The 106,697-nt window shown below is 52.3% G+C and carries 98 protein-coding genes, 3 tRNA genes, 2 other RNA genes and 1 pseudogene; 35 read left to right on the forward strand and 69 right to left on the reverse strand.

The annotated features are described in order from the left end of the window. A pseudogene (locus BLQ17_RS22260) lies at positions 1-135 on the forward strand (IS256 family transposase); the annotation flags it as partial. A gap of 279 nt (positions 136-414) precedes the next feature. Here BLQ17_RS22260 and traI read toward each other — a convergent pair. Genes traI through trbL form a run of 12 tightly spaced genes read right to left on the reverse strand, consistent with a single transcriptional unit; the run spans position 415 to position 12,160 of the window. Further along, the gene (gene traI, locus BLQ17_RS12385; RefSeq protein WP_092223480.1) at positions 415-1,890 is read right to left on the reverse strand and encodes a TraI/MobA(P) family conjugative relaxase; all 1,476 of its coding nucleotides are present in this window, start codon (positions 1,888-1,890) and stop codon (positions 415-417) included. A gap of 35 nt (positions 1,891-1,925) precedes the next feature. Then, positions 1,926-2,288, reverse strand: a complete 363-nt coding sequence (locus tag BLQ17_RS12390) for a plasmid mobilization protein (RefSeq protein ID WP_092223303.1) — start codon at positions 2,286-2,288, stop codon at positions 1,926-1,928. A gap of 6 nt (positions 2,289-2,294) precedes the next feature. After that, positions 2,295-2,822: a plasmid mobilization protein gene (locus tag BLQ17_RS12395; RefSeq protein ID WP_092223305.1), complete on the reverse strand. Its 528-nt coding sequence runs from the start codon at positions 2,820-2,822 to the stop codon at positions 2,295-2,297. Positions 2,823-2,826: 4 nt separating this feature from the next. Continuing rightward, positions 2,827-3,270 carry a S26 family signal peptidase gene (locus BLQ17_RS12400; protein WP_092223307.1) on the reverse strand — a complete coding sequence of 148 codons (444 nt, stop codon included), beginning with the start codon at positions 3,268-3,270 and terminating at the stop codon, positions 2,827-2,829. A gap of 12 nt (positions 3,271-3,282) precedes the next feature. Beyond that, the gene (locus tag BLQ17_RS12405) at positions 3,283-5,100 is read right to left on the reverse strand and encodes a type IV secretory system conjugative DNA transfer family protein (RefSeq protein ID WP_092223308.1); all 1,818 of its coding nucleotides are present in this window, start codon (positions 5,098-5,100) and stop codon (positions 3,283-3,285) included. Next, positions 5,097-7,553 carry a DUF5710 domain-containing protein gene (locus tag BLQ17_RS12410; protein ID WP_176761207.1) on the reverse strand — a complete coding sequence of 819 codons (2,457 nt, stop codon included), beginning with the start codon at positions 7,551-7,553 and terminating at the stop codon, positions 5,097-5,099. The genes BLQ17_RS12405 and BLQ17_RS12410 overlap by 4 nt, the downstream gene beginning before the upstream one ends. A 1-nt stretch (position 7,554) precedes the next feature. After that, positions 7,555-7,764 (reverse strand): hypothetical protein, encoded by a 210-nt coding sequence (locus tag BLQ17_RS12415; protein WP_092223312.1) that lies wholly within the window; start codon positions 7,762-7,764, stop codon positions 7,555-7,557. Positions 7,765-7,776: 12 nt separating this feature from the next. Further along, positions 7,777-9,072, reverse strand: coding sequence for a TrbI/VirB10 family protein (locus BLQ17_RS12420; protein ID WP_092223314.1), 1,296 nt, complete (start codon positions 9,070-9,072; stop codon positions 7,777-7,779). Then, the gene (locus tag BLQ17_RS12425) at positions 9,065-9,490 is read right to left on the reverse strand and encodes a hypothetical protein (RefSeq protein ID WP_092223316.1); all 426 of its coding nucleotides are present in this window, start codon (positions 9,488-9,490) and stop codon (positions 9,065-9,067) included. Before BLQ17_RS12425 ends, BLQ17_RS12420 begins: the two co-directional genes overlap by 8 nt. A gap of 1 nt (position 9,491) precedes the next feature. Next, positions 9,492-10,421: a P-type conjugative transfer protein TrbG gene (gene trbG / locus BLQ17_RS12430; RefSeq protein ID WP_176761208.1), complete on the reverse strand. Its 930-nt coding sequence runs from the start codon at positions 10,419-10,421 to the stop codon at positions 9,492-9,494. Positions 10,422-10,425: 4 nt separating this feature from the next. Then, positions 10,426-11,091, reverse strand: a complete 666-nt coding sequence (locus BLQ17_RS12435) for a VirB8 family type IV secretion system protein (protein WP_092223321.1) — start codon at positions 11,089-11,091, stop codon at positions 10,426-10,428. After that, positions 11,084-12,160: a P-type conjugative transfer protein TrbL gene (trbL, locus tag BLQ17_RS12440; protein ID WP_092223323.1), complete on the reverse strand. Its 1,077-nt coding sequence runs from the start codon at positions 12,158-12,160 to the stop codon at positions 11,084-11,086. Before trbL ends, BLQ17_RS12435 begins: the two co-directional genes overlap by 8 nt. Between trbL and BLQ17_RS22635 the strand changes: the two genes are divergently transcribed. Beyond that, a complete protein-coding gene (locus tag BLQ17_RS22635) occupies positions 12,141-12,311 on the forward strand; it encodes a hypothetical protein (protein WP_176761209.1) in 171 nt (56 codons plus the stop codon). The genes trbL and BLQ17_RS22635 overlap by 20 nt on opposite strands. Here BLQ17_RS22635 and BLQ17_RS12445 read toward each other — a convergent pair whose 3' ends face one another. The 11 genes from BLQ17_RS12445 to BLQ17_RS12495 form a co-directional block, all read right to left on the reverse strand. Then, positions 12,312-13,142, reverse strand: a complete 831-nt coding sequence (locus BLQ17_RS12445) for a TrbJ/VirB5 family protein (RefSeq protein ID WP_092223325.1) — start codon at positions 13,140-13,142, stop codon at positions 12,312-12,314. A gap of 3 nt (positions 13,143-13,145) precedes the next feature. Then, complete coding sequence (gene trbB / locus BLQ17_RS12450; RefSeq protein WP_092223327.1) at positions 13,146-14,078, reverse strand: P-type conjugative transfer ATPase TrbB; 933 nt, start codon at positions 14,076-14,078, stop codon at positions 13,146-13,148. After that, on the reverse strand, positions 14,075-16,798 hold the full coding sequence (locus tag BLQ17_RS12455; RefSeq protein WP_092223329.1) for a VirB4 family type IV secretion/conjugal transfer ATPase: 2,724 nt from the start codon (positions 16,796-16,798) through the stop codon (positions 14,075-14,077). The genes trbB and BLQ17_RS12455 overlap by 4 nt, the downstream gene beginning before the upstream one ends. Further along, on the reverse strand, positions 16,798-17,124 hold the full coding sequence (locus tag BLQ17_RS12460) for a TrbC/VirB2 family type IV secretion system protein (RefSeq protein ID WP_092223331.1): 327 nt from the start codon (positions 17,122-17,124) through the stop codon (positions 16,798-16,800). Before BLQ17_RS12460 ends, BLQ17_RS12455 begins: the two co-directional genes overlap by 1 nt. Positions 17,125-17,129: 5 nt before the next feature. Continuing rightward, positions 17,130-17,399, reverse strand: coding sequence for a hypothetical protein (locus BLQ17_RS12465; protein WP_092223333.1), 270 nt, complete (start codon positions 17,397-17,399; stop codon positions 17,130-17,132). Beyond that, positions 17,389-18,294 (reverse strand): helix-turn-helix domain-containing protein, encoded by a 906-nt coding sequence (locus tag BLQ17_RS12470; protein ID WP_092223335.1) that lies wholly within the window; start codon positions 18,292-18,294, stop codon positions 17,389-17,391. The genes BLQ17_RS12465 and BLQ17_RS12470 overlap by 11 nt, the downstream gene beginning before the upstream one ends. 169 nt (positions 18,295-18,463) lie before the next feature. Then, positions 18,464-18,688, reverse strand: a complete 225-nt coding sequence (locus tag BLQ17_RS12475; protein WP_092223337.1) for an HTH domain-containing protein — start codon at positions 18,686-18,688, stop codon at positions 18,464-18,466. After that, positions 18,675-19,412: a nucleotide-binding protein gene (locus tag BLQ17_RS12480; protein ID WP_092223339.1), complete on the reverse strand. Its 738-nt coding sequence runs from the start codon at positions 19,410-19,412 to the stop codon at positions 18,675-18,677. The genes BLQ17_RS12475 and BLQ17_RS12480 overlap by 14 nt, the downstream gene beginning before the upstream one ends. After that, complete coding sequence (locus tag BLQ17_RS12485) at positions 19,412-19,759, reverse strand: TraK family protein (protein ID WP_092223341.1); 348 nt, start codon at positions 19,757-19,759, stop codon at positions 19,412-19,414. The genes BLQ17_RS12480 and BLQ17_RS12485 overlap by 1 nt, the downstream gene beginning before the upstream one ends. Positions 19,760-19,853: 94 nt before the next feature. Then, a tRNA-Glu gene (locus BLQ17_RS12490) sits at positions 19,854-19,931 on the reverse strand. 9 nt (positions 19,932-19,940) lie between these two features. Further along, a tRNA-Lys gene (locus BLQ17_RS12495) sits at positions 19,941-20,016 on the reverse strand. A gap of 267 nt (positions 20,017-20,283) precedes the next feature. Here BLQ17_RS12495 and rdgC point away from each other — a divergent pair. From rdgC to hemW, 5 genes are read left to right on the forward strand one after another with little or no spacing between them, the layout of a single operon-like run. Next, on the forward strand, positions 20,284-20,889 hold the full coding sequence (gene rdgC / locus BLQ17_RS12500; RefSeq protein ID WP_092223343.1) for a recombination-associated protein RdgC: 606 nt from the start codon (positions 20,284-20,286) through the stop codon (positions 20,887-20,889). A 43-nt stretch (positions 20,890-20,932) separates the two neighbouring features. Then, complete coding sequence (locus tag BLQ17_RS12505) at positions 20,933-21,481, forward strand: hypothetical protein (protein ID WP_092223345.1); 549 nt, start codon at positions 20,933-20,935, stop codon at positions 21,479-21,481. Positions 21,482-21,514: 33 nt separating this feature from the next. Beyond that, on the forward strand, positions 21,515-22,939 hold the full coding sequence (gene gatB, locus BLQ17_RS12510; protein WP_092223347.1) for an Asp-tRNA(Asn)/Glu-tRNA(Gln) amidotransferase subunit GatB: 1,425 nt from the start codon (positions 21,515-21,517) through the stop codon (positions 22,937-22,939). A 15-nt stretch (positions 22,940-22,954) separates the two neighbouring features. Continuing rightward, positions 22,955-23,692 carry a RadC family protein gene (gene radC / locus BLQ17_RS12515; protein ID WP_092223349.1) on the forward strand — a complete coding sequence of 246 codons (738 nt, stop codon included), beginning with the start codon at positions 22,955-22,957 and terminating at the stop codon, positions 23,690-23,692. A 5-nt stretch (positions 23,693-23,697) separates the two neighbouring features. Then, entirely contained in the window at positions 23,698-24,825 is a 1,128-nt protein-coding gene (gene hemW, locus BLQ17_RS12520; RefSeq protein WP_092223351.1) for a radical SAM family heme chaperone HemW, read from the forward strand. Between the two features lie 103 nt (positions 24,826-24,928). Here hemW and BLQ17_RS12525 read toward each other — a convergent pair whose 3' ends face one another. Further along, on the reverse strand, positions 24,929-25,600 hold the full coding sequence (locus BLQ17_RS12525) for a GntR family transcriptional regulator (RefSeq protein ID WP_092223353.1): 672 nt from the start codon (positions 25,598-25,600) through the stop codon (positions 24,929-24,931). A gap of 417 nt (positions 25,601-26,017) precedes the next feature. Here BLQ17_RS12525 and pruA point away from each other — a divergent pair, with 417 nt between their 5' ends. The 3 genes from pruA to BLQ17_RS12540 all read left to right on the forward strand — a co-directional run bounded on the left by pruA (position 26,018) and on the right by BLQ17_RS12540 (position 30,638). Next, positions 26,018-27,658, forward strand: a complete 1,641-nt coding sequence (pruA, locus tag BLQ17_RS12530; RefSeq protein WP_092223355.1) for an L-glutamate gamma-semialdehyde dehydrogenase — start codon at positions 26,018-26,020, stop codon at positions 27,656-27,658. Between the two features lie 140 nt (positions 27,659-27,798). Continuing rightward, positions 27,799-30,267 (forward strand): bifunctional aconitate hydratase 2/2-methylisocitrate dehydratase, encoded by a 2,469-nt coding sequence (locus BLQ17_RS12535; RefSeq protein ID WP_092223357.1) that lies wholly within the window; start codon positions 27,799-27,801, stop codon positions 30,265-30,267. A 107-nt stretch (positions 30,268-30,374) separates the two neighbouring features. After that, positions 30,375-30,638 carry a hypothetical protein gene (locus BLQ17_RS12540; RefSeq protein WP_092223359.1) on the forward strand — a complete coding sequence of 88 codons (264 nt, stop codon included), beginning with the start codon at positions 30,375-30,377 and terminating at the stop codon, positions 30,636-30,638. 103 nt (positions 30,639-30,741) lie between these two features. Here the strand turns inward: BLQ17_RS12540 and BLQ17_RS12545 are convergent, their stop codons facing one another. From BLQ17_RS12545 to BLQ17_RS12555, 3 genes are all read right to left on the reverse strand, one after another. After that, complete coding sequence (locus BLQ17_RS12545; protein ID WP_092223361.1) at positions 30,742-32,988, reverse strand: GAF domain-containing hybrid sensor histidine kinase/response regulator; 2,247 nt, start codon at positions 32,986-32,988, stop codon at positions 30,742-30,744. A 253-nt stretch (positions 32,989-33,241) separates the two neighbouring features. Then, the gene (locus tag BLQ17_RS12550) at positions 33,242-33,964 is read right to left on the reverse strand and encodes a fumarylacetoacetate hydrolase family protein (protein ID WP_092223363.1); all 723 of its coding nucleotides are present in this window, start codon (positions 33,962-33,964) and stop codon (positions 33,242-33,244) included. Between the two features lie 326 nt (positions 33,965-34,290). After that, positions 34,291-35,655, reverse strand: coding sequence for a deoxyribodipyrimidine photo-lyase (locus tag BLQ17_RS12555; RefSeq protein ID WP_092223365.1), 1,365 nt, complete (start codon positions 35,653-35,655; stop codon positions 34,291-34,293). A 110-nt stretch (positions 35,656-35,765) separates the two neighbouring features. Here BLQ17_RS12555 and BLQ17_RS12560 point away from each other — a divergent pair, with 110 nt between their 5' ends. Together BLQ17_RS12560 and BLQ17_RS12565 are read left to right on the forward strand one after the other, a co-directional pair. Continuing rightward, positions 35,766-36,725: a YbgA family protein gene (locus tag BLQ17_RS12560; protein WP_092223367.1), complete on the forward strand. Its 960-nt coding sequence runs from the start codon at positions 35,766-35,768 to the stop codon at positions 36,723-36,725. Positions 36,726-36,884: 159 nt separating this feature from the next. After that, complete coding sequence (locus BLQ17_RS12565; RefSeq protein WP_092223369.1) at positions 36,885-37,490, forward strand: flavodoxin family protein; 606 nt, start codon at positions 36,885-36,887, stop codon at positions 37,488-37,490. A 39-nt stretch (positions 37,491-37,529) separates the two neighbouring features. Here the strand turns inward: BLQ17_RS12565 and BLQ17_RS12570 are convergent, their stop codons facing one another. Then, positions 37,530-38,102: a flavodoxin family protein gene (locus BLQ17_RS12570; protein WP_092223371.1), complete on the reverse strand. Its 573-nt coding sequence runs from the start codon at positions 38,100-38,102 to the stop codon at positions 37,530-37,532. Between the two features lie 344 nt (positions 38,103-38,446). Here BLQ17_RS12570 and hcp point away from each other — a divergent pair, with 344 nt between their 5' ends. Further along, a complete protein-coding gene (gene hcp / locus BLQ17_RS12575) occupies positions 38,447-40,159 on the forward strand; it encodes a hydroxylamine reductase (protein WP_092223373.1) in 1,713 nt (570 codons plus the stop codon). 171 nt (positions 40,160-40,330) lie between these two features. On the opposite strand, the gene BLQ17_RS12580 is transcribed toward hcp, so the two are convergent. The 9 genes from BLQ17_RS12580 to BLQ17_RS12620 form a co-directional block, all read right to left on the reverse strand. Further along, positions 40,331-40,651 carry a hypothetical protein gene (locus BLQ17_RS12580; protein ID WP_092223374.1) on the reverse strand — a complete coding sequence of 107 codons (321 nt, stop codon included), beginning with the start codon at positions 40,649-40,651 and terminating at the stop codon, positions 40,331-40,333. Positions 40,652-40,958: 307 nt separating this feature from the next. Further along, entirely contained in the window at positions 40,959-42,221 is a 1,263-nt protein-coding gene (locus BLQ17_RS12585) for a polysulfide reductase NrfD family protein (RefSeq protein ID WP_092223375.1), read from the reverse strand. Beyond that, positions 42,208-43,152, reverse strand: coding sequence for a 4Fe-4S dicluster domain-containing protein (locus BLQ17_RS12590; RefSeq protein ID WP_092223376.1), 945 nt, complete (start codon positions 43,150-43,152; stop codon positions 42,208-42,210). Before BLQ17_RS12590 ends, BLQ17_RS12585 begins: the two co-directional genes overlap by 14 nt. A 47-nt stretch (positions 43,153-43,199) precedes the next feature. Then, the gene (locus tag BLQ17_RS12595; protein ID WP_092223378.1) at positions 43,200-43,682 is read right to left on the reverse strand and encodes a cytochrome c3 family protein; all 483 of its coding nucleotides are present in this window, start codon (positions 43,680-43,682) and stop codon (positions 43,200-43,202) included. A 63-nt stretch (positions 43,683-43,745) separates the two neighbouring features. Continuing rightward, entirely contained in the window at positions 43,746-45,527 is a 1,782-nt protein-coding gene (gene ftsH, locus BLQ17_RS12600; protein WP_092223380.1) for an ATP-dependent zinc metalloprotease FtsH, read from the reverse strand. Beyond that, entirely contained in the window at positions 45,520-46,413 is an 894-nt protein-coding gene (locus BLQ17_RS12605) for a transposase (RefSeq protein ID WP_092223382.1), read from the reverse strand. The genes ftsH and BLQ17_RS12605 overlap by 8 nt, the downstream gene beginning before the upstream one ends. 243 nt (positions 46,414-46,656) lie before the next feature. Beyond that, a complete protein-coding gene (locus tag BLQ17_RS12610) occupies positions 46,657-48,462 on the reverse strand; it encodes a sigma-54 dependent transcriptional regulator (protein WP_092223481.1) in 1,806 nt (601 codons plus the stop codon). A 26-nt stretch (positions 48,463-48,488) separates the two neighbouring features. Next, positions 48,489-49,223 (reverse strand): PAS domain-containing protein, encoded by a 735-nt coding sequence (locus tag BLQ17_RS12615; RefSeq protein ID WP_092223384.1) that lies wholly within the window; start codon positions 49,221-49,223, stop codon positions 48,489-48,491. Positions 49,224-49,231: 8 nt separating this feature from the next. Further along, the gene (locus BLQ17_RS12620; RefSeq protein ID WP_092223386.1) at positions 49,232-51,235 is read right to left on the reverse strand and encodes a PAS domain-containing sensor histidine kinase; all 2,004 of its coding nucleotides are present in this window, start codon (positions 51,233-51,235) and stop codon (positions 49,232-49,234) included. A 15-nt stretch (positions 51,236-51,250) separates the two neighbouring features. On the opposite strand from BLQ17_RS12620, the gene BLQ17_RS22265 reads away from it, so the two are divergent. Genes BLQ17_RS22265 through BLQ17_RS12635 form a run of 4 tightly spaced genes read left to right on the forward strand, consistent with a single transcriptional unit; the run spans position 51,251 to position 53,476 of the window. Next, positions 51,251-51,580, forward strand: a complete 330-nt coding sequence (locus BLQ17_RS22265) for a hypothetical protein (RefSeq protein ID WP_143005503.1) — start codon at positions 51,251-51,253, stop codon at positions 51,578-51,580. Beyond that, positions 51,570-52,337 carry an acyltransferase gene (locus BLQ17_RS12625; protein WP_143005504.1) on the forward strand — a complete coding sequence of 256 codons (768 nt, stop codon included), beginning with the start codon at positions 51,570-51,572 and terminating at the stop codon, positions 52,335-52,337. Before BLQ17_RS22265 ends, BLQ17_RS12625 begins: the two co-directional genes overlap by 11 nt. A 35-nt stretch (positions 52,338-52,372) precedes the next feature. Beyond that, complete coding sequence (locus BLQ17_RS12630; RefSeq protein ID WP_176761210.1) at positions 52,373-53,044, forward strand: GDSL-type esterase/lipase family protein; 672 nt, start codon at positions 52,373-52,375, stop codon at positions 53,042-53,044. A gap of 33 nt (positions 53,045-53,077) precedes the next feature. Beyond that, on the forward strand, positions 53,078-53,476 hold the full coding sequence (locus BLQ17_RS12635; RefSeq protein WP_092223392.1) for a diacylglycerol kinase: 399 nt from the start codon (positions 53,078-53,080) through the stop codon (positions 53,474-53,476). Here BLQ17_RS12635 and BLQ17_RS12640 read toward each other — a convergent pair. The 4 genes from BLQ17_RS12640 to BLQ17_RS12655 form a co-directional block, all read right to left on the reverse strand. Then, positions 53,466-54,290 (reverse strand): TatD family hydrolase, encoded by an 825-nt coding sequence (locus BLQ17_RS12640; protein WP_092223394.1) that lies wholly within the window; start codon positions 54,288-54,290, stop codon positions 53,466-53,468. The two genes, BLQ17_RS12635 and BLQ17_RS12640, sit on opposite strands and share 11 nt — an antisense overlap. Positions 54,291-54,341: 51 nt before the next feature. Next, positions 54,342-55,298, reverse strand: a complete 957-nt coding sequence (locus BLQ17_RS12645; RefSeq protein WP_092223396.1) for an aldo/keto reductase — start codon at positions 55,296-55,298, stop codon at positions 54,342-54,344. 91 nt (positions 55,299-55,389) lie between these two features. After that, positions 55,390-55,857 (reverse strand): CYTH domain-containing protein, encoded by a 468-nt coding sequence (locus BLQ17_RS12650; protein WP_092223398.1) that lies wholly within the window; start codon positions 55,855-55,857, stop codon positions 55,390-55,392. Positions 55,858-55,876: 19 nt separating this feature from the next. Beyond that, positions 55,877-56,668: an EI24 domain-containing protein gene (locus tag BLQ17_RS12655; RefSeq protein ID WP_092223400.1), complete on the reverse strand. Its 792-nt coding sequence runs from the start codon at positions 56,666-56,668 to the stop codon at positions 55,877-55,879. Positions 56,669-56,849: 181 nt separating this feature from the next. Here BLQ17_RS12655 and radA point away from each other — a divergent pair, with 181 nt between their 5' ends. Beyond that, positions 56,850-58,214: a DNA repair protein RadA gene (gene radA, locus BLQ17_RS12660; RefSeq protein WP_092223402.1), complete on the forward strand. Its 1,365-nt coding sequence runs from the start codon at positions 56,850-56,852 to the stop codon at positions 58,212-58,214. Between the two features lie 201 nt (positions 58,215-58,415). Continuing rightward, positions 58,416-59,690: a cyclic nucleotide-binding domain-containing protein gene (locus tag BLQ17_RS12665; protein ID WP_176761211.1), complete on the forward strand. Its 1,275-nt coding sequence runs from the start codon at positions 58,416-58,418 to the stop codon at positions 59,688-59,690. Between the two features lie 74 nt (positions 59,691-59,764). Here BLQ17_RS12665 and BLQ17_RS12670 read toward each other — a convergent pair whose 3' ends face one another. From BLQ17_RS12670 to BLQ17_RS12695, 6 genes are all read right to left on the reverse strand, one after another. Continuing rightward, positions 59,765-61,234 (reverse strand): DegQ family serine endoprotease, encoded by a 1,470-nt coding sequence (locus tag BLQ17_RS12670; protein ID WP_092223406.1) that lies wholly within the window; start codon positions 61,232-61,234, stop codon positions 59,765-59,767. A gap of 222 nt (positions 61,235-61,456) precedes the next feature. After that, positions 61,457-62,806, reverse strand: coding sequence for a class II 3-deoxy-7-phosphoheptulonate synthase (locus BLQ17_RS12675; RefSeq protein WP_092223408.1), 1,350 nt, complete (start codon positions 62,804-62,806; stop codon positions 61,457-61,459). 72 nt (positions 62,807-62,878) lie between these two features. Further along, a complete protein-coding gene (locus tag BLQ17_RS12680) occupies positions 62,879-63,421 on the reverse strand; it encodes a type I restriction enzyme HsdR N-terminal domain-containing protein (RefSeq protein ID WP_092223410.1) in 543 nt (180 codons plus the stop codon). 169 nt (positions 63,422-63,590) lie between these two features. Then, positions 63,591-64,934, reverse strand: coding sequence for a TrpB-like pyridoxal phosphate-dependent enzyme (locus BLQ17_RS12685; RefSeq protein ID WP_092223411.1), 1,344 nt, complete (start codon positions 64,932-64,934; stop codon positions 63,591-63,593). 223 nt (positions 64,935-65,157) lie between these two features. Beyond that, complete coding sequence (locus tag BLQ17_RS12690) at positions 65,158-67,881, reverse strand: MlaD family protein (RefSeq protein WP_092223413.1); 2,724 nt, start codon at positions 67,879-67,881, stop codon at positions 65,158-65,160. Positions 67,882-67,907: 26 nt separating this feature from the next. Beyond that, on the reverse strand, positions 67,908-69,206 hold the full coding sequence (locus tag BLQ17_RS12695; RefSeq protein ID WP_176761212.1) for a paraquat-inducible protein A: 1,299 nt from the start codon (positions 69,204-69,206) through the stop codon (positions 67,908-67,910). Between the two features lie 156 nt (positions 69,207-69,362). On the opposite strand from BLQ17_RS12695, the gene BLQ17_RS12700 reads away from it, so the two are divergent. From BLQ17_RS12700 to mnmH, 3 genes are read left to right on the forward strand one after another with little or no spacing between them, the layout of a single operon-like run. Further along, complete coding sequence (locus BLQ17_RS12700; RefSeq protein WP_092223417.1) at positions 69,363-70,262, forward strand: 50S ribosomal protein L11 methyltransferase; 900 nt, start codon at positions 69,363-69,365, stop codon at positions 70,260-70,262. Between the two features lie 46 nt (positions 70,263-70,308). Continuing rightward, positions 70,309-71,046 (forward strand): 16S rRNA (uracil(1498)-N(3))-methyltransferase, encoded by a 738-nt coding sequence (locus tag BLQ17_RS12705; protein WP_092223419.1) that lies wholly within the window; start codon positions 70,309-70,311, stop codon positions 71,044-71,046. A 12-nt stretch (positions 71,047-71,058) separates the two neighbouring features. Then, positions 71,059-72,126, forward strand: a complete 1,068-nt coding sequence (gene mnmH, locus BLQ17_RS12710; RefSeq protein WP_092223421.1) for a tRNA 2-selenouridine(34) synthase MnmH — start codon at positions 71,059-71,061, stop codon at positions 72,124-72,126. 73 nt (positions 72,127-72,199) lie between these two features. On the opposite strand, the gene BLQ17_RS12715 is transcribed toward mnmH, so the two are convergent. The 7 genes from BLQ17_RS12715 to BLQ17_RS12745 all read right to left on the reverse strand — a co-directional run bounded on the left by BLQ17_RS12715 (position 72,200) and on the right by BLQ17_RS12745 (position 80,523). After that, positions 72,200-72,955: a tetratricopeptide repeat protein gene (locus BLQ17_RS12715; RefSeq protein ID WP_092223423.1), complete on the reverse strand. Its 756-nt coding sequence runs from the start codon at positions 72,953-72,955 to the stop codon at positions 72,200-72,202. Further along, positions 72,952-74,772 carry a BatD family protein gene (locus tag BLQ17_RS12720; RefSeq protein ID WP_092223425.1) on the reverse strand — a complete coding sequence of 607 codons (1,821 nt, stop codon included), beginning with the start codon at positions 74,770-74,772 and terminating at the stop codon, positions 72,952-72,954. Before BLQ17_RS12720 ends, BLQ17_RS12715 begins: the two co-directional genes overlap by 4 nt. Continuing rightward, positions 74,772-76,718: a VWA domain-containing protein gene (locus BLQ17_RS12725; protein WP_092223427.1), complete on the reverse strand. Its 1,947-nt coding sequence runs from the start codon at positions 76,716-76,718 to the stop codon at positions 74,772-74,774. Before BLQ17_RS12725 ends, BLQ17_RS12720 begins: the two co-directional genes overlap by 1 nt. Before the next feature lie 18 nt (positions 76,719-76,736). After that, positions 76,737-77,723 carry a vWA domain-containing protein gene (locus BLQ17_RS12730; protein ID WP_092223429.1) on the reverse strand — a complete coding sequence of 329 codons (987 nt, stop codon included), beginning with the start codon at positions 77,721-77,723 and terminating at the stop codon, positions 76,737-76,739. After that, positions 77,720-78,418: a hypothetical protein gene (locus BLQ17_RS12735; protein WP_092223431.1), complete on the reverse strand. Its 699-nt coding sequence runs from the start codon at positions 78,416-78,418 to the stop codon at positions 77,720-77,722. Before BLQ17_RS12735 ends, BLQ17_RS12730 begins: the two co-directional genes overlap by 4 nt. After that, the gene (locus tag BLQ17_RS12740) at positions 78,415-79,326 is read right to left on the reverse strand and encodes a DUF58 domain-containing protein (protein WP_092223433.1); all 912 of its coding nucleotides are present in this window, start codon (positions 79,324-79,326) and stop codon (positions 78,415-78,417) included. Before BLQ17_RS12740 ends, BLQ17_RS12735 begins: the two co-directional genes overlap by 4 nt. 126 nt (positions 79,327-79,452) lie before the next feature. Then, complete coding sequence (locus BLQ17_RS12745; RefSeq protein ID WP_092223435.1) at positions 79,453-80,523, reverse strand: AAA family ATPase; 1,071 nt, start codon at positions 80,521-80,523, stop codon at positions 79,453-79,455. A gap of 261 nt (positions 80,524-80,784) precedes the next feature. On the opposite strand from BLQ17_RS12745, the gene nhaA reads away from it, so the two are divergent. After that, the gene (nhaA, locus tag BLQ17_RS12750) at positions 80,785-82,140 is read left to right on the forward strand and encodes a Na+/H+ antiporter NhaA (RefSeq protein ID WP_092223438.1); all 1,356 of its coding nucleotides are present in this window, start codon (positions 80,785-80,787) and stop codon (positions 82,138-82,140) included. Between the two features lie 26 nt (positions 82,141-82,166). Further along, the gene (locus BLQ17_RS12755; protein WP_092223440.1) at positions 82,167-83,165 is read left to right on the forward strand and encodes a GNAT family N-acetyltransferase; all 999 of its coding nucleotides are present in this window, start codon (positions 82,167-82,169) and stop codon (positions 83,163-83,165) included. Positions 83,166-83,241: 76 nt separating this feature from the next. Here BLQ17_RS12755 and BLQ17_RS12760 read toward each other — a convergent pair whose 3' ends face one another. After that, the gene (locus BLQ17_RS12760) at positions 83,242-83,664 is read right to left on the reverse strand and encodes a pyridoxamine 5'-phosphate oxidase family protein (RefSeq protein ID WP_176761213.1); all 423 of its coding nucleotides are present in this window, start codon (positions 83,662-83,664) and stop codon (positions 83,242-83,244) included. A gap of 217 nt (positions 83,665-83,881) precedes the next feature. On the opposite strand from BLQ17_RS12760, the gene BLQ17_RS12765 reads away from it, so the two are divergent. Both BLQ17_RS12765 and BLQ17_RS12770 read left to right on the forward strand, forming a co-directional pair. Continuing rightward, positions 83,882-84,589, forward strand: a complete 708-nt coding sequence (locus BLQ17_RS12765) for a Bax inhibitor-1/YccA family protein (RefSeq protein ID WP_092223444.1) — start codon at positions 83,882-83,884, stop codon at positions 84,587-84,589. 30 nt (positions 84,590-84,619) lie between these two features. Next, positions 84,620-85,750 (forward strand): (Fe-S)-binding protein, encoded by a 1,131-nt coding sequence (locus BLQ17_RS12770; RefSeq protein ID WP_092223446.1) that lies wholly within the window; start codon positions 84,620-84,622, stop codon positions 85,748-85,750. 48 nt (positions 85,751-85,798) lie between these two features. On the opposite strand, the gene BLQ17_RS12775 is transcribed toward BLQ17_RS12770, so the two are convergent. Beyond that, positions 85,799-86,659: a prephenate dehydratase gene (locus BLQ17_RS12775; RefSeq protein WP_092223448.1), complete on the reverse strand. Its 861-nt coding sequence runs from the start codon at positions 86,657-86,659 to the stop codon at positions 85,799-85,801. A gap of 300 nt (positions 86,660-86,959) precedes the next feature. Between BLQ17_RS12775 and BLQ17_RS12780 the strand changes: the two genes are divergently transcribed. Further along, entirely contained in the window at positions 86,960-87,832 is an 873-nt protein-coding gene (locus BLQ17_RS12780; protein WP_092223450.1) for a protein phosphatase 2C domain-containing protein, read from the forward strand. Here BLQ17_RS12780 and BLQ17_RS12785 read toward each other — a convergent pair whose 3' ends face one another. Then, positions 87,833-89,077 carry a glycosyltransferase family 4 protein gene (locus BLQ17_RS12785; protein WP_176761214.1) on the reverse strand — a complete coding sequence of 415 codons (1,245 nt, stop codon included), beginning with the start codon at positions 89,075-89,077 and terminating at the stop codon, positions 87,833-87,835. A 365-nt stretch (positions 89,078-89,442) separates the two neighbouring features. Between BLQ17_RS12785 and BLQ17_RS12790 the strand changes: the two genes are divergently transcribed. Continuing rightward, entirely contained in the window at positions 89,443-89,712 is a 270-nt protein-coding gene (locus BLQ17_RS12790; RefSeq protein WP_092223454.1) for a hypothetical protein, read from the forward strand. A gap of 30 nt (positions 89,713-89,742) precedes the next feature. Then, entirely contained in the window at positions 89,743-89,946 is a 204-nt protein-coding gene (locus BLQ17_RS12795) for a hypothetical protein (protein ID WP_092223456.1), read from the forward strand. A gap of 78 nt (positions 89,947-90,024) precedes the next feature. Here BLQ17_RS12795 and BLQ17_RS12800 read toward each other — a convergent pair whose 3' ends face one another. Further along, positions 90,025-90,933, reverse strand: a complete 909-nt coding sequence (locus BLQ17_RS12800) for an HD domain-containing protein (RefSeq protein ID WP_092223458.1) — start codon at positions 90,931-90,933, stop codon at positions 90,025-90,027. A gap of 237 nt (positions 90,934-91,170) precedes the next feature. Between BLQ17_RS12800 and BLQ17_RS12805 the strand changes: the two genes are divergently transcribed. After that, positions 91,171-92,067 carry a diguanylate cyclase domain-containing protein gene (locus tag BLQ17_RS12805; protein WP_092223460.1) on the forward strand — a complete coding sequence of 299 codons (897 nt, stop codon included), beginning with the start codon at positions 91,171-91,173 and terminating at the stop codon, positions 92,065-92,067. A 15-nt stretch (positions 92,068-92,082) separates the two neighbouring features. On the opposite strand, the gene purF is transcribed toward BLQ17_RS12805, so the two are convergent. The 7 genes from purF to BLQ17_RS12840 all read right to left on the reverse strand — a co-directional run bounded on the left by purF (position 92,083) and on the right by BLQ17_RS12840 (position 98,483). Next, on the reverse strand, positions 92,083-93,507 hold the full coding sequence (gene purF / locus BLQ17_RS12810) for an amidophosphoribosyltransferase (protein WP_092223462.1): 1,425 nt from the start codon (positions 93,505-93,507) through the stop codon (positions 92,083-92,085). 279 nt (positions 93,508-93,786) lie between these two features. Continuing rightward, positions 93,787-94,944, reverse strand: coding sequence for a M20/M25/M40 family metallo-hydrolase (locus BLQ17_RS12815; RefSeq protein WP_245695128.1), 1,158 nt, complete (start codon positions 94,942-94,944; stop codon positions 93,787-93,789). A gap of 47 nt (positions 94,945-94,991) precedes the next feature. Then, positions 94,992-96,170, reverse strand: a complete 1,179-nt coding sequence (ispD, locus tag BLQ17_RS12820) for a 2-C-methyl-D-erythritol 4-phosphate cytidylyltransferase (RefSeq protein ID WP_092223464.1) — start codon at positions 96,168-96,170, stop codon at positions 94,992-94,994. Between the two features lie 93 nt (positions 96,171-96,263). Further along, positions 96,264-96,615, reverse strand: an RNA gene (gene rnpB, locus BLQ17_RS12825) — RNase P RNA component class A. An 11-nt stretch (positions 96,616-96,626) separates the two neighbouring features. Beyond that, a complete protein-coding gene (locus BLQ17_RS12830; RefSeq protein WP_092223466.1) occupies positions 96,627-97,349 on the reverse strand; it encodes a zinc ribbon domain-containing protein in 723 nt (240 codons plus the stop codon). A 21-nt stretch (positions 97,350-97,370) separates the two neighbouring features. Continuing rightward, positions 97,371-98,213 (reverse strand): Nif3-like dinuclear metal center hexameric protein, encoded by an 843-nt coding sequence (locus BLQ17_RS12835; protein ID WP_143005505.1) that lies wholly within the window; start codon positions 98,211-98,213, stop codon positions 97,371-97,373. A gap of 194 nt (positions 98,214-98,407) precedes the next feature. Beyond that, a tRNA-Ile gene (locus BLQ17_RS12840) sits at positions 98,408-98,483 on the reverse strand. A 304-nt stretch (positions 98,484-98,787) separates the two neighbouring features. Here BLQ17_RS12840 and BLQ17_RS12845 point away from each other — a divergent pair. The 5 genes from BLQ17_RS12845 (at position 98,788) to ssrA (ending at position 104,275) form a co-directional block, all read left to right on the forward strand. Continuing rightward, positions 98,788-100,626: a M48 family metallopeptidase gene (locus tag BLQ17_RS12845; protein WP_092223470.1), complete on the forward strand. Its 1,839-nt coding sequence runs from the start codon at positions 98,788-98,790 to the stop codon at positions 100,624-100,626. A gap of 12 nt (positions 100,627-100,638) precedes the next feature. Beyond that, on the forward strand, positions 100,639-101,481 hold the full coding sequence (locus BLQ17_RS12850) for a deoxyribonuclease IV (protein ID WP_092223472.1): 843 nt from the start codon (positions 100,639-100,641) through the stop codon (positions 101,479-101,481). 111 nt (positions 101,482-101,592) lie between these two features. Next, a complete protein-coding gene (locus BLQ17_RS12855; RefSeq protein ID WP_092223484.1) occupies positions 101,593-103,398 on the forward strand; it encodes a GspE/PulE family protein in 1,806 nt (601 codons plus the stop codon). A 33-nt stretch (positions 103,399-103,431) separates the two neighbouring features. Continuing rightward, the gene (gene smpB, locus BLQ17_RS12860) at positions 103,432-103,890 is read left to right on the forward strand and encodes an SsrA-binding protein SmpB (protein WP_092223474.1); all 459 of its coding nucleotides are present in this window, start codon (positions 103,432-103,434) and stop codon (positions 103,888-103,890) included. 19 nt (positions 103,891-103,909) lie between these two features. Then, positions 103,910-104,275: a transfer-messenger RNA gene (ssrA, locus tag BLQ17_RS12865) on the forward strand. Positions 104,276-104,289: 14 nt separating this feature from the next. Here ssrA and BLQ17_RS12870 read toward each other — a convergent pair. The 4 genes from BLQ17_RS12870 to BLQ17_RS12880 form a co-directional block, all read right to left on the reverse strand. Further along, positions 104,290-105,177, reverse strand: a complete 888-nt coding sequence (locus BLQ17_RS12870) for a tyrosine-type recombinase/integrase (protein WP_176761215.1) — start codon at positions 105,175-105,177, stop codon at positions 104,290-104,292. A 74-nt stretch (positions 105,178-105,251) separates the two neighbouring features. Next, positions 105,252-105,458, reverse strand: coding sequence for a hypothetical protein (locus BLQ17_RS22640; protein ID WP_176761216.1), 207 nt, complete (start codon positions 105,456-105,458; stop codon positions 105,252-105,254). 287 nt (positions 105,459-105,745) lie between these two features. Continuing rightward, positions 105,746-106,396: a hypothetical protein gene (locus BLQ17_RS12875; protein ID WP_092223478.1), complete on the reverse strand. Its 651-nt coding sequence runs from the start codon at positions 106,394-106,396 to the stop codon at positions 105,746-105,748. Between the two features lie 187 nt (positions 106,397-106,583). After that, the coding region (locus tag BLQ17_RS12880) for an ATP-binding protein (RefSeq protein WP_176761217.1) at positions 106,584-106,697 on the reverse strand (114 nt) is incomplete at its 5' end.

The following is a 106,697-nucleotide window of genomic DNA, read 5'->3' on the forward strand; positions in this document are numbered from 1 at the left end:
TTACTGAAATTACTCTATTTGGGGATTCAAAATGCCAAGAAAAAATGGACAATGCCAATCCAAAACTGGTCTCTGGCCATCTCGCAACTGGCTATTTTCTTTGAGGGTCGGCTGGATCAAGAGTTAGGACTTTAAAGTGGTGGTGAAATCAGGTATTAAGATGAGATATCAAAATCCGCTCCGAAAAAAGTCAGCATCTCCGACGAGCACTTGTACGGAGCCCATTCTCGACGCTGACTTTTATCTCCGCTACCGCTGAGGCAGGAGCTGGCACTGTGGAAGATGACACAGAATTTTGAACACTCCCGTTCACATGGTGGTTGTCAGGTTACTTTGAGCTTTGTCAATCCTGTGTGTCATCTTCAGATTTCTACAATTTTATCTGTGGCATACGATTGAGAAGAAAAAAATGTCTCACCTCTCGTATTCTTCTTCGAAAAACTGCTGCAGATTTTTTTTAAACTTCCGCCAGTTCAGGTTGGGGGATCTTTTTTTGTTTCTGATATAGACCTTCCAGGCTTCTCTTTCTTTTGCGGACTTAAGAGGATTTACTGGTTGGTATTTGTACGATTTTTCTACCTTATAATTTCCTGTGGAAGGCTCAAAAAGGCCGAACTTTTTCTGAAGTTTAGTTATACGAAGCCCTGTTTTTGAAAAGGGAGCTGCATTCTTCCCTTTGGTTCGGCCACCAATGTCTTTTAGTACATGTCCATTGCCCCTGGGGGCAATCTCAAGGCCGATCATTGCAAGCACTTTGTGGAATTCCTGCCATGCCCCTGTGTGATCTGCAGCTGAGGCAATGAAGTCCTTAGACTCCATGAGATAAGTATCAAATGATTTCAGACCGGTTTGATTTTCAAACTTGCTGGCCTGGTGGTTCTCCCGCTTTGGCTCTCTCCGGAAAAACTCTTTAACATCATAACCACCTGCAGATTTTTCAAATTTGCCGAAGCGATCTTCGAGCTTTTTCTTTGTAAAGTTGCGGTCAAAGTCACTGAGCTTTGTTCTGTGGTCATCTTTATGCATCTGTCCAATGGCAGCCAGGATACAGCCATTGCCGCGGAGATGAACAGCAAGGCCGAAGGTAGCAAGGTCCTCATGTAATTCCTGCCAGTTTCTGGCACCTTCAAAGGCCAATGTGATATCCCCCTGTCTCCGTTTCAGGTAATCAGTAAACTGCTGCTCATCTCCCTTATCTATGGTGATATCATATTTCTTCTCTAATGCCCTGCAGACCTCATTGCGTTTCTTATAATCGTACCAGGGGTCATGCCTTGTATACTTTTCCTTGTGGATCATGTTGTATGCAATATGTAGATGGGGATTATCGGTATTCACATGGATACCGCAGACACGTTGGTGGTCTTCAAACCCCAGGGCTTTAGCAAATTCTTTTTCGATATCTCTAAAATCTGCTATAGAAAGCTTTTCCATGTCCTCAGGGTGGATACTTACGACCATATGATAGGTCTTTTCTTTTTTTGTACGGGCATTCATGGCCTGGGTAGCTCTGATTTCATTAATGGCCAGGTTGTAATCCTGGTCGGAATAGCAACCAGCAGTCCATTTATCTAGGCATTTCTCATTGCTTCCGACATCATCACCCCGTCGCAAGCCTTTAGTTTTTCGTCTATAAGAGCGTGCATCAAGAGACAATATATCCTTAGCTCGCCGCCCTGCGTTACATGCCAAACCGCACTCAGACAATTTGCGCAACTTGTTTCCGGACAATGGTCCAGGTTTTCCAGTATGGGGCTGGTTGTTGAAATTTCCGATGTGCTCATAATTGTTTTTCTCTGTTGCTATTTCATGTTTGGCCGCAGCGATATATTCCGCCAGCCGTTTAAAGTTGTCGTTTTGCGGTTCGCAGGGGATTCGTTTGGAGATCATACCTGGAAGGACAAATCGTTGAAGAAATATGAGAGTCAAATCTCATCTTGTATTTTCTGTATTATCGGTCGGAGTTCGTTCTGCCTCTCCTCGATTTCGCTGAGGAGTTGCCTCACTTCTGCCGGATCAATAAACGTTCTCCCCTGGGAAAGAAAATATTTGAAGAGTCCACCCAGACGGCCGAGATCCGCGTTGACCTTAAGCGCTGCAAGAAAGGCTGCCTGGTCAACTCTGCTGCTTATCTTTGTACCGGTTAAGATTCGGCGGGTGTACTCTGATACCGATAAGCCTGCTTGCTGGGCAAACTGTTTTATTCTCTGATGCTCTTCTGGTGTGACGTGCGATATTACTGCCTTCGTTCGTACCTGGTCGCGTCTCTTAATGGTGGTCTTGTCCATGATGACTCAAACCTCATTATCTAGTTGCTTGAAGAAATAGTAGTAAGCATCTCCGTACCCACATTCCCAACCATAGTACATGGGAGAATCTGCAGGGTATGGATTGCGGCCTGGCCACTCAGGTTTTTTTTCTGCTTTACCAGCCTTGTACCCCTCATATTCACCTACATCAAACTGTGCGTCAAATTCTGGGTCAGCACTCCCTTGGTAATAGCCGTATTCCCAGAAAAAATGTTTATCGAAGCCTTTCTTGTGAGGGTTAAGGCTGGAGCTTGATCTCCCTCCATTAACCTTAGCTGCAGACATCCCCTCATCTATGACGCTATTGATCTCATTCTTAGTAAGGAACATTGAATTAAAACTCCCGATCTTTTTTACCTGACCGAGCCTGCTGTTGATTTTACTGTTGCTCAAAACCCTGCGCGTGTATTCCGATATCGACAGACCCGTTTGTCCGGCAAGCTGTTTGATATGGATATGCTCGTCCTGGGTGATGTATGCTTTCAGGCATATTTCTCTTTTCGGCTTGTTCATATGATCACCAGGTCCAAAGAGGTTTGATGGTTGTGATGACAAGCTTTGTCGGAATCGGACCGATATAGCGGCTGTCCAGGCTGTGTATCGTCTCTCCCTCTACGATCACGTGGCTTTGGGGCACAATCCCCGTTGCTGGAATGTACGGAATCACGGGCCGTCCCCTGGAATCTTGTTCGGCAGCTGGCGGGAGATGGTATTTCTCACCGCCAATGAAGGTTACTTTCTTGAGAAGCGGGGTGCCCGGCTCTGTGTATCTCGATACAAATTCAGCCTTGGATGCTGGTGGATAGAATGCGACCAGGACGCCCTGTTCGATTGGCTGGTTGGTCTTTAAGTAAATTCCATAGGGCAAACTGGCGGTGGTGTTTATATAGCAATACTTTGCTATGAAAAGGTATAGACCGAGCACCACAAGAATACAGACTATCAATTTTAGAAGTCTCATCTCTATTCTCCGCTAAATACCTGCTGAAATCCTTGAGCGTTCCGACAGGACCGGATCGAGAAAGTAGAGCATCTGCCGCCCGTAGATCGCCGGGAATCCGGCAACGAATATGAGCATGTCCCCGGGTTCGAGAATCTTCTCCCCGGAAGAGTCCTTGACCGGCCCTTTAAGGCGCATGCATTCGTCAGGTGTAAGCAGCGGCCTTGCCACCTCGGAAATTGAGACGGAGGCGCTGCCCATATGGCCGAAGCGCTTGCCGGAGATGGAGGTTTTCTTATCTACGACGGTGGTCTTGCCGGTCATGTCGGAAAGCAGCTTTGCCGTTTCGATCTTGTTCGGGGCGTATGCTATCCGGACATGACAGTTTGAGGTGATGGACTCATCCCTGGTATAGGCTTCCTGCAGCTGGGTGAGGTCCTGGACGATGATATAGGACTTGATTCCGTAGCCTGCCATAAAGGCCAGGGCCCGCTGCATAATCTCAAGCCTGCCAAGGCTTGTAAACTCATCGAGCATAAGAAGCAGGCGGTGCTTGTAGTTGGCAATGGAACTGCCGTCCTTAAACTCCATCGTCGCCGTGAGCTTACGCAGTGCCAGATTGAAAAATATCCTTAATAGCGGGCGCAGCCGATCGAGATCTGCGGGACTCACCACCAGATACAGATCGACCGGCTTTTCAGAGTTCATGATATCGGAAATCCTGAAATCAGACGTTTTGGTGTTCCTTGCAACGGTCGGGTCGCGGTAGAGGGAGAGGTTGGTTACCGCCGTTGAAATAACCCCTGACAGTTCACGATCGGCTTTAATCGCGCACTCTCCGGCGTAGCTGTGGATTGCCCGTTCTATGTTGGCCGCAAGATCCGCTTCCATTAAGGGATGCCGGGCCTGCAGCAGCTCGGCGTGGGGAGTGTCCGACATATGATAAAAAAGCCCCTTGATATCATCGGCGTACTCATCCTTGGTGATCTCATCCACCACGTCGGCAAGACTTGCGTCATCCTTTACCACAAGGACGTGGAGTATGAGACCCGTCAGAAAGGCGTACCCTGCCTGGGAAAAATAGTCTTTCAACCCCTTGCCGTCCGGATCGCAGATCATTGAGGCGATATTCTGTGCATCGGAAATGGCGTAACTGGTGCCAAGACGAACTTCTGCAAGGGGATTGAACCTGGCCGATCCGTGAGGGCTTGCCGGATCGAACCTGAAGACGGTGTGATGTAATTTCTTCCTGCGGTACCCCGATGACAGGGCGTAGTTCTCCCCCTTGATATCGAGTACGATGGTGGAGCCCTCCCAGGCAAGCAGGGTGGGGATGACCAGGCCGACCCCCTTGCCGGACCTTGTGGGGGCAAATGCCAGGACATGTTCCGGCCCGTTGTGCAGCAGATACTGTATCCTGTTTTTTCCGGCAAAACCTCCGACATATACGCCGGTGGTATTGGTAAGTCCCATTGGACCAAGATCTTTTTTCCTGGCCCATTCCGCTGTTCCGTGAAGGTTCCGGTTACCCCTGGGGCGTCTTGTAAGGATCACGATAAAGATTATCGACAAGGGTACCATGAATACGGCCATGCCAAGTTCCGTTGCCTCCGTAAGGCCCGGATGGGCTGCTATGTTGCTGTCAAGATTCCACAGGATGATATTCCAGGGAAAATAGTAGTGAGCAATAACAGGTGACCCTATTGCCGGATGAAACCCCACTTCTGAGGCAAAGAACTGCGTTGCGAAGGTCATTGCCGCAACCGCCCAGAGTGCAACTGTTACCGGCAGCCACCATCGTATTTTTGTTTCCCGGTTCCCTGACCTGAGACCGTAGTTTTGTTTTTTCATCGTCCCATCTCCAGTCCCAGGCCGTGATCCTGTTCTTTTGCTTTTGCAAGAAACGGAATTTTTCTTTCAAGAGCCTTTTTCACCCGAGCCCTGCCGAACCTTGAATTTGCCAGGTCATTGAAGTCGGTCAATCCCTGTTTTTTCTGCTGCTCGCTGAACTCGGGCACGATGACTTCGCCACCTATGGCCTTGGCTACTCTTCTTGCCTTTTCAAGCCCTACATTCTTCTTTTTGGAGTGATCGTTGTCGGCGCAGATAAATATTTCCGCATCCGGCATCAGCTCCTTGATCGAGTGGGCGACGTTTTCCATGTTGCCTGCGTCAAAACAGACCACCGCCGGAAGATGGGCTATGTCCTGGAGGGATTTCCCCGTGGCGTAGCCTTCGGCCAGGAGTATGGGCTTGTCCGCCTCAAGTTTTCCCAGGACACAGCAGTTACCCGATTTCCTGCCGTCTTTTAAGAGATACTTGTCGCCGTTTTCGGAGATGAACTGCAAACTCTCTATCCTGTCTGTTTTTGGATTTTTTAAGGGGATGATAAGACGGTTACTGTTATCGACCCTGATCCCATCCTCGGGCTCTATTTTCTTTGCCAGCAGATACGGGTGATCCTTCGGGGCCGGTGCGGCGTTTACATAGATGCCAAAGGCGGTCTTTGCGGCTTTTTCGTATCTGGCCTGCAGCTCTTCCTCTCTTGATGTTTCGCCTTTTTGTTTCACCGCGTCCCTGGGAAGTTCACCTTCATACTTCACGTTTATTTTCTCCCCGGTCTTATGGTTCTGCATAAAACCAGCTGGCCGACCGTCGGGGTAGATGACATATGCTCCTGATTTTTTCCCGGCCTTGTCGGTGTCCACAGGGACCCGCTGCATCGAGCCGTCCATCACCAGGGTATCGACTTTAAGGCCTAGACCGGCAGCCTGGTCCCGAAACTGTTTTTCGATTTCCGCAAAGTCGAGGATGGAAGAGGTTGTTTTCTCTGATTGCAGCCATTTTCGAAAGGGCTCCGGGTCCTGATCCGGCTCTATAAACCATGCTTTCTGACGGCGGTCCCATTTCGCGCCAAGCTCTTTTGCCTGGTCTTTTTCCTCAAAGGAAACATCAAGATAGGTTCTTTCCGGATCTGGAGCTGCGAGTGTTTCATCGTGGTTCCTCTGAACACTCAACTCCCTTGTCCCATCACCTTCGATCCAACCTGAGCTGTACGAAAGATCGTCAACAACTTCACGCTCGTGCTCCCTGGTTCCGGCCAGGCCATCCTGATAGCCGATATTCCAGCTCGATTCATCCAGCTTCACTTTCTGGGCTGCAGATTCCACCTGAGTAGCTGTTTGTAACCATTTTCTATAGGGCTCCGGGTCCTGGTCCGGCTCTATAAACCATGATTTCTGACGGCGGTCCCACCTGGCGCCAAGCTCTTTGGCCCGGTCTTTTTCCTCGAAAGGAACACTCAGGAGGATTTTTTCTGCTGATCCGGAATCTTTATCAGGGACAATTTGGTCTGTGACCTTTTCCTGAGTTGGTGACTCGGAAAGCTTTTCCTTCCACAGCATCACCTCCTTGTCCTGGCTGAGAACGAATTCGCTGATTTTTTCCCCGTCCCGGATCGCTGCAAGAAGCTCCTTCTGCCTCTGGTTCTTAGGGAGCTTTTTCAACCATCCGGCGACATAGGCTTCGTTATTCTTTTCAGACTCAGGCGTATATCCCACACCGATCTGGGTGCAGATCAACCAGGTGGCGATTTCGGCTCTGAGCTCTTCTTTCGCGTACTCCTGTTTATCGGAGGCGGGGCCTGTTTGCCGGTCGAGCAGGTCGGGGTGTTTGGTCGCGTGGGCCAGTTCGTGGAAGATGGTGGAATAGTATTCCGATTGACTTTTAAAACTTGCTTTCGCGGGGATCTCGATGGCATGTTTTGCGGGTGAATAAAAAGCTCTTTCCTGCTGACTTTCGGTTATCGATATGTCTCTTTTAAAGCTGTTGATAATATCGTCCGCTATCCAGTCGGGCTTCCATTCCGGAGTTTGTGTTAAATAGGGATTTAGCCCTTCGATCTGGGTTCCGTTGAAAAGCGCAAATGTTTTGAAAACGGGAGCGTCGACCTCTTTCGTCCGGGGCTTGCCGGTCGATTTGTCGACAAGGGTGTTGCCGTTTTCATCCTGTTCTTTTATAAGTCGTGTCGGGCTGTAGTAGAGTGCCGGAGTGGATTTTTCTCCTTTCCGGACATGGAGGCCGTGTTCTCTTGCCTGGTTATAGGTCATCCACCTGGGATCGTTGTATCCTTTTCGGGCCAATTCGACCAGGTTGACTCCCCGGTAATCCTTTCCTGTAACAAAACTTCTGGGAAGCTCGAACAGCTCTCCCTCTTTCCAGGGCACCTGCCAGGGTGCTGAAGAACTTTCGATGGCTTGTATCGTATTATCAATAAAAGTCTGAATTTTATCCTGGTAAGACATATCAACCTCCATGCTCTTCGGGTTCCATCTCCTCGGGAGAGGCAATCATGGCTCCGCTCATATAGGCGAGATACTCTGCTTCGTCGGGCTCGAGCTGTCGGTCGGTAGTTGCGTTTTCGCCAAAAAGCCTCTCGTCGAGCCATACCTGGTAGTCCTCAACTGTCATTGCTCTTTTGGCCGCGTATTCTTGCATCTTTTCTTTCGTCCACATGGTGTTTCTCCTTTAAAGTTTGTTCTCGTACTGCTCTGTAAATTGCAGGTCCTTAACGACCACGACGTTGAGCTTGTAGCCGGGCCTCACGGTGAGGGTGGGGCTGATATTGGCAAATTTCTGCAGCAGCGTAAGGCTGGCCTGGCTCATCTGGGTGGCAAGAGCCATTCCCATGCTCTGGCTGAAGCTTGGCACGTCACTATCGCTGTCCGACAGCGTATCGATGGAATATGCTGTTCCTCCGGTAATCAGGCTCATGAGCAGCGCATGGCCGTATATCCTGAAATAGTGGTTGTTGACCTTATCGGACAATCCACTCTGGCCGAGCTGGTCCGCCCCTGGAAACTTGTTGAGCGTCATGGTCCTGCCGTCCGGAAAAACAAGACGTGTCCAGGCGACAAAAAGTCTCTTGGCACCGAGGGCAACCCCGTTCTTGTATTGGCCGACAAGACGGGTGCCCTGGGGAATGAGCATATTGTCACCGGTGGCGGTGTCGTAGACATCCTGGCTGACCTGACCGATAATCTGGCCGGAAAGATCTGAGTTTATCCCGGTGATAAGCACCGTAGGAATAATCGCGCCGGTACGGAGGGCAAGCGGGTTGGTACCCTGCATACTGAATCCATTGTCCCAGTCATCCGATACGGCACCTATCGTCTGCTCCCCTTGAGCAGCCGGGTAGGGAACCGTGGATGGATCTTCACCCCTGGCTGCAGCAGCAGCCATTGCTCTTGCGTAATCCAGGTCATTTTGCAGGTGCTTCTGCCTGGTTGAGGTGGTGTTTGCAGGCTGTTGCACGGTCGACTGAGAATAGGTCGTCTTGTTTCCTGCTGCAGCTTCCGAATAAGAGTTGCTTCCTTTCCCCTGATCGGCAACACTCTTGTAGGCAAGGGGTTCCGACTGGAGGGCCGCTCTCTGCAGATCACGTTTATAGCGCCTGGTTTCCAAGAGCTCCTGTTGCCTCATCTGTGACAACGGATCGATTTGCGGCCTTACTACCGTTATCGGTCGCGGCAGCGGTGTCCTGCCGCTGTCTTTCGGCGCCTTGTTTTCCGTGACTCCTTTCGTCTCCGGGGCCTTGGGCAGATTGAGCCCGGCCCCGTTTGCTATGGTATCAAGGTCTTCGGACGGCCTTATGACAAGCTCTTTCGGTTCCTCGCTTGAGAAATCCGGTTTTGTAAAGATGGCGGAGACGACCAGGCCGATAATTATCAACAAGAGAAGTACTATTATTACGATCGGTTTTCTGCTGAGGGTCGTTATGGCGACCGACGGTCGTTTTAACCCTTGCGGTGCCTTTTCACTCATTTTTCGTATCCTGTTGTAAAAATGTCGAGTTGAGGGCATAGGTGGTGTTGTCAAACGTCCTTGAAATATTGAGCCCTTTGTCCGTTTTTAAGGAGATGTAACTGGCGTTCGTCCCCTTGACGTCATCGATCACATATTGCACTGTTATGGTCTCGTCCGAGGGCATGGTTTCCACCCGGAAGCCTGCAGTCCTGGCACTGTCCTCAAGGGCTTTATCAAAAGGCTTGTTGCCGGAGGCAAAGAAGAGGAGACTTTGTTCGGACGGTCGGGGATATTCAGCCATCAGGCGCTCTGTTATAAAGTCGGTTATCGTTTGCGACTCCGCACCGGGCAGTAAGGTCGTGTATGACCTGTTTGACTGTTGTGCGCAGGACGAGAGAAGGGACACCAGAAGAAGAAAGAGAACATGGATTTTCATGTCAGGCCTCCTTGCGTTTGATTGTTACTTTTTTCTGACTGTTGCCTACTCCAACGATCAAATAGCCTTCCTCAAAGAGCTGATCGACGATGAAGGTCTTGTCCTTGACCCTGTAGTTGACAAGACCCTGGCCTGCCGCTGTCTTTACCAGCAGTACAGGCATTTCCTGCATCTTCGGCATGCGGATATAGGTCTTTTCCCCGTCGTTGAAGATCTGTACGGGTTTCCACGAAGCATTGCCTTTGATATCGTAGTTGAAATCAAGCTTGCTCAGATCGAAGCCTTCTTTTGAGACTCTTTGTTTTGCGCTTTCATGGATTTTCTGCTGTACCCTTTCAAGGACCACCGCCGTATCTTTTGGATAGATAAATCCTGTATATCCCATATGTTTTTTGGGATCGGATTTGAGGTTGAGATGGTAGGATCTTCTGTCTGTCGTTATCAGGGCGGTGGTGGATAATCCCGAATCAAGAACCTTGAAGGCGATATGGCTGGTTTTATTATTTCCGCTTCCGGCATCGACAACGTCAACCTGCCACCTGGCCGTATCTCCCAGGATGATTGAACTGATTTTCTCGCCCGGTTGGAGCTCAAGGTCGGCAACCTTGAACGGGGAGACGATTATGGTCGGAACAGCGTGACCGTAGATGAAGCTTACTCTGCCCTTATCTGTCAGGACGGGCTTCAGGGTTTTCCCCTTCCACTCCCTGGCAAGTTCCAGGGCCTGTTTTTCCTTTTTTGTCAGGTTTGCCGGAATGGGGGAGACATACAATGAATCCAGGAGGAGATCCGAGGGGATCGACCCCATTTCAAAAGTAGTTATCTGGGTCGGATCGTCTATTGTAATGGTTGTTGTCTGCTGGAGTGGTTCGGCCATGGCAGTATGCCAACCCAGCAACAGGATGATGATGGTCGTGATTGTTGTTTTCATTTTATTAAAATCCTCCGTTTGTTTTTTCTGAAACAGAAACCTCTGAAACATAGATGCCCGTAGCGTTGCGCATGATCTCCATCTGTGTTTCCGGAGCCTTCTTCCTGATCACCAGGTTGGCTTTGTAATTCCTGTGCTCTTGGAGGTCTCCCGCGTGGTTCCGGGTGATTTCCTCCCATTCGGCGGACCAGGTATTGCCCGATACGTAGAGGGGCAGGCTTGCGATCCGCACCTCCACCAGCTTCTTTTCCGAATTTTTATACGGGTTGTTTTGCGCGTACCATTCGCCGAGTGCACCCTTGGCAGCTCCTATGGAGACAAAACTTGCCTGCTTGACAAACTTCTCCTGGAGACTGATATCAGCCGTTACCGTTCGCCAGGCAGTTATAAAGCTGGCAAGGCTGTACTGAATGACCTCCTGACGGCTCTCGATTGCCGCAGCTGCGGTGACTCCCGAGACTCGCCCGGCGCGATCCACCTCGACCACATACGGTGTGACTTTTGCCTGGGTAAGTTGCCAGATGTTGGCTAAGCCGAGAACCAGGGCAGCGGTGACGGCTATCATGGCCACCATTCGCCACCGGTTGCGCTCCTCGATAAAGGAGCCGTAGAGTTCCGACCAGGCCCTTTTCCCAGCCAGGTAATGGTTGGTGGATTGTTCTTTACTCATTTTCGCCGTCTCCCTTTTTCAGGTGGGCCTGGGCCGCTTCGGAAAGACTCATAAGTGCTCCTTTCTGAGCACCACCGAGACCACCGGCAAGTCCACCACCTCCGGAAGCTCCAATGACAGCGCCGGTACCCATGCTCGCGGCTCCTACTGCTGTGCCTGTGGCCGCAGCCATAGCTCCTGCCATCATCCCACCTGAAGATCCTGAGTAGTTGCTGACAAAGCTGGCAAGAGAATCGGGAAGGGCCTTGACCAGGAAGGCGCAGATAACGAAGTTGGCTGTGACCACAAAAACATCTGTCGCGGTATTGAATTCCCAGTCAACGATGGTATGGACGAGGGTGTAAATAACATTTATGAGCAGTTGGATAATGAACAGCTTCAAACCGACTGCCAGGGCGTAGCGCATAAAATTTGCTGCCCAGGATCTGGTATGACGGTTGCCGCCAAAACCGAGTATCAGGATACCCACGTTCATTACTATCCATGCTTCGCACAAAATGATCAGATACATCCCGTAGGTAAGCGCGGCGCAGACGATGCTCACTACGATACAGAGGCCGATCATGATACCTACTCCTGGCCTCATGATCGTTATAAGTTTGGTCATAGCCCTTGTTATGCTGAAACTATCTATGAAAAAATTTGAGACAATCTGTGGGGGACCATGAATATCCTTGGATAAATTAATAAAGCCGTCGACGATTTTACCCGCGAGCTCCTGACCGTAGATGATGAGACAGAAAAAGGTGGCTCCGAATATGGCAACTCGGACAAGTTCCGCTATGACATCGGTTATATCAGCTTTTTGAAAACCGAGCCTGACAGCGAGAAAGACAACCTCGATCACGAGCAGGGCGTTGAGCAGCCAGATGGCATGGGATTTGATATTTGCCCCCCAGGTCGTCCCGAGGTCTTTGTAAGTGTTAATCAGCCTGTCTGTTATGGTCAGTTCGGGTTCTGCTGCAAGAGCGTTGTTGCAGAAAAATAACAAACTAATTAAAATAAATAAGGTAGTTACGGTTGTGATTAAAAAAATGGGAGGTCGTTTTATGTCTGCAAAAATTATCATTTTACTGCTCCTTGCTTTTTGCCTTACTGGAGGCACTTATTTTTATCTGGAGTCAAAACCCAAATATGACGAATCATGGATGAATGAGCCGGTTAATATGAAACCTATTTTAAAACAGCCGGGCATTGAGCCACCTCCAGATGTAGAGTGATTAAAGACCCGGTTGTTTGAGTATCGGCTCCATATCAATCTCTTGGTTGAACCAGTTGTCCAGTTCCTTTTGGTGGTTCTTTTCCTTCTGTCGTTCCTGGGCGTTCCAGGCGCTTTGTGCCTGGATATAGGTAGCCGTTAAGGCCCGTTGTTCACGCAGCTCCTTGGCGATAATTCCCGCGATTTGATTACCTGCCTCAAGGGCGTCGAGGTTCCCCTCTTTTTCCGACAGGAGTTCATGCAGGTAGGCGTCGAATTCGCCGGTCGCCTCAAGCTGTTCCAGCTGGGTGCCGGAGAGACCGAAGGAAGATTGCAGCACCTCGTCTATATCCGTCGTCGCCTTGATAAACTGGGCGTCGTATATCTCCATACGCTCGGAGACGGGTTTGCCCTCTATGTCGATCTCGTCAAGGCCGGGAAAAGTTTCTGCGTAAATTTTGTAGAGCGTGTCCTGGTCCGCCTTGAAGCTTTTCAGGTTCCTGAGATTGCCCAGAAGATACTTGGACTCAAGGATTACCCTGTCTTTAAGGTGTCCTGGCAGGTTGATGGTGTTCTGGATCATGTTGTCCATCTGTCTGCTCAGCTGGTTCGACTGTTCTATCATCTCCTGGGTCTGCCTGACGAATTCCGCGTAATCGGCGATCGATTGCTCATACTCCTTGATCTGCATGGAGTATTGTTTGGTGAGCTCGACCACGGTCTCCACATCGGAGACGTATTGAAAAAGCTGGGTGAATACGGTTGAGCAATTGGAACAAAAAATTGCCATGGAGTTTTTGGTGCCGAGCATGACAGAAAGCGCGAGTCCGGTTGCTATAATTATTTTTTTCATTTGTCATTCCTCTTCGTTGATTGTTTCCAGTTGATTGCCGTTAACCCTTGCAAGTTCCTTTATCTGTCTTCCGTCCGGAGTCTTTGATATGAAAATCACAAGGTCGACGGCTTCATGAATCAGTTCGAGCATGGAAGAGCTCGATACTTCGGAGATGAGCTGCTGCAGACGGAGAAGCCCACCCGCGCAACTGTTCGCGTGTACCGTGCAGATCCCGCCTGGATGGCCGGTGTTCCATGCCTTTAAAAGATCAAGCGCCGCACCGTCGCGTACCTCGCCGACTATGATCCGGTCCGGTCGCAGCCGCATGGTCGCCTTTAGGAGCCTGCGCATGTCTGTTGTCTGGTTGGTACGCAGATGCAGCTTGTTTTCACTTTTTACCTGGAGTTCACAGGTGTCCTCGATGATGACAAGGCGATCCTCCGGACAACTTGCCGAGAGTTCGGCCAGGATGGCGTTGGTAAGGGTTGTCTTGCCCGAACCGGTGCCGCCGACGACAAGGATATTGTTCTTGCCTGTAACAGCCCGGCTGATGATCTTGTTCTGGGCAGGGGACATGATCCCCTGTTCCACATAGTCAGCCAGGGTGAAGATCCGGATCGCTTTCTTGCGGATTGTGAAAGTGGGAGTGGCTACAACAGGAGGAAAGAGTCCCTCGAAACGCGAACCGTCAAGGGGAAGTTCACCTTCCACAACAGGGTTTTCTGATGTTACGACAGTACCGAGCATGCTGGCCACCAGGTTCAGGATTGAGGTGGCCTGGCTTCTCTCGATCCTGCCTGCTTCAATCATTCCTTTTGAAAAGGAGTCGAGCCAGAGTCTGCCGTCATCGTTTAACATCACCTCGATAATATCCGGGTTATCAAGCGCTTCGGTCACGACCGCGCCAAGGTTATGCCTGAGGCTGTCGAGTACGACGCAGCTCTGCGATTTCATGAAAACCTCCTTTGAACATTACGGTTTTTAAGCCATATATCGGGCCAGTCAGAACCATGATCCCGCTGCAGTTCTCTTATGGCCGCAAGATCCTCTTTTCCTGAAGCGCCGACAAAAGAAAGAGCGAGTCCCGACAGCGCAAGATTTATCATCCGGCACCCTTCGGGACTGGTGACGTAATATTCTCTTTTGGGAACGCCCTTTGTAATCAGGTTGATCTGGGTTGAGTTGAGGCCAAGCCCTCTGTAGAGTCCGATTTGTGTGTCCTGGTTTGCCGCCGTGTTCGGCAGAAATATCTTTGTCGGACAGGATTCGTTCAGGATATCGAGAATGCCTGAATGGTGAGCGTCACTGAGACTCTGGGTCGCAAGAACCACGGCACAGTTTGCTTTTCTGAGCACCTTGAGCCACTCCCTGATCTTCTGCCTGAAAACAGGATGACCGAGCATGATCCACGCCTCATCGAGAATCAGCAGCGCCGGTTGGCCTTTAAAGGATTTCTCGATCCGGTGAAAGATATAGAGCAGTACCGGGATAAGATTTTCCTCACCGAGGTGCATCAGCTCCTCAATCTCAAAAACCGTAAACTCAGCAAGATCCAGGCTGTCGCTTTCCGCATCGAGCAGGCGGCCCATCGCCCCCATCCCGGTATAGTGCCGGATGGCGTTCTTGAGCTCCTGATGCTGCAGGAAGTGATACAGGTTGCTCATGGTCCTGTGGCTTACAGGCGAGTTCCTGATCTGGGTCATGGCGTCATGGATGGCCGCGCGGTGTTCCGGTTTGATGTCCACCTTCTGCATGGTGCAAAGACTCGTCACCCAGTCTTCGGCCCAGGCCTGTTCGCTGTCTGACTCGACGTGCTGGAGCGGACAGAAAGCAAGCCTGCTCTCATCGCCCGCGATCTCATAATGGGTACCCCCGGCAGCAGTCACCAGGGGATAGATGGAGAGCCCCTTGTCAAAGCAGAAGATCGAACCGTTTTTATACCTGCTGAACTGGGCCGCTATCATGGACAGAAGGGTCGATTTCCCAGATCCGGTCGGACCGAAAATGAGCGTATGACCAAGGTCTGCCACATGAAGGTGCAGCCTGAACGGCGTCGAACCTTCGGTCGCGGCATAAAGAAGCGGCGGACTTTTTTCCGGATAAAAGGGGCAGGGACAATACCTGTGGCCGGTATAGATGGTTGAAAGCGGGAGGATGTCGGCAAGATTCAAGCTGTGGAGGATCACCCGCCGCATATTGGCGTAGTTGTTGCCCGGATGGCTGCCGAGCCACGCCTCAAGAGCATTGAGCGTCTCCAGTCGGCACCCGAACCCCTGGGTGAGTAAAATCTTTCTTACTTCCCGTATATTCTGCTGGAGAACCTCTTTATCCTCGTTTAACAGGATCACGTTGCCCGAGTAGTAGCCAAACCCGACGTCTCCCATCTGGTTGGCGAATTTCGCCTGTTCCGCGTCCTCGTGCATCATGGCCGCGTCCTTATTGACTCGGGGATCTCGTTTGTTGAACAGTTTGTCGATCAGCCCGATCATCTTTTGCGACCATGCCTTGGAGTAGTCGTCTATCTGTTTTGACGCGGTATACGCATCCATGCAGATAAAGCGGCTTGAAAAACGGTAAGGGATACTGAGCGAGTCAAGGGTGTCCAGCATCATGGGAAAGGATTCGTGGGGGAATCCGTCGATCGCAAGCACCGAGATATGTTTGTCGCCGACCCTGGGGACCACACCACCTGTTATGTCGGCGCAGCTGAGCAGCACATCGAGATACATGGGAACATCAGGAAGCAGGACAGGGTGTCTTTCGCCTGCAATGCAGTAGCATATGATCTCAAGAAGTTCTGAATATCTTGCGGTCTCCGTTTGATGATCTTTTAGCCGGTGCAACCCGAAGGAGATTCTCAACCGGTCTTCAATCTCCTGCAGTTCCGCTTTGAACCGGGTAAAAGCCTTTTCCCCTTCATCAACGCGTATCTTCGTTACGGAGCTTTTTTCGCCTGTCTCTGTGTAAAAGAACCGGTTGATCTTTTCGCCGGTAAAGTTGGGACGCCAGGAAACGAAGAGATAGTGGGTGGTTCTGAAATGTCTGCCCTCCTGGCGGAAATGTTCCCGTCTTTCATCGTCGATTGCGCGGGTTATGCGATCGGCGAAGAAGCTCTCGGAGGGGTCCGGATAGTATTCCTCCGGGCTTCTTATGCAGTTGAAATGCAGCGACCAGCCGTCGCCCAGCTCCTTGATCGAGTTGGAGATGGAAGAGGAAAAGCCCCCCAGTTCCTGATCCGTGGAGCTTGCCGTATCTCTTGTCGTGAGCTGGTAACCCACGAGAAAGGAGCCGTCCTTGCACAGGATCACGCCGTCATCTATCATCACTGCATACTGCAACAGGGACTGCAGACCGGGTTCCTTTTCCCTGAAACTCTTGTAACCTGTTGATTTAGGAGGGGGAAAAGGGCTCTCCTTGGCAGGGTAGTGTTTTTTCTGTTTCATATGCGACTTCCAGACTCTCGTCATGATCGGGTCCGCTTTTCCAGATATACGCGCGAGATAAAGGCCGGTCATGATAAGAATTATGGCAAACAGCAGCGTGGTCCACCTGCCGCTTGAGCTGATGATCACCAGCCCTCCGGCAATGGCTATGGGAAAGAGCAGGTCGCGCTCTACTCCCATAATCAGGTTGGCCCGGTGCAGGCTGCGGAAGATGGTTATACGTCGTCTCATCAGATCAGGGCTCCGCTGCCGAAGGTGAATATCCGGGATACGATCGTATCCGCAAAGGCCAGGGTAGATATGATCATAACGACCACACAAAGACCCTTGGCAAACCCGTCCAGTTCCTCCTTGCGAAACCAGAGCATAAAAGCCGCAGTCAGAAACATGATGATGGCGACAAACTTGGCCCAGGGCCCGGTCAACGTGTTCTTGACCTTTTCCATAGGGCCTTCAAACTCGGCGATTGTGTCGGCAAGAGCCAGGCCTGAACCGCAGAGGATAAGGGCGAAAACTGCGACAATCATTGATAAAGAGATGATGTTTGTGAATTTCATATGCGTTACCTCAATATGATCAGGGTTAAAAATATGCCCGCCGCGATACCCGCGAGGGCAGCTATTGTTGCCAGATACCAGGAATTTTTTACTTCCCGTTTCTGGAGTTCTTGTTCAAATCGTTCGCGTTGTTCTGCTTCCATCCGCTCAAAGAGTCTTTTGCTTTCATCAAGAAAGACCTGGCAGATCGTCGCGACAAGCATCACCGGATCGTTGTCGGTGACGGCGACCTGGTGCTTTTTAGCTATTTCTTCTTTCAGTTTGTTAAAGCGCATAGTTCGGCCAATAGATAAACCTGAGCCATAAATCAAACGACATCAGTCTCCAGGCCGTATCGCCTGATTTTTTGATCGGCTTTAAAGACTCCAGAAAAGAAGAAGATTGGGATTCAAACCAGTTGGCAAATGATCGGTCTTGCATCTCCTCTTCCTGCCGCAACCTGGCTTCTTCCTCTTTTTCTTTTTGGAACCGGACCTTTTCTTCACGTTTTGCCGCTTCTGCTGTTTGCACGGCTTCAAGGGCTTCGCTGTATCGCTCGTGCCGCAGAAATCGCCACAGTTGCGGGATATATCCCCGCTGCCAGCTGTCTGTTCTCCTGAAGATGCCAATGGTTTTGATAAGGCTTTCCAGATCCGGGAGGCGGTCCTTGCGTAATAACCTGAAAAAAGTCCTCCTGGCCTTGTGGAGGTTTTCATGGTTTGGGTAGTGTTCACACAAAAGTGCAAACGGGTCTTGCCCCCCAGCGGGGGGTAGGGGGGTAGTTACCTTGTTCTTTAACCTATAGTTAGGAGACGCTTTCTGATTGGCAGTTTTTGCAGTTATTGGAAGTGAAGAAGTTTGTTGTCGCGCCAGAGAAAAAATAAGTTGTTTCAGCTCTTCAATGGTCTTTACGAAATATTTTGCCGTCTGGCCTGCTCCACGTCGCACAACCTTGACAAGGCCAAGGTTTTTCAGTTTGGCAATATGATTGGCAACAGTTCGTGGATTGATCCCAAGCATTGCGGCAAGCGTTGTCTGGCGCGCGAATGCGTAGCCGTCTTTTTTGCTCAACCAGTAAAGCAGTGAGAAGGTATGCTGTACGGATGACCTGAGTCCCGATAGCTTTACCTGTTGCCGGAATTCGGGGTTGTCGATACTCAGAAACACATTGCTGTATCCAAAAGTTCCCATAAAAACAGTCTCCTAGGAAAACTCGTCTTATGGGCACAAAACACCGGTCAGCACTTGACACGTTTTTTGAAATCAAGTACTCTGATACTACTTAGGACGTAGTATCCGGCGCTTAGCGCCCTATGATTGTGGGCTTTTTTCAGTTGCAGCTGAAAAAAGCCCTTTTCATTTACGCTGTCTTATAAATCGCGGTTTTTCCCCCTCCTCTTCTGGTAACTGTTAACAGACCCAGCTCTTTGAGCTTGGTTATGTGGTTGTTTATAGTCCTGCTGCTGATCCCAAGCTCTTTTGCAAGAGCGGCTTGGTTTTGAAAATTGTTAGTGACCAGGTGGTCCAGGATAACCTGGCTTACTATGCCTATGTTTTTGTCGAGGGAATTTTTATTCAGTAGCATCGTCTGTCTCCTTCACTATCTGCGCTTCATCGAGAAGCTGATATATCTTTCGCTGAACGATCTTGAGACGCTGGCGTGCCATAAGATTTATTTCCGAAGTCTGGACCGCCTCGTCAAACGTCAGCTTGCGGCTCAGCATCGTTTCGATGTCGTAGCCGAAGGTGTCTTTCTTGTATGAGGGCAGGACGATACATTTACCGTCGCCCTGGATAACCTTTTGTCGTAGGTCGTGATCGGTGAAGTAATCGGTGGAGCCGAAAAAAGGATTTACCCAAACAATCAGTGGACTATCAAAACCGCCCAGCAGTGATTGAAGACCTTTAAGGGTGTCACCGGCAGACTGACCGCCGGTGATCACGGTATGGATGATAAGATCATGGCCGGATTCCCTGATTAGGTCCGGAACCATGTTTTCGCTGATGTATGACGCCAAAGGAATAAAAGATGCCGCGCCGTTATCAATTACTGCGCTGCTGCCGTCTGGCAACTGCAGGAGTTTTTCTATCAGGCTGTCAAAAAGCCTGCTGTTTATGCTGTCATCCTCCAGGATATCAACTTTGTGGACTTTGAGAGATTTGAATGCGCTGAAAGTTGCGTTGACAGGATCGGTGTCAAAGCAGGCCACTTTCACGTCCCGGTCTATCAGGTACTGTGCCAGTAGCGAGCTGACAAAGCTTTTGCCGACACCGCCCTTGCCCTGCAGGATCAGATGAATAGTTGCCATCACTTACCCTCCTTCTTCTTTTCGTTGAAATCGAAATCAACGGGCAGAGGAGTGGGGTCGTGCTCGAAACGGCGTTGAGGTTTGGCAGGTGGATCTATTGGTACAGTATCCGCCCCCGAGACCTGTCGTTTGATTTTGACTTTAGCTTTTTTTGAGAATGGAGTAGGATCATCGGGATTCATACAGCAAGCCCAAAAGGCTTGGTAAGACATCGTTATCTTGCCTTGATCCTTGAGATACTTCCAGATCCTCTTGACCGGCTGCTGTCGTTCTAATTGCCTGGTGACATAATCCTTAACAACTAAGAATTGGGTGTGACAATTACTTCTAATCGGTAGGTCTTGCATTGTCCCTTTCCTGGGTTGAGAAAGAAACAACGCATAAAAAAAGGCGTTATCCCTTTCTTGTCTAATTTAACAAGAAAGAAATAACGCCTCTATATGGCGTCCCCAACCGGATTCGAACCGGTGTTGTCGGCGTGAAAGGCCGATGTCCTGGACCTGACTAGACGATGGGGACCTTGTTTTCTGGTGGGTCGTGCGCGACTCGAACGCGCGACTCTCTGATTAAAAGTCAGATACTCTACCAACTGAGTTAACGACCCGTGGAGCGCCCTATATACAAATTCGTAGAAGATGTGTCAACGATTATTTTCATCTTTTTTGTATTTTTATCATTTAGTGGGTTTAACGTCAAGCGAAGACATGTCGCTCTAGGCAAACGACAATATGGGATATGCGGGTATAAATAAGTTGTGACCTGTTATCAGGAATGCTATATCAGAAAACTGGTTTTTTGTTTGCGGAGTAATACGCTGCATACTCCGCCACCGTTGTTTAAACGTCATGCAGAAATTCAGGGAAGTAATTTAATGGGCTTTTTAAAGGGTACCGCAAGCTTTGTCCGATTTTCCGTAGAAGGTGAGTTGCCGGACAACAGTCTTGATTTTATCGCTGACAGAATAATCTCCTTTTCCTTCCAGGATATTGACGATACCTATGACGAATATTCCATCGGCTGGGTTTCGGTTCTCAATATGTTCGATTCACAGTTTGCATATGCATCTTACGCTGCCGGGGATTATATAACGCTCACATTACGAATCGATGAGAGGAAGGTCGCTCCGGCAATTTTGAAAAAGTTCGTGCAGAAAGAAGAAGAACGGGTCCGGATTGAAAAAGAACTCCCCAAACTGAGCCGTTCCATGAAGGTGCAGATTAAGGACAGAGTGCGAACCGAGCTGTTACGTAAGGCAATACCTGTACCTTCGACATACGAGCTCTGCTGGAGTCTCTCAGACGGCATCGTCCTGTTTTTCAGCACCAATAAAAAGGCCCAAGCGCTTCTGGAGGATTATTTCAAGGAGACTTTCGGGCTGTTGATCAAACAGCAGATTCCTTATATTACGGCGGAACAGATTCTGGACGAGGACGAACTTTATAACCTTGAGCGGGTGACCCCGGAAATTTTTGTGTAGGCTTTGACGCAAAGAAGAAGTTTTTTAAAAAGGTAATTTTGTTATGGACTTGGTAGATCTCATCGCAGAAAAACGCTTTTTGGGCCAGGAGTTTTTGACTTGGCTATGGTGGAAAAGTGAAGAACGGGGCGGCAGTGTCAAGCTTGAAGATGAAGGCGATATAACCGTGGCCTTTGAGAAACACATGCTCCTTGAGTCGGGAGAAGGGGAGTCGAGTGAAAAAATAGTATGCACAGGACTTCAGACCGAACTCCAGGAGGCGAGGACAGGTCTGCAGATGGGAAAAAAACTTGAGCAGGCCCGTATCGTTATAGGGTATAACAATTACGAGTTCAGCTTTACCCTTTCAGGCGGTCTGATGGAATTCAGGAATGTGAGACTGCCGAAGACAGATGCTACGGAAAACGATAAGAGTGAAAATCCTGAAGAAGTTGAAGGAATGATTCTCGAACGGATCTTTCTCTTTGAAGAACTTGTCAGAGTTGTGCATTCTCTATTTCGAGTTTTCATAAAGCGCAGGGTTTCCCCCGAGTGGCGGGATGAGCTGCAGAGAATACGGGATTGGGTCGAGCAATCGGCCGCTGTTGCCTGAGTTGAGAATTTAAAAACAATAAGCAGGGATGTTATGGAGTTTGAAACTGTAATAGGACTTGAAATACACGCCCAACTGAAAACGGAAACAAAAATATTCTGCGGATGTTCAACGAGTTTCGGAGCCCCCCCGAACACCAATACGTGCCCGATATGTCTCGGCATGCCGGGAGTCCTTCCAGTGCTGAACAAGCGGGTTGTTGAGTTTGCCGTCAAGCTGGGGCTTGCCACCAATGCCAGGATCAATCTGTACAACCAGTTTGCCAGAAAAAACTATTTTTACCCCGATTTGCCCAAAGGGTACCAGACCTCGCAGTTTGACCTGCCGATAGTGGGCAGGGGCGAAATAGAGATAGAAGTAGACGGAGTAAGGAAAAAAATAGGGATCACCAGGATCCATATGGAAGAGGATGCGGGAAAACTTATCCATGATGAATTGGAGCCTGTCTCCCACGTGGACCTGAACAGGACGGGTACTCCGCTTCTTGAGATTGTTTCGGAGCCGGATATAAGATCGCCTGAGGAGGCGGTGGCTTATCTGAAGAAACTGCACGCCATTGTCCGGTATCTTGATATATGCGACGGCAATATGCAGGAAGGCAGCTTCCGCTGTGATGCCAATATCTCCCTGAGACCGGTAGGGCAGGAGCAGTTTGGTATCCGAACCGAATTGAAAAACATGAATTCGTTCAAGCATGTCCAGAATGGTCTGGAGTATGAAATCCGCCGCCAGCGGGACATCCTCCTCGACGGTGAGGAGGTTGTTCAGGAAACCCTGCTGTGGAACCCCGATAAAAACTGTACCGAATCGATGCGAGGCAAGGAAGACGCGCATGACTACCGGTATTTTCCCTGCCCGGACTTGGTCCCTGTTGAGATTGATGAGGCGTGGGTAGAGGAAATACGCCGGTCACTTCCTGAGATGCCTGATGAAAAGAAGGATCGTTTCCGTGATCAGTACAAGCTGCCGGAATACGATGCGGTACTGCTCACCGGTGATATCGCGGTGGCAAACTATTTCGAGTCGGCGGTAGCGGCGGGAGCTCAACCGAAAAGGGCGTCCAACTGGATAATGACCGAGCTGCTGCGAGAATTGAAAGGGGAGGATATTACTTCCTGCAGGGTTTCTGCCGGTCAGCTCGCCGCCCTTCTGAAAATGATAGACGCCAACACCATCAGCGGGAAGATCGCCAAGACCGTTTTTCAGGATATGATGGAAACAGGTGATGATGCGGAAACAATCGTTAAGGAAAAAAACCTGATACAGGTTTCTGACGAAGGGGAACTGACCGCCATCGTTGAAAGGATTGTCGCGGCCAACCCGGATCAGGCGGAAGACTACCGAAACGGCAAGACCAAGATAATGGGCTATTTCGTCGGCCAGCTGATGAAGGAAACCAAAGGCAAGGCCAACCCGAAGCTGGTCAATGAACTCTTTGTGAAGGTATTGACTCAATAATCAGAGATTTGGGCGGTGGACAAGAAGCAGTGGCAGCAGAAAGGGCAGGGGCACAGGGCCAGGCTCAGGGACAGGTTTCTCGAAAAGGGGATCAACTCCTTTAGTGATACAGAGGTTCTTGAGCTTTTGTTGTCGTTTGGTACCCCTCGGGCCGACTGTAAAGAACAGGCAAGGGCTCTTTTGCAAAAATTCGGATCTTTTGGGCAGGTTCTGGACGCGCCACTGTCCCTGCTGCAGGAGGTAAAGGGCGTCGGCCCGAAAAACAGTTTTGCCCTGCGGTTCGTACAGGGTGTCGCCCAGCGATACCTCAGGGAACGAATCAGGGGAAAACACTATCTTCACGTTGCAGCCGACGTTGCAGACTACCTTGTATTCTCGATGAGGGGTTTGAAAAGGGAGGTGTTTACCGTAATATTTCTCGATTCATCCCACGCTGTTATCGAGTCAGAAACCGTAGCGGAAGGAACCGTAAACCTCAATACCATATACCCCAGAGAGATTATTGCAAAAGCGCTCAAGCATAACGCAGCGGCTCTGGTGGTGGCGCATAATCATCCGTCCGGCTCTCTTGTCCCATCGGCCAAAGACATTACCCTCACCAAAACGCTTCATTTTCTCTCATCGGCAATGCAGCTGCAGCTGCTCGATCACCTGATAATCGGTGACGGTGTGTACAGCTTCAATGAAAAAGGAATCATGGACACCATTCGTAAAGACACGCAGAAGGTGATGGCCGCATTGAGGCGTGACTGACAGGTATGGCCTCACTCTATATCCATATACCCTTTTGCCTCAAGAAGTGTCTCTACTGTTCGTTTAATTCGTGTGTTGCTGGCCCGGATCTTTACGTCAGGTATGTTGGTGCCCTTGTCGAGGAGTTGGATTGTGTCGCCGCAGCTCTTGACGGGCGGCCAATAAATACGGTGTTTATCGGTGGCGGAACCCCGACAGTGCTGCCTTCGTCACTTCTGGTCAGAATAGTCAGCCATTGCCGCGACAGCTTTGTTTTCAGCGAGGACGCGGAGGTGTCGGTGGAAGCGAACCCGGGTTCTGTGGATGCACCTTACCTCGAATCCCTGTCAAGAGGGGGAGTCAACAGGTTGTCTTTCGGGGTGCAGTCTTTCAACGATACCGAATTGAGCCGCCTGGGGCGGCTGCACACGGCAAAAGAAGCAGACGCTGCAGTCAGGCATGCCCGAAATGCTGGGTTTTGCAACATCAATCTCGACCTCATGTATGGCCTGCCGGGGCAATCGGTCAGTACCTGGCAGGATACCCTTGGGCGGGCGATCGACCTTGGTCCGGTTCATCTCTCGCTATACCAGTTGAGCGTTGAAGAAAATACCCCTTTTGAGAAGCTGGCGGCTGCTGGCACCCTTGATCTTCCCGGAGAGGACGACATTCTCGCCATGACCGAAGCCGGCGATCGAATCTGCGGCGAAAAAGGCTTCGTCCAGTACGAAATATCAAACTACAGTCTGCCGGGATTTACCTGTCGTCACAATATAACCTACTGGCACAACGATGAGTATTATGCCGCGGGCGCGTCGGCGGTGAGCTGTGTTGAGGGGTGCCGGGAAAAACGGGTGGTGCAACCGCAACAATATATTGCAGCCGTCGCCGAAAAAAAGAACTTGATTGTGGAGAGTGAGCGGCTGGCAAAAGAAGAGTCGTTTCGGGAAACGGTCATAATGGGACTGCGCCTGATCAAGGGCGTATCCCTGAAAAGGCTTGAAAAACGGTACCGGATTGATCCCGTTCGCTATTATGGCAAGCAGCTGGATATACTTATAACCAGCGGACTCGTCGAGTTAACAGGCGGTTATTTGCGTATTACCAGGAAGGGGAGGCCTCTTTCAAACGTGATTATGGCAGAACTGGTTTGAAAGCCAACAGGCCGCTTCGCAGCTTGTCACGGCTGCCGGATAACTCGCCCAGGACGAGGCCGCGACAGCAAAACGCGGCAGCGTTAAACTGCTTTTCGCAGAATCACACCGAAATATAATCGTCTGGCAGCTGCCCTGCGGAGTGGAGCCCGTCGATGGAGTTGTTTATGTGATTTCTTACGGCAGTTCTCGCTCTTTGCTGATCGCGGGTCGCGATCGCTTCAAGGATTTCATGGTGTTCCGAGGTCGGACTGTACTCGATCTTGTAGAAGGGGTCATAAAGGATAAGGTAGATCCTGGTCCGGTCAAGGAGCTCTTTGATGTAGGCACAGAGAACCGCATTACCTGAAAATTCGGCAATTTTCAGGTGCAGGTCATCATTGGCGGTATAGTATTCGTCAATCATGTTTTTCTCAAAAACCTTCCTTTCAGAGTCGGCCAGTCTCCTGAGTTCGGCAAGTTGTTGTTCGGTGCAGTTTTCGGCAACTATTTCCACCGCCATGCACTCGAGCTGGGCCCGTACCAGAAAAGTTTCTTCAATTTCTTTTTTAGTGGGCGTGATGACAAAAGCCCCTCGGTTGGGAATGCTGTTGACCAGCCCTTCAGCCTCAAGTCTTTTTATGGCACCTCTCACAGGAGTCCTGCTCACCCCGAGCTTTTGTGCAAGATTAATCTCGACCAGCTGGCTTCCCTGCTTGATGTATCTCTTTCTGATTGCTGTTTTTAACTTGTTGTAAACAGCGTCTTCGGAATTTTTCTTTTTTGGCTGTCCCATGGTGTTTCGTTGAGTTGTTGTTGCGGCAAAGCCTGTCGAAACGGTTCCTGTATTAATGTGCGAATGTGGTTAGAATATAAACTACAGGTTCAACTGTTCGGCAAGGTTATTGTAATCGGTTGTCGGTATAAGTTAGAAACGGGTTCTTTGCCGGAAAACATACAATTTTATAGCCTATACACAAAGGATGCTTTATTGTTTTTAAGTATTGTATACAATTTATAGATACAATGTAAAGAGGTTTTGTCATGCAGTCGATGGCCTGGACTCAACCGTATAAGAAATACGGATGTCTTTTTATCTGCATGTAGTCGGAATCAGAAGTGGAACTATTTGAAAATAATATAACTATCCTCACAAGTGGCGATAGCTTTTTGCGGGGACGTTTCACGAAAAAAAAGCAAATGAGGTAAGTATATGTGCGCGTTGAATAACGGAGTGATGTCAGTCCCTGCTCCCCAAAATGAAAATATTCTAGGATATGGCCCCGGCAGCCCGGAAAAAAAGGAAGTGAAAGCCGCATTGCAGGAGTTGATGGCCGAGCAGTTTGAAATTCCGCTTATAATAGGCGGCAGGGAAGTAAAGACCGGCAACCTCGGCAAGGTGGTTTGTCCCCATGACCACGGCAAGGTCCTGGCGACCTACCATAAAGCGGGAAAAGAGGAGGTCCAACTTGCGATAGAATCGGCCCTGTCGGCACAGAAAATGTGGCAAACTCTTCCCTGGGAGCAGCGGCTGGCGATTTTTCTTACCGCCGCAGAGCTTATAGCCACCAGATATCGCGCAAAACTTAATGCCGGGGCAATGCTTGCGGGCGGGAAAACTGTCTTTCAGGCGGAAATCGATGCGGCGTGCGAGTTGATCGACTTTCTGCGTTTTAACGCCGGCTATGCAAGAGAACTTTATGCAAAACAGCCTCAATCTTCCCAGGGAGTATGGAACTATACCCAGTACCGGGCCCTGGAGGGGTTTGTTTTTGCGGTGACACCTTTTAATTTTACGGCCATAGCGGGCAACCTCCCGTCGGCCCCGGCGATGATGGGCAATACCGTGGTCTGGAAACCAGCTTCTTCTCTTGTCTATACTCCGTACTTTATCATGCGGATATTGGAAGAGGCGGGGCTGCCTCCGGGAGTCATCAATTTTGTTCCGGGGGCTGGATCGCAGGTAGGCGATGTATGTCTTGCCGATCCCAACCTGGCGGGGGTCCATTTCACCGGCTCCACCAGGGTGTTCCATCAAATGTGGAAGACCATCGGCGAAAATATCGCGTCATACAGATCATATCCGCGAATTGTTGGAGAAACCGGCGGTAAGGATTTTGTGTTTGCCCACCCAAGTGCCGAGATCCCGTCGCTGGTGACGGCGCTGGTAAGAGGGGCGTTTGAGTACCAGGGGCAGAAGTGTTCGGCGGCGAGCCGCGCTTATATTCCACAGTCTCTGTGGGACCGGGTCAAGTCTTTGATGTTGGCCCAGGTGGGGCGTATAACCATGGGCTCTCCTGTTGATTTTCGCAATTTCATGGGTGCGGTAATAGACAGGAGTGCATTCGAATCGATCACCGGATATATCGATTTTGCCAAAGAGCACAAGGATGCGGAGATAATAGCCGGAGGAAATTATGATGACACCACAGGTTATTTTATAGAGCCGACGGTAATTGTTGCCACCGATCCTGAGTTTAAAACAATGGTTGAGGAAATTTTCGGTCCGGTACTGACCATTTTTGTCTACCAGGATGAAGACTTCGTGGAAACCCTTGAGCTTTGCGATAAAACATCGCCTTACGCGCTGACCGGAGCCTTTTTTGCCAAGGACCGAAATGCGATAACCTTGGCCATGGCAAAGCTGGAACACGCAGCGGGTAATTTTTATATCAACGACAAGCCGACCGGCGCCGTCGTGGGGCAGCAGCCCTTTGGCGGAGGCCGGGCGTCGGGCACCAACGATAAAGCCGGGTCGCAGGCTAATCTGGCCAGGTGGGTTTCTGTCCGCACGGTCAAGGAAACCTTTGTTCCACCCGGGGACTTCCCCTATTCTTTTATGGATGAGGAGTAGCGCCAATAGAGAAAATAGAGATCTTCTCTTTGATATGGAACTCAATCCTTGTATATTTTGAGCAATCATGAGATGCAACGGAGCGTAACAGGTCGAGAACTCCGCAACTGATCGTTCATTCTTAAAAGGATATGGGTAATATGCTAGCAACATACAAAGAGATGGCCAGGGAGAGGGAGGCGGCGATGCTTCCTCCCCTCCCGCTGAATCCGCAGCAGACTCTTGAAGTTGTCTCTCTTCTTGAAAAAGGGGATGGGGATAGGGAGGAACTGCTTGAGCTGTTGATGTCCCGGGTCGAACCGGGGGTAAGTAAGTCGGCAAAAGTAAAGGCCCTGTGGCTACAGAAGGTGGCATCGGCAACCGTTGTCTGCGATGCGTTGAAGCCGGTTGAGGCGGTTGAGATACTGGCCCGCATGGGAGGAGGGTACAACGTCGAAGCTTTGATCGAACTGCTTTCGCTTGAGGGCGTGTCGTCGTCTGCGGCCAAGGCACTTAGGGGAATTACCAAGATATACGACGGCTTTGACAAAATAGCGGAGCTTTCCAAGACCAGCAAGGAGGCTTGCGACCTGATTGATTCCTGGGCCAGAGCGGAATGGTTCATTGAGGCGGCTCCGGTGCCGGATGTTCTGGAACTGAGGGTGTATAAGGTAGACGGGGAGATCAATACCGATGATTTTTCTCCGGGAAATCAGGCGCAGTCAAGAGCCGATATCCCCCTCCATGCGACCCATTTCGGCGTAAGCCGTTTCCCCGGCGGAATAGAAGAAATTAAGCGGCTTAAAAAAGAGGGCGGCGAGGTTGCCTTTGCAGGCGATGTAGTGGGGACGGGATCTTCGCGAAAATCCGCCGTCAATTCCCTCTTGTGGCATATCGGTCATGATATTGCAGGGGTCCCCAACAAGAGAAGTGGCGGGGTGGTCCTGGGGGGCACCATCGCCCCCATTTTTTACGCCACTGCCCGTGACGCAGGGGTGTTGCCCATTGAGTGCGATGTTGCCGAGCTTTGCGTTGGCGACACGATTCTCGTTGATCTGAAAAACTGGAAAATGCAAAAAGACGACGGGACCGCAATCGCCATGCGGCCGGCTTCCCCGACGTTGCTTGACGAGTATCGCGCGGGGGGCAGGCTGAACCTGATCATCGGCAAGCAGCTGACCCGAATGGCCTGTGATTTCAGCGGAAAACCTTTTCCGCAAATTTTTGCCAGCCAGCTCGATCCCAAGCCGCAGAAAGGGCAGGGGTTCAGCCTGGCGCAGAAAATGGTTGGTAAAGCGTGCGGCTTGCCAGGCGTGTTGCCCGGCACGGTATGCGAACCGAAGATGACCACCGTCGGTTCCCAGGACACCACGGGGCCCATGACCATGCAGGAGATAGACGAACTTGCCTGCCTGCGTTTTAAAGCGGATCTTTTTATGCAGTCTTTCTGTCATACAGCAGCATATCCGAAAGCGTCCGATTTCGATCGTTGGCAGATCATGCAGGAAACCAGCGTCTCCTGCGGCGGGATAACCCTCAAGCCCGGAGACGGGGTAATTCATCCGTGGCTCAACAAAATGCTTGTCCCAGATACCGTAGGTACCGGAGGAGACTCACACACCAGGTTTCCCCTGGGGATCTCTTTTCCTGCCGGTTCCGGACTGGTTGCCTTTGCCGCAGCTCTGGGTTTTATGCCCCTTGAAATGCCGGAATCCGTACTCGTTCGTTTTCACGGCAAAAGAAAAGCCGGGATAACCGTGAGGGACATGGTGAACGCCATTCCTTATGTGGCGATTAAAAAAGGGTTGCTCACCGTTGAAAAGAAGGGCAAGAAAAACGTTTTTGCCGGTAAGATACTTGAGATTGAGGGGGTAAACGACCTGAGCGTGGAGGAAGCTTTCGAGTTGACGGACGCATCGGCTGAACGGAGCGCGGCCGGCTGCGCGGTGAGTCTGCCCCTTGAAACCGTGGTGGCCAATGTCGAGCAGAATGTCAAGGTATTGCAGTTGCTGGTTGATGAAAACTACCAGGACCGCGACTGTCTGCAAAGACGAATTGATGACCTTAAGCAGTGGCTGAAAAATCCAACCCTGTTAAGAGCTGATGAAAACGCAGTGTACGATACCGTAATAGACATCGACCTCTCCGAGATCACCGAACCGATTCTCGCCTGTCCCAACGATCCAGACGACGTTCGGCTGCTTGGAGAGGTTGTGGGTGATACGGTTGAAGAAGCGTTTATCGGCTCCTGTATGACGCATATGAGCCATTTGCAGCGCGCAGCCATCCTGCTGGACGGGGAGAAGTATGCAAAAGCGAGGCTGTGGATAGCTCCATCAACCAGGCTCGACAGGGAAGCGGTGCGAAAGGAGGGCGCGTTGTCTGTCTTCTCAAAAGTCGGGGCCAGGGTGGAGATTCCCGGATGCAGTCTCTGCATGGGCAACCAGGCACGGGTAGCGCCTGAGACCACTGTTATTTCCACGTCGACGCGCAATTTTGACAATCGGCTCGGAGACAATACGAGAGTCTATCTGGCATCAACTGAATTGACCGCGATCAGTGGGCTGCTGGGAGAGATTCCAACAGTTGAGCACTATTTTGACTTTATCGCCCGTAAAAAAGTTCAATGACTTCTGCACCGTCGATAAAACCATAGAACCCCGCCGCCGATGGACGAAAGTTGCGTTTATCGGCGGGCATCCTATGATACGTTGCACGTTACTGTTAAAATGGGAATATGAAGGAAGAATACAACTATACATTGACTGTTCCCGTAGAAGATCTTGACAAGGCCCGGACACTGCTTGAACAGCTGCAGGCCAACATTCCCCAGGCGCGGATAACCAGAAAACCCGACCGTGGCGATATGGTACGGTTTTACCTCTGTTTTCCGTACAGTGGGCGCCGCATAGACGCAGCTGTTCCTGATTTTTTCGCGCACCACGGTGACAACAGCTGGGATCTTTTTGGTCCCAATTACGGCGTCTGGGGGTTGAAGTAAAACTCTTCCCGGAGTTGCCTTAACCCCTGTCCCAGGGTCCTTGAGATGAGCTGCCTGCACTCATGCAGAGCATCACTGCTTCGCAGTTAAGGCCGATTGACGGTTACCCAGTTCTGGCAAGGACCGTGGCTATTTCGTGGCGCAGTTTGTCCGGGATGATCGGCTTGGAAATATAGCCGTCCATTCCCGCCTCCAGGCATTTTTCCCTGTCACCTTTAACGGCGTATGCTGTCATGGCGATTATCGGCACATGGGCGCCGCTGATCCGCTCGTTTTTGCGTATCAGCCTGGTTGTCTCAAGCCCGTCCATCTCCGGCATCTGGATATCCATGAGAATCATATCGAACTTGTTTTCATCATATTTGATCATCGCCTCGAGACCGTCATTGGCCGTGGAGACTGTCCAGCCTTCGCGTTCGAGCATGACAACTCCCAGGGTGCGATTGATATGTTCGTCTTCCACCAGGAGAATGTTCAAGGGGGTTGCAGGGAGTGGAGTGGTGTCAGCCTGCTTAGGATTATTTTGCCTGTCATCGCCAGCCTTTTGTGAAACAACAGGAAACGCGACAGTGAACTGGAAGCAGCTGCCAATCCCCCGGCAACTCTCAACCTGCAGTTTTCCACCCATTATTTCAACGAGTTCTGCAGCGATCGCCAGCCCCAGCCCTGTCCCGCTCTGTTTGGTTTCACGGGTTGTCTTCAGTTGGTTGAATGGCTTGAAGGCATTTGGGATCTGGTTTGTGGGAATACCTATCCCGGTATCGGCAATCTGAAAACAGAGGTTGATGCTGTCCGGATTGCTGGTGCTGTTTAAACTTTGTTCCACGGTGACTGTTACTTCCCCCTTGCTGGTGAATTTGATCCCGTTACCTATCAGGTTCATGAGGATCTGGCTCAGCTTGTCTTCGTCGCCCAGCAGCTGGTCCGGCAGATTTTTTTCATAGTTGATCTTCAGTTCGATATTTTTTTTGGCCGCACTGATGGTGAGGATTTCCCGGAGTTCCTCCAGAAGGTTCTTCAGGTTGAAAGGGGCGGTGGCCAGTTCGGTTTTACCGGCGTCGATTTTTGAAAAATCAAGAATATCGTTGATCAGCTTGAGCAGACGGTTGGCGGATGAGTGGACCATCTCGAGATAGGTGCGCTGGTGTCCGGGAATATCCGACTGTAACAGCAGGTCAGTGAGTCCCAGAATACCGTTCATGGGAGTCCGTATCTCGTGGCTCATGTTGGCCAGAAACGTCGATTTATTTTTTTCGGCTTCTTCGGCACGCTCCTTTGCGGTCCTGAGTTCGTCTACCCGGTGCTTTCTTCTGAGGGCATCGCCAATATGACGCGCGACAAAGGTCATCAGTTCCTTGTCCTGTTCGGTATAAACAACACGGTCGTAACTCTGGACAGCCACGGCACCGGCCACCGCGTGGTCGATGTAGAATGGTGCGCCAAGCCAACTGTGGGGTTTGGTGCCTTGACAGTAGAGATTGTTCGTCTGGCAGATTGTTTCGTAATTGTCCGGGGTGAGCAAAAGCGGTTTACGGGTTTTGAGCAGGTAACCGGTAAGAAACATCTTTTCGCTGTCAAGCTTACTCTCCATGCCCTGGAAATGTGCATCGTAGTCATCGGCAAAGTATGGAAAATATATGTATTTCCCATCAGGTTTGTTTTTGAGGATTGCAATGTAGAAGTTAGGGGCGTGGATAAGCTGACTGACGATATGGTGGAGTTTTGCGTAGAGCGAGTTGATATTTATCGAGTAGTGGGCCTGTTCGCTGATTTCATTGAGGGCGGATCGTATTCTTTCCGAATGCTCCAGGTCTTCCATCGACTGTTTCAGCTGTTGGATGGTGTCCAGCGATTGCAGCCGGGAACCGATTATAGCGGCAATAGTCTGAATGGAGTTGCGGTATTCTTTGTGAAAAATCACGTTCTCGGGGGTGCCGAAATAGATTATCCCGGCAAGTTTGGCGTGAACTGAAATCGGTACGACAAGATGACTTTTGTTGCCGGTGGGGTGCAGCATCTGCTGAAATCTTGAATCCCCGTGGATCTGCAGAGGTTCTTCTGTTGCAATGAGGTGTTGTACTATTTCGGAACTGTTAAGAAAACAGGGGGGAACCGACAGCGTGGTGTTGCGGTGCGGTTTGGACCACGAGGTGTCAAATTTATCTGTACCGGGAGTAAGAAAATATATTTCAGTGGCAAACGGGCCGAGTTTCTTGAAAATAGTGGTATGAAGAAACGATGTCAGTTTTTCGGTGGTATCGGTCGTGCGCTGGCCAATGGTAAGTTCCTTGGCAACTTCAAGCACCGGAAGGGTTGGGATGGCGATCGAATCATGGGACGTTGTTTTCATAACAAAGTGACCGCGTGAGCGGGCTGGTATTTTGAAGTTCTGGGCAAACAGCTGAGATCTATAATATCAAAAAACAGCTGACAGATGAAGCTGTTCTTTTTTCGGGCCACCGGTTGCGCATCGGTAAAACCTGCTCTTTTTGTGCGGGGAGGGGGCGGGGTAGCGTTCATCATTTATTGAGCATGGCAAAGAAAATGTAAAAGGCTTTTTTGTTTGTCAGGAAGTGGTGTGAAACAGCAGCCGGAGGTGCTGATCAGCCCCTGGTTGCCGGTTCATCTGCGACCGGGTTTGTCAGCACTCCTATATTTTCGATCTCGACTTCCACGATATCGCCGTCTTTCAGCGGTCCCACACCGCTCGGGGTTCCGGTGATGATTATATCCCCCGGCTCCATGGTGAAATTTTTGGCAACAAACGCCAGAATCTCCGGTATCTTGAATATCATATGCCGGGTGTTTGAACTCTGGACCGTCTGCTGGTTGAGACGGCACTCGATCCGCAGATCTTGCGGGTCTCCGATAAGTTCAGGGGGAACTATAACGGGACCGATCGGGCCGAAGGTGTCAAGGGATTTGCCGCGAAACCAGCCGGACTTGTCGTTTTTCTGGAAATTTCTCTGGCTGATGTCGTTAAAGCAGGTGAAGCCCAGGATATGATCTGCAGCTTTTTCGATGGAGATGTTTTTTATCCTGTCTTTGACGATGATCGCCAGTTCGGCTTCATGGTCAGTGCGAATCGTCGTGAAATTGTAGTCGTGGAGAAATGCGGGCAGCACTATCGGCTCGCCCGGACCGATCAGGACGTTTGGGGTTTTGGGAAAAAGAATGGGTTCTTCCGGAATCTCGTCGGTGAAGTTTTGTACATCCACGGACTGGCTTTCTTTTATGTGCTCAAGGTAGTTCAGTCCCAGGGCAATTATTTTTGTCGGATTAACCAGATATGTTCCGCCGCCCTTGACCGGGAGTTCAACAGCCATGATTTTGACCTCAAAACAGTAACAGAAATAAGGAGTGGTACGGTAAAAACAGACCGCGATCTTTTATTGTTATCACGAAAAATTCTGAAATCAAGCATAATTGACTCTTGGCAACTCGCTTTTGGGCAATCGAATCGAAAATCATGTGCACATGACTATTATTACCTCTTTTTTGCTTCGGCCCAGCGGCAACCCGGCGCGGACCAAGAGATATCAAGGTAAAATCTCGACGCGTAACTTCGACGGGGCTGCCGGTTTCATCCCGGCCTGATTGATGACTATTGTTACCAGGGGCCTGGCTCTTTCAGCTGATCCTGCAGGTTTTTTCAAGAGAGTGCTGCAACCATATCGATATATTTATTTACGTCAAATTTTCGTTTGCACCCGTTCAGGTTCATGTACCGTACTTTACCGAAAACCTGCCGCTCCTTCCAGGCTCTGTCGTGGACGCCGCCCAGGGACCAGGCGATGCCGGCATATCCGTTCGGGTCTCTTCCGTCAAGGGAGTAGCGGTCGTTGAGGTAAATGGCCCACCTCATGGCATCATCGCAGCGGCGGCTCCATTCGAGGATTTTTTTTGCCCAGTACATGCGGAGGTAACCATGCAGTTTGCCGGTGAGAACCAGGTCTTTCTGGCAACTGTTCCACAGCGGGTCGTGGGTTGAACTGTTTTCAAATTCCTCCAGGGTGTAGATATATTCCCGCCGGTCATGCTGGTGTCTGGCGAGTGTCTCCCGGCCCCAGGCGGGAAAACCGTCGATCGTGTCGTAGTGCGGTTCAAAAAGGCAGAAATTATCGGCTAGTTCCCTTCTGACGATCAGTTCCTCGAGAAACGCATCCTGCAGATCTGTTGCAAACAAATTCCGCCGCACCATGAGAGCGAGTCGCTGGGGTGACAGGTTGCCAAAGTGCAGGTAGGGGGAGAGGCCTGACTGTGCCTGCCGGCAGGGGTCGTTGCGGTGCTTCTGGTACTCGGCAAGGCCTTGACGGATGAAATTGCGGGCAGCTCGTCCGGCTGCTTTTTCTCCTGGTAAAAGCAGAAGGGGGATATTTTTTTCAACACATCTAAGATGCTGTTTGAGTATGGAAAGGTCGTTATGTTTCCGCCCGCAGGTGCCGTACGGGTGGGGTTGTATTGGCGGAATTTCAGTTAAGAAGTCGGGCAGCAGTCGATGTATTTTGGGACGAATCGTATAGGCGCCGTACTCTTTTTTGTTCGAGGTGATCCATGCCGGAATGATGTTATGGCTGTCCACCTCGCAGATCGGGCATGACAACGATGACACCAGCTTTTGCTGCATCAGTTTGAACTCTTTTAGCGGGTTGAAGTCGCATACGAGGAGATGGCCGTCGACAGATTGCATAAAGTGGGGCAGGAACAGTTCCGGAGATTCGTGGAAAAAAGAGAAACCGATATTGGACGCGATAAGCTCCGCTGCCGTTTCCGCCAGTCCCTGCAGCATGAATAAAACGGTTCGCGGCAGGGGTAACGGATCGTTTGGCTTCAGAAAGAAGATTACCAGGAGAGGTTTCTGGCGGATTTCCGCTTCCTGTTGGGCAACAAGAAGAGACCAGTTGTCTTCTGCCCTAATCTCTCTTGACATCCAGTAAACGACCGGTCCTTGCCCTCTTTTTCCCTCTTTGAGCCACCTGGTGCGCCTGGTCAGGTCACTGTTTTTTTTGAGTACCATTAATATTTTTTCCCGAAAGTAAAAAACTGGCTGTAATCCTCTTCTTGCCTGATCGCTCTTTCATACTATACTGTTAACTATTCAACGCCAAAAATACAGGGGCATCGATTATGAAAGATACAGGCCTGATAAAAATCAAAATGGGCATCAGTTCATGTTTGCTTGGCAACAGGGTTCGCTACGACGGCGGGCATAAACATGATCGTTATATCTCCGATACCCTGGGAAAGTATTTCGAATTTGTACCCGTCTGCCCTGAAGTGGAGTGCGGTCTGCCGGTCCCGCGGGAGCCGATGAGGCTGGTAGGCGACCATGAATCTCCGCGGCTGGTAACGGTCAGTTCGCAGCAGGATCACACCGCAAGGATGGTCCAATGGGCTGAGGACAAAGTGAGGCAGCTTGAACACGAGAATCTGTGCGGTTTTATTTTTAAATCGAAATCACCATCCTCGGGAATGGAGCGGGTAAAGGTTTACGATGCCAACAGTGTTCCCCGGTCCGTTGGGGTCGGACTGTTTGCCCGGATTTTTATGGAGAGGTTTCCCCTGATACCGGTGGAGGAGGAGGGGCGCCTCCATGATATTGTGCTTCGGGAAAATTTTATCGAATCAGTCTTTGTGTACCGGCGGTGGCGCAAGGTGCGGGAAAATTTTTCCGCCCGGCGACTGGTCGAATTTCACGCCCGGCACAAAATGCTCTTAAGGGCACATAGTGAACGACATTACCGCCAGCTGGGACGCATTGCAGCCGAGGCCGGATCGGCTCTTTCGGAACATCGTCTCGCCGCCTACGAGGAGATACTTATGGCGGCGATGCGCTTGAAGCCAACGGTAAAAAAACACTGTAACGTGTTGACCCATATAATGGGACATTTTAAAAAGATGTTGTCCGGCGACGAAAAACAGGAGCTTCTTGAGCTTATCGAGCGGTTCAGGTACCAGCAGGTGCCGTTGATTGTACCGGTCACCATACTGAATCATTATGTGCGAAAATACCAGGAACCTTATCTGCAGCAGCAGTACTATCTGGCGCCGCACCCGGTAGAGCTGAAACTGCGCAACCATGCCTGATTCGCGAACAGTCGGGTGATCACAAAAAGCGTTTCACCAGACTGGTGCCAGACAGTAGCTGGTGTTCGTTAAAACTCATGTTTTCGGGCGGCGGGTATGGTCTGATTTTTTTCAAAAAGAAAAGATGGTATGGCGGCAATAACAAAAGGAGAGTCGCTTATGTTTGCACTGGCAATTAACGGAAGCCCCAGAAAAGGCGGCAATACTGAAATTTTGTTGAAAACCGCCCTTGAGCCGCTGGAGCGGGCGGGGTGGAAAACAAAATTGATTCAGGTGGGCGGAAAACCGATTAGCGGCTGCCGTGCCTGCAGTAAATGTATTGAGAAGAAGAACATGGCCTGTTCGGTGACCACCGACATGTTCAATGACGTGATGGCGCAGATGGTAGAGGCCGATGCGCTACTGCTCGGCTCACCCACCTACTTTACCGATGTAAGCGCTGAAATGAAAGCACTTCTCGATCGATCCGGGTTTGTGGCGGTAGCCAATGGCCGGGCTTTTCGGGGCAAGATCGGTGCCGCTGTGGTGGCCGCGCGAAGGGGCGGGGCCACCCACGTGTACGATACCATCAACCATATGTTTCTTATGAACCAGATGATTGTCCCCGGCTCTACCTACTGGAACATGGGCTATGGTCTTTCCCAGGGCGAGGTCGCAGGCGACATCGAAGCGCTTGCCAATATGAAAAATCTGGGCGAGACAATCGCCTGGCTGGGCGCGGCCATGGCCCCCGTCATGGATTCCTTTCCGGTGGCGCAGCAATAGATTCCAGCGCAGTGCGAGGGGGCCCGGGGAAACACACAGTTAGTTGCCGCCAGCCAGCGACCGGGCAAAATCAATCGCCTGTTTCCTGTTCTCTTCGGTCAGCTTGTCCGGGGTAGAGCAGGAGCCGATATAGAGTTCCCCCGCGTTTACGGCCATATGCGGTTTCTGCATTCTGCCAAAGGCGGTAAATACAGGTTCGGCGTTATTTTCAAAAGGACCTGCGCCGGTAACCAAAAGCCCCTGTCGCTGGCCCTTTACCAGGGAGTCATGGTCCGGCTGATGATAGTTTGTGTACAGGCTGTAGGTCCGGTCGATAAAGGTTTTAAGAGGGCCGGCAAGCCCCCAGAAATAGAGCGGCGAGGTGAACAGAACCAGATCCGCTTTCACCATGTCGTCCAGAATTGCCGGGGCATCGTCCAGCTGTACGCATCCCACCGCATCCGTTGTCTTCTTGCATTTGGTGCACGCCAGGCACCCGCGGATATCCTTGTCGTGAAGGGTCAGGGATGTTATCTCGTGTCCCAGTCTTTTCAGCTCTTCCTCTATCCAGCCAAGAACCGTCGCGGTGTTGCCATTTTTCCTTGCGCCACCCTGTAATGTCAGAACTTTCACAATTTCTCCTTTGATCTTTGTTGGTTGGCAAATTCTTTTTCAACGATTGTGTTATACCAGCTCCGGCTGCAGACTGCAGCAGCAATGAGTGAAAATAATCCTTCACGAACGACTTCCCTGACTGCGGCAGGGCCGGGCCGAGGCAAAAACATCTTATGTTCGTGGTGAAAATTGATTCATGTCAAGGATTAACGGTTGGTTCGCTGATAATGTGATGCCACATGCAAAGTTATTAACCGGGAAACAGCTGTTTCCCGCAATCACCACTGCGGCTGTTTTGGGGTTGGCGTTATTGCCGGTCGCAAGCAGGGACAGTGATCACCAAAGACAAACAAGGAGTAGCTATGTTCTGTTTTCAATGCCAGGAGGCGGCCAAGGGTTCCGGATGTACTGTCAAGGGTGTCTGCGGCAAGCAGGAATCGACCGCGAATCTTCAGGACTTGCTGATATATGATCTTAAAGGTATTGCCTTACTTGCCAAGGGGTTGAAGGGAGCGGGGGGCCAGGTTGAGAAGGAAGTCGGACGTTTGCTCATCCAGGGACTTTTCACCACCATAACCAACGCCAACTTCGACAACGCCAGCCTGGAAAACTGGATCGGCCGCTCCCAGGGGGTCAAGCGCCGGCTCAAGGAAAAACTTGACGCGATGTCCTCTTCCGCGGACAAGGGCTCCATTTTAGCAAGACTCGGTAGTTTTCTCGGATTTGGTAAAAAAGATACTTCTTCGCAGCTGGACGGCTCGGCGCTCTGGTTTTCCAGTGATGTTTCAACGTTTCAGGAAAAAGCGGTGTCCGTTGGGGTGCTCGCAACCGCCAATGAAGATGTCCGCTCGTTGCGGGAACTGTTGATACTGGGGTTGAAAGGTATCGGCGCCTATGCGGATCATGCCTTGGTGCTCGGGGTGGAGCGGGAAGAAATTTACGATTTTGTCATCGACGCCCTGGCTTCCACCACCGAAGAGCTGACGGTGGATGAGATGGTTGCGCTGGTGCTCAAGGCCGGGGAAGTCGCGGTGACAGCCATGGCGGCGCTGGATGAGGCAAATACGTCAACATACGGGAATCCTGAAATCAGTGAAGTAAATCTCGGGGTGGGGGACAAGCCGGGAATCCTTGTCAGCGGCCATGACCTGAAAGATCTCGAGGAGTTGCTTATCCAGACCCAGGGAACCGGGGTGGATGTCTACACCCATGGAGAGATGCTGCCGGCAAACTATTATCCCGGGTTCAAAAAATACGACAACCTGAAGGGGAATTACGGCAGCTCGTGGTGGCACCAGAACGAGGATTTCGAAACCTTTAACGGTCCGATCCTGATGACGACCAACTGTATTATTCCGATCAAGAAGACCAACAGCTACCTGGAGCGTTTTTATACAACCGGTGTTTCCGGATATCCGGAGGCAACCCATATCGGGGACCGCATCGGCGACGGAGCAAAGGATTTCTCGGCGATAATTGAACAGGCGAAAGGATGTGCTTCTCCCGATGAAATTGAAACCGGTACGATTGTCGGCGGATTTGCCCATAACCAGGTCCTCGCCCTTGCCGACAAGGTGGTCGAGGCGGTCAAGTCCGGAGCGATAAAAAGATTCGTCGTTATGGCGGGGTGCGACGGCAGGCAGAAGGGACGGGGCTATTTTACCGAGGTTGCCGAACAGCTGCCGGCAGATACCGTCATACTGACAGCGGGCTGCGCCAAATACCGCTACAACAAGCTTGAGCTTGGCGATATCGGCGGTATCCCACGTATCCTTGACGCGGGGCAGTGCAATGACAGTTATTCCCTGGCGGTGATTGCGCTCAAGCTCAAGGAGGTTTTTGCGCTTGACGACATCAACGAGCTGCCCATCTCCTTTGATATCGGCTGGTATGAGCAGAAGGCCGTCGCGGTCCTCCTGGCGCTGCTCCATCTCGGGGTGAAGGGAATCCGTCTCGGACCGACGCTGCCCGCATTTATCTCACCTGCGGTTCTGGACGTGCTGGTGGAGAATTTTGATATCAAGCCGACAGGGACCGTTGCAGAAGACATCGCCGCGATGATGGCGGGGAAATAAACCGCAGCCATCGCGGGTAATTGGTGAGCGTTTTTAGCATGAAGGTCCGGCCGGGACTGCAAACGGTTGCAACTCATAAAATGCAAAGACCGGGGGTTGCTGGCTTCTGCCGCGGCCCCCGGCTGTTTCGGGGCGGTGATTTACACGTTTTCCCCAGTATCTCTCGCCGATCTATCGGTTCTTTTGGGACGTCTTTTTCCTTGAGGTGATGCTGACTTTTCGCTCGTTCACGTATTTGAAGAAAAGAGGAAAGGCTACAAAGCATATGAGGCAGAGGATATACTCGATCCCTTTGATGTGTGTATAAAAATCCACCACGGTATGGATCGGCTTGATCATCCCGCTGGCCACCAGGTACTGTCTGGCCAGCTCGGTAACCTCCCAGTTCACCCTGTAAAGTCCGCCGATAAGCGCCGCGGCTGCCCAAATCCCGAAAAGGGATCCGGTAGTTATCAGGAATATGCTGAAAATTGTGCTGCCTTGCGTCTTCATGGTGGCCTCCCTTTTTTTAATGGATAGTTTCTGGTGGAGCTCCTGGTGTAATGTGCATCGCATAACCATTCTTTAATGAATGGATTGCATCCGCCGTGCCAGAACCGTGCTTCCCGGACACCCTCGTGAATTTGCGATTGGCTAGGTATAGTGTTGAAATAAAAAAGAAAATATCACCACTCTTCGGAGGGGCACGCAACGATGTCGCTAATGGCGGTCTGTTTCTGGTCACAGGTGTTGCAGTATCGTCCCAGAGTCGTATGACAGCCACAGATGTGTTGTATATGGTGTAAGAGAGGTAACGTTTTTATGGTTTGCGTGACTGTTTGTTCCAGGTGAAGACTATCGGCAGCCGGTAGACGATGAATCGGTACACGATGAAGTAGAGGGCATAGAGGGTCACTGTCAGCCATACCTCCTTCCAGTGGGGCACTTCCTGGTATAGCTGGTAGTTAAAGCAATAGATTGCCACGTTGAGCCGATTCCAGATGATCCCGATCACCGCGATTGCCGCAGCCCAGCGGACAGTTGTCACCGAACCCCGCCGGACTCCCCTGGCGAAAAGAATCAGCGGAATAACCACACCTATAGCGATTTCCAGCAGAAAGTAGCCTCCCCAGGCAGTGAGCAGGTATTCCCATTCGTTGTCGTGGGCAATAGCCACTATTTTGATAACCAGATAGGTAAAGACGGCATAGGATGCGCCCTTGCCAAGGCCGAGAGTGATGTCGTGGAGAGTGGAGCTGAACTCTTTGCCGCAACGCCAGGAAGCGTAGCGGCTAATCAGGAAGGAGCTTATTATCACCATGGACAATCCGCCGAAAACCGCCGAACAGAGAAAATGAATCCATTGAAAGTCGGTGGACAGCCAGAGAGGGTGGATCTTGGTCGGAGCATAGGTAAAAAGCGCTCCCAGCGCGCCCTGATGCAGGGTGGAAAGTATAATTCCCGCAATTGTCAGCCCCAGGGAGATTTTCGCGATATAATGTTTCCATGCGGGTCTGTTGAGCCATTCAAAAAGGGCTGGGAGCAGTTCGGCAATCTGGACGGAGAGATAGGTGGCCACATGCCAGGCCACCAGAAAAAGCACGGCGGCCGGACCCAGGGAAACGAACATCGGGTAGGCAAGACGCCAGGGCATGCCCAGGTCAACAAGCAGATAGACGACCGCAAAAAAATAACCGAGCAGACCGTTGAGCAGGGCGAGTCTTTCAATGGGGTGGAAGTCTTTTCGCCCGAAAAGCGTGACCGTGGTGCCCAGCAGGAAACCGGAGGCGGATAGTGGTACCATGCCGAACAGGCCAAACCCGAGAAAGAGTCCCCATGGATAGTCGTTGGAACCGTGGGTAACGGCTGCAAGACCATAAAAATATCGTTGTACGATTAGGGGGATACCGACACCAAAAATTAACACCAGCAGCCAGTTTACCCGGTTGCGGCAGAGTTGGCTCAGATATTGCCTCGGAGTCAGGCCGAGCAGCACCTTATCCTGGAAAGACCATGGTGATCCGTCATTTTTTTTCGATCCGGATACCGGTAGGTGAACATTTTCCGGGTTAAACATCTTCATCTGCTTTCTCCCTGTTGTTTTCCTGGCGCGTTTTCTCAGCTCTTGCCCGGCGGGCGGCAAGGAGGTGGAATCCGGCAAAAAGCGGCGGCCAAATGGTGAGCACCATTGGTACCATGGCGAGAAAATTCTTTACCGAATTAAGGATCGGTTCGTGGGGGATGGTCGTATCGAAACCGACCTGATCGAATTCCACGCTTGAGAGATAAAGCCATGAAGTGCCGCCTGCCTCATATTCACCGTAGATATGGTCCACATAGCGGTCCCTGTCGTTTCTGATCCTGTGTCTGGCTATTTTTATCAGCTTTTCACGTTTACCAAACAGCAGCGCCTCTTGGGGGCATGCCTCGACACAGGCCGGGAGAAGGTTGTTCTTGAGCCTGGTCTCGTAACAGAACTGGCACTTGACGATTTGCGGGTGAAGAGCGCTTGAGTACCTGAAAGCAGGGATGTAAAAAGGACAGGCTATCATGCAGGTCCTGCAGCCGACGCAGACATCGGGGTTATAGATCACCGCACCTTCCGGGGTCTTGGTGTAAGCGTTGACAAAACAGGACGACAAACAGGCCGGTTCCTGGCAGTGGTTGCACTGAATTTTTCTAAACAGCGGATGGTCGATTTCCGGGGGATCGTAGCGGTTGATGACGGTGAAGTGGTTCTCGTCGGTACGTCTTTTGCTGCCATGTCGGCCTTGAGCAAATAGTGACCGGTCGTCAAACGGAAGCGCCGGGGACGGCAGTTTCTGCTCGGCGTTGCACGCGGCTTCGCAACTCCTGCAGCCAATGCAGCGGGTCATATCGACCAGGACTCCGCAGCTGTTCGGGTATCTTTTTATGTTGTGTGACCTGGCCGTTTTGGCGCGCAGAAAGATAGCTGCCGCGGCTGAGCCAAGACCTTTTTTCAGCAACGTTCTACGGCTGGTCTGGGTTTTCATTGTTTTGCCTCCATGCTTGTCTTTGGGGATTGTCCTTGATGTCTCCCTCAGTTTTCCTGAACGGCAAAGCGCTTCCGGCCGGCCTCGGTATAATCGTGGCATTCAATGCATCCGCACGGTGCCCCGGTTTCACGATGGCACCCGAGGCAGTTCAGGTGCAGGGCTCCCTTGAGGCCGACGATGTCGATGTGATAGTTGCCGTGTGGTTCAGCACCGTCCAGAGCGGTTGAGCGGCGGTGATGGCAGCTGCTGCAGGAGACATTTGCTGTTGCCGGTGAGTTTTTATGACACTTGAGGCACTTCTCGTCCTGCATGGTGGTTCCGGTGGTGTGGTGGTGGCAGGATGTGCAGTTATACATTTCAGCGTGGGCCAGGTGGTCAAAATCCACCGGGGTGTACAGTTCCTGCAAGGCGTCGATGGTGACCGTTGACGCGACGGCGGCAGCGAAAGCGGCTGTGGTGGGCATCACCGGAAATATAATGAAAAACAGCGACAACAACGGAAAAAGATCGATTTTTACTCTGACCATATTCATGCTCCTTTGTTTTCCGGCCCCGTGTCAACGCAAATGGTTGCCGCGGCCGATTGAGGTTCATTCTTTCTCCGTGCGGTTTCGGCACTCCATGATGATTTCCATTTCTTCGGCGTCTATCGTTTCGTTTATGAGAAGAACTTCCGCCAAGTCGTGGAGTAGACGGTTGTGACTCCGCAGCAACTCCTCCGTTTCGGCGTAACATTCGTTTATTATCCTGCGCACTTCCAGTTCTATTTCCCTGCAGGTTGCTTCGCTTAAAGGGCCTGTGACACTATTGTCTCCGAGGAATTGATGTTGTTTACGGCGATAGACTGCAGGACCAAGGATCGAACTCATCCCCCATTCGCTGACCAATCGAAGGGCGATGTCGGTCGCTGCGCCAAGGTCGTTTGCAGCCCCGGTAGACAGGTGGTTAAAGACCAGTTTTTCCGCGATTCGTCCCCCTAGCAGCACCTTGATTTTGTTCATCAGGTATTTCAGGGAATAGGTGTAACGGTCTTCAAGGGGGAGCTGTTGCGTCAGCCCGAGGGCTATTCCTCGCGGGATGATGGTGATCTTGTGGAGTGAATCCGTCTCGGGAAGGAGCCAGGCGACAAGAGCATGGCCGGACTCGTGGTAGGCTGTTATTCTTCTTTCCTGCTCGTTTATGGCGCTGTTTTTTCTTTCCAGCCCCATGATGATTTTGTCTTTTGCTTCTTCAAAATCATCCATTCCAACCGCCTGCTTTTTCTTCCTGGCGGCGGTAAGGGCCGCTTCATTGACCAGATTGGCAATATCGGCGCCGTTGAACCCGGGAATGCCCTGGGCGATAACGGTCAGGTTGAGAGTCTCCGAGACGGTGATTTGTCTCGTGTGTACTTCAAGGATCTTTACCCTGCCGCGCAGGCTCGGGAGGGAAACGGTCAGCTGTCGATCAAATCTTCCGGGGCGCAACAGTGCGGGGTCGAGAATGTCGGGACGGTTGGTGGCAGCTATAACTATCACCGTTTCGTTGCTTGCAAACCCGTCCATTTCCACGAGCAGGGCGTTGAGGGTCTGTTCCCGTTCTTCATGGGAACCGTTCTGTCCGCCGCTTCGCCGGCCGCCGATAGCGTCGATTTCGTCGATGAAAACAATGCAGGGAGAGTTTTTCTTGGCCGTGCTGAACAGTTCCCTGACCCTCAGGGCTCCGACTCCGGCAAACATCTCGACAAAATCGGAACCGCCGATGTGGTAGAAAGGGACGGAGGCTTCTCCGGCAATGGCCTTGGCGAGCAGCGTCTTGCCGGTACCGGGAGGTCCCTGGAGCAGCACCCCCCTGGGGATATGTCCACCAAGGAGGTTGTAGGTTTCGTGGTGTTTGAGAAAATCGACTATTTCCCGCAACTCTTCTGCAACCTCGTCAATACCGGCGACATCGCCAAAGGTCTTGCGGTCGGCCTGGCTGGTTGTTGCCTGGAATCCTTTCTCCTTCACCTTGAAGAGTTCGCGGGGGGAACGCTTGGTAAGAAGTGTCCACAGCGCCGCCATGGTAAAAAGCGCAAACATCATATGGACGATTTTTGCAAAAAGTGTGGGCGGCGCGTCGGCCGTTATGGCGACGTTATTGTCCAACAGCTGCCGGACCAGGCCGGACGGGTCCGGACAATAGCTTGAAAAAGGTTCTCCGGAATCGTATTCGCCGGTGATCTCGGCACCGCGCAGGTGGACGGAAGTGATTTTTCCTTTTTGCAGGTTGGCGATAAATTCACTGTAGGTGACCTCGGGCGGGGTCGTTGCCAAAAGCCATGCATTGTAGCTCAGCAAACCGAGAAGAGTTAAACACACCAGCAGCAGCGCTGCCTGTACCCTGTTAATCATGGCTCACCTCCCTGGCTGTGGCTGTGGGATGGTTTGCGGCCGTGACAGACTGGGATATCAGCCCAGTCAGAAGATGGTCGAGCACCGCCAGGTCATCGCTCCAGGAGGAGGTGTTGCAGCGGAAACAGAATTCGTCCAGATATCCCTGGAGGTGGCGCAGGGAGATGGTGCCCCTGTATACCGTCTTGAGCCAGGCTACGGTTCTGTCAAAGAGAAGGTCGCTTTTTTCCAGCTGGTCCTGGGTCGGTTGCCGCCAATTCTCGCCGGCTGGTGCAATGTTTGCCGACAGTAGGCCGGGCGTTGTTGTCACAAGGGTTGCGTTTTTTTCGACAAGAACGCCTATCGCCCGGGCAACTTCGTCCATTGACCCAGAATTCAGCCTGGTCTGGCGGATGCGGCGCTCGTTGCCGCGGTCAAGCTCCATTGCCAGGCCGATATAAACAGCGTCCGGACCAACACATATTGAGGCCGGTAATTGGTGCACGGTAAACAGGACGGTGCCGTGGCACGGCGCGCTTTCCGCAAACGCCGCCGCCCGCCTGATCTTCTGCAGCCAGTTCCAGGCCGTCTGGTAACATGAAAGTGCCATCAGCCGCTGGAGTTCCCTGGCACTGAGTCCTTGAGGGGTGGAACAGAATTGCCGGGCAACCCGTATCCAGGCGACCAGGTTTTTTTTGCTGCCGTGCATCAGGGTATTGGCTGTAATTGAGGTCTGTTTGCGGCAATACCTGCAGACCACCACATACGCCGGAGCGGTTTGCCGCTGCATAATACCGCAGAAAGGACACCTGAACCCCCAGGGCCAGCGTTTGCGGAACAGGTAGGCCACGCAGGCCTGTTCGCTGGAAAACGGTTTGCCGGTTGTAAAACCTTGGTATTTTTTCATCGCAGAACTCTTCTGTTGCAGAAAAATTTACAATACCCCCTGTCTTGTTTAATCTTTCAGAAGCATATGACATGCCATTCCGGCAACCGTTCGAAACAGGTCTGCTGTTACTGTTGTGATATCTTTGCCGGGGTGGTGGGAAAACCTGTTGGCCTTTCCTGGAGTCAGGGAAAAATCGGGAAGGGAAAATGAACAGTTATGGTGCATGGAACAGAAGTGTTGCAACACTTCTGTTCCATGGTCTCAGCCGGAAAAAAGATCGATATCGATATGGAGTTCGCGCATCTTGCGGTAGAGTGTCGAACGGTTTACGTTAAGTATTCTTGCAGCTTTGGCCTTGTTGCCGCCCGCTCTTCGCAGGGCGTTGACTATTTCACCCGTAAGTTGCTGTCTGCTGTTATCATCGGCCTGTTCCACCAGGTCGGCGGTTTTGTCGTCGTCGGCGGAAGAAAGTGGATTGATGTTAGCTGGAATCGTTTCTCCGGCGATTTCCTGCGGCAGGTGTTCTGTTGAGATGGTTGTGTCGTGGCAGAGTATGCAGGCTCTTTCGATAAAGTGCTTGAGCTGTCTGACATTGCCGGGCCAGTGGTAGCCGCCAAGGAGTTCAAGGGCCTGTTCCGAGATGCCGGTTATGTTCTTATGTACTTTCTGGGCATAGCGGGTAATGAAGTGGTGGGTGAGCAGCTCTATATCTTCCTTTCTATCTTTTAACAGCGGCAGGTTGATATCGATGACCAGCAGGCGGAAATAGAGATCTTCGCGAAACTCTCCCCTTGCCACCTTTTTTTTTAGATCCACGTTGGTTGCTGCCACGACCCTGACGTCGACCTGGACTTTTCTGTCACTGCCCACCGGATAAAAGGTTTTTTCCTGCAGAAAGCGCAACAGGCGAAGCTGCATGGTTTTTGAGATGTCGCCAATCTCATCGAGAAAGAGGGTGCCTCCATCCGCCTGGAGAATTCGTCCATCTCTGGTTTCGTTTGCTCCGGTAAAAGCCCCTTTTTTATGGCCGAACAGCTCGCTTTCAAGGAGGGTGTCCTGTATCGTCGTGCAGTCGACCATGACCAGCGGCCGGTTGCGCCTTGAACTCTCCTTGTGGATGGCGCCTGCCACCAACTCCTTGCCGGTGCCGCTTGCTCCCGTTATCAGTACAGTCGTATCGACTCTGCCGATGTTTTCAACTAGCAGATAGACGTTCTGCATGGGCGGGCTGGCACCTATCAACTGGTGAAAACGGGTACGTTTTTGCGGCAGAACCAGCTCCTTGCGGGTTATGTCCCTGAACACCAGCACCGCACCGGGAGCGTTTTTCTCGCCGGTGTGCAGCGGGGAGATGCAGATGCTGAGCAGTTTTTTCCTGTCATCATCGAGAAAGCATTCAACCCTATGGTCGGTCAGTTCTGTCCCTTTATTGAGAACCTCCGCCACTTTTTCTGTTATCTGGGCCAAAACCGGTCGCCTGAGCAGGACGGAGTCAAACCCGTCGCCTTCGCAGATATACAACCCCACCTCCTGGAAAAGCGTTGCTGCAGCCTGGTTCACCTGCATAACCTTCATCTGCTGGTCGACTGAGACGATGCCGTCCGAGACGCTTTTGAAGATGGTCTCGAGGAAGCTTCGGTACTGTTCCCGAGCCCTTTCCGCTTCCTGCTTCTCCTGTTCCAGGTGATAATGGCTGATAGCCAGGCGGACTGTCTTGAGCAGAGTGTCTTTTTCGATCGGTTTGGAGAGGTAATCGAAAGCGCCAAGGCGAACCGCCTCGGACGCTGTCTCCACATGGGGAAACCCGGTGATGATGACCACCGGGCAGTTGACTCCGAGTTTTCTGAATCTCTTGAACAGATCTATACCCGATTGATTTTCCAGCACTATATCGCAGATGATGAGATCAAATATCTGGCGGGAAACTTCCCTGACGGCTTCTTCCGGGGAGGCGACTGCTATAACCGTTTCGTAGCCGGCTCGTTGCAGAAATATCCGGAAAGTGTTTCTCAGGCTGACTTCGTCATCGACAATCAGGATTGCCGCTCCGGTTGCACTCTGTATCATTGCCATCCCCATCCTTGAGTGAATTGCTACTTGTACGTATTCATATCCCTGAAAACCACGACAGCGCCTGTCAGCATACCATTTTCTCTTATGGGAGTGCTGACATATTCAACCGGAAAGGAGGAACCGTTTTTGCACCAGAAAACGTCGCCGCTCTTGTAATGAACCTGGCCGTCCCGGTACGCCATGTAGATGGGGCACTGTTCAACGGGATGAACGGTGCCGTCGGGATGTGTGTGGTGAATGAGTTCATGGTGGGTGTTGCCGAGCAGCTCCTCAACTTCCCGGTCAAGCATGAGCGCGGCAGCTCTGTTCACGAAGATAACCCTGCCCTGGTTATCGAGTCCGAGTATTCCCTCCCCGGCGGAGTCAAGGATCAGGTTGAACTGTTTCTGCAGGCCGCAAGCCTCTTGTTCGGCTTGTATTCGTTCAGCAATTTCCCTGTGTAATGCCCCGTTTACCATCTGGAGCTCCAGGGTTCGTTTTTCAATGGACTGGTCAAACTGCCACCGGAGATTGTGGTTGGCCTTTTTTTCCAGCGCCAGTTGGTCGTTGAGCTTTTCGACTCTTTTTTGCTGTTGCCTGTAAAAGAGATAAAAAGTGAGCAGCACGCAGCAGAAAAGCGCGATACCAAGCAGTGTTGTCAATGTCGCCCAACCAGCTGCGTCCGGCTGCCCCGTGGTGGACACAACGATCACTGCACCGATAAATACTGCGAATTGAACAGTGAGAACAATTCCTGTAAAACGCGATGACTGCATAACACACCTCAGAACGGTTGCACCGGCAGTTCGATGGTGAAGGTCGACCACTCTCCCGGCCTGCTCTTGACCCTGATGGTACCGCCGTGATCCCTTATCAGCCCATGGCTGATACTCAACCCCAGGCCGGTTCCTTCGCCTTTTGGTTTGGTGGAAAAAAAGGGGTCGAACAGTTTGTTTTGTATGTTTTCTGCAATTCCGATGCCATGGTCGGTGAATTTCAGCACGATCGTCGGGCGGGATTTGATATTGAGCAGTTCCCCGGATATTTCGAGTATTTTTTCGGGACAGGAATGGGCAAAACGTTTATTCAGCGCATAACGGGCGTTGCTTATCATATTGAGAACAACCTGCTGCAGCTGCTGTTCGTTGCACATCAGCGGCGGCAGAGGGCTGGGGTAGCAGACGGAACAGGTGATACCGTCTTTTTTCAGCAGGTGCGCCACCAGTTGCAGGCTGTTGGCGACTATTTTCTCTATCCGTGAGAGGGTGAGGTTTTCTTTTCTGCGATGGGCAAAATCGAGCAGATTCGCGATGATACAGGCAATTCTTTTGCTTTCGGTGATGATGTTTCGCAGGTTGTCCGTGTTTTCCGGATCCTGTGGGTCATCCAGAATGATCTGCGCGTAATTGATGATGCCGTTTATGGGGTTGTTGATCTCGTGGGCCACTCCAGAGGCGAGTTCGCCTATGGTTGCCAGCTGTGCCGTCCGTATGGCCTCTGCTCTTATCACTTCCTCTTCGGTGAGGTTGCGGGCGAGCAGGAATGTGGCATTGATATCGCCGTCCTCCTCGATCAGAGGACTGACGGTTAGCATGTAGCTGCCGTGCAGGCCGTGCAGGTACGTTTCCGTTATCCTCGTTTTCTGGTAACCGATGAACTGTTCCAGGGGGCACGGGGTGTTCTCGCCGTGGCCGCCGTGGAGAATATCACAGACCTTCAGGCCGATCACCTCATCGCGTCGTTTTCTGGCGGCGGCGCAGGTCGCCGGGTTCGCCTCCAGGATCCTGTTGTCGTTTGACACCACCATCGCCGGGTCCTGGATGGCGATGAATATTTTTTCCCACCTGGCGGTCAACATGTGCAGCTGCTGACCGGTAACGGTGCTCTCTGTTTCGTCGATCCCCAGCATTACCAGGCCGAGTTCGCCTTTTTCTATGTCGTGTTTGATTGAACTGTGCCAGCTTATGTGCCTTGTCACTCCGGTTTTCGTGAGCAGTGGCGCCTTGAAGTTGATGCTGGCGCGGGCGCCTTTGATGGTTTCTGAAAAAAGCCGCTGGGATTTGAGCCTGTTATCCGGAGCGATCAGCACATCAACCCAATATTTCTCAACGACTTCCTCTTCTAAAAAGCCGGTTACCTGCTCGGCTCTCTTGTTAAAAGAGACGATGGTGCCGCATGGGCGTATGGACACCATGAGAGCCTGGATGGTGTCGGCTATTTCTTTGTTGAAGTCTTTTTCAAGCTTGAGCTTGAGCGCGGTGTCGCCGGCCTGAAGCGCCCGGCCTATTTCTTCAAGAACGCCTGTGATAAACTCACTCTTCAGGGGTGACAGGAAAGTCTTGTGCTGCCATTCCATCACCACGAAACCGTAAATCTTCTGTTGGTATCTCACCGGCCAGATCATGGTTTGCGCAGGGTGCGAAAATTTTGCTGCTGTTCCGGCAGGATCGGGGGAAAGATTCAACGGGGATGAAAACCTTGTCAGATTTCCCGCAAATGTTTTGCCAAGACGATCGATGACGGCGTCATGGGTGGGAGAGTTCCACAGTGAGGATGGGAAACAGGCGAATTGTTTCGGCTGGCCATCTTCGCCGTCAATGGTGGCGGCCCAGACCGAGGAGCAGTGAAATATTTCGGCAAGAAAGGAACAGCAGGTCCGGAACACAAAGGCGTACTTCTGCTCTTTACTGCCCACCACGCCCTGTTCCCGTATAATGCGTGGTAGCCTGTTTCGGTGCCTGAACAACTCAAGCGCCTCGCTGTCTTTGTCGGCACGTGACTGAACCATAGCGGTCTCCGGTTGTTGTACAACACGTTCGTTACAGATATAACACCACAAACCGGACTTCTTCGTCAAGAAGGGCTGTATTGCCAGGTCCTGGAAACCGTGGCGGGAAAGCCGGTTGCGGGCAGCAAAAAAAAATTAGAAAAAGCTGTAACATTTTTACCGTCTGCACAAAGGTTGTCGCAGAACTGCCATAAAAATAATTGTTTAAGGATGTCAACTGTGATACGGTTTCGCTTATTTCTTAAAACAGCGCTCGATGTTGCAGGGTGCTGTCCAGAAGCGGATGTTTATATGCAGCGCTACAAGTTTTTTCTGACAGGAGTTGGCAAAAGAAGTGGTTTGTGAACATTCACCAGATGGCCGAAGGATCGACAAGAACAACCTCTCAAAAGAGCTTCACTGTGGAGGGGATCCTTTAAGCCGCTATAAACACAAGGTACTTGGAGGAGATAAAGGATATCTCCAGTTACTCCAGTTCGAGGTTGGCCAGCTGTTTCTGGCCAATCTGGGTGGAGGGTTGGGCTACCTGCTTCGCAGGCTCTGTATTGCGCCGCTGTTCAGCGGTTGCGGGAAAAATTTTATCCTCGGCAGGGGGGTCACCCTGCGCACCCCGGGAAATATTACCTTGGGCGACAATGTCGCCATAGATGACGGAACCCTGCTTGACGGCGGAACCGGTGAGTTGAGCCGGATGGAGATCGGCGACAACGTCATCGTAAGCAAGGGCTGCGTCGTTCAGGCCAAAACCGGGCTGCTGGCAATTGGCGACGGATGTGATATCGGCGCCCACTGCATCCTGACCAGCGCTGGGGGAATCGTCCTTGAAGATAACGTTCTCATTGCCGGCAACTGCTACCTGGGAGGCGCTCGGTATAATATGGACCGCCTTGATACTCCCGTGATGGATCAGGGGATCTATTCCAGGGGCGAGGTCAGGGTGGGCCGGGGGAGCTGGATCGGTGCCGGGGCGACTATCCTGGACGGGGTCAAGGTCGGGGAAGGGGCGGTTATCGGCGCAGGCGCTCTTGTCACCAGGGACATTCCCGCATTTTCCATTGCCACCGGAACTCCTGCACGGGTTATCCGGAAAAGGGTGGAGTAAGATTGTAAATATAACGTTACGTTTTGGCCATGAAGATGAAACAAATATTCATGATACTCGGGTGTGCCGTAGTTTTACTGGTGCTGAACTCCTGTACTGTCAAGACATCGGACAAGGACGCGCGGAAAACTTTGGCGGTGCTCTGCATCGGGGATTCCCTGACCTCCGGCTATAAGCTTGTCTCACCCGGGAAACAGAGTTATCCGAGCCAGCTGGGAAAAATATCTCAACACTCGCTGACGGTGACAAATCTCGGCGTCCCCGGAGCAACAATCCTGAAAAAAGGCGATATTCCCTACTGGCTCTCGGAAGAGCTCGACACAGCCTTGTCGTCCCATCCCGATGTGATTGTCCTGCTTCTGGGAACCAATGATACCAAAGACTGCAACTGGCAGTACCGGGAACAGTTTACCGAAGACTATATCGAGATGGTGCGTATTCTGCAGCAGCTGCCCTCCGGACCGCAGATTTTTCTCTGCTCTATCCCGCCGGTGCATAACGCTACCCCTTCAGGCATAAGCAATGAAAGAGTTGCCCAGCTGACAGAGGAAGTGCGTGAGGTGGCACGGGTGACCGGTACGCAGTTCATCGATGTGACAACGTCGTTTGAAAATATGCCGAAGTTGTTCATTGACGGGCTTCACCCGACAGCATCCGGCGCTGGGCGGATAGCTGAAATAGTCATGAAGGCGGTAGTGAAATCGTAGCGATTTACCAATCTCTTTTATACAATAGCGGTCATGACGGCAAACAAGAGTGAATCAAGGAACAAACCCCCCGGAGGGGGGGTGAAGCGGATTATCAGGGCCGGCCGGTTTTCCATGCAGGGGTTGCAGGCCGCCTTTTGTAACGAAGCGGCCTTTCGCCAGGAACTTGGCTTGTTTGTTCTGTTCGTACCTCTTGGAATCTGGCTCGGCGAGACGGTTGAGCAGCGTCTTCTGCTGATTGGCAGCTGTTTTCTCGTTCTGATTGTCGAGCTGCTCAATTCAGCGGTTGAAGCTGTTGTTGACCGGATAGGAACGGAACAGCACGAACTGTCCGGCCGGGCCAAAGACATAGGTTCCGCAGCTGTCTTTTGCGCCCTGGTCCTGGTCGCTATCTGCTATTGCGCGATCGCCTGGAAAAGATTCATGCCCTAGGCCCGGAGTTCGCCTGCCGTTCACCTGCGGGCTCCGGGGTGTGGCCCTGGAGCCGCAGCAGCCGGCAGCAGTTTGCGGTGGTGCAGTCGGCGATAGCGGCGGTGGTTTCACCCCTTAGCCGGGCCAGCTGCCGGGCTATTTCGGGAAGATATTTGGGGAGATTGGGGCTATCCCTGTGCGCTGCCGGGGCCAGGTCGGGGGAATCGGTTTCAAGCACCAGGCTGTCAAGCTCTACTGCGGCTGCCACGGCACGTATTTTTCGTGCCCGGTCATAGGTGACTGTCCCGCCGATGCCAATGCCGAATCCGAGCTTGATGTACTGGTTCGCCTGTTGAAGGCTGCCGCCGAAGGCGTGCACGATGCCTCCGTACCTGAAGTGTTTCCGCCTGAGGGTAGACAGTACCTGATCGTGGGCCTTGCGTACATGCAAAAGGATCGGCAGCCTGTATCTGGCTCCAAGGTCGACCTGGGCTTCAAACAGCTGCTGCTGGCGGTCCCTGTCTGTATGGGGAGGATAGTAGTCGAGGCCGATTTCACCGATGGCGACGGTTTTGGCGTTGTCCAGCCATTTCTCAAGGACCGCAAGCACTGGCGCTGGATCCGATGACGGCAGGAAAAGGGGATGGATACCGGGAGCCGCGTACAGATTGTCAAAACTCAGGCATATATCAAATAGCCGTTTCCACCCCAAGTGCGTGACTCCGGGAAGAATCATGGTGTTGACCCCGGCCTCCCTGGCCTCCTGCAGAACCCGCTCTACGTTGCCGGCAAATTCCGGTGCATCAAGGTGACAATGACTGTCGATAAGATTCACTTTTCCTCCTTCTCGGTAAACTGTGCGGGGATGGGTATCGACCGGTGAACATTACTCGTCGTTCCACAGATAATCAAGACTGTACGGGGAGCCTGGAGAACAGAAAAATGCGCCGTCGACAAAGCGGAAGCTGGTGGAGATGGAGTCCAGCTTCTGCAACGTTCCCCGGTCCACCACCAGCTCCTGGGCCTCCAGGTTTTCCCTGATTCTCGCTGGATGGGTTGATTTGGGGATAACCGCACAGTTGCGGTGCAGTGCCCAGCGGATGAGCAGCTGTGCGGGGGTACAGCCGGCCTGTGTGGCTATGTCCAGTATCTCCGGATGGTCCAGCAGGACCGGTTCCCCCGATTTTTTCAGAGCGGCCGGTCGGTCGGGAGAGCCCAGGGGGGAAAAGGCGGTCGGGACGATACCGGTGGCGCTGCAGAAGGCCACCATTTCCGGTTGCGGCAGGTAGGGGTGCAGTTCAATCTGGTTGACAGCGGGAGGTATGGCGGCCTGGCTGACGAGGGTTTTGAGTTTTAGCAGGCTGAAGTTGCATACGCCGATGGCTCGGCAAAGCCCTTTTTTCACCATTTTTTCCATTGCCTGCCATGTCTCAATAAACTCGATGTCGTCCGGATGCAGAAATTCCTCCGGTTTTCTCGGAAACTCTATGTCCTGTCGGAAATGCACCGGCCAGTGGATAAGGAAGAGGTCGAGGTATTCGAGCTGAAGATCACTCAGGGTTCTCTCAAGCGCCGGTCGCACATGTCTTGGAGCATGGGCATTGTTCCACAGTTTGGAGGTTACCCACAGCTTCTCCCGGGTGACAATGTTTCCGGTAACAGCACCATGGAGAGCCTCGCCGATTTCCTTTTCGTTTTTGTAGATCGGCGCGCAGTCGATATGCAGATAACCCGCTTCAAGAGCAGAGGTTACCGCTTTTTTGGCTTCACCGCTCTTTGATTTCCAGGTGCCGAGGCCCAGGGCGGGCATCCTGAGGGAATTGTTGAGAGTATAATATTTCATGATGATATCCGGGGCCGGTGATTAAGAGTTAGCAACATGGGGCCGATCTCCGCTTTTTGCCTATGGATTTGGCGAGGAAGGCGGAGCGCCACTATTTCCAGCTTGAGTAGGGGCGACTGACCAGGCTGGCATTGTAATAGCGTGGATCGCCCGTTACTTCATCGCCTATCCAGTCCGGCAGGTCGAACTTCTGGCCGGGGTACTGCAATTCGATCTCGGCAAAGATAAGCCCGGCGTTTTCTCCCTTGAATTCGTCGATTTCCCAGGTGAAACCGCCATGGAAAACTTTATAGCGGGTCTTTTCGATAAGTGGTTTGCGGCAGAGTTTCATGAGCATCTCCCTGGCCTCTTCAAGGGGAATCCGGTATTCGAACTCCAGTCTCGATTCGCCGTCGCCAGCTCCTTTTATGGTGAGAAACCCTTCATCGCCTGCGATACGCACGCGGACGGTGTTGCCCCTTTCACCGCTGAGATAACCCTGGCGATAACTCTTGCCGGAGCCGAGCTGGCGCCAGTCGTCGTTTTTGGTGAGAAATTTTTTTTCGATTTCCTGTGGCATGATAGATTCCTCCCTGTTTTTAGGGTATCTGGTCGATTTTTTTTGCCAGCTCTATTTCCGAAAAGTTCAGGGTGGTGTGGACCGTAAGAACTGGAAACAGCAGGGCCATGGCGAAGACGTTGACAAAGGGGATCATGGAGACCAGGGCCGGCAGCACGCCCAGGCGAAAGGCGGGGCTGCTGTGGGTCCGCAGCCACTTGAGTTTTTTTGCCAGGGACCAGCGGCGTCTTGAGGCCGGGTAGTCGACAAACATCAGGGCCGAGTAGTAGGTGTAGAGTATAAATACCAGCGCCTGGCCGATTCCGGGGATAAAATTGACAAAGAGAGCTGCCAGGGTGACGACGACGCCGAAGGCGGCAATTTTGACGCCCTCGAAAATATCCCGTAACACCCCGGGAAGGTTGAACTCGGCGTCGGGGTCGAAGTGTTTTCCGGCGTGAAGTTTTTCCGCCGCCGCGCTCAAAAATGCGTATCCCGGAGTGGTCAGGGTGTAGGCGACCAGAAACGCAAGGTAAAATGCGAAGATTTTTGAGACGAGATGAAAGATCCAGCCGGCTGCGATCAATCCTTTTTGCTTTATCCACCCGGTGACGGTCGCAGTCTCCGCAGGTGGAGAAAATAAACTCGCGGTCAGCTGATTCATGAAATCGACCGTTAACAGATAGCCTATCCAGGTCAGGATACAGGTGAGAAAAATCAGCAAAAACGACCAGCCGAAGATTTTTTTGCGGCGAACCATGAGCGCCAATGTCCTTGACAGCGGGACCCATTGGACGGTTGGGGGGGTGGGTTTCGATTGTTGCCTTTCCATCTTGTTTGCTGTTATAACCTCTGTTGATAACTGTTGCTGTTTGTTATCCGGCAAATGGAGTTGGAGCACTATTGTGCAGCCAACAGAACACCGGATCTGGTACAAAGCTTAAATTATAGAGTTTTCTGTGCTTCTGTAAAGGGGTGCGGGATCTATTTTCAAATCTGAGTGTGCTTTTGTTATGAGTTTTCAGTCCAAGAAAAAGGATCGGCTCGTCTATTCGTGCAGGGAGTGCGGTTACCGGAGCTTGAAATGGCTGGGGCGCTGTCCGGAATGCGGGGAGTGGGAAAGTCTTGTCGAGGAGGCGGCCGACAGGAACCCGGCGTCCGGTGCGATCGCTTCCAGACCGGTCCCCCTGAACCTGGCACCGGACGGTGACGAAGAGCGGCTGGTTACAGGGTTAAAAGAGCTCGATCGGGTACTTGGCGGGGGGATCGTACCGGGTTCCGTGATCCTGATCGGCGGCGAACCGGGCATCGGCAAGTCTACGCTGATCCTTCACCTGCTCGAGTCGATAGCCAGAAACGACAGCACGGTTCTCTATGTGTCCGGTGAAGAATCGGCGCACCAGATCAAGATGAGGGCCCTGCGGCTGGGGACCATTTATCCGGGCGAATTTCTCGCAACGGAAAACAGGGTCGAACAGGTCATGGCGATGGCGCAGGAGATGCGTCCCGCGCTGTTGGCGGTGGATTCTGTTCAGACCCTGATCTGTGGCGATGTCGGTTCCTCTCCAGGCTCCGTGGTCCAGGTCAGGGAAAGCGCGTACCGGCTGATGGAGTTTGCCAAAAAGGAGAATATTCCGGTGGTCCTGGTCGGTCATGTGACCAAGGACGGAGCCATTGCCGGGCCAAAGGTCCTGGAACATATGGTTGATACGGTTCTCTATTTCGAGGGGGACAGGAATCATGTGTTCAGGATTCTGCGAACGGTAAAAAACCGGTTCGGTTCGACCAATGAGATCGGGGTTTTTGAAATGAAGGAAGAGGGGCTGGTGCAGGTTGTCAATCCTTCGGAAATTTTTCTCGCCGAACGCCCCCTTGACGAGCCGGGATCGGTGGTGGTGCCCAGTGTCGAGGGGAGCCGGCCTATTCTCGTGGAGGTGCAGGCCCTTGTCAGTCCGACCAACCTCGGCACGGCCCGGCGCACCGCAATCGGCGCGGATCCGCAGCGGCTGTCGCTGCTTTGCGCGGTACTTGAGAAAAAGGGTGGACTGGATATGTATGGAAACGATGTGTTTCTCAATATTGCCGGCGGCATCCGTATTGACGAACCGGCTCTTGACCTGGGGGTGGTCTGCGCCCTTGGTTCGAGTCTTTTGGAAAAACCGATACCATCCAATACCGTAGTTGTCGGTGAAATAGGCCTGGCCGGTGAAGTGAGGGCGGTTTCGCAGATGGACGTCCGGGTGAAGGAGGCTGAGCGTCTGGGGTTTGAGCGGGTCATCCTGCCCGCCTCGAACAAGGACCGTCTGACCTGGAGCCCGGATATGGAACTTGTGGGAGTGAACAGTCTGGCCCGGTTTATGGAAGTTGTTTTCCTGTAAAATACCCGGTAACGTAAAGAGCAGAAAACTTTAGAAAGGAGGAAACACCATGTCTGACAATCATCATGATCACCATGAGGAAGATAATTCGGTCAATGTCAAGGTCGGCCTGATTTTTGTTGCCGTCATTATCGCCATCACTTTCATAGGATTGATTAAATAGCGATGACCCCACGCCGGGGTGGTGAGACGGGTTCGTCTATGACCTATAGGGCTTCGGAGAGGGAAGTGGTTGTTGCCATGACCGACATGGCGCAATTTTCGCAGCTTTCTGCCGGGATGACTCCGGAGGAGATCAGGGATTTTCTCATCAGGTATCACAGCATCATATTTGACATCATAAGCCAGCAAGAGAGTCAGCCCGTCGAGGTGGAACCTTCGGCGGGAGACGGCAGCTTGATCATTTTTGATAAGAGGCCGGGGGAAGACCGCAGAGGGGTCTGCACCCGGGCTGTTCAGGCTGCTCTCAGGATGGCCGAGGCCATCTCCGCCGGAACGCTTGTGCCGACACGGATGGGGCTGTTTCTCGGTACCATGACAGAAGCGCTGATCGGGACGAAGATGGCCAAATTCGGCTCATGCTTTTCGATCGCCAACCGGATCGAGGGGCTGTGCGGTTATTTCGGCACTCATTTCCTGATGGATCGGGAGGTGGCAAAAAATCAGCAGGAAGAGCAGCGTCGTCTCGTTGACGTTGCCAAGGTCACTCTTGCCAGCGTTCCCCATCCTCTTCGCCTCTATACCGTCTATCGTCGCGGTATCCAGGGTATCCCGCAGAATACCGACGACAACGAGCTGCAGGGTCTTGTCCGGCGCAAAAATCAGGCGATGGGCTGCTTTAGCGGAAATCGTCGCGCCCAGAGAGAACCCGACTTCCCCAGAGCAAGGGAAGAGCTGCTCGAGGTCCAGCGCCGGTTCGAACGTGTCGTCGGACATCCCGACTTGGGGACGGAGTGTATTCTCGAGTATATCCGTGAACATCCTTTTCCCGAACCGCGGTTCAGGGCGCGTGGAATGAAACTTGGCGAGGGAAAACAAGACATCTCCAAGGCGCGTCTGTGCCACATGTCCTGTGGGTTGTTACGGGCCATTAATCCCGGCTACTATCGCGCCCTTGTGGAAGACACCACGTGGGAGCAGTATTTTCAGCTTGAGTGGATCAAAAAAGGGACGACCATCATTGAGATCGGTTCCCTGCCGGACGGGGTCTACTATCTGGAAAATGGCGTGGCGGAGATTTACAACGAGGATGCCATGCCCGTGGCGACGCTTGAGGCGGGCGCCATCTTCGGCGAGCTGGCCTATTTTGGCAAAGAGCGGAAGCGTACCGCGACGGTGAAGGCGAAAACCGACCTCGTGCTGAGGAAGATATCGACCGACGATTTTGAAAAACTGCCGGTCATCATGCTCATATTTGAGGAAATAGCCCGTCGGCGCCTGACCCTGGTCGCCGCCGACTGCCATGAACAATCGTGAAAGAGATGCCGGCCAGCCAACAGGGAGGAGGGAATTGGCTGGCCGGCAAGGTTTACCCAGGCGGGTTCTGCTTTTTATTTTGCCGACAGAACGACATAGCTCGAGTAACCCTTGATGCGAACCCTGAGAAGAATTTTATTGGTTTGTCCAGATTCTTTCAGGATGTTGTCGAGATCCTCGAAGGAACTGACCGGTTTCCTGTTGACTTCTTCAATCAGCACACCGGGATTGAGACCGGCAAGTGCCGCCGGGCTTTCCGGAGCAACGTCCGAGACGATGAGCCCTGATCCCGTTTCATAACCGAATTTTTCAGCCAGTTCGTCGGTGAGTTCCTGCACGGCCAGGCCGTATTTCTCCAGGCTGTTCTCGGAAGCGGGCACAGCAGAGTTCTGTGCCATGTCGGCCGGCTGTTCGCTGATGGTTACCTGGATTTTTTTCTCCCGTCCGTCGCGGATGATATGGAGCAGCACTTTGGTTCCCGGCTGCAGCATGGCAATCCTGTTGCGCAGGTCGGAGACATCAGCCAGTTTGTGGTTGTCGAGCCTGACGATCACATCTCCCTGCTGCAGACCGGCGGCACTGGCGGGTGAGTCGTCCTGTACCTGACTGACAAGGATGCCTCCTGCCTGTTTCAGGCCAAAAGATTCCGCAAGATCCTTGGTCACGTCCTGAATTGCCACCCCGAGCCAGCCCCTGGTGACTTTTCCGTGCTCCTGGAGCTGTTTTTCAATCGACTTGGCCATATTGATCGGAATGGCGAAACCGATCCCCATGTATCCTCCGGTCCGGGAAAAGAGTGCGGTGTTTATGCCGACAACCTCTCCGGCACCGTTGAGCAGCGGTCCGCCGCTGTTGCCCGGGTTGATGGCCGCATCGGTCTGGATAAAGTTTTCATATTCGTTGATTCCGATGCTGGAGCGTCCGGTGGCGCTTACCACCCCGACCGTTACCGTCTGGCTCAGCCCGAAGGGATTGCCGATCGCGATAACCCATTCACCGGCTTCCAGGGCTGCGGAATCGCCCAGCGGAAGAACCGGCAGGTTCTCCGGATCGTCAATCTTGATCAGGGCAACGTCGGTCTGGGGATCGGTACCTACCACCTTGGCTGTGAACTCCCGCTCGTCGGCAAGTGCTACCTTTATAACATCGGCCCCCGCCACTACATGATTATTGGTGAGGATGAAACCGTTTTTACTTATGATGAACCCCGACCCCTGTCCCCGCTGTTTGAACTCGCGTTGCTTGGGGAGTTGCTGGCGAAATTGAGGACCGAAAAACTGTTCGAAAAACGGATGGTTGAACATCTCATCAAGGCCTTGCAGTCCCTGGTAATTCCTGGTCGTGGTCTTTTCAACACGGATGTGTACCACCGCGGGCTTGGCTTTTTTTACTACGTTCACAAAAGCCTTGGAGTACCGTTCAAGAATCGCCGAATCCCCGTCGGTACTGCTGTTTGCCGCACCTATACCGGCGCCGAACACGAACAACGCGGTGACAACGATCAGCAGACCCCTGATGGTCCGCGGTGAATTGCTGGTTTTCATAATGTCATCTCCTATGGTTGGATGCTGTGGCCCGAAAAGAGTGGTTTTCGGCCAAATAAAAACAATTCAAGTGGTTGATAACAATTGTAAACGCGATGGTGGTCCCGTCAAGAAAGATTACTTAAATGTAATCCTGGCCTTACTATTTGTCGGACAAAAGAAAAGCGGCTGCCGGAAAAATTCCGGCAGCCGCTTTGGCGCAGGTGAAACAGCGGATTACGGTTACGAACGGATCATATCCGCGATCTGGAATGCTACCTCAAGACTCTGCTCCGCGTTGAGCCTGGGGTCACAGCTGGTCATGTAGTTGCTGGCCAACTCCTCGTCGACAATGTTATGGGCTCCGCCGGTACATTCGGTGACGTCGTTGCCGGTCATTTCCAGGTGGACGCCGCCGGGAACGGTTCCCTCGGACCAGTGGGTCTCGAAAAAGCAGGTGATTTCCGAGAGGATATCGTTGAAGTTCCTGGTCTTGTGGCCAGATTTTGCGGTATAGGTGTTGGCATGCATCGGGTCGCAGCTCCAGACGATCTTGAACCCCTCCTTTTTCATCTCCCTGAGCAACGGCGGCAGCACTTTTTCCACCTTTTTCATACCGAACCGGGTAATAAAGGTGAGCCTGCCCGCCTCGTTTTGCGGGTTGAGCTTTTCGACCAGCTTTTTCACTTCGTCCAGATCGTAGGTGGGGCCAAGTTTTACTCCGAGCGGATTATGTACCCCCCTCAGAAACTCAACGTGAGCGCCGTCGACCTGGCGGGTTCTCTCGCCAATCCACAGCATGTGGGCCGAACAGTCGTACCAGTTGTCGGTGATGTGGTCCTGCCTGGTGAGCGCTTCCTCATACTGGAGCAGCAGGGCCTCATGGGAGGTAAACAGCTGGGTCTGATTGATCTGCGGGGTGTCGGAGGAGATGCCGATGGTTTCCATGAACCTGATGGCCTGGCTTATCTGCTTTGCCAGACGGTCGTAACTTCTGCCCATGGGGGATTGGGTTACGAACTCCTGGTTCCATGCCTGGACGCGCTGCAGTGAACCGAATCCCCCGCGGGTGAAGGCGCGCAGCAGGTTCAGGGTCGAGGCCGCCATATTGTAGCCCCTCAGCATATATTTGGGATTGGGAATTCTGGCATCTTCGGTGAACTCGGAGCGGTTGACCATGTCGCCGCGATACGACGGCAGTTCGACTCCGTCTATGGTCTCGGTGTCGGAAGAGCGCGGCTTGGCAAACTGTCCTGCGATCCGGCCGACTTTCACCACCGGTTTTCCGCCGGCATACGTTAGGACAACGGCCATCTGCAGCAGCACTTTGAGGGTTTCCCTGATATTGGGTGCGGTAACCTGGCTGAAATTCTCCGAACAGTCGCCACCCTGGAGAAGGAAGGCATCTCCGGTGACCGCTTTTGCAAGTAATTGTTTCAACGATCTGATTTCCCCTGCAAAAACTAGAGGAGGCAGTACTGAAAGGTCATTGATGGCTTTCTCCACTGCAGCCTGGTCCGGCCAGTTCGGCTGCTGCAGAGCGGTGTAGTTTTTCCAGCTCGATTTTGTCCAGTTGGTAGGGTCAGAAGACATGATAATTCCTCAAACAAAAATGTTTATGACTGTTATCGGATCGGCTCACTGAAAAAAAGGGCGACCCGCAAACTAGAAACAACATCGCTCAACATCAAATGCGTTGAGAATCCGCAGCTCTCGTTCTCGTTGCTCTCCTTTTAACGGGGGAAGATATTCGACTTGATTGAGCAGGGTTTCAATGGTTTCACGACTGGGGATAGAGTGTAACCCATAACCGAGAATCTTACCAGTTCTAGTGTCCAAAAGTTCGGCATCCCGTCCGTTTGTGACCACCGCAAACGGGATCCTGTACTCCGGATTGAGCACTCTGGCGGCTGCCACCGCCGCTCGTTCCCGGCTGACCATGGAGCCGGGGCCATAGCGAACGATCAGGGTTTGTTTTTGATTACAGGTAATTGTGATCTCAATTGTCGAGGTGACGAAGGATCTGGTGAAGAGCGTTTCTATTTTCAGGCGGGGGGTGAGCTCTTCTCTACGATAGCCTTTTTCTTCCACCATCATTCTTTGCAACTCCTGGCGGATCCTTTCATCGTCGGTGTCGGTTAACTCTTCACCGGTGAGATAATCCTCCAGGGTGCCGTAGATCAGATGATGGGGCTTGGGGACTCGCATAGGCTTGTTGCAGCAATAATTTAAGGGATTGTACATCTAAAATAATTATCCGTTGCTGTTTTGCAAGCGGTCTCAACCCGGTGCGGCAGGTCGTTGTGAAAACACAAAAGGGTTCCGGACAGCTGCTTCCGGAACCCTTTTGAAGCCTTTGGCAGGCAGGAGTGTAAAATCAGATTTTCGGCAGGTTGGCCATCGATTTTAGAATCTCCTCTTCCGGATAGTCATAGTTATGCAGCTCGCCATTGTAGAAACGGTCGTAGGATCCCATGTCGATCAGTCCGTGGCCGGAAAAGTTGAACAGGATTGTCTTCGGCTCGTTAAGATCGCGGGTTGCTTCCACGATCGCCCCGCGGATGGCATGACAGGTTTCCGGTGCGGGAATGATACCTTCTGTTTTGGCAAAAAGTACGCCCGCTTCAAAGCATTCGAGCTGGTGAAGTTTCATCGGTTCCACCATTTTCTCCCTGACCATGGCGGAAACGATCGGTGCCATGCCGTGGTATCGGAGGCCGCCTGCATGAATTCCAGGGGGAATGAAGTCGTGGCCCAGGGTGTACATATACATAAGCGGCGTAGACTGGGCGACATCGCCGAAGTCGTACGCGAGTACGCCCGAGGTGATAGAGGGGCACGAGGCCGGTTCGGTGCCCACGAATCGTATTTTCTTGCCTTCGAGATAATCCGGCACATAGGGAACGGCGAGGCCGGCAAAGTTTGATCCGCCGCCGCAGCAGCCGATGATTACATCCGGGGTTTCGCCGGCGATCTCCATCTGTTTTTTGGCCTCTAGGCCGATTATGGATTGATGGAGAACGACGTGATTGAGCACCGAACCCAGTGCATATTTGGTGTCTTCACGGGTCGCCGCATCTTCAAGTGCCTCGGAGATGGCAATTCCCAGCGAGCCCGGAGTGTCGGGCATCTTCTCTAAAATCGAACGGCCGATATTGGTTTCATTGCTCGGGCTGGCCACCACCGTTCCGCCAAAAGTCTGCATGATCGACTTACGGTAGGGTTTCTGGTCGAAGGAAACCCGGACCATGTAGACCTTGCATTCGATGCCGAACTTTGACGTCGCAAACGACAGGGCGCTCCCCCACTGTCCTGCCCCGGTTTCGGTGGTAATACGCTTGACTCCCTCGATCTTGTTGTAGTAGGCCTGGGCCACCGCGCTGTTGGGCTTGTGTGAGCCGACCGGGGAAACGCCCTCGTTTTTGAAGAAGATTTTTGCTTTGGTACCCAGAGCCTTTTCCAGGTTGGTGGCGCGAACCAGAGGGGAGGGGCGCCAGATCTTGAGAATATCCAGAACTTCCTCGGGTATGTCGATCATGCGGTCGGTTGACATCTCCTGTTCGAGTATGCTCATGGGAAAAACCCGGCCAAGTTTTTCAGGGGTTATCGGCTGCTTGGTCTCAGGATCCAGCGGCGGCTGGAGTCCGCCCGGCAGATCGGGAACAACGTTGTACCATTGGGTGGGCATTTCATCGTCACGTAAGACTATTTTCTTTGTCATTTTTTCTCCTTAAAAGGTCTATTTCAGGGAATAGATAGGCAGTATGCACAAAATGAAATAGTTGTTTAACACAAATATGGAAAAGAGAGCAATATTACTTGACCATTTCTGCCATTGTTTTTTAAGGCCGGCAGCGTGGCGGTGGCAACCTTACGGGAAAAAGGAATGCACGGGCACCGCGTCATGCACAACGGCCCCGGCTGTTGATCAATCTGCGGACCGCTTATTTGGAGGATGCGGCGGGCAACTGCCTTGACTGTTCACGTTCAAGCACCACCACATCGGGGTTCCAGTCGAGCCACTTCTTGTCCATCTTGTCGTAAAGAGGGAAATGGTCGCCCGGGACCGCCGGCGGTCCTGTCTGTTCGTTGTCCGGTGTCGCCATTGCAACGCCTCCTTTTATGAGGGTTTTCATGGAGCCGGTAGAAAATTTGACGCCGGAGAAGATCCCTCCCTCGATCTTTGCTCCGCTCACGTTCCAGAATTTGGTGTTTTTCCTGACAACCGGGCGGTAGGGTTCGGCGATGGTAACAAACACATGAACTTTTTGAAAAGTGGGTGACAACTCGTAGCCGATGATGCGGCCGATCTCGACTTCCCGGTAATAGACCGGGGAGCCGATGCTCAACGAGCCCAGGTGAGGGGTCTCAAGAACGATGCCCAGTCCGTCCATATTGGCCAGAACCGTGTGCGGGACCTCTTGGGTAAGCGTAAATGTCCGCTCAAGGGGGCCGTCTCCGGGCAGCAGCGAGAGGTAGGGACCCGGTATCACCGTATCGATGTTCTTGATGCCGTCGAGACTGAATTCCGGTCCGGTAACCCAGATTCTGGTATTTTTCCGGAACAGTTCCCTGGTATTGTTTTTTATACGGGCGGTGGCGATGATTCCGGTCCTGTTTTCGTCAAGGGCAAGGGCGCTGACGTGACCTATCTTGACCCCCTTGTAGCGGACGGCCGCTCCCTCCCGCAATCCGCTGGTCCGGTCCATCGCCAAAGTGATGGTCATGTCGTCTGCTGAAAGTGCCTCGCTGTAGCTGGCAAACAGCGGATAGGGCGAAGCGGGTGGCAGAGGCGGCGCATCCTCGAGGTTGACGCAGCTGACCCCCCCGCTGACAATGGTCTGCAAAGATTCGGTGTTGAGCTCAATCCCGTCTAGCCCGGCCGAGAGGTTGACTCCGCTGGCGTTGAAGAATCTGGTCCTGGATCCGACGATGTCGCTGAATTCCCGGAATATCAGCCCTTCGAAAACTATTTCCCGGTGATTTCCGGTCAGCCGGAAACTTTTCAGCTCGCCGATCTTGATGTTTTTATACAGGATGGGATCTCCCACGGACAGGGAACCTGCCTGCTGAGCGAGGAGTCTGACCGTTTTGCCGGACCGCTGGAGGGTGGGGGCGGCCGCCACCGCCTCCCCGTAACTGTCCCAGAGTTGAAATTCAAACCCGTCGCCGGGAGGAAAATTTTTCTTTTTTTCAAGCTTGTCAGGGGTGGTAAAGCTAATTCCGCCGTTGATGACAGTCTGGAACGGACTGGTTGTAAGATGCACCCCCTGTTCCAGGTCGGCACTCACCTCAATGCCGGAACGGACCCAGAAGACGCTCTCGGTGCTCAGCAGGTGCAAATGTTCGCTATAGATAAAGATTGTCGTCGCCAGGCTGCGTCCCGAGCTGGCCACCTCGACCTGGATCACTTCGCCCACGGGAACGTTTTTGAAATAGACCTGTGAATTGGTGGTGATCCTGGAGGGCGCATTGGAGGTTAAGGTAAAGGTTTTTCCCGGCCGCAGCGGGATCTGGGGAGGAGGTTCAGGGAGGATCTTGAAATTATTCCTGAACTCGCCGTCCCCCGGCTGGAAGGTTATGTACGGGCCGGAGAGCAGAAGGCGCAGATTTTCAATGCCTTTTGGCGATATTTTCGGTCTGACCATCCAGAATTTAGTCGTTTCCCTCAGGATCATCTCCGCCCGCGGGTCAAGCAGAATGTGGGCGGTAACCTGCCAGGGGGCATCCTTGCTGATGGAAATTTCCTTGACGAATCCGGCCTCAAGCCCACGGTACATGACCTTGGTCACACCTTCGGAGATATTTTCGCCTGAGGACAGCGCAAGGGTCATGGGCAGGCCGTAGTTTGCCGATTCATAGTCGGTATAGAGACGATAGCTCTGGTTGTTGACAGCCGGGGGCGTGTGTTGCAGTGCCGGGGGCGTATAAAGCAGTATCCCGCCTTGCAGCAGAGACGCCAGGGACTCCATCTTCAACTTGAGATTCGGCAGCTTGCCGCTTATCTCAATGCCGCTTGCGTTGCAGAACCTGCTTTTTTCATGAACAAGGTGGGCAAATTCGGGTTCGATAAAAATTTTGATGAGGATCGAGCTGTCATTTTCCAGCTCGTAGCTCTTGACATTGCCTATCTCGATATTTTTGTAGTAGATCCCTGTGCCGATGCGAATTGAACCAAGTTTCTCGGCGCTGAGCAGTAGGTGAAGTCCGGGCGTGTCGGGGGGAATGGGGGGAGCGGAGGTTAATCCGACATATTCGCGCCTGGACTCGGTGGAGGAACCGAACTGTATGCCGATATAGCTTCCCGAAAGAATAGTATCCAGTCCTTCGATGGCACGTGCCGAAAGCCTTGGTCTGACCACCCAGAACTGGGTATCCTCCACAAGGTGGTCGGCGACGCTTCTGTCCATCTCCACAGTTGCCTCGATCCGTTTATTGGCAATATCCGGAGCGATATCTTTTACCAGGCCTACCTGCAGCCCCCTTGACATGACCTGGGTTTTGCCCGCCACGACACCGGTACCGTCCTCGAAGAATATGGTAATTTCCACCCCCGCATCCCGAAAAGAGGAGTAGAGCAGCCAGCTGCAGATGAAAAGGGCGATGGCGGGAAGTATCCAGATAGGAGAGATTGATCTGTGCTCAGTAATTACCGGTTCCTGATTCATCGGGTTGTGTATTTAAAGTTGTTGTTTTATTGCTGGTTGTTGCCGGCCGGTGTTATGGTGCATTGATCCCACATGATTCTCGGGTCGTAGGTGATAACGGCAAACATTGTGGCGGCAACCACCAGGCAGAAGTAGGTGGCTGCCGGTGCGGCATGGACAGAGGTGAAAAAGCCGAAATCAACGAGCACCGGAAGTAGCGCTATGACAAAGATATCGAGCATTGACCAGCGCCCGATAAAGTGAATGAATCTGTACAGTTTTGTCTTTTGCCGTAGCGGAGCCGCACTGCAGGGACTGGTCGAAAGCAGCAGGATCGCCAGGCCGATTACCTTGAAGACCGGAACGAGAATGGAGGCGGTAAAGATGATGAGACCAATGAAGTAGGAGCCGTCCTGGAAAAAGAAGATGATCCCGTCTATGATCGTCGATTTTTCCCGGATGCCGAGAAAACTGACTTCCATCATCGGCAGCAGGTTGGCGGGAAACATCAGGATTGCCGAGGTAGCCACCAGTGCCCAGGTGCGGGAGCGGGAGTTTTTCTTCCGCAGCTTCAGCTTGTCTCCGCACCGGGGGCATGAACGGTTTTCACCGGCGGCCCGGCTCAATCTGTTGCAGGTTTGGCACCGCAGCAGCCCCTGGTCGGCTGCAGTCCAGCATCGTTTGTCGTCGGTTGCCTGCAATGTCTCCGGGGCCCGCTGCCGGCATTTGAGTTGTTCTATCGATGACCAGAAAAAATATTTATCTATTGTCGTCGAAATTCCAAGGCTTATTATAACGAGTCCGGAAAAGCAGAATATCCCCGGGCGGTAGATAATATCGGCGGTGTCGACCATTTTAATGATAGTGATCATTATGCCAAGCAGGTATACTTCCACCATGGCCCACTCTTCAAGGTGGAGGTAGAGCTTGAAAAAATTGCCAAGGTACCGGAAACCGGTGTTTTTGTAGAGGCAGAAACTGACGGTGAGAATGGAGGTGAGCAGGAGCGCGGGGAAGATGGCCGCGGACAGCGCCACCATTGCGGTAACGAAATAGTAGCCGTTCTGGTACAGATTGATGACGGATTCAGCGAGATTGGCCGAGTCTTTGAAGCCGAAAGACTGAAAGGTGAGCAGCGGGAGCATGGTCGCCGGGAAAAACAGTAACAGCCCGACGATGGCAAGCGCCAGGGTTTTGCCGACTGAATTCGGTATTTTCCTGTTGAGAACCCGTCCGCAGCGGGGGCAGCTCGTTTTCTGACGATTGCCGATTTCTTTTATGGTGATCAGGAGATCGCAGTCAGGACATGAGGCGAGCTCCTGTTGTATGGCTGATGCTGAAGACAACGTAGATCCTTTGTGGGAGTGAATTCATCGTGAGACCTGCGGCGGGCTGTATGGTTGCCCGTATCTCTCATATATATCGGGAAAAAAAGAGTTTGTCATATGAAAAACAACGATCCGTTTTGTTTCGTTACAGGAAAAACAGGTAAAAGGTAGCGGATGGAAAAGAAACACTGGTTGAAAGTGACGGTAAAGGGGGATCCACTTCTGGCGGACCCTCTTTGCGATTTTGCTGTTGGAATTCTGGGAGCCGGGGTTGAGACCGGGGCGGTGGATGAGCCGGGGTACGGGATTGTTAACTGCTATCTGGAAGTGGATGATATCTCAAAAAAAACCGTCGATGGCGTGATCGGCACGATGGTGTCCCACCTTGAACAGCTGCAAGAACATTTCCGGCTCACCGGGGCAACGGTGGAGTGGGAAATACTGCAGGAAGAGGATTGGGGGAAGAACTGGAAAAAGCACTTTACCCCGTTTGAGATCATTCCAGGATTTGTTATCGCCCCCACCTGGGAAAGATATGATCGCAAACCTGGAGAGCTGGTGGTTGTCATGGACCCGGGAATGGCTTTTGGCACCGGCCATCATGCCACCACCACCCTGAGCCTCGGGCTGATCCGGGAGGTTGTAGCGGAGGGTACGGGCAAGAAGATCCTTGATGTGGGAACCGGTACCGGCGTTCTGGCGATGGGTGCACTGCTCTTTGACCAAAGTGCAACCGCCCTTGCCCTGGATAATGACCCCCAGGCGGTTGACGCCGCCCGCGAAAACGCCTCCCTTAACGGTCTCGCCGATCGCATGGAGGTTAGTCTTGCCCCTGTTGGTGACCTGGACAAGAGCTATGATGTGGTGGTGGCCAATATTGTCCATGACGTGCTGGTGGATATGGCGGACCACCTGGTTGGTGGCGTCGGGCCGGGAGGTGTCTTGATTCTGTCTGGTATTCTTGTCGGCGAACAGCTCGCGAATATCGTCAGGGTTTTTACCGCAAAGGGGCTTGAAAAAATCAAGGTCGCCGAAAAAGACGAGTGGGCGGCGGTATGTTTTGCAAGGGCTTGACGGAAAAGGAGAAAGCTGGGATGGAAATCGGTACGGGGCTGGGTTTATGAGACGATTTTTTTTTGATCCCGAACAGAGGTGTGGGGATATTGTGACGCTTTCGGCCCAGGAGTCGAAACACCTGATCAGGGTGCTGCGTCTCAAAGAGGGAACCGAGGTGGAGCTGCTTGACGGCCTGGGCAATGTGTTTAGTGGGGTCACTGTTGTCGGCAACAAGGATGTACAGGTTGAAATCACAGGGGTTTGTCCGCCGTCGTCCGGGCCTTCCGGCAATCTTTGCGTATGGCAGGCGGTGTTGAAAGGAGAGAAAATGGACACCGTTGTGCAGAAATGTACCGAACTTGGCGTGGTCGCCGTCTATCCCTACTGGGCTGAACGGTGCCAGGGCCGGCTTGACCAGCAGATGGCCGCGAAAAAGCTCAGCCGGTGGCAGCGGATCAGTCTTGCAGCATGTAAACAGTGTTTCAGGAGGGAACCGATGATCATCGAGCGGCCGGCCCCTGCCGACGAACTGTTTGCCAAAAGAGAGCGGGTTGAAAACGGGTTGTCGCTATTGTTCTGGGAAGAAGAGAAAGAGGTGCACCTCCGTGACGTCAAGGGGATAGCAGACGCCCCGGCCATTGACCTGATGCTGGGGCCGGAGGGAGGTCTGTCGGAAAATGAAGTTGGTGCGGCGGTAAATAACGGCTGGCAGACGGTGGGTCTTGGGGAAAGGATACTGAGAGCGGAAACCGCCACCCTCACCGCTGTTTCAATTGTTCAGTATCTGTCGGGCCGATTGTAACGAGTAGCAATTATGTCACAAATTGAAATGGATAACACCATATCGCGCAAGACCATACTTGATAAAGAAACAAGTACCGTAACCTGGAATGAGGCGGCAGGACAGTGTGTTGTGGTCGATGTACGCTCTATGGCCGAATACCGGCAGGGGACCATGGTCGGGGCGGTAAACATTGCACTTTTTGATGAGGTAGAACGGAGTGAGGTCGGCACCATCTACCATCACGGCGGCCAGGAACGTGCGATCGAAAAGGGGTTTGCCCTGGTCAGGAACAAACTTGATTTCCTGCTCAAGGATTTTGAGGTTTACCGTGAAAGGAAAATAGCGGTTTTTTGTGCCAGGGGCGGAATGCGCTCCAGGTCCGTTGTCAATCTTCTGCGTCAGTCGGGCTACGATGCCGTCCAGATCGTGGGCGGATACAAACGCTACCGCAGCGACACTCTGGCACTGGTTGGGAATTTTTCGCCGAAGCTGATCGTGATCCACGGTCTGACAGGAACGGGAAAGACCAGGATTTTGCACCGGCTGCCTGAAAAACAGAGCATCGACCTGGAGGAGCTGGCCCGCCACCGCAGCTCCCTGTTCGGCGGACTGGATCGGCGGCCGGCCAACCAGCGAACCTTTGAAAGCATGCTTGCAGAAACCATCGGACAACTGGGGGATGAACCCTATTTCATCGAGGGTGAAAGCCGGAAAATCGGGCAGGTATTTATCCCCAGGCAACTGGCGCTGGCCATGAAAAAGGCGGTGCTGGTCAACGTCTCATGCAGTTTGGAAAAAAGGATTGCGAGGATCATTTCCGACTATCCGGTGAAAGATGATGAGGTTCTTGGGAAAATGGTCGGTATTCTCAAGTCGTTGAAGCAGAAAATGGGCGCGGCAAAAGTTGCCCGGATGTGCGACCTGCTTAAGGACAGAAACCTGGAGGAACTGGTGAGAATCCTGCTCGTCGACTATTACGACAAGAGATACGCACGAAGTATGCGCAACTACCGGTTTGATCTCGAAATCTCTTCGGAGAGCATCGGGGATGCGGCAACCGAACTGATCAAGTTTCGGCAGAGTTTGCAGAGCAGGTGAAAACTGTCGCGTAAAGACCGCCGAATTGGCCGGCGCTTTTATGAAACTTCCGTGTTGTCATGAAATATTCGGGTTAGAAAATTTTTTCTATCTGGTCGGTCGGAATCCACCCTTTTCTGCCGGTCTTGTCCATGACGTAGGTAAATACCTGGTGGGTTTTGCCCGGGTATACCAGCCGTCCCTCCCGGATCGTTCCGACTGGGGTTGCGTTATCAAACGGCGAAATCAGAAGCTTGGCGGCGGGGGAAATCACTACCGCGTACTTTGTTTGCTGCCGCTGGAAAAAGACGCCCGCGACTCCCAGGGCCAGAACAACAAGGCAGGCAACACCGGTAACCAGGATCACCGGCCTGGAAAACCTGATTTTTACCGCCATCACGACAAAGAGGGTGAACAGCCCGAAGACCAGCAGGATCAACAGGGCCCACCGGTCAAGGGATAATCTGGTCAGGACTTTCTCCTTGATCGAGGGGGCCTGCCGGAACAGCCCGTTTTCTTTTTTAATCTTTTCAAGGTTGCCGCCAATATCGAAATCGGATGGGGCCAGGACCTTGGTGCGCTCGTAATTGACGATGGCCTTGCCCGTCATACCTGCCTGGGCGTAGCTGTTGGCGAGGTTGTAGAGGACCGCCGCCGAATATCCGGAACGGTTCACAATCTCCTCGTACAGGTCGATCGCCCGGCGGTAACTGCCCTGGCTATACGCCCTGTTTGCCTGCTCGAACAGATCCCGGTCGGAGGCCGGGGAAGCCGTGTCCGCAGCAAATGCGGTTAAAACAGAGGTGCCAATAACAACCAGCAGCAGTGGTAAGTGTATCAAACGGATCATTTAAACGTTTCCAGTTCTTTTTTCAGTTGGTGCAAAAGTCTCTCCATCTCATCTGCCGATAGAGAGGTGCCTGCATAAAGAGCGGTTTGGGCCAGAGTAAAGATTTTGCTGAGTTCCGAATCCTTGCCGACCATCTGCTCAATGTCGCCGGTGCTGATTGCGTGGGGTTGCAGCCGGAACCTGCGGCCAAGCTGATTCTGGATAGCTGTGCGGCAGGCCAGGAGAAACTGCTGCGACTGGTGCTCGCTCAGCGCTTGCTGCGCTGCGTCGAGATCCTTGGCCAACAGGGTGTTTCGTTCCTGCTGCTCCTTGAGTAGCGGATTGCGCCGATATTTGCGCTGTCGCAACAGGAACGTCCCGGCCCCAAGACAGGTTATGGCCATGGCGGCAAGCGTGCCGAGATACCAGCTCTTGCGGTAGAGCGGTTCATATGTTGGCGTGAGGGTGCCGAGTTCCAGATGCAACGGAGCAAGCCGGTCGATGACCGTCGGCTGCTGCGCCGTTTTCTTTTGCACCTTGGCCGGAGCTGTTGTCTCTCCCGGTTGAAAAACGGTGCCGGTGGTTGATATCGTAAGCGGGATCGGAGTGCTGGTTTTGGTGATATATTTTTTCAGCGCCGGATCGAAGTAGCTGAAATTCAGCGGCGGAATCTCTGTTATATCCGAATTCTTGACGATTACGGCCTGTTCAAATATTTTCTCATGTCCGTCCTGTTGTTGCCCCCTGTTCGGAGCAACCTCGGTGGGTGAGTAGGTTTTCCACGAGGTGTTGTCCCGCAGCCGGGGCGGTTCAATCCGGTCAAAATTGCCGCTGCCCGAGATTCTGGTGACCAGGGTGATCGGTTCCCCCGGTTCGATCTCGACGGGACTGGCGCTAACAGCAAGATCAAAACTGCCGATGGCCCCGGAGTAATTTTCGGGTTTTCCCTTAGCCGGCAGCGGGGCGACATCAAAAGTCAGTTCCGGACTGGAAATGGTAAACGGCTTGCTCCTGTAGCCGCCAAAAATGTCGTTGAAAAAAGAGTCGTCAAAAAATACCGATCCAAAAGATGACAAAGGGGATCGCTCCTGCCTGTCCAGGGGAACCAGCAGCGATCCGTCGAGACGGAACCTGATTTTATGAAGGCCCGTCTTGATGCCGGTAAGCGTCGTGTTCCAGGAAATAACATGGTAACTCCGGCCGTTACGGTTCTCCTGGGTCTGTGCGGGGGTTGCCGAGAGAGGTTCCATGACCACACCGTCCCCTTCAAGTATCGGGAGCGAGCTGATATCAGTTTTGTATTGCCGGTTAAGATAGATATTCAACGTGATCGGCACGACCTCGCCGAGGTATTGGCTTCCGGTTTTTGATACCGTGATAAAGGCGACATCCTGCAACCCGCTGTCAGCTGCGGACCGGTCACTGTCTCGCTGCTGGCCAGGACCCGTAACTGTGAAGGTAATCGGCTGGGTCGCTGCCGATTCTTTGCCGACAACTACGTTGATCGGCGGGATCGTATATTTCCCGGGATTCAGGGCTTCCACCAGAAAACTCTGGGAGCTCGAAAAGGAGATGTTGCCGTTTACCATGTTGAACCGGCTCGATTTGTCTCGCTGGTGAAAACGTATATCGGGGATTTCAGGCAGGTCAATATCTCCCCCCCTGCTCTCCCCGGTCACGGTGACGGTCAGCATGGCGCCCCGATCTATGGGAAAGGAGGTGTGACTCAGAGATGCATCTACGGTAAGGGCTGCAAACGACGCTACACAAGAGCCGAAAATCACTGCTATAATCGCAAGAGGTGTCAGTTGGTTAGCATGCAAAATCAGTTTTTTCATTACCAGTCTTTACCCTGTTGGTCATCCCGCATGCTGTTTTCTGCCGGGACAAAGTTGAGTTCGCCCTCTTCGTGTTTTAGGCTTTTAAGAAGTTGTTGCGCTTCTGTTTTGGTCATTTTACCTTCCTTGCGGCGCGTTGTATCCTGGCGGGACTGCACCGCCTCTTCTTTTTTTCCGTTATCTCCGGTTGTCCCTTCCGGGGCGGTACCACCGGCTGCCATGTCGTTCTGCCTGTTCTGGTAATCGGCGGGGTTGTCGCGGGCTGCCTGCTTCTCCTGGTTTTCGGTCGCAGGCCGGTTGTTTTCACCTGAACCATCAGAACCGTTTTCCGGCCGGTGCTGCTGTTGTTTTTGTCCGGCATCCTGGCGGCCCGTCTTGCCGTCGCGCTGGTCTTTGCCGTTGCCGTTTTGTTGTTGCTGATTGTTTTGCTGCTGCTCTTTTTGCAGTTTCTCAAGACGTTTTTTAACGAACTCGAGGTTGCTCTTTGTCCTGGAGTCATCCGGGTCGAGCTTGAGGGCGGCGGTAAAATCGTCAACCGCCTGACTCCACAGACCGATGGTGGCCTGCGGTTCTGTCTTCTCTGTCTCTGCGCCTTTGCGGTAATAGGCGTTGCCCCTGTTGTAATAGGCTTTTTGCTGAATAGTGAGATCATCGCCGATCAGGGCCTTGCCAAAGCCTTCTATGGCGTCGTCGTACATGTTGTTTTGGTAGGCGCTTGTTGCAAAATTATAGTTAAGCAGCGGATTATCTGGGGCTTTTTTTAGCCGTCCCAGGTAGTACTGGGAGGCCTCAAGGTAGTCGCCGCGCAGGTACGCCTCTTCTCCTTTTGACCCGTAGGCTTTGGGGCCGGAAAAGAGGGTGGCAAAAGCGATGATGACAATGAGTGAACCGTTTGCCCTGAATCTTTTCCGGAAGATTTTGCTTTTCAGGCCGGTGAGCAGCGGAAACCGCATTCTGTTTCTTGTCTCTCCCACCAGCATCTCGAGGATGAAAAAGATGAGGGCTGCGGCCAGGGGATACTGAAATCGCTCCAGGGGAACCTTGTGGCGCCGCTCCTGCAACTCTTCCTTGGGGATAAGCGCCAGTCTCTGGGCGTAGATCGTCGCAAGCCCTTCCCCCGTCTTGCCCAGCCGGGCATAGATACCGCCAGTGTTTTCGGCGATTGCGGTAAGCATGGTTTCGTCAAGACGCGAGCGGATAAAGTTGCCGTCTTGGTCCTTGGCAAAGCCGCTTTCCCCGTTGCCCAGCGGGATCAGTTCCCCGGCGCTGGTGCCGACTCCCACGGTATAGACGGTAACGCCCTGTCGTTTTGCTTCTTTTGCGGCAAAAACGGCGTCCCCTTCCAAATTCTCCCCGTCGGTCAGGATAATGAGGATCTTGTGGTTGGCGTCATTGTTGAGAACCTCGATGCCCTTGTCGATGACCGCGCCGATGTTGGTACCGCTCTTTGGGATCAGGTCGGTGCTAACAACGTTGAGAGACTGCTCAAAAGCATCGTAATCCAGGGTGAGGGGGCACATCAGGTATGCCGAACCGGCGAAGGGAAGGAGCCCTACGCGGTCTCCTTCAAGCTGCTGGCTGAAATCGAGTATTGCAAGTTGCGCTCGTTTCAACCGATTGGGACGGATGTCTTCGGCGAGCATGCTCTTTGACGTGTCCAGGGCAAAGAGCAAGTCGATTCCCTTGCGTTTGACCTCCACCCATCTGTAGCCGTACTGGGGCCTGGCAAGGGCGGCAAAACAGCAGAAAAGCGCCGCGACAAGAAGCGTGTTCTTGCAGAACCGTTTGCGGGAGGAGACGTTTCTGGTGAGCTGGGCAAGCAGCCCCTTGGCGGCGAATCTGGCGAGGGCTTCTTCTTTCTTTTTCCGCGTCGAACGGAAAAACAGGGCCAGTGCCAGACATACGCCGATTCCTGCGAGTAGCCAGAGCGGCTGGGCGAAAGTCATGGTCTTGTTCTCCTTCTGTTACGGGACCCTTTTCCTGGCCTGGTAAAGTTCAACGGAAAAGAGCAAAAAGACCCCGAAAAGCAAATATGGAAACAGTTCCCGGTAATTTTCGAAATTTTTGATATTTCTGGTGGTCGTTTCCATAGTATTGATGTCGTGATAAATCTTTTCAAGAGACTGGGTGTCTGTTGCCCGGAAATAGAGGGCGCCGGTCATTTCGGCCACCTCCTTGAGTGTTTTTTCATCGATATCCACCTTTGCCTTTACCAGCCGCCTTCTGCCGAAGCTGTCGGTGGCCGGCATGGGGGCCTCGCCGCGGCTCCCCGCCCCGATGGTGTAGACCTTGATTCCCAATGTCTCCGCGGCTTCTGCCGCAATACGCGGGGGAATGCGGCCGCTGTTGTTGATTCCGTCGGTGAGCAGGATCAGGATCTTCGATTTGGCCTTTCTTGCTTGCAGCCGGTTTATCCCGCTGCCGATTGCCGAACCTATGGCGGTACCGTCCTCGATCATTCCGATTTCAAGGGAGTTGAGCCTTTTTTTAAGCCAGTCGTGATCGAGGGTGAGCGGGCTCACAAGGTAGGGCCGGCCGCTGAAGGCCACAAGGCCTATCCGGTCGTTCGGCCGCTGGCCGATGAACTCCTCGACCACCTTCAGCACCACCTGGAGCCGGTTTACCCTCTTGCCGTCGAGGGTGAAATCCATGGCCTGCATTGAGCTCGACACATCGACCGCCAGGAGAATATCGATGCCGCTTGCCTTAATCTCGGTGGTGCTGGTCCCGAGCTGTGGTCTTGCCAGCGCAGCAATGAGCAGGGCGAGGGTCGCCATACGCAGCACAACGGCGAACCTGCCCACCTTTGCCTTTTTCTTTTCGCCAAGGGCTCCGGCAAGCGACAGTGATGAGAACAGCAGTGCCGGAGCAGCCCCCCGGCCGGCCCGCAGCAAGCCTACAAGGGGCAGCAGCGCCAGAAGCCAGAGAAATTCGGGATGGACAAGCCTCATGCTCCGCCTCCCCGGGTAGCTTTTGCGGTTTTAGTGGAGGTGCCATGGCTTGCCGGTCTTGTGGCGGTGATGAAGCCGGAAACCGCTTCTTCCATGGCACCCAGTCGTGCCCGGTCCGGGATACTGTGAGCAAATTTTGCCAGGTCGGCCTGCTCCAGGCAGCGCTGCAGCTCATCCCGGTAATTCTGCAGTTCCCCGTCTCCGGCAAGCCGCCGGCTGTTGAGAAATTCACTTGTGGTCTGCCTGGTTGAGGAAATCGCGAACCGGGACTCTATATAGCATCTCAGAATCTGGGCGGCGCGTTCCATATAGTCCCTGGCGGTTTCCGGCTTAAGAAGTCTTCTGGCTTCATCAAGCTCGGCAAGAGCCGTCTCCCAGGGCGCGGGAGGTGGCAGCACCGGAGTTTTTCTTCTTTTCAGGTAGAAGTAGAGCGCGGCGCAGCAGGCAGCGGCCAGCAGAACCAGAAGAAACGGGACGAGGGAGGCTGACGGGTCCGTTATCGGCACCGGGCCGTAAATATCGAGCAGGTCCTCCCCGGCGGCGACCGCAGCCTGGTCCGGTCCCGACTGGAGCGGCACGGCCAGGTGACCGCTCCTGGGCAGCACCGGCTGTGCTTCCCCTGGCGTCGCGCCGGCCCCCTTGAGGCCGAGCAGCAGCTGTACGCACACCGCGACTATTATGACGGCCGCTTTCATGACATCCTCTGCTGGCGGCTGGAGAAAAAATTGAGCAGCGGCGGCAGGTATGACCGGTCGGTTATCAGTTCCAGCAGATCCATGCCGGTTGACCTGAGAGTCTTGTGCAGTTGCGCTCGTCTGCGTACGGCAAGCGCTTTGTAGTTGTCTCTCACCTCTTTGTCAGAGGTGTCCAGCTCAATCTGTCCGCCGCTCTCCGCGTCTTCCAGGGTTATCAGGCCGATGTCGGGCAGTTCGAATTCCCGGGGGTCCGACACGATCAGGCCGATCAGGTCGTGGCGGTTGCTGCTCACCTGGAGCTTGGGCCGGAGTGCCCTGAGTTCCAGGTCGAAATCACCGGTCAGACAGAAATCGGAGATCACGAAGGCGACACATTTTCGTTTGACGACCGAGTTGGTGAAATCAAGGGCGGCTCTTATGTCGGTGTTCTTGCCCCGTGGCATGAAATAGAGTATTTCGCGGATGATTCTGAGAATGTGGCTGCGGCCTTTTTTGGGCGGGATATAGAGTTCTATGAAGTCGGTAAACAGCACCAGGCCTACCTTGTCGTTGTTTTTTACTGCCGAAAAAGCGAGAACCGAGCCGAGTTCGGCCATGAGTTCGCGTTTTGATCCTCCGGCCGAACCAAATTCCCCGGAAGCGCTGATGTCGATCATCAGCATTATCGTCAGCTCCCGCTCCTCGGTAAACTTCTTGATATGGGGGATGCCGGTTCGGGCGGTAACGTTCCAGTCGATTGTTCTTATGTCGTCTCCCGGCACGTATTCCCGGACCTCGTCAAAGTTCATTCCCCGCCCCTTGAAAACGGACTGGTAGCTTCCCGCGAGGCTGTCGTTTACCAACCGGTTGGTCCGAACTTCAATCTGGCGGACTTTTTGCAAAATTTCTTTTGTGAGCTGGCTATCCATTGTCTGCGTATCCTCTTTCCCTCAATATTCCCTGCTGCCTCAAGCTCCGACCGGTCTCCGGTTTTACCGGTTGGTGGGTGAGCTGTCAGTGTGCAACCACTTGAAACATAAGGAAAAACAGTGAAATCAGGGCACCGGGACGGTGTCGAGGATTTTTCTGATAATGTCTTCGCTGGAAATACCTTCCGCTTCGGCTTCGTAACTGATTCGCAGCCTGTGGCGCATGACGTCGGCTACGGCACCTTTGACGTCATCCGGGGTTACATACCCCCGGCCGCTGAGAAACGCAAGGCACCGCGAAACCGCCTTGAGGCTGATGGTGGCCCTGGGCGAGGCTCCGGTCTCGATGTAACCCCTGATGTCGAGCTGAAAAATTTCCGGCTCCCTGGTGGCATGCACCAGGGAAACGATATAGTCCCTTATCTTCTCGTCCATGTAGATGGTGTTGCATACCTCGCGGGATTGGAGAATGTCTTTGGGATCACAGACCGGTGCGACCTGTATTTCCGAATCCGCCTGGTCGTAGCTGTCGAGAATCATCCGCTCTTGTTCCCGGCTCGGATAGCCGACGATAACCTTGAGCATGAATCGGTCGACCTGGGCTTCCGGTAAAGGGTAGGTTCCCTCCTGCTCGATAGGGTTCTGGGTGGCCATAACGAGAAACAGCTCGGGCAGCGTAAAACTTTCGTCTCCGATGGTCACCTGGCGCTCCTGCATCGCTTCAAGAAGTGCCGACTGTACCTTTGCCGGGGCCCGGTTAATTTCGTCGGCCAGTATGATGGAAGAAAAGATCGGCCCCTTTTTCACCTCGAAACCGGTTTCCCGCGGATTGTAAATCTGGGTTCCGATAATATCGGCGGGGAGCATGTCCGGGGTGAACTGGATACGCTTGAAATCGGTCTGGATCACTTTGGCAAGGGTCTTGACGGCAAGGGTCTTGGCCAGGCCCGGCAACCCCTCCAGCAGCAGATGACCTCCGGTGATCAGGCTGACCAGGAGCCTCTCTATCAGGTGATCCTGGCCGATGATGACTTTTGCAAGTTCATATTTCAGGGGGGCGATCCAGGCGGAGGATTCCTTGACGATACCGTTGATCTTCTGGATGGCGCTGTATACGTCCTCCGGTTGCCGGCCCGGTGTTGTTCCCGGAAAACGGGAGATCTCCCCGACGACTGGAGCTGTGTCGATCTCTTTCATGCTGTTTCCTCAATCATGCTGATAAGTAAGGTTAAATCTTGTATAGTATGAGATGCAGGAGATTATATCCATCGATCATTACCCGAATCTTTCATGAACATTACAATGTTGTAATGTTCATGAAAGACTGCCCTGTTTATGGCAAGAGTTGCGTCCGCACCGCCGGAAAAAGTGTCTACGGCCGCGGCGGCACAGTCTGGAAACGATGTTTTACCGGCTGCTAACTGATACCAGTCCTGAAAAAATTATCAACCCGGAACTATGACACAGTCGTTGATCAAAGAGTTGACCAGCCCGGTCCAGATGGTCGCCAAAATCATGAGGACCTCGAGTTTTCAATATTTCGTCAGCAAGATATCACAGGCCGGTTTTCTGCTTTTCGGCTCGGCAATAGTGGCGTTTCTCTGGTCCAACATCCATCCGGAGTCCTATGATCATTTCTGGCACCAGCAGCTGACGCTGCAGCTGGGCTCTTTTTCTCTCTCCCACTCCCTGGCCCACTGGATAAATGAAGGGCTGATGACGATTTTTTTCCTTACCGTGGGACTGGAAATCAAAAGAGAGTTCCTGGTGGGGGGATTGTCCGATCCCAAACGTGCCGCGCTGCCCGTTGCCGCTGCTGCCGGAGGCATGGTAGTTCCCGGACTGATCTATGCGGCCTGCAACCTGGCGGGTGATTCCATTTCTGGATGGGGGATTCCAATGGCCACGGACATAGCTTTTTCCCTTGCGGTGCTCAGCATTTTAGGCGATCGTGTACCGTTTGGCCTGCGTCTGTTCCTGACCGCTTTTGCCATTGCCGACGATCTCGGCGCGGTGCTGGTCATAGCCTTTTTTTACACTCCGTCGGTAAACCTGGGCGCCCTGGGTGCGGCCGCGGCCCTGGTCGTCCTGCTTTTTGCGCTGAACAGGGGCGGCGTCCGTCACTCCTGTTTCTATATCGTCTGCTGTATCGTGCTCTGGTTTGCGGTGGCGCAGGCAGGGCTTCATGCGACCATTGCCGGGGTCATAACCGCCATGTTTGTTCCTTCCTCGGGCAAATATGATACCGATATTTTCCTGAAACTGGTCAGTGACAGGCTGGAGAAAATTCGTTGCCGCCAGGACGGCGGGTGCGGGCGATCTATCCTGGTCAACCGCAGTCATCTCAACGCCGTCCAGGAGATAAAGCTTGCCTGCAGGGAGGTGGAGACACCGCTGCAAAAACTCGAGCATGGGCTTTCCTCCTGGGTCGGTTATCTGATTCTGCCGCTGTTTGCCCTTGCCAACGCTGGTGTGCACGTGGTAGGCCTTGATCTGTTCCAGGCGCTTACCCATCCCATCACCCTCGGCGTCACCCTTGGGCTTCTGGCGGGCAAGCCGCTTGGTATCTTTATCTTTACTTTTGCCATCGCCAGGATTTTAAAGGCGGAGCTTATCCAGGGTACCACATGGACCCATATCCTCGGCGCTGGTTTTCTGGGCGGTATCGGTTTCACCATGTCGCTTTTTATTGCAAATCTTTCCTTCACCCAGGGCGAATATCTTGAATATGCCAAAATAGGCATTATGATAGGTTCTTTTTTCAGCGCTTGCGGCGGGTATGCCCTGTTGCGCTGGAGCGGGAAACCGTCTTAATCCACAATCGTATCGACCCAAAAGTTATGCCACAGCTTTATCTTGACGAATATTCGAAAAATCTGGTGGGACGCCGTGTCTGCATAGCGTGCAGGGAGGGTATCCTGCGGGATAATTTTTCAGGGATAGTCGCCGATATAAAATTCCTGCGAAGATACGGTATCAAAACCACCTTGTTCCATAATCTGCCGAACCGGTTCGCCAACCGCAAGCTGTTAATCAAGATGGATAAAAGGCTTCCGGAAACCAGGATCGTCAGGATCGCTGCCGATGTTGATTTCTACCAGGCTGTTCTTGCAAGCGACGATATAGCTTTCAAGCTCATTTTTCTCGAAAGACGATACCTCATTGACGACAAGGGACTGAAAATCAACTCCCTGACCACGGGAAGGGCGCGCAGCTCCATGGCCGAATTCGGGGAGCTGGTGGCAAATGTCAATTTTCGCGCGGCGTTGAACCAGATCTGCGAGAAAATTGAAAACGGCTGCTGCGAGCGCGTCCATATTCTGCCCGCCGGGAAAAACAGCATAAAGCATGAGCTGTTTACCATAGAGGGATCGGGGACAATGATCGCCAATAACTTCGCAGAAGAGTTCCGGCGGGTAAAGAGCGATGAAGATGTGGCGATCGTCAACCGGATTCTGGCAATGTATAAAAGCGCCGGATACCTGAAACCGAGAAGCAAGAACTACGTGAGTGAAAACAAGCACCGGTTTTACGTTACCGCAATCGACGGGATTATCGTCGGCTGCGTAGAGCAGAAACCGGTGGATGAAAAAACGGTCGAGCTCGGGGCGCTGGCTATATCAACGCGGTTTCGCAACCAGCGGATCGGCGTTTTTACGGTCAGCGCATTTATCGACAGGATGCAGGAACAGGGCTATCGACGCTTCATCTCCTTGACGCGCAACCCCCGGCTGCAGGCGCTTTTTGCAAAAGTCGGCTTCGTTCCGATTGAAACCGATGAGTTTGTCGCGCGGCAGAAGATAAGCCCGGGGGTGCCGATGTATATAAAAATCGTCTGATGTCCCTCGCTACATCTCGATGTTTTCCGGACCCCAATAATCGTCAGTTCGTCGGGTCCGGAAAATGTGCCGCACCTTATCTTGTCCACACCTCGGGCTCAAGGGAGGCCGGTGTGCAGTATTCTATCCTGTACGGTTCGATGATCAGTACGCCGTAGTTCGGGTCATCGGGCCCCGAGAATATCGGGGTGAGCATATCGTTCCAGAAATTGTGACGCTCATCTCTGGTTTGGCTGAGTCTGGCCTGGGCCTGGATCTGCAGGTACGGTTCCATCACGGTGAGACTGTTTACCCCGCAGGTAACGTGCACATTGGGGTTTTGTTCAATCTGTTTCACTTTTCTTGACTCAATGAAAGTTGCGCATCGCAGCATCAGGTTTCCGTCGCCAACGGTAACCACATACCTGACCCAGGGGTTGTTTTTTTCCGTTACGGTGGCGAGTGAAGCGAGCTGTGGTTTGTGTATTATGTCAAGTATACGTTGTTTGAGGTCTGACATTGGCGTTTCTCCTAAATAGGTTGGTTGACAGGTTTTTGTTGCGTTAGGAAAATTTTGATAGTAATTCCCTGTAAGTATAACATGTCCGAATATCGGCAAAAAAGTGATACCGGGAAGATGTGTCGTTTTTTTGGTTTTTTGGGCCGACGGATGATTATTATAGACATGGATCCAATCAGCCATTGGCTAAAATATAATTTAACAAAGGAGTAAGGCAATGTATGAAAATGTTCAGCCGATGACAGCGGCCAGGGCAAGGCAGGAGGCTTCGACGATCTTTCTTGCAAAAACGTTCAACTGGATGGCCGTCGGGCTAGGGATAACGGGGATCGTCGCTTTTTTCACCGCGTACAGCGGCCTTGCCTACACCATTATCGGAACCCCTCTTTTTATCGTGCTGGTTTTCGGAGAACTCGGCCTGGTGTTCTATCTCTCGGCCAGGATCGAGAAGCTTAAGGCCGGTACCGCAAAAAGCCTGTTTGTCGGGTATTCGGTTTTAAACGGGCTCACGCTTTCGGTCATTTTCCTGGCTTACACAAGCGCCTCGATTGCCGGAACGTTTTTCATTACCGCCGGCATGTTCGGCGCCATGGCACTGTATGGCCTGGTGACCAAGAAAGATCTTTCCGGCTGGGGTTCGTTTCTGTTTATGGGCCTTGTCGGGATCATTATCGCCTCGGTGGTGAATATTTTCCTGAAAAGCTCCAATATGTACTGGATTATTTCCCTTATAGGTGTGTTTGTCTTTACCGGGCTTACCGCCTATGACGTACAGAAAATCAAGCGCATGGGGGAAGAAGGGATAATGGCCCAGGGGGAGTCGGCGATTACCAAGGGATCGATAATGGGAGCCCTGGCGCTGTATCTCGACTTTATCAATCTCTTTCTCATGCTGCTGCGCTTTTTCGGAGGTTCAAGGGACTGAGCTTTCGTCAGTCCGTTCCGGTAGCAGTCAATGACCAGGAGTATTTATTCAAGAAAGGTGCAGGGTGAAAAATCTTTAGTTCCCGGTGGTTGCAACAGCACCCTGCAGACGGTCTTCCGTGAGTGTCTGCGGTGCGGCAGGTGCGGCGAGCAATGTTCGTTTCTTCGCCGCTACGGCCATCCGGGGGAGATTGCCGCCCAGCACCTGCAGGACCCTTCGACCCATCTTCAAACGGGATATTTCTGCAGTCTGTGCCGTCTCTGTACCCAGAGTTGCCCCAAAAGTCTGCCGGTGGCCCGGATGTTTCTTGAGCTGCGCAGAAAAGCCGTTAAAACGAGTCGGGGACACTTTAGGGAGCACATACCTCTTCGGTTTTTCGAAAGAGTGGGAAATTCCCGTCTTTTTTCCATACGCTATATTCCCAAAGGGTGCGATACCCTGTTTTTCCCCGGATGTACGCTGCCCGGAATCAGGCCTGGGCAGACCATGGCGCTCTATGATGATCTGCGCAAGATCTTGCCAAAACTCGGTATTGTTCTTGAATGCTGCAACAAGCCCTCCCACGACCTTGGCCGGCAGGAAAGGTTTGCCGCCATGTTCCTGGCAAAAGTCGATGAACTGAAGAAGAGGGGGGTGAAAAATATTCTTACCGGCTGCCCTTCCTGCCTGCAGGTTTTCCAAAAGTACGGGGACGGGCTCAGGACCTCGCTGGCCTATTCCCGGCTTGACAGGTCCCGGCCGCCGCGGGATGGTATCCTGGGTGCAGAGGAGAAGGTTACCATCCATGATCCCTGTACCGCCAGGTTTATGCCCGAGGTGCACCGCGAAATACGGGAGCTCGTCGGGCGCAGCGGAAAAAAACTCTGTGAGATGGACCACAGCAGCGATACCACGTTCTGCTGTGGTGAAGGAGGCGGCGCCGCCAGGTTGGGACAGGGCAACGGCGACCAGTGGCGGCAAAAGCGTATGGCTGAGGTCGGCGGCCATACGATGATCACCTACTGTGCGGGCTGCACCGTGAGCCTGCAGGGCGAAAAGACGATTCACCTTATCGACCTGCTCTACCCGGAGCTTGCAACGCCCAAGGACCAGCGCGGTGGCTGGAGAGCCTATCTCAACAGGTTATGGGTGAAAAAGAAAATCGGTGAATTCTCCCGATGAGCCGCCGCCATATGGACCGCATGTTGCTCGTGAAACAAGGTGGCGCGGCTACTTCGCCTCCTGCTGGAGACGGCGGAAATGGTGTGCCGGGTATGTCCCCAGGATAACTGTTTTTTTAGCGAAAAACTCCAGTTCCTGAAAGGCAAGCTGGAGCGATCTGTCGGAAATATGCCCTTCGACATCGGCATAAAAACTGGCTACGTTGAAGTGTTTGTCCACATAACTCTCCAGCTTGACCATCTGTACGTTATTGGTGGCAAACCCTCCCAGAGCCTTATAGAGCGCGGCGGGAATATTGCGTACGTAAAAGAGGAAACTGGTCAGGTATTGTGCCCCTTTTTTCTTCTCGGGGATGTAGCTGTCCCGTGAGAGTACCAGAAAACGCGTGGTATTGTGATCCGCATCCTCGATATTTTTCTGCAGTATCTCCAGCCCGTAGATGTTCCCGGCAAGTTCCGATGCGATAGCCGCCTTGGTCGGATCTTTTAATCTTTTGACATCCGCCGCTCCGCTTGCGGTATCGGCGCAGACATGGGGCGTCAGGTTGTTGGCATCAATGAATCTGCGGCACTGCGGTAACGCGTGCACATGACTGTAGACGTCGCGCAACCGGTCGACAGATGAACCGGAGAGGCCGAGCAGGCAGTGGTGGATCGGTTGGAAATGTTCCCCTACGATATGCAGCTTCCCTTCAGGCATCAGGTAATGGACATCGGCCACCCGGCCGGCAAGGGTGTTGTCCACCGGAATCATTGCCAGGTCCGCCTTATGTTCCCTCACCGCCCTGAATGCGGCGCTGAACGAATCGCAGGGTACCGTCTCCATCTCCGGGTACGCTTGCCGGCAGGCCAGGTCCGAGTAGGCGCCGTTCATGCCCTGGAAGGCGATGGTCCTGTATTTTTCATGCATAAAAGACTCCTTGTAAAAAAATGACGCCTTTTTATGCCGCATTTTTATCCGGAAGTCACCCGTATTTGTGTGCCTGATGGAGCGAATCAGCCGGCAGATACCATGAAATATAACGGTAATAGATTGAAGTTATATGTAAAAATCATACCTGTGAAATCATCGAAATAAAATTTATGCAGGCGGCAGGAGATCTGCCATCGGCTCTGCCTATGGCAGGTCTTTTATATATCGAATCAAGCGATTTGCAATATCCGGTGGTTTCACTATTGTTTGGTATCAAAAATTTCAGGTGGAGCCAGGATGTATTTATCACAGGACAGTTTTCATACACACCCTTCGCTGCGGTCGTTTCTGCCATCGCAAGTCGAGTCCCTGCTGGAGCAGGGCAGCAACGAAATAAACGAGGACGTGGTGCTGGCTGAAGACAACATTTTCGGTGTATTTGACGGGGCCACAAGCCTGGGTGAAAGATCGGCGGAAATGAAAAAGGCAGGCGGCTTTGTTGCGGCAACCCTTGCCGCGGATACTTTTCGCCAGACAAAGCCGCAAAAAAGTCTTCTTGACCAGGCGCTCGTGGCCAACAGAAGTCTTGGTGCCATGCAGGATGAAACGAATTTTACCGAAAACAAGCGGTATAACCTCTGGTCGACATCGATTGCCGTAGTGAGGCTGCAGCAGGACCGGCTGGAATTTTGCCAGACCGGAGACTCGCTGATTGCGATATTGTATGACGACGGCAGTTACTCTTTTCCGGTTCCCGAGGTGGATATAGACAGGGAGACGCTGGCTCTCTGGAAGCGGAGAAGCAATGAGGAAAGCGGGCGGATTCATACATTGCTGGCGGACCAGATCCTCAAGGTCCGCAAAAAGATGAACAGGGAGTACGGGGTACTCAACGGTGAACCCCGGGCCGCCGAATTCATCCGTCACGGATTCTGCTCCCTTGACGGGGTGCGCAATGTCCTGCTTTTTACCGATGGCCTTTTCCCGCCAAAAGAAGATCCGCTGGAAAAGACTGACTGGGACTCTTTTGTCGGGCTCTTCCGTGAGGGCGGACTGCAGGCGCTACGCAACCATGTCCGCACCCTCCAGGCAACTGACCCTTTTCTCAGGAAATATCCCAGATTCAAGTGTCACGACGATATCGGTGCGGTGGCGCTGTCCTTTGCGTGATTACGCGTTCTTTTTCCTTTTATCTATAACTGACCTGTAGCTGTTCTCGATTTTTTGAAATACAGCCTGCCAACTATTGGCGGCCAGGATTGCGTCTATCTCCTGAGTTGGCAGGGTCGGGTTCTCCACCACAGTAGCGATCATCGATTTCAGGGCTTTTTCAAGGCGGAGCCGCAACATTTTTTCATCGGTTTTCTTCGGACTGTCCACTGTTTCAAGGGGAGGGAGGGGGATAAACCGGACCAGGTCTTCGCTGCATCCGCCGAGAAGTTCGGTGCAGCCCGGCAGGTTGGTGGTCACGATGCGGCAGCCTGCGCCCAGCGCTTCAAGCAGCACCAGCGGCAATCCTTCGTAGTATGACGGCAACACAAAGATATGGCATTGTGCCATGAGCTCGGCAAACCTGTCCTGGGGCAGGTGGCCGCAAACGGTGACCAGGCCGGAAAGCCGGCTCGCAAGGGACAAACACTCCTGCTCTTCACTGCCTGTTCCGGAGCCTGCCAGATGAAGGTGGAATTCAGGGCAGGAGTCGATTTCTGCCACGGTTTCCATGAGCCATTTGACACCCTTGGCAAATGATATTTTGCCACCATAGACCAGCTGCACCGGGGGAGCAGACGGTTTGTCGGGGTGGAGCTGAAAACGGCTGGTGTCTATTCCTCCACCGATGATATCGATCCGGTCGCCACCGATGTTGTAAAGATCGATGATCTTTTGCCGCTGGGCACCTCCCAGAGAAAGAACCCTGTCGCTTTTCCGGCATCCTGCTTCGACAAATTCCCGCAGGTGCGGACATTGGACGAATTGCCTGAGGTCCGTTGAGTGACACGATGTAACCATCGGAATATCGGGAACAAGCTGCCTGGCAACACTGGTGGCAATCCACAGATGGTGGGTATGGATGATGTCCGGGGAAAAGCGGGCAACGGCTTCTGCGACTGCATTCGCCCAGGCGGTTTTGTAGCTGTTGAGTTGAGCGCTGCTCAGGTCTTTGAACCGTGAGCTTTCATAGGGCATCACATCGCTCATTCCGGGGATGGCGAAATCAAGCGGTTCGCTTCCGAAATCGACAAAAGAGCAGGAGGTGGAATCAATCATCGCAAGATGCGGCCTCACCCCTCTTGACGATCCGGCAACGAGATAGTTCTCATGCCCGCTGGCACCGGCCTGGGAAATGATGTTCTGGAGGTAATATCCGCTCCCTGTGCTTTTCGGGTGCTGGCTGATAAGATGAAGTATTTTCATGGGCGACAGGAGAAATGCATGTGTAACGGTTTTGGCGTCTGTTCCGGTTCTTTGCTGCATTTTTTGGTAAAAGAAACAAGTTGCTGCCGGTTTTCAATTCGTGAACTATTCGGCCTGTGAAAATCATTTTGGTGCGGAAAACGCCTGCTGGAAAAACTTTATCGCACATTGCAGAAATTGCCAAGAGTACGGTGTCCACCATCGCGACAGATTGTTCCCCAATAGCAGGTTCTGCCAGCTGACTCTCAGGTGCACTCCGCCGTTGCTGCAACAAAAAATTGCACAACCACTCCTTGAATCAGGTTCATTTTAGCGTTATGTTTACACTGTTAGTCTCGTCTACTAATCACTAAGAGGTGCGTTGTATGGCCAGATCAAGATGCCCGTCATGTGAATATCACGAGTTTGAAGCCGTTCCCGTGACGACTAAAACAGGGCAGAAGTTTTGTCTGATCCAATGTATAGCCTGCGGAACAGTTGTTGGCGCCGTAGATGATGTGAAAATTACCAGTGTCATAAAAAAGACCGAAAAGAAAATTTCCAAATTCATCGATAGCCTCAACAGAAAGGTTGTTACTGTCTGTACCAGAAAAAACGATCAGGACGACAATAATACCAGCAAAAATCGCTTATAAACCGAATCCGGGTAATTCCAAGGAGATGAATTGAAAGAAGATATCGGCAGAAAACTGGTTGATGCGGTAAAAAATCCGGCAACCGGTGAAGCGCAGGAGAGTTTTGCCAAGGCTATGGAATTGACCAAAGCCTATGCGAGTTCAGGTTCGGCTACGCATTTCAGTACCGTAACGAAACTTTTTTACGATCTCTTCGAGATGTTTGAGACCGGTGAAGATCCTCGTACCAAATAGTTGGTGTGGTGACCAGCATCTTACGCTGTCGACCTGTGGCCCCGGGACAGGGGTTGTAGGATTCCGGTCTTATCCTGCCTAGATAAGTGGTGGTTTGCGCCTGAGGTGTTGGTCCAGGCAGTCTGTCTTTCTACAGTTTATCAGTATTTTTTTTAAGTATCTGATGTTGTTCCTGATGTTTTCAAGGTAGAGGTCCCGGTCGATGGCGTGCTGTTTCAAGAAGTGGGCGCGCATGGCTGTAGCGGTGAGCGGAAATTTGGTAACCAACCGCTTGAGGGCTATGTTGTAGTAGAAGTATGCGGTGCGCTCCATCAGCTCGATTGGGGTGCTGTACTCGTTTATCCCGCCCGCCTTCTGTTCTTGAAAGAGCAGCGGTAAAGACTCCAGGTAGTATCTGTCCGCCATCTGGGCGAGAATATCCGCTGATCCCACCACCTGACCGGCCAGACGGATCTCTCTAAGGTGGGGTTTAAAGGTTTCCGGATCGCTCTTTATCGCCGTATATCTTATGATTGTTTCACATCCGTCGCCGAGTTCTGCCGGGAGCTTCTTGGCGATAAGGTAATTCTGTAAAAAAACGATCGAGCGGGTTTCATGGTTTTTCAGGTATTTGCTGCCGCTGGTCGCGGTGTCGGTTTTTTTTACCAGCATGCCGCTGTCATGGAAATAGGCTGACAGCAACCCCTGCAACAGTGTCTTTTCGGTGACTTCGACCCCGTTGCAGCGCAGACCATGGAAAAGCCTTACCGTTGCCAGGACGGTCATAAGAGTGTGGCGCAGGTTATGGTAGGGCATGGTCGTTTTCTTGAAATCACCATCTGTTCCGACAAAAATCGAGACCAGGTCCCAGTGTATTTCCCTTATCAGTTCAAGTTCTATCCGTGGCCAGATCGGTCGTATGAGAAAAACAATCCATTCCAGGGGATCGTTCTGGTTGCCGCCTTCGAAAACAGACGACAGATATTTGCTGTTTCGGTTTGATTTCATCGTAGACAAACCATATTTTTTATTAATGGCCGATTTCTTGAAAAATATAACATTATATTATAACAGCATTTTTCATAAAAAAAATGGCAGGTGGCGGCAATCGGGGGTGATTTTGCAGTGATAAGAGTGGGTAACAGGATAATAATATTTATTGAAGGTACCGTTTCTCCTGCTATAATCATAGGATGATCGCAAGATGAATTACCTGGCAGATCTCTTCTTTAACTGTATTTAATTATGAACGCAAAAACCGCTTCAACTGTGGTCCTGATAGTCGATGACGACGAGCTGGTACGGAAAAGCCTGAGCGTGCTGGTTCATTCGTTTGGCTACTACTGTCTGGTTGCGGAAGCCGCTGAGGAGGCGGTCAGGGTGATGGAGTCGACACATGTCGACCTGGTTTTGTCCGACCTTGTCATGCCGGAGATGGATGGTCTGGAACTGCTTGCCTACATCAGAAAAAACCAGCACAATACCGATGTGATAATCTCAACCGGCTACCACGAGAAAATCAGTTATGCCGAAGTGATTCACGCAGGGGCCATCGATTTTATCAAGAAGCCGATTGATCAGGCCGAACTGGAAGCCAAGCTGGCAAGAGCAACCAGGGAGCGACGCATGCTCAGGGAGCTTGAGAAGCTGTCCAAACTTGACAGTCTGACCTCTATTCCCAACAGGCGGGCGTACGACGAAATGTTTTCAGTAGAGGTGGAGCGGGCTTATCGGCAGAATTATCCGTTAATGCTGGCAATTGTCGATATTGATAATTTCAAGGAATATAATGATCAGTACGGCCACCATGAGGGCGACAAGGTGCTTGTCGGCCTCGCCGAAATTCTAAAGGATTGCACCAGGGAAAGCGTGGATGTCTGTTTTCGTCTGGGAGGGGATGAGTTTGCGGTTCTCCTGCCCCAGGCCACCCCGGGCCAGGGGGAGGAGATCGTCCAGCGTATCCTGCAGAGCTATATGGAGCACGGTTTCGGCTCCACGACTCTCTCCATAGGGCTGGTATCCTGCAGGAGAAACAAGAATCTCCCCCGCGAGGAAGATGACATGGCCATCAAGAAACTGGCTGATCAGGCCATGTACGAAGCCAAGGAAAACGGCAAAAACTGTGTCCGTACAAGGAGCTGAACGCTTTTCCGGTTTTTATCCGAGCGCATCCTTGCGGAAAGTGCGGTCCGGCTCGACCGGATAAATTCCGTTAAAACAAGCGAGACAGAAGTCGTCGCTGGTCATCCCGGTTGCTTTCACCAACCCCTCAAGGCTCAGATAATGCAGTGAGTCGAGCCCGAGGTATGCTGCGATCTTGTCTATGGTTTTCTTGTTGGCGATCAGCTGGTCGGTTGATGGGAAATCGATGCCGTAGTAGCAAGCGTGCCGTGTGGGTGGACAGCTGACTACCATGTGCACTTCCTTTGCCCCTGCTTCCCGCAGTGCCCGAACCCTGCTTTTCCCCGTCGTGCCACGGATGATGGAATCCTCGACAATGATTACCCGCTTGTCCTTGAGGAATGACCGGACCGGGTTGAGTTTTACCTTAACGTTAAAGTCGCGCATCGACTGAGTCGGCTGGATAAACGTTCTGCCGACATAGTGATTCCTGATCACCCCCATCTCCATCGGTATTCCCGAAGCCTGCGAGTATCCCAGGGCGGCGTAGTTGCCGGAGTCGGGAAAAGGCATGACGAAGTCGGCGTCGATTTTTGCTTCTTCGGCGAGAATCTGCCCCATCCGCTTTCTCGCCTGATAGACGTTGATACCGAAAATTTCCGAATCGGGGCGGGCGAAATAGACCTGCTCGAATATGCAGAAATGGCTGTTCTGCTTGGGCCACGGGAAGATCGACTTCATGCCCTCCTTGTTGATCACCAGCACTTCCCCAGGCGCTATGTCGCGGATGTATTCCGCTTCGATGAGGTCAAGGGCGCATGTCTCCGATGCGACCACCCAGCCCTCTTTGCCGCCGTTTTTCAGTTTCCCCAGACAAAGAGGCCTGAAGCCGTCCGGGTCGCGAACCGCGATCAGGTCGTCCTTGGTCATCATCAGTAGCGAGTAGGCGCCTTTGAGCGAGGTAAAGGTCTTGCGCAGTGCGGTCTCCATGTCCTGGTCGGAGGCCCGGGCGATCAGGTGCAGCACGACTTCGCTGTCCATGGTGGTCTGGAAGATCGATCCCTGCTCTTCGAGGGCGGACCGGAGGGTGATGGAGTTGACCAGGTTGCCGTTATGGGCCACAGCAAGCATTTGCCCCTTGTGACTGACCATCAGCGGCTGGGCATTGGTTACATTGGACGCACCGGTTGTGGAGTAGCGGACGTGGCCGATCGAGATGTGTCCTTTGAGCTGCTGGAGGATTTCCTCGGAAAAGACTTCCGGCACCAGCCCCATGTCCTTGTGCATGGTGACGTTGGTCCCGTCGGAGGTGACTATTCCCGCACTTTCCTGGCCCCGGTGCTGCAGGGCATAGAGTCCGAAGTATGTTAATTTGGAGGAATCCGGATGGTTAAAGATACCGCATACCCCACACTCGTGTGCCGGGCGACCTGTGTTGTTGGGATGGTGCTGAGATAACATGGGAACAGGGTCCTCGTTTACCCGTCGTATCCGCCGATAGAGGCGATTTTTTCTCCGGGCGCTGTAGATGAGAAATTTGTAGTGTACGTTGTACCGATAAAATCCTGCGTCTTGAACCGGCGTGAAAAAAATTGCCGTCCAGGGTAGTTATGCAAAATGTGGAAAGGCACAAAGAATACGTCTTTGTGCCTTTCCACTGTAGTTTCCCGAAAATCGGAATGTAAAATAACCATTGGCTAAATTCAACAAGAAACAGGGGAAGAGCAGAAAAATAGCCATTTATTCCCCGGTTTCGGCTACCGCGATGCCACAGAGGAGCTCGGTCAGAACAACGAGGTCGTTAAGGTCTACCTGCTCTTCCAGGGTGTGTACCTTGCTCATTCCCGTGGCGATTATTGCCGTCGGCAGATTTCTGCCGGTCATGATATTGGCGTCGCTGCCGCCACCGGCCTGTATGTATTTCAACTCTTTTCCGGCAAGTAACGCCCCTTTGCTGACCCGCGCAATGACCGGTTCGTCCTGCTTGAGCTTTAGTGCCGGATAGTCGTCGTCTATGTTTATCGATACTGTTGGGCGATGCTCTCCGGTATGTTCGTCGCCCTGCCAGCCGGATATGGTTTTCTCGAAGGTGGCGGTGATCGTATCGGTATAGTTTTTCAGTTTTTCAGCCGAGTGACTCCTGACCTCGCCCCTGAGAACTACCTTTTCCGGGATGATGTTTGCCGCGACTCCGCCCTCAATGACCCCGAAGTTGCAGCTCGACTCCGCATCGAGCCTGCCAAGTTTGAGGTTATGGAGCGCTTCAGCGGCAAGTGCCAGGGCGTTGATTCCGTTTTCAGGGCAGAGACCTGCATGCGCCGCCAGCCCTTTGACCTCGACGTCAATTTTATTGGCGGCCGGAGCCTGTACCACCACATGGTTGATGCCGCTTGAGTCGAGAGCGTAGCCGTAGGGGGTCTGTATCTGGTCATAATCAAGATGTTTGGCGCCCAGCAGCCCGATTTCTTCACAGGTGGTGAGTATCACTTCGATCGTCGGGTGGGCCATGCCGGTTTCCCGGAGCACCTCCAGCATTTCGATAATGGCGGCAATGCCTGATTTGTCGTCTCCGCCGAGAATGGTGTCGCCTTTGCTGGTGAAGATGTCGCCGTCGCGTGTCACCTCGACTCCTGTCCCTGGCTCAACGGTGTCCATATGGCAGCAGAAGAATAAGCCTTTGCCGGTACCGCCGCGGCTGTTGAATCTGATTATCAGGTTGCCCGATTCGGATCCGGTTTTGCCAGCAGAGTCGTCTTCATATATTGTATCAGCGCCAAGAGCGGTAAATTTTTCCTTGAGATACTTCGAGATATTGCCTTCTTTTTGCGACGGACTGTCGATTTCACAAAGGGTGGTGAACGTTTTCGCCAGTCGTTCCCTGTCGATTGCAATTTCCATGGCTGTTTCCTTTTTGCATTATGCCTGAAATCACTACGGTACTGTTGTCAGCTGTCTTTCTGGAGCAGTACCACGGCATGACAGCTTATGCCAATTTTTTTTCCTTCAAAGCCCATCTTTTCGGTGGTGGTCGCCTTGATATTGAGGTTTTCGGGGACGGTTTGGCAGGTTTTTGCCAGCAGTGTCTTCATCCTTTCAAGGTAGGGCGCAAGTTTTGGCGCCTGGCACACCACGGTGATGTCCGCGTTGGCAACAATATACCCCCTGGAGAGAACAACTCCGATAACCTCTTCCAGCAGCTTGATGGAATAGATCCCCTTGTACCGGTTGTCGGTGTCGGGGAAATGGCCGCCTATATCGCCTGCGCAGACGGCTCCCAGGAGGGCGTCGCAGAGGGCATGGGTGAGGACGTCGCCGTCGGAGTGGGCGGCAAGGCCGTGGGTATGGGGAATCGTGACGCCCCCGAGAACGAGTTTTTTATTTTCCTCAAGGCGGTGGGCGTCGTAGCCGTGGCCTATCCGCATGACGGGTATGTGTTGTTCGGATAACAGCCGCTGTGCCACAACGAGGTCCTCCGGTCGGGTGATTTTGAAATTGGTCTCCGCCCCCTCGACCAGCTGTACCGGTATGGATGCGTTTTCCAGCAGGGAGGCCTCATCGGTGACGTCACGGTCACCGTTGTGCTCATAGGCCTGTTGCAGCAGGGTTTTCATCGCCGCCTGGGGCGTCTGGGCCTGGTAAAGCGTGGTGCGGTCGACGGTTTTGTCGATAAATCCGTCAAGATCTGCCATCTTCAAGGTGTCTTTTACCGGCACCGCGGCAATAGCCGCACCGTGTTCCACTGCGCCCTGATAGCATCTGTTGATTACTTCCGGACTTACCAGGGGCCGTGCGCCGTCGTGGACCAGCACCACCCGGCACCGGTCGGACAGCGCCTTAAGTCCGTTGTAGACCGAGTCCTGGCGCCTTGCGCCCCCCGCAACCAGAGACAGGTTTTTATTTGCTGCTTCCGGTGCGTATTGCGCAAAAAGTTCTCTTGTATGCGCCAGCTGATCCCGGGGCACCACGACCACGATCTCTTCGATTGCGGGATGGTCGATAAATGCGCGGAGGGTATGTACAAGGATGGGGGCGCCGGCGAGCTTGTGAAACTGCTTGGGATGATCAAGTTTCATCCTGGTGCCGAACCCGGCAGCGGGAATGATTACTGCGGCTTTCAAGGACATGTGAACGTTACGGAGATTAGCTGATTGTACTATCGGCAACGGTTGTGGCACGGTTTGCGGACTACGTGTTCATAACTGTTGCCGAAAATAAAAAAAATGGAGCGGGCTATAAGCCGAATTCTGTTCCCCGTAAGGGGTCGTGATCATTTCACTGGGATGTTGGTCGCCCAACACCTCTTGCAACCTACCCGGAGATTTCGGACGGGCCGCCCTCAAACATCTCCCTATTTGGTCTTGCTCTGGGTGGGGTTTACCGTGCCTTCCATGTCACCATGGAAGCGGTGAGCTCTTACCTCGCCTTTTCACCCTTACCTGCGGTTGCAGGCGGTCTGTTTTCTGTGGCACTTTCCCCCGGTCGCCCGGCGTTCGCGTTACGAACCACCCTGCCCTGTAGAGTTCGGACTTTCCTCTCCGGAAAAACCGGAGCGATCACGCACCCGCTCCAAACTTAGTATCTCACTGCTCTTCCATCACCGGTTCCATGTGGTAGATCAGGCGCTGGCAGGTGGGGCAGTCGAAGAGCTGGTCTCCTTTCAATAACATATTAAACCGTTGCGGCGGTATTGCCATAAAACATCCCTGGCAGACGCCTTCGAGTACGTTGACGACCGCCAGTCCGTTTCTTCTCTGGCGCAGGGTGTTGTATTTCCGGAGCAGGCTGGGCTTGAGGCTGCCGGCCTGTTCTTCCCTGATCGCGTCTTTTTCCTTCTTGCCCCGGTTGATCGCCTCGATATTGGCCCGCACCTTTTCCGTTTCCTCGGCCACCAGCTGCTTTTCACCTTTCAGGAGGTTTTTCTCCTCTTCCATCTGGGCGGTCAGTTTTTCAATCGAGTCCATCAGGGCGACGATTTTTTCTTCGTTTTCCTTGGCAGCTTTCTTGGCATCCTCGATTTCCTTAAGAAGGGCGGTCTGCTCCCGGCCGGTCTGGACCTGCATCATCTTCGATTGCCGTTCCCGGACATGGTTCATCTTGTCTTCCATCTCTGCTTCGAGAGTACGGGACTCTTTTTGCTGACTGAGGATTTTTTCCTGCAGGGTATTGATCAGGCTTTCCTTTTCAACCATCGCGGAAATACGCTGATCGAGACCGTTCTGCTCGGCCTTGATCGCATTTTCAATCTGGTCGATCTCAAGATCGATTTCCTGAAGTTCTACGAGTTGTGTGAGTAATTCGTTCAAGGTGATTCTCCTATGTCGATTTTACCTGGTGGTCAAGGTTTTGTATTTGGTGTCCATAAATGTGTAGGGATGTCGCTCCCTGGTGCTTTGCAGCACGGTGATGTTCCAGTTGTTCTTTTCGCTCTGGTGCTGAAGTTTATCGACCAGAAGCTTTACCGCCGGCTTCTCCGTTGCGTAGTGGGTACCGTCGATGATGCAGAAATCGTTTTCATTGGCCCAGATTGCCGTGGCATGTTTTATCTCTGCCGACAGATAGACGTCGGCGCCACGCTCATGGGCTAAGGGCGCAAGGTCGGATCCGCTGCCGCCGCACAGCGCCACCGTGGTTATTTTTTCGGGTAATCGTGCGGTCACCTGAACCCCTGGAACTTCAAGAACCGCCAGCAGCTTTTTGAGAAATTCCTCGCCGTTGACAGCAGCGGCGTAAGTGCCGATTCTGCCAAGGCCCGTCTGTTGGTTGTCGTTGGCCGCAGGCGATGGTACCAGGGGGGTGGTTGCATCCAGTCCCAGCTTGGCGGCAAGGTAACTGCTGACGCCTTCTTCGGCGCTGTCGAAGTTGGTATGACAGCCTATGATTGCGATGCGATTGGTGAGGGCTTTTTCAAGCAGAATTCCCGCGGTGGTGTCGGTTTTGATTGCGGCAAGCGGTTTGAAAATGACGGGATGGTGGGTAACCACTGTGTTGCAGCCACTGTCAATTGCTTCCTGGATCAGGGCGATGGTGGGGTCAAGGCCTATCATGATGCCGGTGACCTGCTGGGTGCTGCTGCCCACCAGCAGCCCTACATTGTCCCATGATTCAGCGAGATTGAAAGGGGCGTCGAGATTGAGAGTTTCGAGGATATTTTTAACTGTAGCCGCCATAAAGTTGTGTATCGTGTTGCAATAAAACAAAAAAGGTACACTCCACTTGGAATGTACCTTTCGCTTACCTCGTCCTTTCGGACTTCTGTCGTCCGAATCGACCTGCTATGATCAGGGGTGTTGTTTTCCCCGCTGTGAATATTTGCAATTTTTTCAATGAACCGGTTGTGTCTTATTCTGTGCTGCTGTACCAGTGGTGGGCGCAGTAGGATTCGAACCTACGACCGATCGGTTATGAGCCGATGGCTCTACCAACTGAGCTATGCGCCCTTGTCCTGCAGGATAAAACATCTCATTAAAATTTATATTTTTCGTGATGTCAATGAAAATAACACATTCTTAATGAAAAATTACAACAGGCGTGGGTCGAACCGGAATTGAAACGAGCAGGCAGGGCGCTCTTTCATAAATGGCAAAATTTGTTGTTACAAAATGGCGGCAATGCATTTATGTTATTGGAGGAGAATACTCATTTTTCAAGGCAGTTATATCAACGAACCGACAAAGGAGCCGAGACGGTGCGCCTGCCGGGTTTTGCGGGCCCGGCACGTCCTGGCAGTGGTGAATTCATTTGATGTACACAAACTTGTTTCTGTTTCTGGTCGCAATTTTAATGTTCAGCCTCGATTCTGTGCCGGAAAGCCCGCTGATGCCGCCTTTTGCGTCAATGGCGGTGGCGCTTGGTCTTGCCGTGATCTATGGAGCGGTGGCGACATCTCTTTTTCGGCGCGGAACGTTGACATCGTCTGCCTACTTCAAAAAAGAAAAGGTCCTGTCGCTGCTGGCTCTGGTGTTTTTCCTCCTGACGCTGTATCTGGCCGACCCCAAATTTTATCTGGCAAAGATTTCTCTTCTGTCAAAAATTCAGGCTCTTATGGATTATGCCGGAATAGTTATTTTTGCCTTCTATCTCTGTTTGATGTGGAGAGCGGCCAGACGGAGTTACGCGGTGATTTTCGGCAGGCGCCATACCTCGTTCTCCTTTATCGTTCATAACCTGAAAATTAACCTGCCCATCGTCCTGCCCTGGATCGTCCTGTTGTTAATGTTCGATATGGTGTCGCTTATGCCGTCGGCCCGGCTGCAGCGGCTGGTGGAGTCGCCGTGGGGTGAAAGTTTCTTCTTTATAGTATTTGTCTTTTTTATCGTTTTGCTTTTCCCTCCTCTTCTGAGAAGACTCTGGGGCTGTGAAAGGCTTCCCGATACTTACCTGAGAAGTCATCTCAGTGAGTTTTGCGCAAAACTTGGCTTTACCGCCGATTTTTATCTGTGGCCGCTTTTCGAGGGGCGGATGATGACTGCGGCGGTGGTCGGGTTTGTGCCCGGAATACGATATATCCTGGTAACACCAGCCCTTATCGAGACAATGAGCATGTCGGAGCTTGAGGCGATCATGGCCCATGAGATAGGACATGTGAAAAAACGTCACCTGCTGCTGTATATCCTGCTGATAGGAGGATTCAGCGCTCTTGTCGGAGTGGTTGCCGAACCGGCACTGTTGTTGCTGCTGTCAACGGATGTCACCCGGTTTCTCATGATAGACGTCGGTGTCGACATTGAAAGTGCGGTAACCGCAGGCGGAGCGGTGGTGCTGTTGTCTTGTGTCGTTATCTATTTTCGCTTTATTTTCGGCTACTTTATCCGTAACTTCGAACGTCAGGCCGACCTGTACAGCCTGCTGCAGGTCGGCTCCAGCGGGCCCCTGGTGAACGCTTTTGAAAAAATTGCGATAATGAGCGGCAATATCAGAAATCGCAAGAACTGGCACCATTTCGGTATCGGCGAGCGAATCGACTGTTTGCAAGAGGCCGAGCGGCAGCCGGAAAAGATTGTCCGTCACGATCGCAAGGTGCGGCTGAGCCTTGTGTGCTATGTTGTCGTGCTGCTTCTTGCAATAGCCGGAGCCCGCCAGTTTCCAACCGATGTGATGGTGGACCGGTACCAGGAAAAATTTATTGAAATTATCCTGCAGCAGCGGATTGTACGGGAACCCGACATAGGTCTGTGGCACCGTTTGGCCGGCGACCTGATGCTGGCGAAAAAACAGGAAAAAGAGGCGATTGCAGCCTACGAGAAAGCTTTTACCCTTGATCCGTCAGATTATGAGCTTATGAATAACTATGCCTGGCTGCTGTTGACCGCAAACGATCTGATGCTGAGAAATCCGGAAAAAGCGCTTGTGCTGGCAAAAGGAGCGGCCACCCTCAAGCCCAAGGGGTATGTTCTCGATACCCTGGCCACCGCATACTGGGCCAACGGCCTGAGGGAGGAGGCGATCACCATGGAGCAGCAGGCCCTGGCAAAGGATGAATCCCGGCGCGGGTTTTACCTGGAGCAGCTCAACAGGTTTCGCACCAGGACGTATGTTGATGAGATAGAGCAGGAAAAAGCAATAAACGATACCGACAACTAAAGAGAGAAAGAAATGGCATTGCTGGGAGCACATGAGTCCGTTGCGGGCGGTTTGTACAAGGCGTTTGACCGTATAAAAAAAGTGGGCGGCGAGTCGTTGCAGATATTTACCAGAAATCAGCGGCAATGGAATCCGGCCCCGCTTACGCAGGAAGAAATTGATCTGTATAAAAGAGCCCATGTAAAGAGCGGTGCCATACCAGTTGCGTCCCACGCGTCCTACCTGGTCAATCTTGCCACGGCTAAAAAAGAACTTCTGGAAAAATCGATCAACAGTATGGTCCTGGAGCTTGAGCGGTGCGACCAGCTCGGCATTCCCTTTGTTGTCATGCACCCTGGCTCGCACGGAGGCGACGGAGAGCAGGCGGGGCTTGAGCGGGTAGTCGCCGGGATCGACAGCTGTTTTGCAAGGATCAGTACCGGGGTCAAGCTGCTGGTTGAAACCACCGCGGGGCAGGGGACGGGGCTGGGCCGTACTTTTGCAGAACTGGGTTATATCCTGAAGAATTCTAAGTTTCCGCAATGTCTGGGCGTGTGTGTTGACACCTGTCATATTTTCGCCGCAGGCTATGAAATACGAACAGAAGAAGGCTACCAGAATACCATGGACGAGCTGGACCGGGAGGTGGGGCTTGAAAACGTACATTTTTTTCATGTCAACGACTCGAAAAAAGAGCTGGGCAGCAGGGTTGACCGCCACGAGCACATCGGCAGGGGAGAGATAGGAGTCGCGGGGTTTGCCAATCTGCTCAGTGATCCACGATTTGCTTCAATTCCCATGACCCTGGAGACTCCGAAAAGCGAGAGTCTGGCCGAAGATATTGAAAATCTGGCAACGCTTCGCTCTCTTACCTGATCGCGGTTGTTCTCCCTTGTTGTGATTTCGCGCATTAGCGGGTAGTGTAGTGGTCGTTTTCAGATGGAGTGTCGGGCATGGATGTCCCAGAGGGCTGTTGAGGGTGGATGGATGAAATTTTTAAATAGCGAGGCGCTGCTTGATCTGCTGGTCAATACCAGGGTGCTTACCCCGGAACAGCACCAGTTCATTACCTTGGAGAAAAGCAAACAGCGGCAAAAGCTGTTACGGCTTGCAGGAAAGGAGGGGGAGGGCGACAAAAGTTATCCCGACCTGGTCGATATTGTCAGCGCTTTTCATTTTACCCTGCAAAACAACAGCGACCGATTAATCGACGAAGAACTCATCATGCGGGTTGTCGCCAGGGACCGGGGAATTCCTTTTAAGAAGCTTGATCCGCTGGATCTGGACATGGATGTCACCACCAAGACCGTTCCGAGGAACTTCGCCATCCGCCAGCTGATACTTCCGTTCAATATGGTCGACGGGGTGCTGGAGGTGGCGATGTACAATCCCGATTCAGGACCGGTGCTGGAGGATATAGAGCAGGCCAATCAGGTCAAGGTTAAGCCGTATTTGTCGACCAGGGAGGATATAAAACGAATCATCGCCGAGTTCTTCGGATTCCAGAAATCGATAAGCGCTGCGGAAGACCAGTTCCGGATCGGATACGGAGGTTCCGGTGCTGTTGATATAGGCAACCTGGAACGGTATGTGAAGATCTCTTCCTCTAAGGAGATAACCTCTTCGGACCAGCATATCAAGTCGGCGGTCAACCACATTTTTCAGTACGCCCTGGAGCAGCGCGCAAGTGATATCCATATTGAGCCCAAGCGGGACGTGTCGGTTGTACGATTTCGCATAGACGGCGCCTTGCATACCATCTACAATCTTCCCAAAGCCGTGCATTCGGCTCTGGTATCCAGGGTCAAGTTCCTGTCAAGACTGGATATTGCAGAAAAAAGGCGCCCCCAGGACGGCAGGATCAAGATCGGCGGATCAAGCGGCAGGGATGTTGAGATACGGGTGTCCACGGTGCCTGTATCTTTTGGGGAAAAGGCGGTTATGCGGATCCTCGATTCGGCAATGATCTTTCAACAAGTTGAAAACTTGGGATTTTCTTCCCGCGATATGGAGGTGTACAATTCGTTTATCACCGCCCAGCACGGCATCATCCTGGTAACCGGGCCCACCGGAAGCGGAAAGTCCACCACCCTCTATTCCACCCTCAAGGAGATCGCCACCCCGGAGAAAAATATCGTTACCGTGGAGGATCCGGTGGAGATGGTCCATGAAGAGTTTAACCAGATCGCCGTGCAGCCGCTTATCGATGTAACGTTCTCGACTATCCTCAGGAATATTCTCCGGCAGGATCCGGATATTCTCATGATAGGGGAGATTCGCGACAAAGAAACGGCGGCCCATGCGGTTCAGGCGGCAATGACCGGGCATCTGGTGTTTTCCACTCTGCACACCAACGATGCGGTCTCCTCCATCGCCAGGCTTCGAGACCTTGGGTTGCAGCCGTTTATGATCGCCTCCACTCTTCTGGGCTGTATGGCGCAGCGGCTGGTAAAGACCATCTGCCCGGTTTGTGTGGAGAGTTTTGTCATTAGCGGCGTGGAGCTTGAAAATCTCGGTTTTCCAGTTGGTGGAGCGGAAAATTTAACCCTGAAGCGGGGAAAGGGGTGTCGGGAGTGCCGGGGAACCGGGTATAAGGGACGGTGCGGAGTGTTTGAGATTTTTCCGATGTCGTCGCAGCTCAAGAAAATGGCGGCAAGCGACGCCCACACTCTTGAGATGAGGCAGATTGCAATACGCGAAGGAATGACTACATTACGCGAGGATGCCTGGAATAAGGTGAAAAGGGGAATAACAACCATCGAAGAGGCGCTTCGGGTTACCTCGGAGAGGTGATTTTCTTTAACGCTAGGAAAACTGGAATTTTTAATGGGAATCAAGGTAGTAGCAAAAAACAAGAAAGCATTTCACGATTATTATATCGATGCGACCTATGAGGCGGGAATGGTTCTCTCCGGGCCGGAGGTAAAGTCGCTGAGGGCCGGGAAGGTGAACCTGCGCGACGGTTACGCAAGGATTGATTCACGGGGAGAAGTTATGTTGTACAACGTGCATATTTCCCTCTACACCTTTGCAACTCATAACCCCAACGAACCGCTCCGGGTACGAAAACTCTTGTTGAACAGAAGAGAAATCAAGAAATTAATAGGCAAGCTCAACGAAAAAGGCCTTGCCCTGATACCGTTGAAGATATATTTTAAAGAAAACGGCAGGGCGAAGGTTGAACTTGGCCTGGCCAGGGGTAAAAAGCTGTATGATAAACGGGCTGCCTTGAAGGAGAAGCAGACAAACCGTGAAATGCAGCGTGAGATGAGGGTTAAAAAATAACATCAACTTCTACAATAATGGGGGCGAAACGGATTCGACGGGGACGTGTAAGCTCGTCGTTGCATGCCGAGTTTCTATTGGCTCGTAAAACCGGTAGAACCTAAATATAATCGCAGACGATTATAACTACGCAGTAGCAGCTTAACACCTGTCATACTGCCGTCTCACCGATCTTCGCCCGTAAGATCGGATTCGGGGCGTCGACTCAACGGGCTGGTTTCCTGCAAGCCGTCTGTCTTTCAGGAAACGAGAATTAACAGTCTAGCCTTTTGAAATCTATGTTCCGACTGAGTTCACAAGGCGAAAATTAAAGTGCGGAACTAAGCATGTAGATACGAGAGGGGAGCGTTTTCGGACGCGGGTTCGACTCCCGCCGCCTCCACCATTTTTTGATAATAATTACGGCAACTTGGATAATTTCCGGTTGCCGTTTTTGTTTGCCATGCGTTTGCCACTTCTGGACGCTTCGTAGATAGATAAAGCGTCGTCTGTTTGAACCTGTAAATACCTGTCAAAAGCCTTATTGGTACTGTGCATGGTGCCGGCTTTGATCTGTTCCGGTGAAAATTGTTTTCTAAGCGCTGTGACGGTACTATGTCGGGTCCCGCCATAAAGGTCTATACCGTCAATACCGAGATTGCTACAGGCTTTTTTCCACCATTTATAGAGATATTTTTCTCCAAAAGGTTGCCCAGGCTTCACACCGGAAACTCCACGGCCATGACGGAAAAAAGATAGGTGCGGTAATCCTGTCGGCATGCTCTCGATAAGTTCCTTGTCTTCTTCAATCATTGGAACCAGTTTTTCTTTACCTTCCTTGGTGTGCAAAACGATAAAGTATCCAAGTTTTGTATCGATATCCCGCTCTGTCATCTTCAGGAGCTCCCCTGGACGGATTGATACATAAGTTGCCAGCCATTTTATACCCAGCCATATTTTCGGATTACGGTGGTAGGAGATCCGCTTCACTTCGTCTATGATTTTCTCCTGAGTATCTTTGTCGATTATTTTCCGAAATCCGAGATTGAATTTTATCTCTGGAAATTCTGGGAACTGTTGCAAGGTAATGACTCGGCGCTTTCTTAACCACGTCCAAAAGGTATGCAGACATGACTTTATATTTGATCTGGTTTTGTCAGATACTTTCTGCGAGAAAAGAAAGTCCTCGATTTCTGCATATCCGATCTGCTTTATGTTGGTATCTCCCCAGGAGGACATTGCAGCTTTCATATAACGGTTGAGATTGGTAAAGGATCGAGGCTTAACTTCCTGCTCCTTGATATCCAACCATTTTTCAGCCAGAGTGATAAAACCAAGGGGATTACCTTTTTTGTAATCCCTGGGATCGAATGTCCCCCGATCTACTTCATAGCGGACACCATCAAGGAAACGTTCTGCTTCCTCGAAGGTCTTGAATCTTTTCTGTGTCCCTCTTCCGAAGTGAACCCGAAAGCGAGCTGTTGCTTGCTGCTGCGGATGATCGGGACAAAATAGCCCTCTTTTCCTGCTGCTATAAACGAATCTGGCACCACAAAGACTGCAATTCTGATCTGAATAGATAGACCCACGCATACACATCCCCTCCGAATTAAACAGGATTCTTGAGTTATGTGTATACATTATATAGCAATAATTATTTACGAAATCGAAAAATGGATTTCTGCAGCTTGCCATGGTAATGATTGCAAAAGAAGCATGAATACCTGACAAGATAGGAGGTGCAGTAGCCCAGATCCGCTGGAACTATCGTAATCAGCTGGCTTGTCGGTTCATAAACATAGGGTCCAGACTCACCACACTTCGGACATTTACTATATTTTCGAAATAGATAGTCTTCAAAGTCCATGGCATTCGCTTAAAATGTCAGTTCATAATCATTTGCCAGAGCGAGAAATTTTCTTCTGAATGGATGGTATTCTTCCATTGCTTGCTCCATTTGTTGAACTGCGATCTTCTGAACTGTTGCCATCATTCCAAAGAAATCGTCAGGGGAGTGGCCAAGTCCGGCGCATATGGAAACCAACAAACCTCTAGTCTGGTCCAACAGTGGTTTGATGGCCTTAAATCTATTTTTTTTTATGGCTCGAACTGCAATTTCCGGGGTGTTGGCAATGGCCTGGACTGTTTTCCAAAAAAAACTGATTTTGGCTTTGTCCTGATTGCGATTTTTCCTGTCTACCTCACGGACACAATGACGGAACCAGTCCTGGGTAAGATATCGCCATATTGCAACAGAAGATTTTAAGAAGTCGTTGAAATTTCCAACTTTCAAGAATTGGTTGAGGGCATCTTTTCTAATCTGGAACTCAACACGAGTAACGGAATGCAGTTCCTTGTGCCTTTGGCCCTTTTGGATCTCGCCGGACCATTTATCGATAAAAAAATCCAATTTATGGATACTGTGAGGTTTCCGAATCTCAAGCATCTTATCGTAGATCCTCAGTACGATATCTCCTTTTCCGTATTGAACTCCGGTAATCTTACGATTACTTCTGTCAATCAGCATTCAAAATTGACCCCCTGTCAGCGTCCAAAAATGACCCCCAAAAAGTAAAAAGGGGGTTCCATTAATCCTGTTATTTTAAAGCTTTCATCTCAAGGTAGCCCCAATTGAGTTCTGGCGCGAGAATGGGCCCACCAAAATGCTCGTCGGAGCGGCAGAACTCAACTGGGGCGGATAGTAAATGATGAACTTATTTTCTATTTTTCAGCCGATAACTCTCATTGCCGGTTTCTACGATGTCGCAATGATGTGTCAAACGATCAAGTAGTGCAGTCGTCATCTTCGCATCCCCAAAAACCTGTGA

Origin of the sequence: Desulforhopalus singaporensis, from assembly GCF_900104445.1 — a bacterium.
In the GTDB taxonomy this organism is placed as follows: domain Bacteria; phylum Desulfobacterota; class Desulfobulbia; order Desulfobulbales; family Desulfocapsaceae; genus Desulforhopalus_A; species Desulforhopalus_A singaporensis.

What these genes read in the sequence shown, in the direction of transcription:
- BLQ17_RS12390 (WP_092223303.1), bottom strand. Translation starts at nt 2,288, where the DNA reads ATGGACAAGACCACCATTAAGAGACGCGACCAGGTACGAACGAAGGCA.
- nhaA (WP_092223438.1), top strand. Translation starts at nt 80,785, where the DNA reads ATGACACAGTCGTTGATCAAAGAGTTGACCAGCCCGGTCCAGATGGTC.
- BLQ17_RS12685 (WP_092223411.1), bottom strand. Translation starts at nt 64,934, where the DNA reads ATGACAAAGAAAATAGTCTTACGTGACGATGAAATGCCCACCCAATGG.
- BLQ17_RS12720 (WP_092223425.1), bottom strand. Translation starts at nt 74,772, where the DNA reads ATGAAAAAACTGATTTTGCATGCTAACCAACTGACACCTCTTGCGATT.
- BLQ17_RS12580 (WP_092223374.1), bottom strand. Translation starts at nt 40,651, where the DNA reads ATGAAGACGCAAGGCAGCACAATTTTCAGCATATTCCTGATAACTACC.
- mnmH (WP_092223421.1), top strand. Translation starts at nt 71,059, where the DNA reads ATGTCACAAATTGAAATGGATAACACCATATCGCGCAAGACCATACTT.
- pruA (WP_092223355.1), top strand. Translation starts at nt 26,018, where the DNA reads ATGTGCGCGTTGAATAACGGAGTGATGTCAGTCCCTGCTCCCCAAAAT.
- radA (WP_092223402.1), top strand. Translation starts at nt 56,850, where the DNA reads ATGAGTTTTCAGTCCAAGAAAAAGGATCGGCTCGTCTATTCGTGCAGG.
- BLQ17_RS12610 (WP_092223481.1), bottom strand. Translation starts at nt 48,462, where the DNA reads ATGATACAGAGTGCAACCGGAGCGGCAATCCTGATTGTCGATGACGAA.
- BLQ17_RS12680 (WP_092223410.1), bottom strand. Translation starts at nt 63,421, where the DNA reads ATGCGAGTCCCCAAGCCCCATCATCTGATCTACGGCACCCTGGAGGAT.
- BLQ17_RS12755 (WP_092223440.1), top strand. Translation starts at nt 82,167, where the DNA reads ATGCCACAGCTTTATCTTGACGAATATTCGAAAAATCTGGTGGGACGC.
- BLQ17_RS12745 (WP_092223435.1), bottom strand. Translation starts at nt 80,523, where the DNA reads ATGAAAGAGATCGACACAGCTCCAGTCGTCGGGGAGATCTCCCGTTTT.
- BLQ17_RS12740 (WP_092223433.1), bottom strand. Translation starts at nt 79,326, where the DNA reads ATGGATAGCCAGCTCACAAAAGAAATTTTGCAAAAAGTCCGCCAGATT.
- ispD (WP_092223464.1), bottom strand. Translation starts at nt 96,170, where the DNA reads ATGTCCTTGAAAGCCGCAGTAATCATTCCCGCTGCCGGGTTCGGCACC.
- BLQ17_RS12800 (WP_092223458.1), bottom strand. Translation starts at nt 90,933, where the DNA reads ATGAAATCAAACCGAAACAGCAAATATCTGTCGTCTGTTTTCGAAGGC.
- BLQ17_RS12665 (WP_176761211.1), top strand. Translation starts at nt 58,416, where the DNA reads ATGACCTATAGGGCTTCGGAGAGGGAAGTGGTTGTTGCCATGACCGAC.
- BLQ17_RS12560 (WP_092223367.1), top strand. Translation starts at nt 35,766, where the DNA reads ATGAAAGATACAGGCCTGATAAAAATCAAAATGGGCATCAGTTCATGT.
- BLQ17_RS12650 (WP_092223398.1), bottom strand. Translation starts at nt 55,857, where the DNA reads ATGCCACAGGAAATCGAAAAAAAATTTCTCACCAAAAACGACGACTGG.
- BLQ17_RS12785 (WP_176761214.1), bottom strand. Translation starts at nt 89,077, where the DNA reads ATGAAAATACTTCATCTTATCAGCCAGCACCCGAAAAGCACAGGGAGC.
- BLQ17_RS12415 (WP_092223312.1), bottom strand. Translation starts at nt 7,764, where the DNA reads ATGTGGACGAAAGAAAAGATGCAAGAATACGCGGCCAAAAGAGCAATG.
- BLQ17_RS12670 (WP_092223406.1), bottom strand. Translation starts at nt 61,234, where the DNA reads ATGAAAACCAGCAATTCACCGCGGACCATCAGGGGTCTGCTGATCGTT.
- BLQ17_RS12690 (WP_092223413.1), bottom strand. Translation starts at nt 67,881, where the DNA reads ATGAATCAGGAACCGGTAATTACTGAGCACAGATCAATCTCTCCTATC.
- BLQ17_RS12765 (WP_092223444.1), top strand. Translation starts at nt 83,882, where the DNA reads ATGTATGAAAATGTTCAGCCGATGACAGCGGCCAGGGCAAGGCAGGAG.
- rdgC (WP_092223343.1), top strand. Translation starts at nt 20,284, where the DNA reads ATGGGCTTTTTAAAGGGTACCGCAAGCTTTGTCCGATTTTCCGTAGAA.
- BLQ17_RS12445 (WP_092223325.1), bottom strand. Translation starts at nt 13,142, where the DNA reads ATGAAAAAAATAATTATAGCAACCGGACTCGCGCTTTCTGTCATGCTC.
- BLQ17_RS12645 (WP_092223396.1), bottom strand. Translation starts at nt 55,298, where the DNA reads ATGAAATATTATACTCTCAACAATTCCCTCAGGATGCCCGCCCTGGGC.
- BLQ17_RS12775 (WP_092223448.1), bottom strand. Translation starts at nt 86,659, where the DNA reads ATGCATGAAAAATACAGGACCATCGCCTTCCAGGGCATGAACGGCGCC.
- BLQ17_RS12655 (WP_092223400.1), bottom strand. Translation starts at nt 56,668, where the DNA reads ATGGAAAGGCAACAATCGAAACCCACCCCCCCAACCGTCCAATGGGTC.
- BLQ17_RS12725 (WP_092223427.1), bottom strand. Translation starts at nt 76,718, where the DNA reads ATGACTTTCGCCCAGCCGCTCTGGCTACTCGCAGGAATCGGCGTATGT.
- BLQ17_RS12615 (WP_092223384.1), bottom strand. Translation starts at nt 49,223, where the DNA reads ATGCAGTCATCGCGTTTTACAGGAATTGTTCTCACTGTTCAATTCGCA.
- BLQ17_RS12805 (WP_092223460.1), top strand. Translation starts at nt 91,171, where the DNA reads ATGAACGCAAAAACCGCTTCAACTGTGGTCCTGATAGTCGATGACGAC.
- BLQ17_RS12555 (WP_092223365.1), bottom strand. Translation starts at nt 35,655, where the DNA reads ATGGTACTCAAAAAAAACAGTGACCTGACCAGGCGCACCAGGTGGCTC.
- BLQ17_RS12485 (WP_092223341.1), bottom strand. Translation starts at nt 19,759, where the DNA reads ATGCAAGACCTACCGATTAGAAGTAATTGTCACACCCAATTCTTAGTT.
- BLQ17_RS12735 (WP_092223431.1), bottom strand. Translation starts at nt 78,418, where the DNA reads ATGAAAGCGGCCGTCATAATAGTCGCGGTGTGCGTACAGCTGCTGCTC.
- BLQ17_RS12410 (WP_176761207.1), bottom strand. Translation starts at nt 7,553, where the DNA reads ATGTCTTACCAGGATAAAATTCAGACTTTTATTGATAATACGATACAA.
- BLQ17_RS12630 (WP_176761210.1), top strand. Translation starts at nt 52,373, where the DNA reads ATGAAACAAATATTCATGATACTCGGGTGTGCCGTAGTTTTACTGGTG.
- ftsH (WP_092223380.1), bottom strand. Translation starts at nt 45,527, where the DNA reads ATGATTAACAGGGTACAGGCAGCGCTGCTGCTGGTGTGTTTAACTCTT.
- BLQ17_RS12545 (WP_092223361.1), bottom strand. Translation starts at nt 32,988, where the DNA reads ATGAAAACAACGTCCCATGATTCGATCGCCATCCCAACCCTTCCGGTG.
- BLQ17_RS12815 (WP_245695128.1), bottom strand. Translation starts at nt 94,944, where the DNA reads ATGGAAATTGCAATCGACAGGGAACGACTGGCGAAAACGTTCACCACC.
- trbG (WP_176761208.1), bottom strand. Translation starts at nt 10,421, where the DNA reads ATGAAAACAACAATCACGACCATCATCATCCTGTTGCTGGGTTGGCAT.
- BLQ17_RS12700 (WP_092223417.1), top strand. Translation starts at nt 69,363, where the DNA reads ATGGAAAAGAAACACTGGTTGAAAGTGACGGTAAAGGGGGATCCACTT.
- BLQ17_RS12780 (WP_092223450.1), top strand. Translation starts at nt 86,960, where the DNA reads ATGTATTTATCACAGGACAGTTTTCATACACACCCTTCGCTGCGGTCG.
- BLQ17_RS12505 (WP_092223345.1), top strand. Translation starts at nt 20,933, where the DNA reads ATGGACTTGGTAGATCTCATCGCAGAAAAACGCTTTTTGGGCCAGGAG.
- BLQ17_RS12395 (WP_092223305.1), bottom strand. Translation starts at nt 2,822, where the DNA reads ATGAACAAGCCGAAAAGAGAAATATGCCTGAAAGCATACATCACCCAG.
- BLQ17_RS12400 (WP_092223307.1), bottom strand. Translation starts at nt 3,270, where the DNA reads ATGAGACTTCTAAAATTGATAGTCTGTATTCTTGTGGTGCTCGGTCTA.
- BLQ17_RS12790 (WP_092223454.1), top strand. Translation starts at nt 89,443, where the DNA reads ATGGCCAGATCAAGATGCCCGTCATGTGAATATCACGAGTTTGAAGCC.
- trbL (WP_092223323.1), bottom strand. Translation starts at nt 12,160, where the DNA reads ATGATAATTTTTGCAGACATAAAACGACCTCCCATTTTTTTAATCACA.
- BLQ17_RS12620 (WP_092223386.1), bottom strand. Translation starts at nt 51,235, where the DNA reads ATGGTTCAGTCACGTGCCGACAAAGACAGCGAGGCGCTTGAGTTGTTC.
- BLQ17_RS12715 (WP_092223423.1), bottom strand. Translation starts at nt 72,955, where the DNA reads ATGATCCGTTTGATACACTTACCACTGCTGCTGGTTGTTATTGGCACC.
- BLQ17_RS12465 (WP_092223333.1), bottom strand. Translation starts at nt 17,399, where the DNA reads ATGCGCTTTAACAAACTGAAAGAAGAAATAGCTAAAAAGCACCAGGTC.
- BLQ17_RS12420 (WP_092223314.1), bottom strand. Translation starts at nt 9,072, where the DNA reads ATGAGTGAAAAGGCACCGCAAGGGTTAAAACGACCGTCGGTCGCCATA.
- BLQ17_RS12425 (WP_092223316.1), bottom strand. Translation starts at nt 9,490, where the DNA reads ATGAAAATCCATGTTCTCTTTCTTCTTCTGGTGTCCCTTCTCTCGTCC.
- BLQ17_RS22635 (WP_176761209.1), top strand. Translation starts at nt 12,141, where the DNA reads ATGTCTGCAAAAATTATCATTTTACTGCTCCTTGCTTTTTGCCTTACT.
- BLQ17_RS12460 (WP_092223331.1), bottom strand. Translation starts at nt 17,124, where the DNA reads ATGAAATTCACAAACATCATCTCTTTATCAATGATTGTCGCAGTTTTC.
- BLQ17_RS12875 (WP_092223478.1), bottom strand. Translation starts at nt 106,396, where the DNA reads ATGCTGATTGACAGAAGTAATCGTAAGATTACCGGAGTTCAATACGGA.
- trbB (WP_092223327.1), bottom strand. Translation starts at nt 14,078, where the DNA reads ATGAAATCGCAGAGCTGCGTCGTACTCGACAGCCTCAGGCATAACCTT.
- BLQ17_RS12565 (WP_092223369.1), top strand. Translation starts at nt 36,885, where the DNA reads ATGTTTGCACTGGCAATTAACGGAAGCCCCAGAAAAGGCGGCAATACT.
- BLQ17_RS12525 (WP_092223353.1), bottom strand. Translation starts at nt 25,600, where the DNA reads ATGGGACAGCCAAAAAAGAAAAATTCCGAAGACGCTGTTTACAACAAG.
- BLQ17_RS12850 (WP_092223472.1), top strand. Translation starts at nt 100,639, where the DNA reads ATGGCATTGCTGGGAGCACATGAGTCCGTTGCGGGCGGTTTGTACAAG.
- BLQ17_RS12675 (WP_092223408.1), bottom strand. Translation starts at nt 62,806, where the DNA reads ATGTCTTCTGACCCTACCAACTGGACAAAATCGAGCTGGAAAAACTAC.
- BLQ17_RS12540 (WP_092223359.1), top strand. Translation starts at nt 30,375, where the DNA reads ATGAAGGAAGAATACAACTATACATTGACTGTTCCCGTAGAAGATCTT.
- BLQ17_RS12480 (WP_092223339.1), bottom strand. Translation starts at nt 19,412, where the DNA reads ATGGCAACTATTCATCTGATCCTGCAGGGCAAGGGCGGTGTCGGCAAA.
- BLQ17_RS12760 (WP_176761213.1), bottom strand. Translation starts at nt 83,664, where the DNA reads ATGTCAGACCTCAAACAACGTATACTTGACATAATACACAAACCACAG.
- gatB (WP_092223347.1), top strand. Translation starts at nt 21,515, where the DNA reads ATGGAGTTTGAAACTGTAATAGGACTTGAAATACACGCCCAACTGAAA.
- BLQ17_RS12845 (WP_092223470.1), top strand. Translation starts at nt 98,788, where the DNA reads ATGTACACAAACTTGTTTCTGTTTCTGGTCGCAATTTTAATGTTCAGC.
- BLQ17_RS12455 (WP_092223329.1), bottom strand. Translation starts at nt 16,798, where the DNA reads ATGAGACGACGTATAACCATCTTCCGCAGCCTGCACCGGGCCAACCTG.
- BLQ17_RS12535 (WP_092223357.1), top strand. Translation starts at nt 27,799, where the DNA reads ATGCTAGCAACATACAAAGAGATGGCCAGGGAGAGGGAGGCGGCGATG.
- smpB (WP_092223474.1), top strand. Translation starts at nt 103,432, where the DNA reads ATGGGAATCAAGGTAGTAGCAAAAAACAAGAAAGCATTTCACGATTAT.
- BLQ17_RS12405 (WP_092223308.1), bottom strand. Translation starts at nt 5,100, where the DNA reads ATGAAAAAACAAAACTACGGTCTCAGGTCAGGGAACCGGGAAACAAAA.
- hemW (WP_092223351.1), top strand. Translation starts at nt 23,698, where the DNA reads ATGGCCTCACTCTATATCCATATACCCTTTTGCCTCAAGAAGTGTCTC.
- purF (WP_092223462.1), bottom strand. Translation starts at nt 93,507, where the DNA reads ATGTTATCTCAGCACCATCCCAACAACACAGGTCGCCCGGCACACGAG.
- BLQ17_RS12590 (WP_092223376.1), bottom strand. Translation starts at nt 43,152, where the DNA reads ATGAAAACCCAGACCAGCCGTAGAACGTTGCTGAAAAAAGGTCTTGGC.
- BLQ17_RS12730 (WP_092223429.1), bottom strand. Translation starts at nt 77,723, where the DNA reads ATGAGGCTTGTCCATCCCGAATTTCTCTGGCTTCTGGCGCTGCTGCCC.
- BLQ17_RS12635 (WP_092223392.1), top strand. Translation starts at nt 53,078, where the DNA reads ATGACGGCAAACAAGAGTGAATCAAGGAACAAACCCCCCGGAGGGGGG.
- BLQ17_RS12855 (WP_092223484.1), top strand. Translation starts at nt 101,593, where the DNA reads ATGAAATTTTTAAATAGCGAGGCGCTGCTTGATCTGCTGGTCAATACC.
- BLQ17_RS12595 (WP_092223378.1), bottom strand. Translation starts at nt 43,682, where the DNA reads ATGGTCAGAGTAAAAATCGATCTTTTTCCGTTGTTGTCGCTGTTTTTC.
- BLQ17_RS12475 (WP_092223337.1), bottom strand. Translation starts at nt 18,688, where the DNA reads ATGCTACTGAATAAAAATTCCCTCGACAAAAACATAGGCATAGTAAGC.
- BLQ17_RS12550 (WP_092223363.1), bottom strand. Translation starts at nt 33,964, where the DNA reads ATGGCTGTTGAACTCCCGGTCAAGGGCGGCGGAACATATCTGGTTAAT.
- traI (WP_092223480.1), bottom strand. Translation starts at nt 1,890, where the DNA reads ATGATCTCCAAACGAATCCCCTGCGAACCGCAAAACGACAACTTTAAA.
- BLQ17_RS12435 (WP_092223321.1), bottom strand. Translation starts at nt 11,091, where the DNA reads ATGAGTAAAGAACAATCCACCAACCATTACCTGGCTGGGAAAAGGGCC.
- BLQ17_RS12605 (WP_092223382.1), bottom strand. Translation starts at nt 46,413, where the DNA reads ATGAAAAAATACCAAGGTTTTACAACCGGCAAACCGTTTTCCAGCGAA.
- BLQ17_RS12835 (WP_143005505.1), bottom strand. Translation starts at nt 98,213, where the DNA reads ATGGCGGCTACAGTTAAAAATATCCTCGAAACTCTCAATCTCGACGCC.
- BLQ17_RS12770 (WP_092223446.1), top strand. Translation starts at nt 84,620, where the DNA reads ATGACCAGGAGTATTTATTCAAGAAAGGTGCAGGGTGAAAAATCTTTA.
- BLQ17_RS12470 (WP_092223335.1), bottom strand. Translation starts at nt 18,294, where the DNA reads ATGGGAACTTTTGGATACAGCAATGTGTTTCTGAGTATCGACAACCCC.
- BLQ17_RS12585 (WP_092223375.1), bottom strand. Translation starts at nt 42,221, where the DNA reads ATGAAGATGTTTAACCCGGAAAATGTTCACCTACCGGTATCCGGATCG.
- BLQ17_RS12705 (WP_092223419.1), top strand. Translation starts at nt 70,309, where the DNA reads ATGAGACGATTTTTTTTTGATCCCGAACAGAGGTGTGGGGATATTGTG.
- hcp (WP_092223373.1), top strand. Translation starts at nt 38,447, where the DNA reads ATGTTCTGTTTTCAATGCCAGGAGGCGGCCAAGGGTTCCGGATGTACT.